This window comes from Clostridium sp. AF32-7AC (assembly GCF_003477925.1).
GTDB lineage: Bacteria > Bacillota > Clostridia > Lachnospirales > Lachnospiraceae > Otoolea > Otoolea fessa.
Genome location: NZ_QUEG01000001.1, coordinates 720,262 through 835,604 on the forward strand (window position 1 = coordinate 720,262; position 115,343 = coordinate 835,604).

Annotated in this window: 94 protein-coding genes (2 of these 94 only partly in view); 89 read left to right on the forward strand and 5 right to left on the reverse strand. The window is 50.2% G+C overall.

What is annotated here, in order from left to right; all coding sequences use genetic code 11:
* Nucleotides 1–404, reverse strand: partial view of a uridine kinase gene (gene udk / locus DWZ45_RS03295; protein WP_338126561.1) — the 5' portion only. Its footprint begins 49 nt before the window's first position; the window shows 404 of its 453 coding nt (coding positions 1–404); it begins with the start codon at nucleotides 402–404; its stop codon lies beyond the left edge, outside the window.
* 218 nt (nucleotides 405–622) lie between these two features.
* Nucleotides 623–2,041, reverse strand: coding sequence for a nucleotidyltransferase family protein (locus DWZ45_RS03300; RefSeq protein WP_118467588.1), 1,419 nt, complete (start codon nucleotides 2,039–2,041; stop codon nucleotides 623–625).
* Between the two features lie 298 nt (nucleotides 2,042–2,339).
* On the opposite strand from DWZ45_RS03300, the gene pta reads away from it, so the two are divergent.
* The 17 genes from pta (at nucleotide 2,340) to DWZ45_RS03385 (ending at nucleotide 23,277) form a co-directional block, all read left to right on the forward strand.
* The gene (gene pta, locus DWZ45_RS03305) at nucleotides 2,340–3,335 is read left to right on the forward strand and encodes a phosphate acetyltransferase (RefSeq protein ID WP_117795259.1); all 996 of its coding nucleotides are present in this window, start codon (nucleotides 2,340–2,342) and stop codon (nucleotides 3,333–3,335) included.
* A gap of 231 nt (nucleotides 3,336–3,566) precedes the next feature.
* Complete coding sequence (locus tag DWZ45_RS03310) at nucleotides 3,567–4,757, forward strand: acetate kinase (RefSeq protein ID WP_022360442.1); 1,191 nt, start codon at nucleotides 3,567–3,569, stop codon at nucleotides 4,755–4,757.
* Nucleotides 4,758–4,855: 98 nt separating this feature from the next.
* The gene (locus DWZ45_RS03315) at nucleotides 4,856–5,374 is read left to right on the forward strand and encodes a DUF177 domain-containing protein (protein WP_022360443.1); all 519 of its coding nucleotides are present in this window, start codon (nucleotides 4,856–4,858) and stop codon (nucleotides 5,372–5,374) included.
* 2 nt (nucleotides 5,375–5,376) lie between these two features.
* Nucleotides 5,377–5,559, forward strand: a complete 183-nt coding sequence (rpmF, locus tag DWZ45_RS03320; RefSeq protein ID WP_003499726.1) for a 50S ribosomal protein L32 — start codon at nucleotides 5,377–5,379, stop codon at nucleotides 5,557–5,559.
* Nucleotides 5,560–5,842: 283 nt separating this feature from the next.
* Nucleotides 5,843–7,261, forward strand: a complete 1,419-nt coding sequence (locus DWZ45_RS03325; RefSeq protein WP_182426621.1) for a Na+/H+ antiporter NhaC family protein — start codon at nucleotides 5,843–5,845, stop codon at nucleotides 7,259–7,261.
* Nucleotides 7,262–7,429: 168 nt separating this feature from the next.
* The gene (locus DWZ45_RS03330; protein WP_182426622.1) at nucleotides 7,430–8,770 is read left to right on the forward strand and encodes a lanthionine synthetase LanC family protein; all 1,341 of its coding nucleotides are present in this window, start codon (nucleotides 7,430–7,432) and stop codon (nucleotides 8,768–8,770) included.
* A gap of 233 nt (nucleotides 8,771–9,003) precedes the next feature.
* Nucleotides 9,004–10,005, forward strand: coding sequence for a hypothetical protein (locus tag DWZ45_RS03335; RefSeq protein ID WP_118467594.1), 1,002 nt, complete (start codon nucleotides 9,004–9,006; stop codon nucleotides 10,003–10,005).
* A gap of 409 nt (nucleotides 10,006–10,414) precedes the next feature.
* On the forward strand, nucleotides 10,415–11,767 hold the full coding sequence (locus DWZ45_RS03340) for an SLC13 family permease (RefSeq protein WP_118467596.1): 1,353 nt from the start codon (nucleotides 10,415–10,417) through the stop codon (nucleotides 11,765–11,767).
* Between the two features lie 12 nt (nucleotides 11,768–11,779).
* Complete coding sequence (locus DWZ45_RS03345) at nucleotides 11,780–12,394, forward strand: cytidylate kinase-like family protein (RefSeq protein WP_118293659.1); 615 nt, start codon at nucleotides 11,780–11,782, stop codon at nucleotides 12,392–12,394.
* Nucleotides 12,395–12,714: 320 nt separating this feature from the next.
* Nucleotides 12,715–13,581, forward strand: a complete 867-nt coding sequence (locus DWZ45_RS03350) for a patatin family protein (protein ID WP_118467598.1) — start codon at nucleotides 12,715–12,717, stop codon at nucleotides 13,579–13,581.
* Between the two features lie 175 nt (nucleotides 13,582–13,756).
* Nucleotides 13,757–14,746 (forward strand): phosphate acyltransferase PlsX, encoded by a 990-nt coding sequence (plsX, locus tag DWZ45_RS03355; RefSeq protein ID WP_106999768.1) that lies wholly within the window; start codon nucleotides 13,757–13,759, stop codon nucleotides 14,744–14,746.
* Nucleotides 14,747–14,847: 101 nt separating this feature from the next.
* Nucleotides 14,848–15,078, forward strand: a complete 231-nt coding sequence (gene acpP, locus DWZ45_RS03360; RefSeq protein WP_106999769.1) for an acyl carrier protein — start codon at nucleotides 14,848–14,850, stop codon at nucleotides 15,076–15,078.
* Nucleotides 15,079–15,263: 185 nt separating this feature from the next.
* Complete coding sequence (rnc, locus tag DWZ45_RS03365; protein WP_107000387.1) at nucleotides 15,264–15,956, forward strand: ribonuclease III; 693 nt, start codon at nucleotides 15,264–15,266, stop codon at nucleotides 15,954–15,956.
* Nucleotides 15,957–15,958: 2 nt separating this feature from the next.
* Complete coding sequence (gene smc, locus DWZ45_RS03370; protein ID WP_118467600.1) at nucleotides 15,959–19,540, forward strand: chromosome segregation protein SMC; 3,582 nt, start codon at nucleotides 15,959–15,961, stop codon at nucleotides 19,538–19,540.
* Between the two features lie 40 nt (nucleotides 19,541–19,580).
* Nucleotides 19,581–20,531 (forward strand): signal recognition particle-docking protein FtsY, encoded by a 951-nt coding sequence (gene ftsY, locus DWZ45_RS03375; RefSeq protein ID WP_118293661.1) that lies wholly within the window; start codon nucleotides 19,581–19,583, stop codon nucleotides 20,529–20,531.
* Between the two features lie 166 nt (nucleotides 20,532–20,697).
* Nucleotides 20,698–21,975, forward strand: a complete 1,278-nt coding sequence (ilvA, locus tag DWZ45_RS03380) for a threonine ammonia-lyase (protein WP_118467602.1) — start codon at nucleotides 20,698–20,700, stop codon at nucleotides 21,973–21,975.
* 48 nt (nucleotides 21,976–22,023) lie between these two features.
* On the forward strand, nucleotides 22,024–23,277 hold the full coding sequence (locus DWZ45_RS03385) for a chloride channel protein (RefSeq protein ID WP_118467603.1): 1,254 nt from the start codon (nucleotides 22,024–22,026) through the stop codon (nucleotides 23,275–23,277).
* 128 nt (nucleotides 23,278–23,405) lie between these two features.
* On the opposite strand, the gene DWZ45_RS03390 is transcribed toward DWZ45_RS03385, so the two are convergent.
* On the reverse strand, nucleotides 23,406–23,699 hold the full coding sequence (locus DWZ45_RS03390) for a helix-turn-helix transcriptional regulator (RefSeq protein ID WP_022360458.1): 294 nt from the start codon (nucleotides 23,697–23,699) through the stop codon (nucleotides 23,406–23,408).
* A gap of 527 nt (nucleotides 23,700–24,226) precedes the next feature.
* Here DWZ45_RS03390 and pyrH point away from each other — a divergent pair.
* The 13 genes from pyrH (at nucleotide 24,227) to DWZ45_RS03455 (ending at nucleotide 43,963) form a co-directional block, all read left to right on the forward strand.
* On the forward strand, nucleotides 24,227–24,928 hold the full coding sequence (gene pyrH, locus DWZ45_RS03395; protein ID WP_106999774.1) for a UMP kinase: 702 nt from the start codon (nucleotides 24,227–24,229) through the stop codon (nucleotides 24,926–24,928).
* Between the two features lie 13 nt (nucleotides 24,929–24,941).
* A complete protein-coding gene (frr, locus tag DWZ45_RS03400) occupies nucleotides 24,942–25,496 on the forward strand; it encodes a ribosome recycling factor (protein WP_022360460.1) in 555 nt (184 codons plus the stop codon).
* 125 nt (nucleotides 25,497–25,621) lie between these two features.
* Complete coding sequence (locus tag DWZ45_RS03405; protein WP_117795278.1) at nucleotides 25,622–26,347, forward strand: isoprenyl transferase; 726 nt, start codon at nucleotides 25,622–25,624, stop codon at nucleotides 26,345–26,347.
* Nucleotides 26,348–26,359: 12 nt separating this feature from the next.
* Nucleotides 26,360–27,160 (forward strand): phosphatidate cytidylyltransferase, encoded by an 801-nt coding sequence (locus tag DWZ45_RS03410; RefSeq protein WP_118467605.1) that lies wholly within the window; start codon nucleotides 26,360–26,362, stop codon nucleotides 27,158–27,160.
* A gap of 42 nt (nucleotides 27,161–27,202) precedes the next feature.
* The gene (locus DWZ45_RS03415) at nucleotides 27,203–28,345 is read left to right on the forward strand and encodes a 1-deoxy-D-xylulose-5-phosphate reductoisomerase (RefSeq protein ID WP_118467607.1); all 1,143 of its coding nucleotides are present in this window, start codon (nucleotides 27,203–27,205) and stop codon (nucleotides 28,343–28,345) included.
* 1 nt (nucleotide 28,346) lies between these two features.
* Nucleotides 28,347–29,474 carry an RIP metalloprotease RseP gene (gene rseP, locus DWZ45_RS03420; protein WP_118467609.1) on the forward strand — a complete coding sequence of 376 codons (1,128 nt, stop codon included), beginning with the start codon at nucleotides 28,347–28,349 and terminating at the stop codon, nucleotides 29,472–29,474.
* A 228-nt stretch (nucleotides 29,475–29,702) separates the two neighbouring features.
* Entirely contained in the window at nucleotides 29,703–30,779 is a 1,077-nt protein-coding gene (gene ispG / locus DWZ45_RS03425; protein WP_117795284.1) for a flavodoxin-dependent (E)-4-hydroxy-3-methylbut-2-enyl-diphosphate synthase, read from the forward strand.
* 4 nt (nucleotides 30,780–30,783) lie between these two features.
* A complete protein-coding gene (locus DWZ45_RS03430; protein ID WP_118467611.1) occupies nucleotides 30,784–35,292 on the forward strand; it encodes a PolC-type DNA polymerase III in 4,509 nt (1,502 codons plus the stop codon).
* Between the two features lie 72 nt (nucleotides 35,293–35,364).
* Nucleotides 35,365–36,639 carry an aminotransferase class I/II-fold pyridoxal phosphate-dependent enzyme gene (locus tag DWZ45_RS03435; protein WP_118467613.1) on the forward strand — a complete coding sequence of 425 codons (1,275 nt, stop codon included), beginning with the start codon at nucleotides 35,365–35,367 and terminating at the stop codon, nucleotides 36,637–36,639.
* Between the two features lie 241 nt (nucleotides 36,640–36,880).
* On the forward strand, nucleotides 36,881–38,443 hold the full coding sequence (cls, locus tag DWZ45_RS03440; RefSeq protein WP_118467615.1) for a cardiolipin synthase: 1,563 nt from the start codon (nucleotides 36,881–36,883) through the stop codon (nucleotides 38,441–38,443).
* A 106-nt stretch (nucleotides 38,444–38,549) separates the two neighbouring features.
* On the forward strand, nucleotides 38,550–39,110 hold the full coding sequence (locus tag DWZ45_RS03445) for a DNA-3-methyladenine glycosylase I (RefSeq protein WP_118467617.1): 561 nt from the start codon (nucleotides 38,550–38,552) through the stop codon (nucleotides 39,108–39,110).
* A 188-nt stretch (nucleotides 39,111–39,298) separates the two neighbouring features.
* The gene (locus DWZ45_RS03450) at nucleotides 39,299–42,478 is read left to right on the forward strand and encodes an ATP-binding protein (protein WP_243023444.1); all 3,180 of its coding nucleotides are present in this window, start codon (nucleotides 39,299–39,301) and stop codon (nucleotides 42,476–42,478) included.
* 33 nt (nucleotides 42,479–42,511) lie between these two features.
* Nucleotides 42,512–43,963, forward strand: coding sequence for an AAA family ATPase (locus tag DWZ45_RS03455; RefSeq protein ID WP_118467620.1), 1,452 nt, complete (start codon nucleotides 42,512–42,514; stop codon nucleotides 43,961–43,963).
* 135 nt (nucleotides 43,964–44,098) lie between these two features.
* Here the strand turns inward: DWZ45_RS03455 and rpmB are convergent, their stop codons facing one another.
* Nucleotides 44,099–44,284: a 50S ribosomal protein L28 gene (gene rpmB, locus DWZ45_RS03460; protein ID WP_003504147.1), complete on the reverse strand. Its 186-nt coding sequence runs from the start codon at nucleotides 44,282–44,284 to the stop codon at nucleotides 44,099–44,101.
* A 619-nt stretch (nucleotides 44,285–44,903) separates the two neighbouring features.
* Between rpmB and DWZ45_RS03465 the strand changes: the two genes are divergently transcribed.
* The 3 genes from DWZ45_RS03465 to recG all read left to right on the forward strand — a co-directional run bounded on the left by DWZ45_RS03465 (nucleotide 44,904) and on the right by recG (nucleotide 49,306).
* Nucleotides 44,904–45,260 carry an Asp23/Gls24 family envelope stress response protein gene (locus DWZ45_RS03465; protein WP_106999821.1) on the forward strand — a complete coding sequence of 119 codons (357 nt, stop codon included), beginning with the start codon at nucleotides 44,904–44,906 and terminating at the stop codon, nucleotides 45,258–45,260.
* 15 nt (nucleotides 45,261–45,275) lie between these two features.
* Nucleotides 45,276–46,970, forward strand: coding sequence for a DAK2 domain-containing protein (locus DWZ45_RS03470; protein ID WP_118467622.1), 1,695 nt, complete (start codon nucleotides 45,276–45,278; stop codon nucleotides 46,968–46,970).
* 278 nt (nucleotides 46,971–47,248) lie between these two features.
* Nucleotides 47,249–49,306: an ATP-dependent DNA helicase RecG gene (recG, locus tag DWZ45_RS03475; RefSeq protein ID WP_118467624.1), complete on the forward strand. Its 2,058-nt coding sequence runs from the start codon at nucleotides 47,249–47,251 to the stop codon at nucleotides 49,304–49,306.
* Nucleotides 49,307–49,442: 136 nt separating this feature from the next.
* On the opposite strand, the gene DWZ45_RS03480 is transcribed toward recG, so the two are convergent.
* Complete coding sequence (locus tag DWZ45_RS03480; protein WP_022359714.1) at nucleotides 49,443–50,630, reverse strand: ribose-phosphate pyrophosphokinase; 1,188 nt, start codon at nucleotides 50,628–50,630, stop codon at nucleotides 49,443–49,445.
* Nucleotides 50,631–50,909: 279 nt separating this feature from the next.
* Between DWZ45_RS03480 and DWZ45_RS03485 the strand changes: the two genes are divergently transcribed.
* The 56 genes from DWZ45_RS03485 to DWZ45_RS03760 all read left to right on the forward strand — a co-directional run.
* Nucleotides 50,910–52,364, forward strand: coding sequence for a DUF512 domain-containing protein (locus DWZ45_RS03485; protein ID WP_118467626.1), 1,455 nt, complete (start codon nucleotides 50,910–50,912; stop codon nucleotides 52,362–52,364).
* A gap of 231 nt (nucleotides 52,365–52,595) precedes the next feature.
* The gene (gene der / locus DWZ45_RS03490; protein WP_118467628.1) at nucleotides 52,596–53,927 is read left to right on the forward strand and encodes a ribosome biogenesis GTPase Der; all 1,332 of its coding nucleotides are present in this window, start codon (nucleotides 52,596–52,598) and stop codon (nucleotides 53,925–53,927) included.
* Complete coding sequence (gene plsY / locus DWZ45_RS03495) at nucleotides 53,927–54,559, forward strand: glycerol-3-phosphate 1-O-acyltransferase PlsY (RefSeq protein WP_022359710.1); 633 nt, start codon at nucleotides 53,927–53,929, stop codon at nucleotides 54,557–54,559. Before der ends, plsY begins: the two co-directional genes overlap by 1 nt.
* Before the next feature lie 37 nt (nucleotides 54,560–54,596).
* Nucleotides 54,597–55,607: an NAD(P)H-dependent glycerol-3-phosphate dehydrogenase gene (locus DWZ45_RS03500; RefSeq protein WP_118467629.1), complete on the forward strand. Its 1,011-nt coding sequence runs from the start codon at nucleotides 54,597–54,599 to the stop codon at nucleotides 55,605–55,607.
* Nucleotides 55,608–55,929: 322 nt separating this feature from the next.
* Nucleotides 55,930–57,123 (forward strand): ABC transporter substrate-binding protein, encoded by a 1,194-nt coding sequence (locus DWZ45_RS03505; protein WP_118467631.1) that lies wholly within the window; start codon nucleotides 55,930–55,932, stop codon nucleotides 57,121–57,123.
* A 290-nt stretch (nucleotides 57,124–57,413) separates the two neighbouring features.
* Nucleotides 57,414–58,295 (forward strand): branched-chain amino acid ABC transporter permease, encoded by an 882-nt coding sequence (locus DWZ45_RS03510; protein ID WP_117795313.1) that lies wholly within the window; start codon nucleotides 57,414–57,416, stop codon nucleotides 58,293–58,295.
* Between the two features lie 112 nt (nucleotides 58,296–58,407).
* Nucleotides 58,408–59,472 carry a branched-chain amino acid ABC transporter permease gene (locus tag DWZ45_RS03515; protein WP_118467633.1) on the forward strand — a complete coding sequence of 355 codons (1,065 nt, stop codon included), beginning with the start codon at nucleotides 58,408–58,410 and terminating at the stop codon, nucleotides 59,470–59,472.
* 3 nt (nucleotides 59,473–59,475) lie between these two features.
* Nucleotides 59,476–60,234, forward strand: coding sequence for an ABC transporter ATP-binding protein (locus DWZ45_RS03520; RefSeq protein WP_022359705.1), 759 nt, complete (start codon nucleotides 59,476–59,478; stop codon nucleotides 60,232–60,234).
* A gap of 13 nt (nucleotides 60,235–60,247) precedes the next feature.
* Complete coding sequence (locus tag DWZ45_RS03525; protein ID WP_022359704.1) at nucleotides 60,248–60,958, forward strand: ABC transporter ATP-binding protein; 711 nt, start codon at nucleotides 60,248–60,250, stop codon at nucleotides 60,956–60,958.
* A 94-nt stretch (nucleotides 60,959–61,052) separates the two neighbouring features.
* Nucleotides 61,053–62,528: a stage IV sporulation protein A gene (spoIVA, locus tag DWZ45_RS03530; RefSeq protein ID WP_106999830.1), complete on the forward strand. Its 1,476-nt coding sequence runs from the start codon at nucleotides 61,053–61,055 to the stop codon at nucleotides 62,526–62,528.
* A gap of 207 nt (nucleotides 62,529–62,735) precedes the next feature.
* On the forward strand, nucleotides 62,736–64,343 hold the full coding sequence (locus DWZ45_RS03535; RefSeq protein ID WP_117795317.1) for an MBL fold metallo-hydrolase: 1,608 nt from the start codon (nucleotides 62,736–62,738) through the stop codon (nucleotides 64,341–64,343).
* Between the two features lie 33 nt (nucleotides 64,344–64,376).
* Entirely contained in the window at nucleotides 64,377–64,850 is a 474-nt protein-coding gene (rnhA, locus tag DWZ45_RS03540) for a ribonuclease HI (RefSeq protein WP_022359619.1), read from the forward strand.
* A gap of 252 nt (nucleotides 64,851–65,102) precedes the next feature.
* The gene (locus tag DWZ45_RS03545; protein ID WP_118523336.1) at nucleotides 65,103–65,945 is read left to right on the forward strand and encodes a lysozyme inhibitor LprI family protein; all 843 of its coding nucleotides are present in this window, start codon (nucleotides 65,103–65,105) and stop codon (nucleotides 65,943–65,945) included.
* A gap of 203 nt (nucleotides 65,946–66,148) precedes the next feature.
* Nucleotides 66,149–68,758 (forward strand): alanine--tRNA ligase, encoded by a 2,610-nt coding sequence (gene alaS / locus DWZ45_RS03550; RefSeq protein WP_227589512.1) that lies wholly within the window; start codon nucleotides 66,149–66,151, stop codon nucleotides 68,756–68,758.
* A 137-nt stretch (nucleotides 68,759–68,895) separates the two neighbouring features.
* Nucleotides 68,896–69,072, forward strand: coding sequence for a 30S ribosomal protein S21 (gene rpsU, locus DWZ45_RS03555; protein WP_003504099.1), 177 nt, complete (start codon nucleotides 68,896–68,898; stop codon nucleotides 69,070–69,072).
* A gap of 97 nt (nucleotides 69,073–69,169) precedes the next feature.
* Nucleotides 69,170–71,044 (forward strand): DUF6020 family protein, encoded by a 1,875-nt coding sequence (locus DWZ45_RS03560; protein ID WP_118467637.1) that lies wholly within the window; start codon nucleotides 69,170–69,172, stop codon nucleotides 71,042–71,044.
* A 65-nt stretch (nucleotides 71,045–71,109) separates the two neighbouring features.
* Entirely contained in the window at nucleotides 71,110–71,382 is a 273-nt protein-coding gene (locus tag DWZ45_RS03565) for a YabP/YqfC family sporulation protein (RefSeq protein ID WP_106999834.1), read from the forward strand.
* Nucleotides 71,383–71,391: 9 nt separating this feature from the next.
* Nucleotides 71,392–72,681: a sporulation protein YqfD gene (locus DWZ45_RS03570; protein WP_182426623.1), complete on the forward strand. Its 1,290-nt coding sequence runs from the start codon at nucleotides 71,392–71,394 to the stop codon at nucleotides 72,679–72,681.
* Nucleotides 72,656–73,690 (forward strand): PhoH family protein, encoded by a 1,035-nt coding sequence (locus tag DWZ45_RS03575; protein WP_227589501.1) that lies wholly within the window; start codon nucleotides 72,656–72,658, stop codon nucleotides 73,688–73,690. Before DWZ45_RS03570 ends, DWZ45_RS03575 begins: the two co-directional genes overlap by 26 nt.
* Complete coding sequence (ybeY, locus tag DWZ45_RS03580) at nucleotides 73,687–74,184, forward strand: rRNA maturation RNase YbeY (protein WP_118467641.1); 498 nt, start codon at nucleotides 73,687–73,689, stop codon at nucleotides 74,182–74,184. Before DWZ45_RS03575 ends, ybeY begins: the two co-directional genes overlap by 4 nt.
* 82 nt (nucleotides 74,185–74,266) lie before the next feature.
* The gene (locus DWZ45_RS03585) at nucleotides 74,267–75,391 is read left to right on the forward strand and encodes a DUF3048 domain-containing protein (protein ID WP_118467643.1); all 1,125 of its coding nucleotides are present in this window, start codon (nucleotides 74,267–74,269) and stop codon (nucleotides 75,389–75,391) included.
* Nucleotides 75,372–77,183, forward strand: a complete 1,812-nt coding sequence (locus DWZ45_RS03590) for a polysaccharide biosynthesis protein (protein ID WP_227589503.1) — start codon at nucleotides 75,372–75,374, stop codon at nucleotides 77,181–77,183. The genes DWZ45_RS03585 and DWZ45_RS03590 overlap by 20 nt, the downstream gene beginning before the upstream one ends.
* A 75-nt stretch (nucleotides 77,184–77,258) precedes the next feature.
* Nucleotides 77,259–77,636, forward strand: coding sequence for a hypothetical protein (locus DWZ45_RS03595; protein ID WP_117795332.1), 378 nt, complete (start codon nucleotides 77,259–77,261; stop codon nucleotides 77,634–77,636).
* An 84-nt stretch (nucleotides 77,637–77,720) separates the two neighbouring features.
* Entirely contained in the window at nucleotides 77,721–78,965 is a 1,245-nt protein-coding gene (locus DWZ45_RS03600) for an NAD(P)/FAD-dependent oxidoreductase (RefSeq protein ID WP_118467645.1), read from the forward strand.
* Nucleotides 78,962–80,602 carry an FAD-dependent protein gene (locus DWZ45_RS03605; RefSeq protein ID WP_118467647.1) on the forward strand — a complete coding sequence of 547 codons (1,641 nt, stop codon included), beginning with the start codon at nucleotides 78,962–78,964 and terminating at the stop codon, nucleotides 80,600–80,602. The genes DWZ45_RS03600 and DWZ45_RS03605 overlap by 4 nt, the downstream gene beginning before the upstream one ends.
* Nucleotides 80,603–80,692: 90 nt before the next feature.
* Nucleotides 80,693–80,920 (forward strand): DUF896 domain-containing protein, encoded by a 228-nt coding sequence (locus DWZ45_RS03610; protein ID WP_022359502.1) that lies wholly within the window; start codon nucleotides 80,693–80,695, stop codon nucleotides 80,918–80,920.
* A 16-nt stretch (nucleotides 80,921–80,936) separates the two neighbouring features.
* Nucleotides 80,937–81,515, forward strand: coding sequence for a 5-formyltetrahydrofolate cyclo-ligase (locus DWZ45_RS03615; RefSeq protein WP_117795338.1), 579 nt, complete (start codon nucleotides 80,937–80,939; stop codon nucleotides 81,513–81,515).
* A 355-nt stretch (nucleotides 81,516–81,870) separates the two neighbouring features.
* Nucleotides 81,871–83,238: a tRNA (N6-isopentenyl adenosine(37)-C2)-methylthiotransferase MiaB gene (miaB, locus tag DWZ45_RS03620; RefSeq protein ID WP_333491416.1), complete on the forward strand. Its 1,368-nt coding sequence runs from the start codon at nucleotides 81,871–81,873 to the stop codon at nucleotides 83,236–83,238.
* Between the two features lie 13 nt (nucleotides 83,239–83,251).
* A complete protein-coding gene (locus DWZ45_RS03625; protein WP_118467651.1) occupies nucleotides 83,252–84,529 on the forward strand; it encodes a L,D-transpeptidase family protein in 1,278 nt (425 codons plus the stop codon).
* Nucleotides 84,530–84,631: 102 nt separating this feature from the next.
* A complete protein-coding gene (gene mutS, locus DWZ45_RS03630) occupies nucleotides 84,632–87,274 on the forward strand; it encodes a DNA mismatch repair protein MutS (RefSeq protein WP_106999844.1) in 2,643 nt (880 codons plus the stop codon).
* A gap of 32 nt (nucleotides 87,275–87,306) precedes the next feature.
* Entirely contained in the window at nucleotides 87,307–89,403 is a 2,097-nt protein-coding gene (gene mutL, locus DWZ45_RS03635) for a DNA mismatch repair endonuclease MutL (protein WP_118467653.1), read from the forward strand.
* 24 nt (nucleotides 89,404–89,427) lie between these two features.
* Nucleotides 89,428–90,411, forward strand: a complete 984-nt coding sequence (miaA, locus tag DWZ45_RS03640; RefSeq protein WP_118467655.1) for a tRNA (adenosine(37)-N6)-dimethylallyltransferase MiaA — start codon at nucleotides 89,428–89,430, stop codon at nucleotides 90,409–90,411.
* 241 nt (nucleotides 90,412–90,652) lie between these two features.
* On the forward strand, nucleotides 90,653–91,951 hold the full coding sequence (locus tag DWZ45_RS03645) for a methionine gamma-lyase family protein (protein WP_118467657.1): 1,299 nt from the start codon (nucleotides 90,653–90,655) through the stop codon (nucleotides 91,949–91,951).
* A 135-nt stretch (nucleotides 91,952–92,086) separates the two neighbouring features.
* Nucleotides 92,087–92,341 carry a DUF4321 domain-containing protein gene (locus tag DWZ45_RS03650; RefSeq protein WP_106999848.1) on the forward strand — a complete coding sequence of 85 codons (255 nt, stop codon included), beginning with the start codon at nucleotides 92,087–92,089 and terminating at the stop codon, nucleotides 92,339–92,341.
* Between the two features lie 67 nt (nucleotides 92,342–92,408).
* The gene (gene radC, locus DWZ45_RS03655; RefSeq protein ID WP_118467658.1) at nucleotides 92,409–93,155 is read left to right on the forward strand and encodes a DNA repair protein RadC; all 747 of its coding nucleotides are present in this window, start codon (nucleotides 92,409–92,411) and stop codon (nucleotides 93,153–93,155) included.
* The gene (gene mreC / locus DWZ45_RS03660) at nucleotides 93,152–94,006 is read left to right on the forward strand and encodes a rod shape-determining protein MreC (RefSeq protein ID WP_106999850.1); all 855 of its coding nucleotides are present in this window, start codon (nucleotides 93,152–93,154) and stop codon (nucleotides 94,004–94,006) included. Before radC ends, mreC begins: the two co-directional genes overlap by 4 nt.
* Nucleotides 93,987–94,505: a rod shape-determining protein MreD gene (gene mreD, locus DWZ45_RS03665; RefSeq protein WP_022359512.1), complete on the forward strand. Its 519-nt coding sequence runs from the start codon at nucleotides 93,987–93,989 to the stop codon at nucleotides 94,503–94,505. The genes mreC and mreD overlap by 20 nt, the downstream gene beginning before the upstream one ends.
* Complete coding sequence (locus DWZ45_RS03670; protein ID WP_118467660.1) at nucleotides 94,498–97,398, forward strand: penicillin-binding transpeptidase domain-containing protein; 2,901 nt, start codon at nucleotides 94,498–94,500, stop codon at nucleotides 97,396–97,398. The genes mreD and DWZ45_RS03670 overlap by 8 nt, the downstream gene beginning before the upstream one ends.
* 14 nt (nucleotides 97,399–97,412) lie before the next feature.
* Nucleotides 97,413–98,078 carry a septum site-determining protein MinC gene (locus DWZ45_RS03675; RefSeq protein ID WP_117795354.1) on the forward strand — a complete coding sequence of 222 codons (666 nt, stop codon included), beginning with the start codon at nucleotides 97,413–97,415 and terminating at the stop codon, nucleotides 98,076–98,078.
* A gap of 84 nt (nucleotides 98,079–98,162) precedes the next feature.
* Nucleotides 98,163–98,954, forward strand: a complete 792-nt coding sequence (gene minD / locus DWZ45_RS03680; protein ID WP_022359515.1) for a septum site-determining protein MinD — start codon at nucleotides 98,163–98,165, stop codon at nucleotides 98,952–98,954.
* A gap of 11 nt (nucleotides 98,955–98,965) precedes the next feature.
* Entirely contained in the window at nucleotides 98,966–99,265 is a 300-nt protein-coding gene (locus DWZ45_RS03685) for a cell division topological specificity factor MinE (protein WP_022359516.1), read from the forward strand.
* A gap of 28 nt (nucleotides 99,266–99,293) precedes the next feature.
* Nucleotides 99,294–100,370 carry an FtsW/RodA/SpoVE family cell cycle protein gene (locus tag DWZ45_RS03690; protein ID WP_338126552.1) on the forward strand — a complete coding sequence of 359 codons (1,077 nt, stop codon included), beginning with the start codon at nucleotides 99,294–99,296 and terminating at the stop codon, nucleotides 100,368–100,370.
* A gap of 82 nt (nucleotides 100,371–100,452) precedes the next feature.
* Entirely contained in the window at nucleotides 100,453–100,848 is a 396-nt protein-coding gene (locus tag DWZ45_RS03695) for a methylglyoxal synthase (RefSeq protein WP_022359519.1), read from the forward strand.
* Nucleotides 100,845–101,822, forward strand: a complete 978-nt coding sequence (locus tag DWZ45_RS03700; protein WP_182426624.1) for a serine hydrolase — start codon at nucleotides 100,845–100,847, stop codon at nucleotides 101,820–101,822. Before DWZ45_RS03695 ends, DWZ45_RS03700 begins: the two co-directional genes overlap by 4 nt.
* 87 nt (nucleotides 101,823–101,909) lie before the next feature.
* Nucleotides 101,910–102,329 carry a hypothetical protein gene (locus DWZ45_RS03705; protein ID WP_022359521.1) on the forward strand — a complete coding sequence of 140 codons (420 nt, stop codon included), beginning with the start codon at nucleotides 101,910–101,912 and terminating at the stop codon, nucleotides 102,327–102,329.
* A gap of 410 nt (nucleotides 102,330–102,739) precedes the next feature.
* Nucleotides 102,740–103,981: an aminopeptidase P N-terminal domain-containing protein gene (locus DWZ45_RS03710; RefSeq protein ID WP_118467662.1), complete on the forward strand. Its 1,242-nt coding sequence runs from the start codon at nucleotides 102,740–102,742 to the stop codon at nucleotides 103,979–103,981.
* Between the two features lie 2 nt (nucleotides 103,982–103,983).
* The gene (locus DWZ45_RS03715) at nucleotides 103,984–105,045 is read left to right on the forward strand and encodes a Xaa-Pro peptidase family protein (protein WP_118467664.1); all 1,062 of its coding nucleotides are present in this window, start codon (nucleotides 103,984–103,986) and stop codon (nucleotides 105,043–105,045) included.
* Between the two features lie 24 nt (nucleotides 105,046–105,069).
* Complete coding sequence (locus tag DWZ45_RS03720; RefSeq protein WP_118467666.1) at nucleotides 105,070–106,731, forward strand: peptide ABC transporter substrate-binding protein; 1,662 nt, start codon at nucleotides 105,070–105,072, stop codon at nucleotides 106,729–106,731.
* A gap of 185 nt (nucleotides 106,732–106,916) precedes the next feature.
* Nucleotides 106,917–107,837 carry an ABC transporter permease gene (locus DWZ45_RS03725; RefSeq protein WP_117795360.1) on the forward strand — a complete coding sequence of 307 codons (921 nt, stop codon included), beginning with the start codon at nucleotides 106,917–106,919 and terminating at the stop codon, nucleotides 107,835–107,837.
* 8 nt (nucleotides 107,838–107,845) lie between these two features.
* The gene (locus tag DWZ45_RS03730; RefSeq protein ID WP_227589504.1) at nucleotides 107,846–108,856 is read left to right on the forward strand and encodes an ABC transporter permease; all 1,011 of its coding nucleotides are present in this window, start codon (nucleotides 107,846–107,848) and stop codon (nucleotides 108,854–108,856) included.
* A gap of 13 nt (nucleotides 108,857–108,869) precedes the next feature.
* Entirely contained in the window at nucleotides 108,870–109,961 is a 1,092-nt protein-coding gene (locus DWZ45_RS03735; RefSeq protein WP_022358656.1) for an ABC transporter ATP-binding protein, read from the forward strand.
* Nucleotides 109,945–110,919: an oligopeptide/dipeptide ABC transporter ATP-binding protein gene (locus tag DWZ45_RS03740; RefSeq protein WP_106999857.1), complete on the forward strand. Its 975-nt coding sequence runs from the start codon at nucleotides 109,945–109,947 to the stop codon at nucleotides 110,917–110,919. The genes DWZ45_RS03735 and DWZ45_RS03740 overlap by 17 nt, the downstream gene beginning before the upstream one ends.
* Nucleotides 110,920–111,251: 332 nt before the next feature.
* The gene (locus DWZ45_RS03745; RefSeq protein WP_117795364.1) at nucleotides 111,252–112,433 is read left to right on the forward strand and encodes a MalY/PatB family protein; all 1,182 of its coding nucleotides are present in this window, start codon (nucleotides 111,252–111,254) and stop codon (nucleotides 112,431–112,433) included.
* Nucleotides 112,434–112,478: 45 nt separating this feature from the next.
* On the forward strand, nucleotides 112,479–113,042 hold the full coding sequence (locus tag DWZ45_RS03750; RefSeq protein ID WP_106999859.1) for a cupin domain-containing protein: 564 nt from the start codon (nucleotides 112,479–112,481) through the stop codon (nucleotides 113,040–113,042).
* A gap of 189 nt (nucleotides 113,043–113,231) precedes the next feature.
* Nucleotides 113,232–114,635, forward strand: a complete 1,404-nt coding sequence (locus DWZ45_RS03755) for an HlyD family efflux transporter periplasmic adaptor subunit (protein ID WP_106999860.1) — start codon at nucleotides 113,232–113,234, stop codon at nucleotides 114,633–114,635.
* A gap of 41 nt (nucleotides 114,636–114,676) precedes the next feature.
* Nucleotides 114,677–115,343, forward strand: the 5' portion of a protein-coding gene (locus tag DWZ45_RS03760; RefSeq protein WP_106999861.1) for a YggS family pyridoxal phosphate-dependent enzyme. The gene runs 32 nt beyond the window's last position; 667 of the gene's 699 nt are visible here — the first part of the coding sequence; the start codon lies at nucleotides 114,677–114,679; the stop codon falls past the right edge of the window.

The following is a 115,343-nucleotide window of genomic DNA, read 5'->3' on the forward strand; positions in this document are numbered from 1 at the left end:
GCGTCGGCATCGACGAAAATGCGGATGTCGAGCAGATTGCGGAGTGCTTCGTCATAGAGAACGAGAATGCCCTCCAACAGGATAACCGGGCGCGGCTCGATGTGAATGGTCGCTTCGGCGCGGTTGTGGTTGGCGTAGTTGTAGGTTGGACAGTCGATTGCCTCCCAGTTTTTCAGTTTGTTGAGATGCTCAAGAAGCAGCTCCGTCTCAAATGCATCCGGGTGGTCGTAGTTCAGCTTTTTGCGCTGTTCAAATGGCATATCGTCGTGGGCGCGGTAGTAGTTGTCGTGGTAAAGCACGGTCACCTGATTACCAAATGCGTCTTTCAGACGGTTTGTAAAAGTGGATTTTCCTGAACCAGTTCCTCCGGCAATTCCGATGATAATAGGTGATTTTCTATTCACTGTGGTTTCCTCCATTTGTAAGTTTTATCTCAGTCGAGAAGAGTCCCACCTCTTTAGGTGGCGAGTAATAGCAAATTTGTCTCAGTGGGAGGTGGGTCTCCGACTGAGATAAACGCTCCGCGGGGATGCGCAGTGATTCTGTATGGAATATGTCAGCTTCGCTGACCAGAATCACGCGCCAAGTCTCACGGACGTTCGACTTGAAAACTGGTTCATTTTTATACAAAAACCAGTCCTTCTGTATATTCATTTTGAAATACGCCGCTGCGCTTCATCCGCACCGTCTGGTATAAATGCGAGGCGTACACCTCTTGATCCAGCAGCGCGAGCGCCGACGGGGAGAGGTTCTGGGCGGCATCTGCCATTTTAGTGATGAGGGGGATGCTGCTTTTTTTATGCAGACAGGAGAGCAGAGGGCTGCTCTGCCTGCGAAAACCGAGAATCCGTGCATAGAGTGCATAGCCCTCTTCCTTCCACCGGGAAATATCTTCCTCGCGCATACCGAGTACCAGATGCAGAAGCGCCCGGCTGACACGCGTGTAGGTAAGCTGGCGCGTCTTTAATGCCTGAATCCGTTCTTCAAAAGAGAGAGGAAAGTAAGGTGGTTTTGCAAGGCGGGCGGCAAGCTCCGGGGAGAGATCTGCGATGCGGGATATAGCCTGCGTATTGGTATCAACAAACAAAGTGCTGGAAGGCATAACGGCGTTTGTGGCAGCAATAGAACCTTTCGCTGAAGATTTCTGCATCTGTAAAACAGCCATATTTAAAAGTTCTGAAAAGTCATCCGTAAAAACGGGAAGTGCACCTGCGTATGCGGGATGCGTCATGGCTGGCAGATGAGGTATTAAAATATTAAATAAAATCTCACTTTTTGAATCAGAACCCGGTTCCTGTTTTAGTGAAGCTGGACTATCTGCTGACAGATTTTCATAGCTCTTTCGAACTATCCCGCGAATTGCCGAAGCGGATGGAAACTTTGCTTCAGACAGTGCATCCTCATGATATCCGCTTCCCTCCCGCGAAATCGTATAAAATTCCATCGGGCTGTGCAGATCTTCCGCCGCCCGCAGATATTCAATCCCAAGGATATTATTAGGGGAGTTTAAAATGGAAGACCATATATGAGAGTTCGACACATCTGTATTTGCGTGAAAATCTTCCACATTTTCAACTCTTGTCCCGCCCGCCGGTGTTTCTCCCAGCGCCTTCGCCCGTGCCTGCGGATAAGTCAGTCCCGCCTTCAACCCTTTCCGCAGCCGTTCCTGAAATTCTGCCGATTCGTGGTTCAGCGCAGAAGCAGCCTGCTTAAGGATTTCAATCTGCCCGCATTCACTGCCGAACACAACGGCATCCACACCGATCGCCGACAGAAGCGCGACTCCATAGGCGGCAAATTCATGCGCCGAAGCGGTAGAAAAAGCGACCGGCATCTCAAGTACCAGGTCGGCACCGGCGAGAAGAGCGGCTTTTGTACGACGGTACTTATCAAAGATGGCGGGTTCGCCGCGCTGGACGAAGCTGCCGCTCATCAGGACGACGCAGTAGTCTGCGCCGGTCAGTTCCCTTGCCTGCTGCATATGATACAGATGTCCGGCATGGAACGGGTTATATTCGGTAATTAAACCAACGATTTTCATAAATTTCAATCCTGTTTTTTGCATTTTTGCGAGGAATTTTGTAGCAGCCTATTTATAATAGAAATAAAAATAAAAGACTGTTGCTGTTGCGGCAGAAAAATCTGTAAAAAATAGCAGCCATTTTCTGCTTCATTTACATTATATAGTGGAAGTGCGGGAGCGTAAAGGAAAAATTATAGTGCATCTTGTTAAAAATTTAATTAATCAAAAATTTGAAAATCGCTCTTGTATACAATAAACAACTGGTATATAATGTTAGCAGTAATAGACACACACTTATGAAAGGGGTTTTATAACCATGGCATTTATTGACAAGATTAAGGAAAGAGCAAAAGCAGACAAGAAAACCATCGTTCTTCCAGAGTCAATGGACAAGAGAACATACGAGGCAGCTGAGAAAATTCTGAAAGAGGGTATCGCAAATCTGATCATCATCGGTACTCCGGAAGAGATTGAGAAAAACGGCAAAGGCTTCGACATTTCCGGTGCCACCATCGTTGACCCGTACAATGATCCGAATAAGCAGAAATACATCGACAAGTTCGTTGAATTAAGAGGCAAAAAAGGTGTTACTCCGGAAGTTGCAAAAGAGCAGATGGAGAAAGACTATATGTACTATGCTTGCCTGATGTGCAAGTGCGGCGATGCTGACGGCGCTGTATCTGGTGCATGCCATTCTACCGGCAACACCATTCGTCCGGCTCTGCAGCTTCTGAAGACCAAACCGGGTATCAGCTCTGTATCTGGCTTCTTCCTGATGGAAGTTCCGGATTGCGAGTTCGGTGAGAACGGTCTGTTCGTATTCGCTGACTGTGCAGTAAACACTGACTTCGATTCCAACAAGCTGGCTGAGATCGCTGGTCTGTCCGCAGAGAGCTTCAAGATGCTGGTTGGCGCAGAGCCGAAGGTAGCTATGCTGTCCTATTCTTCTATGGGTTCCGCTAAACATGATGATGTTACCAAGGTAGCAGATGCAGTTAAGATTGCTCATGAGAAGTTCCCGGAACTGAAACTGGATGGCGAGCTTCAGCTTGATGCAGCACTGGTTCCGTCTGTAGGCGAGGCTAAGGCACCGGGCAGCACCGTAGCTGGACATGCTAACACCTTAGTATTCCCGTCCCTGGAAGCAGGCAACATTGGTTACAAACTGGTTCAGAGACTTGCAAAAGCTGGCGCTTATGGTCCGGTTCTTCAGGGTCTGTCCATGCCGGTAAACGATCTGTCCAGAGGATGCTTCGCAGACGATATCGTAGGCGTAGTAGCTATCACAGCTGTACAGGCTCAGCAGGCATAATTAATACCAATTGGAATCAAATGGATGGAGAACTGGCACCGCGTCAGAGAATCTTAAATCCGTTTAATTAAGAATTAAAAGTGATAATTACAGTTCAGCCCGGTATTCATACATAATCCTGCAGTTCACAACAGGGCAGTGCAGACGTTTTTGCAGATGCTTCCGTGTGAACCGCATATAGAGAATACCTGCGGCTGAATTGTGATGTTATAAAGAAAGGAATCTATTACCATGAATATTTTAGTTATTAACTGCGGAAGTTCTTCCTTAAAGTATCAGTTAATCAACTCTGAGACAGAGGGCGTTCTGGCTAAGGGTCTTTGCGAGAGAATCGGCATCGACGGTATGCTGACTTACCAGCCGGAGGGCGGCGAAAAAGAGAAATCTGAGATCGCTATGCCGACCCATACAGAGGCTATCAACGCAGTTCTGGCAGCCCTGACTAACGAGAAGAGCGGCGTTATCAAGAGCCTGTCTGAGGTAGGTGCAGTTGGACATCGTGTCGTACACGGCGGCGAGAAATTTACTTCTTCCTGCTTAATCAACGACGAGTCCATGAAAGCGATCGAAGAGTGCAACGATCTGGCACCGCTTCACAACCCGGCAAACCTGATCGGTATTCGTGCCTGCCAGGAACTTATGCCAGGCGTACCGATGGTAGCTGTATTTGATACCGCTTTTCATCAGACCATGCCAGATGTCGCTTACACCTACGGTATTCCGTATGAATACTATGAGAAATACAAAGTTAGACGTTACGGCTTCCATGGTACTTCCCACAGCTACGTATCTAAGAGAACCGCTGAGATCGTTGGAAAACCGTATGATCAGATGAAGATCATCGTTTGCCACCTGGGTAACGGCGCCAGCATCTCCGCTGTAAACTGCGGCAAATCTGTAGACACCAGCATGGGTCTGACTCCACTGGAAGGTCTGGTTATGGGTACACGTTCTGGTGACCTCGATCCGGCTATCATCGATTTCGTAGGTAAAAAAGAAGGTCTGTCCCTGGATGAGATGAACGAAGTCCTGAATAAGAAATCCGGTATGCTCGGTATCTCCGGCGTATCCAGCGATGGTCGTGATCTGGAAGCAGCAGCTGAGACTGGCAACAAGAGAGCACAGCTGGCTCTGGACGTATTCGACTACCGCGTAATCAAATATATCGGTGCATACGCAGCAGCTATGAACGGTGTAGATGCAATCGCATTTACCGCTGGTATCGGCGAGAACAACATCAAGATGAGAAAAGATGTTTGCAGCAGCCTGACCTACTTAGGCGTTAAACTGGATGAGGAGAAGAACAACGTAAGAGGTGAGGAGAGAATCATCTCTGCTGACGACTCCAAGGTTCAGGTTCTCCTGGTTCCGACCAACGAAGAGCTGGCTATCGCCCGCGAGACTCTTGCACTGGTAAAATAATTAAATATGAATTAAAATTTGCAAAAATATGTAAAATTAATCATTGACAAACGCGCTCGACCTTTGTATAATATCAAAGTGCGTATTAGGAGATTAGTATGCTGATTCATTTATCGGAACTTTTTAACTGTGAAGGTAGAAAGAAAGTCTATACAGTCGAGACTGCGCTGGACTCTGTTGATTTTGACGGAGAGACGTTTCAGATTGAGAAGGCTGAGCCTTTTGAACTGGAACTGACGGCTAAGACACGGCATAAGTATACGATGAGTGGTCATGCGACGCTGACGGTGGGAGGTCACTGTGCGCGTTGTCTGGAGCCAGTATCTTTCGACTGCGAACTGGATTTTGGACGAGAGTTTGAGGTGCAGGACGGTCAGGAGGAGAGTTTAGATGATGAACCCTTTATGAAGGGGTACAATCTGGATGTAGACCAGTTGGTTTGCAACGAACTGCTACTGAGCTTGCCTATGAAAGTCCTGTGCAGAGAAGACTGCAAGGGGATTTGCAATAGATGTGGTACAAATCTTAATCTTCGGACTTGTACCTGTGACACTAGGTCGCTCGATCCAAGGATGTCGGTTATCCAGGAGATATTCAATGAATTTAAGGAGGTGTAACCATGTCTATCTGTCCTAAGAACAAATCTTCCAAAGCAAGAAGAGACAGCCGCAGAGCTAACTGGAAAATGAGTGCTCCGAACTTAGTAAAGTGCAGCAAGTGCGGTGCTCTGATGATGCCTCACAGAGTGTGCAAAGCTTGCGGAAGCTACAACAAGAAAGAAATCGTTAAAGTAGAAGACTAATTCAATACTTTAATATCAGGGGTTAGGTCGTAAAGACCTAACCCTTATGTACAAGTCGATATCCTACTTACATAATATGTATTAGGGATAAGGGCGCAAGAGCACTTTGATTGCTTTTGTAGTTGTAAAATATCTTTCATTTTCTTATTTAAATGAGTTGCAAGTTGTTTTTAGCGGAATGGTTTTATTTTTTTTATCATACAAACCTACTAAAACAGTCGGAAAGATGGATTTAACACATTACTCCCACAAAGAAAATGAAATGAAAACAGACGGAGGAGTTATGACAAACGAAACGAAGAAGTATGCGGAAACGTATGGAGGAATGGCAGGAGCAGTTCTCCCGCTGATTATCATGATGGGAACGATGATCTTCATGGTTGCCTTTGGAATGCGTTCTACCAAAAATTTTTGGTCGGCTGGTTATTTTGCTGTTTTGGCTGGATTTCTTGTATATAAGGATAAGAAAGCATTTCAGAAAGCGCTGATCGACGGCGTGCGCGACAATATTTTTGCATTTATGATCGCCTGTTTCTTATTTGCGGGCGTGATGTCGAAGATTCTGACAGCGTCGCATCTGATCGAAGCGCTTTTATATGTAATGACAAAGATCAACATGTCACCGGCACTGATGCCGATCATCTGTTTCTTTATCTGTGTGGTGCTTTCCAGTGCAACCGGCAGTGCGGCGGGTGCGTTAAATACAGCCGGACCTCTTCTGATTCCGCTTTCCGTCGGAATGGGCTGTAATGTCAACCTGATCTGCGGTGCGATTCTGGCAGGCAGCTGTTTCGGTGATAACCTCGCACCGATCTCGGACACGACGATTGCATCCTCTCTGTCCCAGGAAGTCGATGTCATGAAGGTTGTCCGTTCCCGTTTTAAATATGCACTGATCGCAGGTGCCATTTCTGTGGTTGGCTATCTGGTATTTGGCTTTATGGATGCTGGAAATGGTGTTTCTGCTGAGATGGCGGCGGTTGACGCAACCTACGCTTCCAGCATTGTATTCCTGATTATCCCGGTTCTGGTGGTTGTGCTGATGCTGCGTGGCAGCGGACTCTTTACCTCTCTGTTAGTCAGTGAGATGGCTGGTTTTGTTTTACTCTTCACATTTGGTTATCTGACACCGTCAGAGCTGGTTGCGAAAGATGGTCTGATTGCGAATGCGTTTGACGGTATGTTAAGTTCCATCATTTTTATCCTGTTTATCTTCGTTATGGTCAGCCTGATCAGCGAGGCAGGTGTGCTGGATGCGATTCTTGTACGGATGCGTAAATATGCGAAATCTGAGAAGTCGGCAGAAATTGCAGCCGGTGCGATGGTCAGCGTCATGGGTATCGTCATCAGCAGCGGTACTTCCGCCATTTCTTTCTGTGGCCCGATCATCCGCAAGCTGCTCCGCCCATTCAAGATTGACCGTGCCCGTGCGGCTAACTTCCTGGATGGTCTTGGATGTGGCGTCGGCTATCTGGTTCCGACAAACCCGGGGTGCCTGAACCTGGCGGCAATCGCGGTTGCCAGCGGCGTTGTGTCCGAGGGCTATAACGCGGTATCTTTTGTCGGCTACAACTTCCACAGCATGGCGCTGACGCTGGTTTTCTGGTTTGCAATTCTCTCTGGATGGGGAATGAAGCATGAGTCAGACGAAGAGCTGGCGGCAGATGGAATCGTGATTGAAGACGGCAATTCTGGGAAATAAAAAAGAATAGATTTTTGGCGTACATACATGACAGACGATAAAAAAGAATTTATAATAGAGTCTGTGTGAGAAAAAGAACAACTGTGCTATATCACCTGCATTGAAGCCGATTGTATATGGGAAAATCAGGTATATAGCATGCTTGCTATAGAAGAGAGGTTCAAATACGTGGGAACAGCAGAAAAATATTTAGATGCTGCGAAGGCAGCCATGAATTTTATCAACACAAGAAAGAGAACGGATGAGGAAGGCATCTACTGGACGCTTGCAGATGCGGCGGCGGGAAAACCGAGCTATTATGACGAAATATGCGTGTACGCAGGTGCTTCGGGCATTATCTGTTTTCTTCTGTCTCTGTATGAAGATACGCAGGATGCGGCATATCTGGATGAGGCGAGAGAAGCGGGCTGTTATCTGGAATACCGTTGGAGAAAGAGACGCGAACTGAAACGCAATTTCTCCCCGTATGCATTTTCAACCGGATGGGGCGGCGCCTCGTTTGCCTTGCTTCAGATGTATCTTGTAACGAAGGATGAACATTACCGCGCGCTGGTAGAGGAGATTCTCGACCAGGCGGTTCGGGATGCAATCCCGGTCAAAAAAGGCGAGGGCTATTACTGGTCCACATATCCGGGCATCGTCGGAACCGCGGGAACCATTCTCGTTATCTTAAATGCGGCTGAGAAATTGGGACGCGAGGACTGGAAGGAGTTTGCAGTCAAAGCAGGACGCTATTTTCTGACAAGAGGACGCGATATGGGAAATGGAATGATCTGCTACACGGGCGTCGATCCGACCTACTTTGGCGCTGGAAAAGATTATATCGACCCGAATTTCCCGATGGGAACCGGCGGAATCGGATTCCTGATGCTGAAGCTTTACGAAGTCAGCGGAAAGAAGGAATTTCTGGATGCGGTCAAGGGCGTGCCGGAGTATATGGACACGGTGGCAGTCAAGATGCGCGCTGGAAAATTGCTTCCGCATGCGCTCCCGGATCGTCCGGATCTCTTTTATCTGGGCTACTGCCACGGACCGGCAGGAACCAACCGTTTCTACTATGAGCTGTACAAATTCAGCGGCGATGTGAAATACCGCCATGAGATCGAGGAGCTTGTCAAAGGACTTGAGGCGACCGGTGCACCGGAGAAACGTTCGGCTGGATACTGGAATACGGAAAATATCTGCTGCGGAACCGCAGGTCTCTTAAATATGTACCTGGGGCTCTGGGCGGCATTTGGCGAAGAGCATGATCTGGAGTATGCGAGACGCTGTGCAAAGGTGCTGATGGATACGGCGGTCTTCGAAGATGGTGCGGACGGCGGACAGGCAAGCTGGAAATTTGCGCTTGATCGCGTAGCACCGGAACGCCTGAGCACGCCGATTGGTTTCCTCGACGGTGCGGCAGGTATCGGTTCGGTTCTCCTTCAGATGGCGCGGGCAGAGCGCGGCGATTTCCATACGGTAAGAGCGGTGGATGATCCGTTCCCGGAGAGAAAGTTAGAGAAGTAAAATGGCTGTTCAGGCAGAGGTGCTGTTTGTGGGCGGTATATTTGAATGTGTTTGAAATAAAAAGTGCTGTAAGATAGTTGCTGTTCACGTATGCGTGTATAGTAACTGAGATACTATGTAGATGGCGGTGTTGTATGCAAAAAGGTGTACAATACCGCTATTTTTTGTTAATATAGAGAAGAAGAAAAAAGAGGGATAATATTTTATAAATATCACGTTAGGAGGTTTTACATATGAAAAGGGGAAAATATTTACTTTTGACCGTCACAGCTGCCGCGCTTCTGGCGGCGATCCCATTTCAGGCATTTGCGTCGAAGGATACGGAGGACCGCAGCCCGGTTGGCTCGATCGGCTTAAATGTTTCGTCCTCGATCCATGTCGGTGATGAGAGTTCAGATGTGGATGTTTCGCTCGATTTCGGTGATTGCGATATTTCCAATGTTGATGTGATCAACGAGCCGTCCGGTAAATGGGTGGACAAGGATAAGCCAAAGCTGGAGGTTACTCTGGAGGCGGACGATGATTATTATTTTAAATCCGGTTATGCGAAAAAGAATGTAACTCTGAGCGGTGACAGTGCGACGGTTACCTCCATCAAGCGCAAGGGCGATGAGGAACTCCGGGTCGTGATCACCCTGAAAGCTTTAAAAGGAACCTCCAGTGATTACAGACTGGATGTAGATGAGGCAGAGTGGGATCAGATGGATGGCGTTGCAGAGTGGAACGGCAGTGAGGATGCGAAATACTATGAGCTGCGCGTTTACCGGGATGAGAAATTTTTAAGTACGGTAAAACCGGGAAAAGAAACGAAATACAATCTTGGACGTTATCTTACGCAGGCGGGAACCTACACGTTTGATGTGCGCGCGGTTTACAGCGATTCACGGCACGGCGAATGGCAGACATCGGATTCCTTCACAATCACGGCGGAGCAGGCGCAGGAAATTCAGAAGACGCTTGTCTTCAAAGAAGCAGGCAGCGGTCCGGCAGCCGGTGCGTGGGAACAGGATACGCTTGGCTATAAGTACCGCAATTCCGATGGAAGCTATGTGACCAATAACTGGCAGCAGATCGGCGGTGTGTGGTATTTCTTCGATGAAAATGCATATTGCAAGACGAATACCTGGGTGTTCTGGAATGGAAAATGGTATTATCTGGATGTAAACGGCGCGATGTTAGTTAATACGACGACGCCGGACGGCAAGCAGGTCGGGGAAGATGGGGCGCTTCTGTAAAATTTTTAAGAAACAATTTTGATGAAAATCCGTCAGGGAAGATGGAGACAGAATTGTAAAATAGATGTGAGAAGAGGCAGATTGCACGGAATATGCGGTCTGTCTCTTTTACATTTAAAAACAGAGAAAAATAAAGAGAATATTTGCAAACAGAACGATGGGTAGAATGAAAACACATACATGAAAAGAGTGCTGAAGAACAAGCTGACAGTTATTTCTGATGAAATAAAAAAAATAACAAAAAGTATACTTGCATATTGTGAAATAAGTAGTAAGATAGAGGTGGTATCTCATGACTGCCTATTTTTTAACAATCTAGGGGAAGGGGCGGTCTGAGAAGAGACTGCAAGGGGTTCTAAGCCAGTATGGAGGATGGCAGAAAAAGGACTGACAAAGGAGGGGCACAAAGATGGCAGCACAAATTTTGGCTGTGATTATTTTTATTGTAATGTTTGGACTTATCATCTGGGATCACATTGAGAGGCATATCGTATCGCTCGGATGCGGGCTTCTGACGCTGGTGCTGGTGTTTGGCGTCTGTATGCACAGTGAGGCGGCAGCGGCGGAGACGCTGAGCCTGCACAGCTTCATGGTTCCGAACTTCTGGTTTCAGACCGAGGCGGCGGCAGAGTCCTCGAGCGGCATCAACTGGGCGACGATTCTTTTTATTGCCGGTATGATGCTGATGGTGGAGGGCATGGAGCGCGCGGGATTTTTCCGGTGGCTGTGCCTGACAATCGCCAAGGCGGTACATTATAAGACGATCCCGATTTTTATTTCATTTATGCTGATGTCGGCGTTTCTGGCGATGTTTATCGACAGTATTACCGTTATTCTTTTTTTGGCAGCGGTCACGGTAGAGCTGGCGCATCTTCTGCATTTTGATCCGATTCCGATGATTATTTCAGAGATCTTCTGTTCGAATCTGGGCGGCTCTGCGACGATGTGCGGCGATCCGCCGAATATCATCATCGGAACCTCGCTCGGATATTCATTTAAAGATTTTTTCTTAAATACAGGTATGATGGCGGGTGTTTCGCTGATTTTTATCGTGCTGTTTTTCTATTTTTCCTTTAGGAAAGAATTAAAGGCGAGTGAAAAGCATGACGAAGCGGTTACATATCCATCCCCACAGGAGGCGATCGCGGATCGGAAACGGTTTGCGGTCAGCGTGGTGATCTTTGCGGCGGCGATCGTGATGCTGGTGACGCATGCACAGACGGGACTGACAGTTGCGACGATCGGCGTATTTATCGGTGCTTTTTCGCTGCTGGCATCCGGCGGTGAGGCGCTCAGCATGATTAAGAAGCTTGACTATAAGACGCTGCTATTCTTCATTGGTCTTTTTGTCGTGGTCGGCGGCATGGAGCAGACGGGCGTCCTAAATTCTTTAGCAGGGATCATTGACGCAGTCAGTGGAAATAATGTAAAATGGGTAGTAGCGATTGTGCTGTGGCTGTCGGCGCTTGCGAGTGCATTTGTGGACAATATCCCATTTGCGGCGACGATGATCCCGGTTATCCGGAGTCTGGCGCAGGCAGGCGGCATGGATCTCTCGGTTCTGGCGTGGGCGCTTTCGATGGGTACGGATATTGGCGGCTGCGGAACTCCGATCGGAGCCTCGGCAAACGTAGTTGGTATCTCAGTGGCAGCGAAAAACGGACATTTTATCGGCTGGGGGAAATATTGCCGGTATGCAGCTCCGGCGACGGTGCTGGTAATCCTGATTTCCATGGTTTGTATATATGTGAGATACTTTTAAGGGGGCTTTTATATGGAGGAGAGGAAAAATAGAGTGATCATCTCGGTCAGCAGACAGTTTGGCAGCGGCGGACACAAGATAGCGGAAGCACTGGCAGAGCATTTTGAACTTCCGATTTATGATCATAGGATGCTGGACAGTATTGCCAAGGAAAAGGGTGTGGATCCGCGTGTGCTGGAAAAATACGACGAGAAGCCGCTAAACCGTTTTCTGGCGCGCAATGTCAGCGGATTTTCAAGCTCTCTGGAGAACAATCTGGCGCAGATGCAGTTCAGTTACCTGAAAGACAAGGCCGATTCGGGGGAATCATTTGTGGTAGTTGGACGGTGTGCGGAGACGGTTTTAAAGGAATATGACGGACTGATCACGATCTTTGTGCTGGGCGATGAGGAAACACGGGTGAAGAGAATTGAGCAGCTGCACGGACTTTCAGAGGACGAGGCGAAACGTCTGGTAAAGACGAAGGACTGGCGGCGGAAATCCTACCACAACTGTTACAGCCGCGGACGCTGGGGAGATTCCAGAAATTATGACCTTTCGATCAACAGCAGCCGGCTGGGAATTGAGGGAACGACGAAGATGCTGGAGGAGTATGTGCAGGCGCGGATGGACGCGATGCAGAAATAAAATAATAGAGATATCGAAGGAAAAGAGAAAGGGGAACGTGTGCATAGGCGGCGCACGTCCCCCTTTTCCTGCCGAGGTGTTATACTGTTACTGTTCCCGGGTAGGTACTTTTGGAAGCGAAAGTGCCGTAAGAAAACGTGGTGGCAGCAGGAATTGACCGTATTTAAATGCGAAGCCACGGCAAATTCCGTTACTGGGCACGTATGTGTGAACAGTAACGTTATACTAAAAAATATGGAATTAGATAGAAAAATCGTATTTGCTATCTGTTCGATCTTGTTTTATAGTATATAAGATATTTAATAGGAGTTTGATGATATATGACAGAGTTAAAAAAAGAAAAAAAGACCGGTCTCGTTCTGGAGGGCGGCGGGATGCGCGGTATTTACACAGCGGGCGTCCTGGATGTGTTTTTGGATCATGATATTTCATTTGACGGCGTGATCGGCGTCTCGGCGGGGGCAGTGCATGGGGCTTCGTTTGTGTCGGGGCAGAAGGATCGGAGCATCCGCTATTATAAAAAATACTGCAATGACAAGCGTTTTATGAGCTTTAAAAACTGGCTGCGGACGGGAAATCTGGTGGACGAGCAGTTCTGCTTCCATGATATACCGGAACGGCTGGATCCGTATGATTACGAGGCATTTGACCGGGGAAATACACGGTTTTATGTGGCATGCAGCAATGTGGAGACAGGGAAAGCAGAGTATCTGGAGATCAAAGATATGTTCAAAGATGTCGAATATTTCCGTGCGACGGCATCCCTTCCGTATGTGTCCCATATGGTCGAGGTTGGTGGAATGAAGCTTCTGGACGGCGGCTGCACGGACAGCATTCCGTTGCGTGCCTTCGCTAAGATGGGGTATAAAAAATGCGTCGTTGTGCTGACCCGTCCGGCGGGCTACCGTAAGAAACCAGGCAATTTCTGGCTGCCGGAGGCGGCATATCACAAATATCCGGCGTTCGTGAGGGCGCTTCGCAGCCGCTATTATTTCTATAATAAGACAGTGGAATGGATCGATCGCCTCGAACAAGAGGGAAAAATTTTTGTTATCCGTCCGAGCGTGGCGCTTCCAATCGGCAGGACCGAACATAGTGTTGAAAAATTGCAGGAGACGTATGATATCGGCAGGAAGGATGCTGCCAATCAGATGCATGCAATGGAAAATTGGTTCAAATCTTATTGATTTATAGATTGATCTCTAGTATAGTAAAGATTGATGTAATGTGGCTGTGGACAATAAAAAGCGGGACAGCTGCAGCGTGACGATGAAAGAGCGATTCGTTCGGACCACATATGCCGCAGTGGCGGAAGACAGGTTTGGTATGTGTATCGCTATAAATATAGAAGGAGAAGAGGCAATGGTTAAGATAGCAGTAGATGCCATGGGGGGCGACAACGCACCGGGTGAGATCGTGGCAGGTGCCGTGATGGCAGCCCAGTCGAGGGAAGATATTCAGATTTTCCTGATCGGCAAGGAAGAAGTCGTATCAGAAGAATTAAAAAAGCATACATATAAGAAAGAACAGATCGAGGTTGTCAATGCGACTGAGGTCATCGAGACGGAGGAACCGCCGGTCAATGCGATCCGCACGAAGAAAGATTCGTCCATCGTGGTCGGCATGAATATGGTCCGCAGGGGTGAGGCGGATGCATTCTGTTCCGCGGGCAGCTCCGGCGCGATTCTGGTCGGCGGACAGGTGATCGTCGGCAGAATCAAGGGCGTTGAACGTCCGCCACTGGCTCCATTGATTCCGACAGAAAAGGGCGTGTCCCTGCTGATCGACTGCGGCGCCAATGTCGATGCAAGACCGTCCCATCTGGTACAGTTTGCAAAGATGGGATCCATCTACATGGAACACGTGGTTGGAATCAAGAATCCGCGTGTGGCGATCGTCAACATCGGTGCGGAGGAAGAGAAGGGCAATGCTCTGGTGAAAGAGACATTCCCGCTCTTAAAAGAATGTAAGGACATCAATTTCATCGGCAGCATCGAGGCACGCGAGATTCCGCACGGCGGCGCGGATGTCATCGTTTCCGAGGCATTTGTCGGAAATGTCATCCTGAAACTCTATGAGGGTGTCGGTGCAACCCTGATTTCCATGGTAAAACAGGGCATGATGACGAGCCTGCGCTCAAAGATCGGCGCATTGCTTGTAAAACCGGCGTTGAAGACGACGCTCAAAGCATTCGATGCGAGCCAGTACGGCGGCGCACCGCTTCTGGGATTGAAGGGGCTGGTTGTCAAGACGCACGGAAATTCCAAGCGCATCGAGGTGTGCAATTCGATTCTTCAGTGTGTGACCTTTAAAGAGCAGGCGATTAATGAAAAGATCAAGGAAAGTCTGTGAAACTTTCGTGAAATTATAAAATGTAGCGAAAAAACGATATGTTTTTAATCAATCTAGAATTCTAAATATTTTAAAATAAGTTCATAGAAAGGAAGAAAATTATGGAATTTGAAAAATTACAGAACATTATCGCGGAGGTACTGAATGTTGAAGCAGATGAAATTACGTTAAATACGACGTTTGTGGATGATCTGGGCGCAGATTCGCTGGATATTTTTCAGATTATCATGGGAATCGAGGAGGCGTTTGATATCGAAATTCCGACTGAGGAGGCAGAAAAGATTGTATCTGTGGGCGACGCAGTAGAGCAGATCAAGAACGCACTGAACTAATTCAATGTTTGTTAAAAAGTTATAGAGAAGTCTGTCAGGCAAAGGGGCTGGGCGGGCTGCCGAAGGGCAGGATCGCGACAGCTCCTTTCCAAAAAGAACGGATGTTTGACTCTGGCTCACAGACACAAATAGCAATGATTGCCGGAATCAGTCAGCAGCAGGACAGGCTGGAAAGAGAGAAATATATGGAGTATACATTAAATAAATTGGAAAAACGGATTGGCTATTCGTTTCAGGACAAGAAGCTTCTGGAACATGCGATGATACACAGTTCGTATGCCAATGAGCACCATCTTGGAAAACTGGGATGCAACGAGCGTCTTGAATTTTTAGGCGACGCGGTGCTGGAAGTGGTATCGAGTGATTTCCTGTTCCGCACGTTTCCGGAGATGCCGGAGGGCGATATGACAAAGACACGTGCGAGTCTGGTCTGCGAGCCGACGCTTGCATTCTGCGCACAGGAGATCGATCTGGGTGGATTTTTGCTGCTTGGAAAAGGCGAGGATGCGACCGGCGGACGGGGGCGCGATTCGGTGGTGTCGGATGCGATGGAGGCACTGATCGGTGCGATTTATCTGGACGGTGGTTTTGCTAATGCAAAAGAGTTTATTCATCGATTTATTCTGAACGATATGGAACACAAAAAGCTCTTTTATGATAGCAAGACTATCTTGCAGGAGATTGTGCAGGGACATACGGACGAGACACTTACATACGTTCTTCTGAAAGAAGAAGGACCGGATCACAACAAGAGCTTCGAAGTGTCCGCGATGCTGGACGGTCAGGAGATCGGCCGCGGCATCGGACGGACGAAAAAATCAGCGGAACAGCGTGCGGCGTACCGTGGGATCCTCACTATCAGAAAACCGCAGGAGTAGGTATGTATTTAAAGAGTATTGAAATACAGGGTTTTAAGTCATTTGCCAATAAAATTCTGTTTGAGTTCCACAACGGAATCACGGGCATCGTCGGGCCAAACGGCAGCGGCAAGAGCAATGTCGCCGATGCAGTGCGCTGGGTGCTCGGTGAGCAGAGAAGCAGGCAGCTGCGCGGCGGCACGATGCAGGACGTTATTTTTGCTGGTACGGAGCTTCGAAAACCGCAGGGATTTGCCTACGTGGCGATCACACTGGATAATGCCGATCACAAACTTCCGATTGAGTACGACGAAGTTACGGTTTCAAGACGTCTCTACCGTTCTGGTGAGAGTGAATATAAGATTAATGGAACGAGCTGCCGTCTAAAAGATATCAACGAGCTCTTTTACGATACGGGTATCGGTAAAGAGGGATATTCCATCATCGGACAGGGACAGATCGATCAGATTTTAAGCGGGCGGCCGGAGGAACGGCGCGAGCTGTTTGACGAGGCGGCTGGAATCGTGAAATTCAAGCGGCGCAAGGCGATCGCACAGAAGAAGCTGGAAGATGAAAAACAGAACCTGATCCGCGTGACGGATATTTTGTCCGAGCTGGAAAAACAGGTAGGACCGCTGGAACGGCAGTCGGAGGAGGCGAAGGAGTATCTGCGTCTGCGGGAAGAGCTGCGCTGCCTGGATGCTAACCTGTTTTTGGCAGAATCTGAGGAATTGAAGCGCCAGATCCGGGAAGTGGAGCAGAAAGAGACGATTCTGACTGGCGATCAGGAGAGTGTGCGGGCGGAATCAGAGACACTGAAATCGGAGTATGAATCGCTCGGAACCGAGCTGGATGCGCTGGATGCGGCGATTGCCGCGGATCGTGAGGCGTGCAGCCGGGAAGACCTGGAACGCCAGGAGAAGACCGGACGAATCGGGGTTCTCAGAGAGCAGATCCGGACGGAGCAGATGAACGAAGAACATATCCGCAGCCGGATGGCGTCGATCGACGGCGAAATGCATCAGAAAGAGGAAGAACAGGCGGAATATGAGTCTGAAAAACAGGCACTAAATGCATCGGTGCAGATGCTCGAGGCAAAACAGCAGGAAGCGGAGGCAGCAGTCCGTTCGATAGACGAGGCGGTCAGCCGGACGGAAAACTTGATCGAGACGGCAAAAGCCGAGATCATGGACACCCTGAACCAGAAAGCGGAACTTGCCGCCTGCCGTCAGCGCTATGAGACGATGCTGGAGCAGGCGGATGTGCGCCGGGCGGAAGTGACGCAGAAGCTTTTGAAATTTAAGAGCGATGAATCAGTTCAGGAAGAACAGAAAAAAGAAGAAGAAGCCAAATTAGGGAAGGTGCGGGAACGTCTGGAAGCGTTTTCGGCGCAGGAAAAAGAGCTGCAGGAGCAGACGCGCACAGAGGAAGAACGGGAACGCTGCCTGAACCAGAAACTTTCGAGTCTTCAGCAGGATTACCACACAAGTCGGACAAAGCTGGAATCAATGCGGAATCTGGCGGAGCGCTACGAGGGCTACGGCGGCAGTATCCGTCGCGTGATGGAAGTCAGGAACCGCGTTCCGGGCATTCACGGCGTTGTGGCGGATCTGATCAGCACAACGAAGAAATATGAGACGGCGATCGAGACGGCACTTGGCGGCAGCATCCAGAACATTGTGACGGATTCCGAGGAGACGGCGAAACGCCTGATTGAACATCTGAAAAAGAACCGGTATGGCCGTGCAACGTTTCTGCCACTGACCAGCATGGAACGCCGCCAGAGTTTTGGACAGCCGGGGGCGCTGAAAGAAATGGGTGTTCTTGGACTGGCAAGCGAACTGGTCTCTGCGGATGAGAAATACAGCGGGCTGGTGTCCTATCTGCTGGGACGCGTGGTCGTGGTGGATCAGATCGATCATGCGATTGCGCTGGCAAAGAAATACCGGTATTCTCTCCGGATCGTGACGCTGGACGGCGAGCTTTTAAGCCCTGGCGGTTCGATGACCGGTGGTGCATTCAAGAACAGCAGCAATCTGCTGGGACGACGCCGTGAGATCGAAGAACTGGAAGCTGCCTGCAAAAAGGCATTGGAACAGGTGGAAGCGGTACAGAAGGAGCTGGCGGAGACAGGGCGCAGGCTGACGGAAGCGAAGAGAACACTGGCATCCGTCCAGGAGAGGCGCCAGCAGATGCAGATCCAGCAGAATACGTTGGAACTGACGATCTGCCAGTTAGAGGCGAGACGGCAGGAGATTGCAGATTCCTCGCAGGATCTGTCTTCAGAAAATCAGGAACTCGAGCTGCAGGTAGGCGATCTGCGCGGGGCGCTGCGGGAGCTGCAGACCGAAGAGACGAAGCTTGAAACGCTAAGCAATGAGAAGAACCAGTACGTGGAAGAGCAGCAGACAGGTCTTGAGACGGCGAAAAAGCAGCGTGGGGAAGCGGCGGCAGCCCTTTCGGAGATACAGCTTGGGCATTCCCAGGCGGAGCAGAAGGGCGCGTTTATCGAGGAAAATCTGCGCCGTGTATTGCAGGAGCAGGAACGTCTCCGGGCAGAGAAAGAGAAACTTTCCGGCGGTCACGCGGACAGCAGCGAGACGATCGCTGCCAGAGAGCGAGAGATTGCAGCGCTGGAAGCCGAGATACAGGCGTCCGGGGACAAGCGGACGCAGATGGAACTGGTAATCCAGAACAAGCAGCGTGAGAAGGAAGAAAAGGCGGGGCGGCAGAAAACTTTCTTTGATAAAAAGGAAGAGCTGAACGAACGTCTCCAGCTTTTAGACCGCGAGAACTTCCGTCTCCAGAATCAGAGAGAACGCCTGAATGAGCGCCTGGAGTCGCAGGTCGATTATATGTGGAGTGAGTATGAGCTTACGTATTCGCGCGCGGAAGAGCTGCGGAAGGAAGAGTTGACCTCGATTCCAGAAATGAAGCGGTCGATCAATGGGAAAAAGATGGAGATCCGCGCCCTTGGAAATGTCAATGTCAACGCGATCGAGGACTACAAGGAGATATCCGGCCGCTACGAATTTATGAAAAACCAGCATGAAGATCTGGTAGCGGCACAGGCGGCGCTGGAAAAAATTATCGAGGAGCTCGATGAAGGAATGCGGCGTCAGTTCAGGGAAAAATTTGGTGAGATCCGCCGCGAGTTTGATAAAGTATTTAAGGAATTATTCGGAGGCGGAACGGGTACGCTGGAGCTGTCGCAGGAAGAAGATATTCTGGAGGCAGGCATCCAGATTATTTCACAGCCGCCGGGCAAAAAACTGCAGAATATGATGCAGCTCTCCGGTGGGGAGAAAGCATTGACGGCGATCGCGCTGCTTTTTGCAATTCAGAACTTAAAACCGTCGCCATTCTGCCTGCTTGATGAGATTGAGGCGGCACTCGACGATTCCAACGTAGACCGGTTTGCCGGGTACCTGCATAAGCTGACGCGCTACACGCAGTTTATTGTCATCACCCACCGAAGAGGCACGATGGTGTCGGCAGACCGCCTGTACGGTATCACGATGCAGGAAAAAGGTGTGTCCACGCTGGTATCGGTCAGTCTGATCGAGGCGCAGATGGAGCGGGAAGAGGAAAAAGCAGAATTATAATTGCAAAAAAGAGCTCAGAAATAGAAAAGGAGGCGCAGCCATGGGAGAGAAGAAAAAGGGCTTTTTCAGCCGTCTGGTAGAAGGGCTGACGAAAACGAGAGATTCCATTGTAAGCGGAATTGATTCCGTATTCAGCGGTTTTTCCGCGATCGATGATGATTTCTATGAGGAGATCGAAGAGACGCTTATCATGGGCGATCTAGGTATCCAGACGACGATGGCGATCGTCGAGGATCTCCGGAAAAAGGTAAAAGAAAACCACATCAAGGATCCGGCAGAGTGCAAGGATCTTCTGATTGCCAGCATCAAAGAGCAGATGGATCTGGGCGAAAATGCCTACGAATTTGAGAACCGCAAGTCGGTTGTGCTGGTGATCGGCGTCAACGGTGTCGGGAAGACGACCTCGGTCGGCAAGCTGGCAGGTCAGTTAAAGGATCAGGGCAAGAAGGTCATTCTGGCGGCGGCGGATACATTCCGTGCGGCAGCGATTGAGCAGCTGACGGAGTGGGCAGGACGCGCGGGCGTTGATCTGATCGCCCAGCAGGAAGGTTCTGATCCGGCAGCTGTTATCTACGATGCGATCGCGGCGGCAAAATCAAGAAATGCCGATGTGCTGATCTGCGACACGGCAGGTCGTCTGCATAACAAGAAAAACCTGATGGAAGAGCTAAAGAAGATCAACCGGATCATCGACAAAGAATATCCGGACGCCTACCGTGAGACATTGGTTGTCCTTGACGGAACGACCGGTCAGAACGCGCTTGCACAGGCAAAACAGTTTATGGAGGTGGCGGATATCACCGGCATCATCCTGACGAAGCTGGATGGCACGGCAAAGGGCGGTATCGCGGTTGCGATCCAGTCCGAGCTTGGTATTCCGGTTAAATACGTCGGAATCGGCGAGAAGATTGACGATTTACAGAAATTCGATGCGAATGATTTCGTCAATGCACTGTTTAAGAGAAATGAAGCATTGACAGAGAATGAATAAAGCTAAAAATAGCTGAACATGCCGCGGCTGAAACTGGTTTGGCGGAGAACAAATCTGCTTAAGCCGCAGATTCAGATAGACAGGACGCACCCGGCAGACTGTCAGGTCAGAGAATCGGCAAAAGCAGGGGGCATTCTGAGAGATACAGATAAATGGAGGAAAGACAATGAGTGAGACAATAAAGGAAGAGACAGCAGAGGCAGTACAGGATGAGCCGCAGGGATTGACGCTGGAGAAATTCGAAGAAGCAACTGAGGTTGTCAGCAAGGTTATTTCCGAGACAAAACTGGTTTACAGTGAATATTTTTCGAATTTGACCGGCAATAAAGTATATTTAAAACCGGAAAATATGCAGTATACAGGTGCTTACAAGGTAAGAGGTGCATTTTATAAGATCAGCACCCTGAGTGATGAGGAGAAACAGCGCGGTCTGATCACCGCATCGGCTGGAAACCATGCACAGGGCGTTGCATACGCGGCAAAACTGGCTGGCTGCAAGGCAACGGTTGTTATGCCGACGACCACGCCGCTTATGAAGGTAAACCGTACCAGAAGCTATGGCGCAGAGGTGGTTCTTCACGGCGATGTATTCGATGAGGCGCTGGCATATGCAAATGAGCTGGCAGCGGAGCACGGATATACCTTTATCCATCCGTTCAACGATCTGGACGTAGCCACCGGTCAGGGAACCATCGCGATGGAGATCATCAAAGAGCTTCCGACCGTTGATTATATTCTGGTTCCGATTGGCGGCGGCGGACTCTGTACCGGTGTTGCAACGCTGGCAAAACTGCTGAATCCGAAGATCAAAGTGATCGGTGTAGAACCGGCAGGCGCAAATTGTATGCAGGAATCCCTGAAAGAAGGAAAGGTAGTGACTCTCCCAAGCGTCAACACAATCGCGGATGGTACTGCCGTTAAACGCCCGGGCGATCTGCTGTTCCCGTACATCCAGATCAATGTGGATGATATCATCACCATCGAGGATTCCGAGCTGATCGTGGCATTCCTTGATATGGTAGAAAACCACAAGATGATCGTTGAGAACTCCGGTCTTCTGACTGTGGCTGCTTTGAAACACCTGAATGTGAAGAAGAAAAAAGTCGTATCCATCCTGAGCGGCGGCAACATGGACGTGATCACAATGGCATCCATCGTACAGCATGGTCTGATCCAGAGAGACCGCGTATTTACCGTATCGGTACTGCTGCCGGATAAGCCAGGAGAGCTTGCAAAGGTTGCAAATCTGATGGCAGCGGAGCAGGGCAATGTCATCAAACTGGAGCACAACCAGTTTGTCAGCATCAACCGCAACGCAGCAGTGGAGCTGCGGATCACCGTTGAGGCGTTTGGTACGGATCACAAGAATAAGATAGTGGAAGCACTCAAGGAAGCAGGCTACCGTCCGAAGCTGGTAAAATCCAAAAATATCTATGATGTCTAAGATGGAAATGAAAAGCAGTGTGGATAGAGCAGACAGGGGAGAGTTGAAATGAAGCGGGAGAAATATGAGCCGGTGTTAAAAAATATTTCCTATTTTATAAAATGGGTGGAAGGCGCGATTGTGATTGGAATTGTGAGCGGCTGCATCGGCACGGCATTTGGAAAATGTGTCCTATGGGTGTCGGCATTCTTTCAAAGCCACCCGTGGATGGTCTTTCTGCTGCCGCTTACCGGTCTTCTGGTTCTGGGTGTTTACCATGTGCTGGGAGAGAGTAATAACCGGGGCACAAATATGGTGATCGAATCGATCTATTCGAACACAGAGATCAGTTTTGCGACTGCCCCGGCAGTCTTTGCAGGAACACTTCTGACGCACCTGGGCGGTGGTTCTGCCGGACGGGAGGGCGCGGCGCTGCAGATGGGAGGAAGCATCGGAACCCAGATCGGAAAATGGCTGAAATTTGATGAGAAAGATAAGAAAATTGCGGTCATGTGCGGCATGAGCGGTGTGTTTGCCGCCTTGTTTGGCACACCGATGGCGGCGGCGATCTTTTCGATGGAGGTTATCAGCATCGGCGTTATGTACTATGCAGCGCTGGTTCCATGTGTCTTTTCTGCCTTTACGGCGGCGGCGCTGGCGAGGTTCTGGGGACTGATGCCGGAGCAGTTTGCGATTGGTGCGGTTCCTGCGTGGAGTATTGAAACAGCGATCGTGGCTGTCGGTCTGGCGGCTGGCTGCGCGCTGGTGTCGGAGCTTTTCTGCATCACGCTTCACACAACGGAACATCTCTACAAAAAATATCTTCCATCGCCGGTCTGGCGGATTCTATCCGGCGCGGCGATTGTGATTGTTTTGACGCTTCTGACCGGTTCGACCCGCTATAACGGAAGCGGTGTCTCCCTGATTGAAAAATGTTTCGAGGGCGAGGGGCTTCCATGGGATTTCCTGATGAAAATTCTCTTTACGACGGTTACGCTGGAGGCAGGCTTCAAGGGAGGCGAGATCGTGCCGACCCTGACGATCGGAGCGGCGTTTGGCAGTTTCTTTGCGTTCCTCTTTGGACAGCCGGTCGGTCTTATGACCGCCTGCGGTATGCTGGGACTCTTTGTGGGAGTCACAAACTGCCCGATCTCAACGCTTCTGCTGGGCTTTGAGCTTTTTGGCTATGAGGCGATGCCGTTTTTCGTGCTGGTGATTGCAGTCAGCTTTAGTTTCTCTGGTTATTACAGCCTGTATGCGAGTCAGAAATTTATCTACTCGAAGACGAGGACGGAGTTTATTAACCGGAAGACGAATAAATAGGTGGAAAATGCTCACCATAATTTTGATTTTTTACTTTTGAATACCACAAAAAGGGTTCCAATTTATCTTTGGAACCCTAAAATGTCATGCTTTAAAGAAATTCATGAATCTACGTGCTCTATCATGATTTATTCATGAAAATCCTGCGGTTTCTCATCACGGAAATCGAGCAGGGCGCGCGGTGCAACCTGCAGAACACCTGCAATATCAAAGAGACTCTCTAAGGAAAGACTCGTTTTCATGTTCGGTGCCTCGATGTTAGATATATGAGTCCGGCTTAAATCGGTCGCCTCTGCTAAAGCCATCTGGCTCATGCCGCGGAGTTTGCGGTAATAAGCGATGTTGAGACCTATCTGACGGTAATATTTTTCATAACGGTTTGTCTGCTGCTTGTTAATTTGTTTTTGATCGATTGCTGTCATATTTTTCAAGTGCCTCCCCGATCCGAAAGAATCATGCGTTATTGTTATTTCAGAGATAATAAATAATTACAACTGATATAACTATTGTAGCTGGAAATTGATTTTTATCAAACAATATAATGATTCAAATTTGCAATGTTATAAAATGCATATCCAATAAAATAATGCACATACATGGATTGCACCTAGGAAGGCTGTTAAATAATGCACAGAAAAAGATTGCAGAGGATAAGTGCAGATAAATAATGAGAAACTGGGGGCAGAGTGAGAGCGGCGGGAAAAGGTGAAATAGAAAAAAAGTAAAACGGGCGCTAAAATTTGAGAAAAAATGAAAAACAGGGCGAAGAATCCGTATACAGAAAGGCGTTTGGGGAAAATGATGAAAGGATGCACAGGATTTACGAAAATTCTATCGCACATTCGGATTTTTTGTGGTAGAATATCTTTGATAAGGTGACGCAGCTTTTTACGGTCATCACAGATAAAATGTACATCAGAACGTACATATAGACAGGGAGAACCGAATTATGGAATTAAAGCGGGTATTACTGAAGCTGAGCGGAGAAGCGCTGGCAGGCGACAAGAAAACCGGGTTTGATGAAGCAACGGTCAAGGAAGTAGCCAGACAGGTTAAGACGGCGGTCGATGACGGAATCGAAGTAGGTATCGTGATCGGCGGCGGAAACTTCTGGAGGGGCCGCCAGAGCAATGCAATCGATCGGACCAAGGCGGATCAGATCGGAATGCTGGCAACGGTCATGAACTGTATTTACGTGTCGGAGATCTTCCGGAGCGAGGGTATGATGACACAGATTCTGACACCATTTGAGTGCGGTTCCATGACGAAGCTGTTTTCAAAGGACAGAGCCAATAAATATTTCTCAAAGGGTATGGTCGTATTTTTTGCAGGTGGTACAGGCCATCCGTATTTCTCAACTGATACCGGCGTAGCGCTGCGTGCGATTGAGATGGATGCAGACTGCATTCTTCTGGCCAAGGCGATCGACGGCGTCTATGACAGCGATCCGAAGATCAACCCGGATGCAAAGAAGTATGATACGATCACGATTCAGGAGGTGATCGATAAGCAGCTGGCGGTCGTAGACCTCACAGCTTCCATCATGTGTATGGAAAATCACGTTCCGATGGCAGTATTCAGCCTGAATGAAAAAGACGGAATTGTAAATGCAATGCGCGGAAAAATTAACGGTACAGTGGTTACCGCATAACTAGGAGGATTTTATGCAGGAGAGATTAAAAGTTTACGAAGAGAAGATGAATAAGTCCTATGACGCACTGCTGAATGAGTATACATCCATTCGTGCTGGACGTGCGAACCCGCATGTACTGGACAAAATTAAAGTAGATTACTACGGCGCACCGACCCCGTTACAGCAGGTGGCAAATATCTCTGTACCGGAGCCGCGTATGATTCTGATCCAGCCGTGGGAGAAGAAGCTCATTAAGGACATCGAGAAAGCGATCCTGACTTCCGATCTGGGTATCAACCCGAACAACGATGGAAGTGCAGTACGCCTGATTTTCCCGGAGCTTACTGAGGAACGCCGTAAAGATCTGGCAAAGGATGTTAAGAAAAAGGGCGAGGGCGCGAAGGTTGCAGTCCGCAATATCCGCCGTGATGCAAACGACCTGTTAAAGAAGCTGGAAAAAGGCGGCGAGATCACCGAGGACGAGCTGGCAGATGGCGAGGATCAGATCCAGAAGCTGACTGACAAGATGATCGCAAAGGTTGATAAAGCAGTAGAAGAAAAAACAGCTGAGATCATGACTGTATAAAAATACAATAGAGTTTAAATGTAAAAATCAGGCTGCCTCAAGCAGGGCTGGCCGGCATTGCAGATGCGGATGGCCGGCTGGTCCTGTTTTCTGGCTATTAAGGGAATATTATGGAGGAAAACTGGATGGAAAGGGACATCGAAAACCTGGTAATTCCGCAGCATGTCGCTCTCATTCTGGACGGCAACGGCAGATGGGCGAAGAAGAGAGGTCTTCCGAGAACCGTAGGTCATAAACAGGGGTGTGTGACGGTTGAACAGACGGTTGAGGATGCAGCGAGACTGGGAATCCGTTATCTGACGGTATATGGTTTTTCAACGGAAAACTGGAAGCGTTCTGCTGAAGAAGTAGGGGCGCTGATGCAGCTCTTCCGTTTTTATCTGAAACGGCTTTTAAAGATTGCCAAAAAAAATAATGTAAGAGTCAAAATGATCGGCGACCGCACGCGCTTTGACAGCGATATCATCGAGGGCATCAACCGCCTGGAAGACGAGACGGCGGCAAACACGGGCATGACCTTTGTGATCGCAGTCAACTACGGCGGCAGAGATGAGATCACGCGCGCGGTGCGCCATATGATGATGGACTGTCAGGACGGAAAGCTGGTGCCAGAGAACGTGACAGAGCAGACCGTTGCGTCTTATTTAGATACGGCGGGCATCCCGGATCCGGATCTTCTGATCCGCACCAGCGGCGAGATCCGCCTGTCCAATTATCTGCTGTGGCAGCTTGCCTACAGTGAGATTTATATCACGGACTGCCTGTGGCCGGATTTCAACCGCGACGAGCTTATAAAGGCAATTGAGCAGTTCAATCAAAGAGACAGACGCTTTGGCGGAGTCAAGGCATAAGGAGGAGTTGCCATGTTCAGAACGAGGCTGATAAGCGGGATTGTGCTTGTAGCACTCGCGATTTTACTGGTTACAAAGGGCGGTGTCCTTCTGTACTGTGTGACCGCCGCGATCTCCCTGATCGGTATGTTTGAGCTTTACCGGGTTATGGGGATTGAGAAAAAAGCGCCGGGCATCGCCGGGTATCTGGCGTGTCTGGGATATTATGGGCTGGTGTGGTTTGAAGGGCAGCATTATGTGACGCTGCTTGCGATTGCAGCCCTGATGGTGCTGATGAGCATTTACGTGTTCACGTTTCCGAAATATGGGACCGAGCAGATTACAGTGGCATTTTTCGGCATTTTTTATCTGGGAATTATGCTTTCCTACCTGTATCAGGTGCGGGCAATGGTGGACGGAAAATACCTTGTCTGGCTGATCTTTTTAAGCTCCTGGGGCTGTGACACCTGCGCATACTGCGCGGGAATGCTCCTTGGAAAACACCGTCTGGCACCGGTTTTAAGCCCGAAAAAATCGATCGAGGGCGCCGTCGGCGGTGTGGTCGGATCGGCTCTGTTAGGCTGCATTTATGCATATTTCTTCGGTGCGAAGATGGACGAGGTCAGCAATCCGATGGTGGCATGCGCGGTGGCGTGTGCGATTGCGGCGGTCATTTCCCAGATCGGGGATCTGGCGGCGTCGGCGATCAAGCGGAACCACAATGTCAAGGATTACGGAAACCTGATTCCGGGACACGGCGGCGTGCTGGATCGGTTCGACAGCATGATTTTTACGGCACCGGCGATTTATTTTGCACTGACGTTTTTACGATAAAACGGAAGCATGTATGAAAATACAGAAACAGGAGAATAAGAAATGAAAAAAATTGCGATACTTGGATCAACCGGATCGATCGGAACACAGACATTGGAAGTGGTCCGGGCGAATAAAGATATAGAAGTAACGGCTTTGGCGGCTGGAAGCAATATTGATCTTCTGGAGAAACAGATCCGGGAGTTCTCTCCGAAGATCGCGGCGGTCTGGAACGAGGAAAAAGCAAAAGAACTGAAAGACCGTGTGCGCGATCTGGATATCCGTGTCGAGAGCGGCATGGATGGACTTCTCGCAGTGGCAACGGAGCTGGGTGCGGAGATTGTGGTGACAGCGGTAGTCGGAATGATCGGTATCCGCCCGACGATCGCAGCGATGAATGCTGGAAAAGATATTGCACTTGCAAACAAAGAGACCCTGGTAACGGCCGGGCATATCATTATGTCGCTGGCAAAGGAGAAGCATGTCCGCATTCTGCCGGTGGACAGCGAACACAGCGCGATTTTCCAGAGTTTAAACGGTGAGACGGGAAATAAGATCCACAAGATTCTCCTGACAGCGTCCGGCGGACCGTTCCGCGGATGGACGAGAGAGCAGATGAAGAGTGTGCAGGTCGAAGATGCGCTGAAACATCCGAACTGGACGATGGGGCGCAAGATCACGATCGACAGTTCCACGATGGTAAACAAAGGTCTGGAAGTTATGGAGGCGAGATGGCTCTTTGGCGTGGAGATGGATCAGGTGCAGGTGGTTGTGCAGCCGCAGAGTGTGATTCATTCAATGGTAGAGTACGAGGACGGCGCGGTGATAGCGCAGCTCGGCACGCCGGATATGAAGCTTCCGATCCAGTATGCGCTGTATTATCCGGAACGCCGCTTCCTGGCGGGCGACCGGCTGGATTTTGCAAAGCTGGCACAGATTACCTTTGAAGCGCCGGATTTTGAGAATTTCCACGGACTTTCCCTGGCATACAAAGCCGGACGGCGCGGCGGCACGCTTCCGACCGTGTTCAACGCGGCAAATGAGCGGGCAGTCCAGAAATTCCTCGATCGCGAGATCGGATATCTGACCATCACTGATATGATTGAGGCGGCGATGGAACACCACACCGTGAAAGAGAATCCGACGGTCGAAGAGATTCTGGCAGCAGAACAGGAAACCTATGATTTTATAGAGAGCAGGTGGTAGATTGGTAAGTTTGCTGGCGGCGCTGATTGTATTCAGCCTGATCGTGCTGTTTCACGAATTTGGACATTTTTTATTGGCAAAACGGAGCGGAATCTGCGTCGTTGAGTTTTCGCTCGGCATGGGTCCTAGACTTTTCAGTTTTGTGAAAGGCGGGACGCGGTACTCGCTGAAGCTGCTTCCGTTTGGCGGTTCTTGTATGATGCTGGGGGAAGATGAAGGGTATGATGCGCCGGATGAGACGGAAAAAGGGAGTTCCTGCGATCAGAACCAGAGTCTGACAGATGGAAAAACGGATCGGCTCCTGCTGCCTCCGGGCGCAACGGGGACTTATTTTAATGCGGTTTCTGCCTGGACACGTTTTAAAGTCGTGGTGGCAGGGCCCGTATTCAACTTCATTCTGGCGTGGTTTTGCGCCTTTTTCGTAATCAGCTGTGTGGGCTTTGACCCGGCATCGGTTGTCAGTGTTGAGGACGGCTATCCGGCACAGGAGGCGGGGCTGCAGGCGGGCGATACGATCGAGCGCTTAAATGGTACGCGCACCTATCTGTACCGCGATGTGCAGACGTATCTGCAGTTTCATCCGGGAAAGAGTGTCACGGTGGAGTATGTGCGGGATGGGAAATCCTACACGACGCAGATGGTTCCGCACTATTCTGAGGAAGCGGGACGCTATCTTATTGGAATCAGCGGTGGTGTTTACCAGAAACCGGCGTCCGTGATTCAGACGGCGCAGTATAGCTTTTATGAAGTGCGCTATTGGATCCGTGTGACGTTCAGCAGCCTTGGCATGATTCTGAAGCGGCAGGTCAGCTCGAACGATATCGCGGGTCCGGTGAGGATTGTGTCGATGATCGGCACGACGGTCAAGGAGAGCCAGAGCTACGGACTTATGATTGTGCTTGTCAATCTGGCCAATATGTGTATTCTGCTCAGCGCCAATCTGGGTGTCATGAACCTGCTTCCGGTTCCGGCGCTGGACGGCGGACGGCTTGTATTTATCATTCTGGAAATGCTGCGCGGCAAGCCGGTTGATCCGGAAAAAGAGGGCATGGTCCATATGGCGGGCATGGCGGCGTTGATGACGCTGATGTTATTTGTATTGTTTAATGATATTAGAAATTTATTGTAATAATTCATGTAACTGTTCAGTAGGTCTGCGCATTTACTGCGCTGACCGTACGAAAACATGGACCAGCAGGCAAAAATCCCATTGCCGTAGGCAATTTTTGATGGATTTTTGCGCGTGACTGTGAAGGTACTGAACAGTTACTAATTCATTTGATTCAAAGGCATGAAAGATTCGCTCGAAAAAGGCCGGAAATTTTGTGTCGGAGAAGAATGGTTTGGGAGGAACGATATGGGATACCGGGACGAGACGAAAGTGGTGCAGATTGGAAAACGACAGATCGGCGGCGGCAATCCGATTCTGATCCAGTCGATGTGTAATACGAAAACAGAGGATGTGAAGGCGACCGTCGAGCAGATTCTGGCGCTGGAGCACGCGGGCTGCGATATTATTCGTGTGGCAGTGCCGACAATGGAGGCGGCTGCTGCCCTGACGGAGATTAAACGCCAGATACATATTCCATTGGTGGCGGATATTCATTTTGACTATCGTCTCGCGATCGCGGCGATCGAGTGCGGCGCGGACAAAATCCGTATCAATCCGGGAAATATCGGTTCCAGAGAGCGGATCCAGGCGGTGGTTGACAAGGCAAAAGAGTATGGCGTGCCGATTCGTGTCGGCGTCAACAGCGGTTCTTTGGAAAAGCCATTGGTAGAGAAATATGGCGGCGTGACAGCGGAAGGACTCGTTGAGAGTGCACTGGATAAGGTTGCCCTGATTGAGCAGATGGGTTATGACAATCTGGTTATCAGCATCAAATCTTCGGATGTTATGATGTGTGTAAAAGCACATGAACTAATTGCAAAAAAGACTCATTATCCGCTGCATGTCGGTATCACAGAGGCGGGAACTGTGATTGCGGGCAATATCAAGTCAGCGGTCGGTCTGGGACTGATTTTGAGTCAGGGAATCGGTGATACGATCCGCGTGTCCCTGACAGGCAGCCCGCTGGAGGAGATCAAGTCGGCAAAGCTGATTTTGAAGACGCTGGGCCTTCGCCGGGGAGGCGTGGAAGTTGTTTCATGTCCGACCTGCGGACGCACGCAGATCGACCTCATCGGTCTGGCAAACCAGGTGGAGACGCTGGTACAGGGATATCCGCTGGATATCAAGGTTGCCGTCATGGGCTGCGTGGTCAACGGACCGGGCGAGGCGAAGGAAGCCGATCTCGGTGTAGCCGGCGGTATCGGCGAAGGACTTCTGATCCGCAAGGGCGAGATTGTGAAAAAACTGCCGGAGAGTGAACTTTTACCGGCGCTCAAAGCGGAGCTTGACCGGATGGTGGAAGAGAAAAAAGCAAAGGAATGATAGAATGAAAACATTTCTGGAGGTATTTCCAGATTTACATATTGCGGAAAATGTGCGGGGACTGCTTGAAATGGTCGGGATCGAGAAGATCTCGACGAACCGTGACCGGAGCGTGATCCGCGTCTACATCGACAGCCCGCGCCTGATGCACAAGCAGAGTATCTGCGATCTGGAAAAAGGCATCAAGGATCAGTTATTTCCAGGCAAGCGGGTGACGATCAAGATTTTGGAGAAATACCATCTGTCCAGCCAGTATACGCCGGAAAAACTCATGAATGTGTACCGGGACAGTATTTTGATGGAGCTGAAAAATTACAGTATCCTTCTTTATAATATGTTCCGTAAGGCGGAGATGGATTTTGAAGAAGAAGGATACCTGAAGCTGTCGCTGGAGGACACGATGATCGTGCGCGATAAGGCACCGGAGCTGGTGCGGATTCTGGAGAAAATCTTCACCGAGCGCTGCAATGTGCCAATGGTTGTGAAGACTTCCTACCGTCCGGTTGAGAGGAAGAATACTGAGCCGGAGATCATCTACATGAAGCCGCAGGCGGCAGGCGGAAGCGGCGCGGCTGCCGGAGCAGCAGGTGCCAATGAGGCGTATATGGAACCGTCGGGGGCAGAACCTGCCTCTGGCGGTGTCGATCTGCCATTTGACGAGGGAAAGACTGTTTTAAAACCGGTTGGTAAGCTGAAAGCCGGGGGGAATCCGGCAGGAGGCAGAAACCAGGCAGGCAGCGCAAATGCTGGATCTGGCAAGGGCGGCGAGTACCGCCGTTCGGGCTATATGAAGAAATCCGACAATCCGGATGTGCTGTTTGGGCGCGATTTCGATGAGGAGGCGAGCCCGATCGAGGAGCTGGAAGGCGAGGTTGGGCAGGTTGTCATCCGCGGAAAGATCCTGACCTGCGAGCTAAGGGAGCTCCGCAGCGGCAACACACTGTTTATGTTTTCGGTAACGGATTTTACAGATACAATCGGCGTCAAGATCTTTGCACGGGAAGATACGCTGGATGATTTGAAGACGGCGACCAAGGCGGGACAGTTTGTCCGCATCAAGGGTGTTGCCAACATTGATAAATTTGACGGCGAGCTGACGATCGGTTCGGTTTCCGGCATCAAGAAATGCGAAGATTTCACCAGCAAGCGGATGGACAACAGTCCGGTCAAGCGAGTGGAGCTTCACTGTCACACAAAGATGAGCGATATGGACGGTGTTTCCGAGGTCAAGGATATCATCAAACGTGCCAAACAGTGGGGCATGGACGCGATCGCTGTTACCGACCACGGCTGTGTGCAGGCGTTTCCGGATGCGAACCATGCGGTCGATAAGGGCGAAAACTTCAAGATCCTCTATGGTGTTGAGGGCTATCTCGTCGATGATATGAAGGAACTGGCGGAGAATGAGAAAGGACAGACGTTAGATCACACCTGCGTTGTATTCGATATCGAGACGACCGGCTTCAGCCCGATCAAGAACCGCATCATCGAGATCGGCGCGGTGCGTGTGACGGATGGAAAGATTGTGGACAAATTCAGCACATTTGTCAACCCGGAAGTGCCAATCCCCTATGACATTGAACAGCTGACAAGCATCAACGACGGCATGGTAATCAGCGCGCCGACGATCGAAGAGGTTCTGCCGGAGTTTCTGGCATTCTGCGAGGGTGCGGTCATGGTCGCGCACAACGCGTCGTTTGATATCAGTTTCATCAAAGAAAATGCGAGACGGCAGGGAATCACATTCCAGCCGACCGTTCTCGATACGGTTTCGCTGGCGCGTGTCCTGCTGCCGAACCTGAACCGCTTCAAGCTCGACACAGTAGCGAAAGAGCTTAAAATTTCCCTCGAAAACCATCACCGGGCGGTCGATGATGCGGGGGCGACGGCAGAGATTTTTGTCAAGTTTATCGAGATGTTAAAGGCTCGTGATATCGAAAATCTGACGCAGCTCAACGAACTCAGCAAAATGACGCCGGAAATGATCCGGAAGATGCCGACCTACCATATTATTATTTTGGCGAAGAATGATGTCGGGCGAATCAACCTGTACCGGCTGATTTCCCAGTCAAACCTGACGTATTTTGCAAAACGTCCGCGGATTCCAAAGAGTCTGCTGGCGAGCCACCGCGAGGGGCTGATTCTTGGGTCGGCGTGCGAGGCGGGCGAGCTGTTTCAGGCGATCCTGCGCGGGGTTCCGGAGGAGGAACTGGGAAAAATAGCGAATTTCTACGATTATCTGGAAGTGCAGCCGCTTGGAAACAACGCATTTATGCTGCGGGATGAGAAAAGTTCGGTCAACACCTGGGAGGATCTGCAGGATCTGAACCGCAAAGTGATTGAACTTGGCGAACAGTGGAACAAGCTGGTCTGCGCGACCTGCGACGTACATTTTCTCGATCCGGAGGATGAGGTCTACCGCCGTATCATCATGGCGAGCAAGGGCTTTAAGGATGCAGACGATCAGGCACCACTGTATCTGCGGACCACCGAGGAAATGCTGGGGGAATTTGAATATTTAGGCAGCGATAAGGCGGAGGAGATCGTTATCACAAACACGCGCAAGATCGCGGCGATGTGCGAGCGTATTTCCCCGGTACGCCCGGACAAGTGTCCGCCGGTTATTCCGAATTCGGATGATACGCTGCGTACCATCTGCTACAACCGTGCACATGATATGTACGGCGATAAGCTGCCGAAGATGGTAGTCGATCGGTTGGAGCGGGAACTTCACTCGATCATTTCCAATGGATTTGCCGTTATGTATATCATCGCGCAGAAACTGGTTTGGAAGTCGAATGAGGATGGATATCTGGTTGGTTCGCGAGGATCCGTTGGTTCCTCACTGGCGGCGACGATGTCTGGTATCACGGAGGTAAATCCGCTGAGTCCGCACTACTATTGTCCGAGTTGCCATTATTACGATTTTGATTCAGAAGATGTAAAAAAGTTTTCGGGTATGGCGGGCTGTGATATGCCGGATAAGATATGTCCAAAGTGCGGCAAACCGCTGAAAAAAGACGGGTTCGACATCCCGTTTGAGACGTTCCTGGGATTCAAGGGCGATAAGGAGCCGGATATCGACTTAAACTTTTCCGGTGAATATCAGAGCCGGGCGCACAGCTACACGGAGGTCATCTTTGGAAAAGGACAAACCTTCCGTGCGGGGACGATCGGTACGCTGGCAGATAAGACAGCGTATGGTTTTGTGGCGCATTATTATGAGGATAAAGGAATCCGTAAGCGCCGGTGCGAGATTGAGCGCATCGTGTCCGGCTGCGTCGGTGTGCGGCGTACCACCGGACAGCATCCGGGCGGTATCATCGTACTGCCCCTCGGAGAGGAGATTGACACGTTTACACCGGTGCAGCACCCGGCGGACGATATGACGACACGTACCGTCACGACGCATTTCGATTACCACTCCATCGACCACAACTTGTTGAAACTCGATATTCTCGGACACGATGATCCGACCATGATTCGTATGCTGCAGGATTTGACGGGACTCGACCCGGTTAAGGATATTCCACTGGATTCGAAGGAGGTCATGAGTCTCTTCCAGAACACGGAGGCGCTCGGTGTCACGCCGGAGGATCTCGGCGGCTGTAAGCTCGGGGCGCTTGGCATTCCGGAGTTTGGTACAGACTTCGCGATGCAGATGTTGATCGATGCCAAACCGAAATATTTTTCGGATTTGGTGCGGATTTCCGGTCTGTCCCACGGTACGGATGTATGGTTAGGAAACGCGAAAGACCTTATCCTGAGCGGACAGGCGACGATTCAGACGGCGATCTGTTGTCGAGACGATATTATGATTTATCTGATTCAGAAAGGACTCGAAGAGGGACTGTCCTTTACCATCATGGAGTCTGTCCGAAAAGGAAAAGGACTGAAACCGGAGTGGATCGAGGAGATGAAAGCTCATGATGTGCCGCAGTGGTATATCGATTCCTGCCTGAAAATCAAGTATATGTTCCCGAAGGCGCACGCGGCGGCTTACGTTATGATGGCGTGGCGTGTGGCGTACTGTAAGGTATTTTACCCGCTGGCGTACTATGCGGCATATTTCAGCATCCGTGCGAGTGGATTTACCTACAAGCTGATGTGCCAGGGGCGCGATAAGCTGGAGTACCATCTGGCGGAATACAAGAGCCGGTCGGATTCTCTTTCCAAGAAAGAGCAGGACACGCTGCGCGATATGCGTATCGTACAGGAAATGTACGCGCGCGGATTTGAGTTCATGCCGATCGATATTTACCGGGCAAAAGCCCGCAATTTCCAGATCATAGACGGAAAGCTGATGCCGTCGTTAAGCAGTATCGACGGACTCGGCGAGAAAGCGGCAGACGCGATTGTTTTTGCGGCGGAGGACGGAAAGTTCTTGTCAAAGGAGGACTTTATCAACCGCACCAAGGTTACGAAGACGGTGTGCGATCTGATGGCAGAGCTGGGAATTCTGACGGGGCTGCCGGAGAGCAATCAGCTTTCGCTGTTTGATATGGTAATGTAAAAGAGCCGTACTAAAAAATGCGCTCAATTACTATAAAATTATTTTAAAACAAACATATGAAGGAGAAGAAAAATGAAACGTTCAATGGAAACAACGTGCATTCAGGGCGGATGGCAGCCGAAAAATGGAGAGCCGAGAATTCTGCCGATCTATCAAAGTACAACCTTTAAATATTCAACCAGTGAGCAGATGGGAAGACTCTTCGATCTGGAGGAAAACGGATATTTTTATACCCGTCTGGCAAATCCGACCAACGATGCAGTCGCAGATAAGATCCGTGAGCTGGAGGGCGGCGCGGCAGCAATGCTGACATCCTCCGGACAGGCGGCAAACTTTTATGCGGTATTTAATATCTGTGGCGCGGGCGATCATCTGGTCTGCTCGGCAACCGTATACGGCGGCACATCGAACCTGTTTGTCGTTACGATGAAAAAAATGGGCGTTGATGTTACGTTAGTTGACCCGGATGCGCCGGAAGAGGAGATCGAGAAGGCGATCCGCCCGAACACAAAGTGTATCTTCGGTGAGTCGATCGCAAACCCGGCTCTGGTAGTGCTGGATCTGGAAAAATTTGCCCGGATTGCACACAGAAATGGTATTCCATTTATTGTAGATAATACGTTTGCAACTCCGATCAACTGCCGTCCGTTCGAGTGGGGCGCAGATATTGTAACGCATTCTACTACAAAATATATGGATGGACATGCGATGACCGTCGGTGGCTGTATCGTGGACAGTGGCAACTTCGACTGGGAGGCACATGCAGACAAATTCCCGGGTCTGACAACGCCGGATGAGTCCTACCACGGCATTATTTACACGAAGAAATTCGGTAAGGCGGCTTATATCACCAAGGCAACCGCACAGGTAATGCGTGATCTCGGTTCCATCCCGTCCCCGCAGAATTCCTTCTTATTGAATATCGGTCTGGAGACGCTGCATCTGCGTATGCCGCGCCATTGTGAGAATGCACAGAAGGTAGCAGAGTATTTACAGAGCCGTGAAGATGTGGCTTGGATCAATTATCCGGGACTTGAAAATGATAAATACCATGCACTGGCGCAGAAATATATGCCGAACGGTACATGCGGCGTTATTTCTTTCGGCTTAAAGGGCGGTCGTCAGGCAGCTGGCGAGTTCATGGATAAGCTGAAACTGGCAGCCATCGTAACCCATGTTGCCGATGCGAGAACCTGCGTGCTGCATCCGGCAAGCCATACTCACCGTCAGCTCTCCGACGAGCAGCTCAAGGAGGCGGGCGTTGATCCGAGTCTGATCCGCCTGAGTGTCGGAATTGAGAATGTGGATGATATCATCGAGGATATCCGTCAGGCGCTGGAGGACTAAAATGCCAAGAATGGCGATATAACAGCTTTATGCCGGGTATCCGTGAGATGTTTCAATGCGGTTGTTAAAATGAGCGCTTACAACGACAGGTCAGTCGGGATGACACATAAATCTGTGTCAGTCTCCGGCTGACCTCTTGTTTTATTTGCAAAAATCTGTCATACTATGAGAGATGGCACTGTAGTTTTAAATGATATGGCAGATGCCTGATGAACGAGATAGAGAAATGGACTGGTAGAAAATGGAGAAAATACTTAAAAAATTGAAAAAACTGCTGCGTCTGATCTTCGGGCGTACCACGCTGGGAACGCTGTTTCTGCTGATACAGATTCTTGTGCTCTTTGCCGGGTTTAACTGGTTTAGAGAGTACCTGATCTATATGTATGGCGGATCTGCGATACTCAGTGCCCTGATATTGATCTATATTATCAGCGATGAAGGAAACAGCACGATCAAGCTGTCCTGGGTTGTGCCGATCCTGGTATTTCCGGTGTTTGGAACACTGTTTTATCTGTTTTTGACGCTGCAGCCTGGCACGCACCGTATTAATCGGCGGATCGAGGAGGTTGGGACAAAACTGCGTCCATATCTTTTACAGGATCCGGAGGTGCTGGCACACTATGAGAGCATCAGCGCCAGTGGCGGCAATCTCGTCCGCTATATGAACCAGTACGGACGTTTCCCGGCGTATGAAAATACGGGGGCACGCTATTTCCCGCTGGGAGATGATATGTTTCCAGTATTATTGGAAGAACTCAAAAAAGCGGAACATTTTATATTTATGGAATATTTTATCGTAGAACACGGCGTGATGTGGGATGCGATTTTACAGATACTGGAGACGAAGGTCGCCGAGGGCGTGGAAGTCCGTTTCATGTACGATGGCATGGGAAATCTCTTTACGCTGCCGCACGGCTATGAGAAGGCGATGCAGGAGAAGGGCATCCAGTGTAAGATTTTTGCGCCGGTGCGTCCGGCTCTCTCGAGTTACCAGAACAACCGCGATCACCGGAAGATCTGCGTGATTGACGGTCATACTGCGTTTACTGGAGGTGTGAACCTGGCGGATGAGTATATCAACCAGCGGGTGCGCTTCGGGCACTGGAAGGACACGGCAGTCATGATCAAAGGAAAAGCCGTGGATAGTTTTACGATGATGTTTCTGCAGCTCTGGGATGTGACGGAGCGGGATGGAGAGGAGTACCGCCGATTTTTATGTCCGCCGGAATTTCATATGCCGGAGGGGCTGGACTACGGTGGCTTTGTGATGCCATATGCGGACAGTCCGCTCGACGGGGAAAATGTCGGCGAGTCGGTGTACCTCGATATTTTAGGGCGTTCACGCCGGTATGTGCACATCACGACCCCGTATCTGATTCTCGATGATACGACGCTGGCGGCGCTCAAGTTTGCGGCAAAGCGCGGCGTGGAGGTCATTATTATCATGCCGCATATACCGGATAAGTTATATGCGTACCTGCTGGCTCGCAGCTATTACGCGGAGCTTCTGCGGGCTGGTGTCCAGATCTATGAATACACGCCGGGCTTTATCCATGCGAAGATGTTTACGAGCGACGATGAGAAGGCGGTGGTCGGAACGATCAACCTTGATTTCAGAAGCCTGTATCTGCATTTTGAGTGCGCGTCCTATTTCTTCCGCAATGCGGTTGTGATGGATGTGGAAGAAGATTTCCAGAAAACACTTGCAAAGAGCGAGCGGATTACTCTGGAAAACTGCCGGAAGTATCCGTTTATCCGGCGGTTTGCGGGGAAGGCGCTGCGGATTCTGGCGCCGCTTATGTAGAACTTCAAAACGAGAAATATGGCATATTTATGTTTTCTTGAATGAAAAACAAGGATAAATAAGCAAAAAATGTGAGAGCAAATGACGAACAGGGAGAGATAAACGTATGGAATGGCACAATGGAAGACACCGCTGCTGCTGGGCGAATCCAAAGAATGAATTGTATATCCGTTATCACGACGAGGAGTGGGGAAAGCTGGTTCGGGATGATGCGAAGCTCTTTGAGATGCTGATCCTTGAATGCTTTCAGGCAGGGCTTTCGTGGGAGTGCATCCTCAATAAGCGGGAGGCGTTCCGCGCCGCGTTCGATGAATTTGACCTGGACAAGGTGTGCGGTTACGACGAGGCGAAGGAGGAAGCACTCCGGACCGCCCCGGGAATTGTACATAACCGGCTGAAAATTCATGCCGCTGTCACGAATGCACGGATATTCCGGGAAATTCAGAATGAATATGGGAGTTTTGACGCGTATCTGACTCACTGGACGGGAGAAGCGGTGATTCATGAGACAGGCAAGGTCAGCTCGCCGCTCTCAGATGCAGTGTCGGCAGATCTCAAAAAGCGTGGGATGAAGTTTGCCGGGACGGTGATTATTTATTCGTATCTGCAGGCGGTCGGGCGGATTGAGTCGCATGAGGATGGATGCTTTCTGGGATATAAGATGTAAAATAACAAGATGGCAGGTGCAGGGAAACGGGCGTGCCAGGTTTTTTGCTTCATAGGAAATTACGTCCTATGAAACAAAAAACGCTCCGCGAGGATGCGCACTCGCGCGAAGCAGAAACATGTCGCAAGCGACCGCGCTTGGCGCGAGAATGTGCCAAGGCACATTCTTTTTTACGGGAGGACGGAGCGGTGGATTCCGAGAATGCGAATAAGAGTAAGAAGAAAAAGACTTCAAACATAATACAGATCTGCATCGGCGTGCTGGCGGTTGTGCTGGCGGCACTGATTATCGTGATGATGGGAATTGTCTCCAGTATTCAGGGAACGGCGCGTGTGGTCAATTATGCGGGACTGGTGCGCGGAAAGACACAGCGTATCATTAAATTGGAAATTTCCGGTCAGCCGGAGGATGGTATGATTCAGGATATTGAGGCCTTCGTCGACGGTCTGCGAAATGGCAATGGCGAACTGGGGCTGGTGCGCCTTGATGACGGGGCGTTTCAGAGTAAGATGCAGGAGTTGGAGGAGTACTTTGCCGCGCTTCACTATGAAATCCTGCGTGTCCGAGAAGTCGGCTATGAGAATACAGAGATCATTGATAAGAGCGAGCGGTTCTTTGAAATCTGTGATGAGGCGACGGGACTGGCGGAGGCGTATTCCCAGAGAAAGGCATCCTCGCTGACGGTAATTGAAAAATATATCACGATTGATATTATTGTTCTGATGCTTCTGATTGGATATGAATTTATCAAGGCGGTGCGCTTTGCGGCGATGAACCGTGCGCTGCAGAAAAAGGTGTATTTGGACAAGGCGACCGGACTTCCCAATAAGAATAAATGCGAAGAATTGCTGGATGATCCGGAACCGGCGGCAGAGAATGTGGGAGTATGCAGTTTTGACCTGAATAATCTCCGCCGAATCAACAACAGCATGGGGCATGAGGCGGGGGATGCCTACATCAGGCGGTTCGCCGTCTGCCTGCGCGCGTCCATGCCTGCGGAACAGTTCGTAGGGCGGGACGGCGGCGATGAATTTATTGCCGTTACGCATGGTCTGGATGAGGAGGCCATGCGGGAATGCCTCACCCATGTGCGGGAGGCGATGACAGAGGAGTCAAAGGGATATCCGGATATGCCGCTCAGCTATGCGGTCGGGTATGCACTTGCCGGTGATTTTCCGGGCAGCACGATGCGGGAGCTTTTCAGTTTTGCCGATAAAAATATGTATATCAACAAAAACCATGTAAAGCGCGAGGAAGCGGCAGCGGAAAAACGGCTGGATTTCCACCTGCTCAAGCTTTTAAACCGGTACGGGAGAAACTTTTCGGATTGTCTCTACTGCGACGCGCACATGGATACCTACCGGGCACTCCGTGCCAGTGCTGATTTCTTTCTGGCGTCAGACGGAAGCTATTCCGGTGCGGCGGAGCAGATAGCAGCGGAACGGGTGGCTCGTGCTGACCGCGCCAACATCCGCCAGAGTCTGCAGGTTTCAGAGCTTTCCGGGAAGCTGCAGGCGGAGGGAGATCTACTCGAATTGCAGTATGACACCAACGGTCAGGGACTCTACAGCCGCCTGACGCTGATCCCGGTAGATTGGGATGAGGAAGGAAAGCTGCATCATTTCCTGCTGGCATTTGAGACGATCCGGAAAAGTTCAGAAGGGCGGGCAGATGCGAAGGAACAGCTGACGCTTTATTATGAACAGCTCAAACAGTCGATTCTGGAAAATGACAGCTATGTGGATGCACTCCTGGATCTGTCGGATATGATATATACAGTTAATTTGACAAAGGATATTCTGGAGAAGAGTGTTGTCTTGAATGGAAAAGACGAGGAATGCCGGGAGTTATTTATGGACTATCCGCTGCCGTGTTCTTACCGTGATTATTGCAGTGAATATATGAAGATGGTCACCCAGGAGACCTTGGGAAGCTATCGTCTGGCAGATGATCCGGCTAAGCTGTTGAAGCGGTTTGAGGCAGGGGAGAAACATATTTCCGTGGAATACTGTATCCAGGAGGAAGATGGCACGATCTGCTGGGTACAGAAAACAGTTCTGATGACGCAGACGATCGTGTTTGATACGGAGCTTTCTTGTGAGATGCCGGTGGTTCATGCGATCATTCTTCTGCAGGATACGTCGCAGATGCACGCGCGGGATGAACAGGAGCACGCGTGCCTGCAGGCGGCATTTGATGAAATGCGGACGGCAAACCGGGCTAAAACAGATTTCTTAAGCCGCATGAGTCACGATATCCGGACACCGCTCAATGGCATTATCGGGCTTTTGAAAATCGATGAGGCACATTTTGATGATAAGGAGATGCTGATGGAAAATCACCGGAAAATGCAGGTGGCGGCGGGGCATCTGCTGTCCCTCATCAATGATGTGCTGCAGATGAGCAAGCTGGAAGAAGGAAAGATCATTCTGGCACATGATTATATTTCATTGGCAGAGATGACGCACGATATCGTGAGCATCATCATCGAGCGCGCGGTAGATGCGGGCATTCAATGGGAGTATGATAAAAGAAAAGCGGAGATTCCGTATCCGTATATTTATGGCAGCCAGCTCCATCTGCGCCAGATTTTCCTGAATATTTATGGAAACTGCATCAAATACAATCGTCCGGGCGGAAAAATCAGTACCAGGGTGGAGGCGCAGGATGTACGGGACGGCTGGTGCGTCTATAGGTGGACGATCTCGGACACGGGAGTTGGCATGAGCCAGGAATTTCTGGACCACATCTTTGATCCGTTTGTACAGGAGAAAAATGATGCGCGCAGTGTTTATCAGGGAACTGGGCTTGGCATGACGATCGTCAAAGGGCTGATTGAACAGATGCACGGAACCATCGAAGTGACGAGTGAGGTCGGCATTGGAACGACGTTTGTGGTGGAAATTCCATTTGAGATTGCACCGCCGCCGGAGGAGCTTCCGGTTAAGGAAGCAGCGCCGTCAGGAGATATTCACGGTTTGAAGCTGCTTTTGGCGGAGGACAATGAGTTGAATGCAGACATCGCGGAGACACTTCTGACCGATGCGGGTGCCCATGTCACGATTGTGGAGAACGGGAAGAAGGCATTAGACTGCTTTGAGGCGGCACGTCCGGGGACGTTCGATGCGATTCTCATGGATGTGATGATGCCGGTGATGGATGGTCTGGCTGCGACACGCGCGATCCGGGCGATTCCGCGGGCGGATGCAAGGCAGATTCCGATTCTTGCCATGACGGCAAATGCCTTTGAAGAGGATGCCAGGCAGTGCCTGGCGGCTGGGATGAATGTGCATCTGGCAAAACCACTGCAGATGGATAAGGTGGTAGCGGCGCTCATGGAGTGCTGCGGCAAAAAGAGGGGTCTATAAAGTTTGGAAAGGGCGAAAAGGAACGCAGGTGGTATGAAAGCAATCTCTATTTACACGATTACCCGAAATCAGAATACGGAATACCTTCAAAAGCTGGAACGACAGCTTTCGGGGCGGGATGTGTTTCTGAAAATACGGGAATGGGAGCTGGACAGCATGAAAGCGCTGGTTTCGGAGTTGGAGAGACATATACAGGCGGTGTACGCACTGCGTTTTTTCTATTCCTTTCAGATTCCGAGACTGGGAAAAGAGTTTGATCTGCTTCAGATCAAGGAAGAACAGATTTTAAACCTTGAATTAAAGAGTGGACAGGTGTCGGATGAGGCGATCCGCAAGCAGCTCATACAAAACCGGTATTATCTGGCGGCGCTGGGAAAGCCGATTCGTTCGTACACTTATATTAGCAGCCAAAACCGCCTGGTGCGTCTGACGAATCATGACCGCATTGTGGAGGCGGACTGGGAACAGCTCTGCCGGGATTTGCAACAGGAGAGTGCTGATTATCCAGGCGATATCGAAGACTTGTTTCAGGCGGAGCTGTACCTGATTTCGCCGCTCACAGAGCCGGGACGGTTCTTAAAGAAAGAATATTTCCTGACATACCAGCAGAGGGATATTGAACGCCAGATTTTAAAGAAAATCCGGGCAGACCGGACGGGATATTTCTGGTTTACCGGGCTTCCGGGGACGGGAAAAACGCTGCTTTTATATGATATTGCGATGAAACTCTCCGGGCGGCAGCGGGTGTGCATGATCCACTGCGGTGAAGCGGGAAAAGAGTGGAAGGTGCTGCATGAGCGGCTGCGGCGGGTGGAGTACCTGGCGGAGGATAGTGTTCAAACGGGAGCGGAAATCAGGTTTGAAGCATACAGCGCGATCTTAGTAGATGAGGCACACCTTCTGTCGCCCAATACATTGGAAATTTTGCTGGAGATCGGCAAAACGCGTCCGGTTATTTTTTCCAGTAACTGTGAGGATATGATTTCGCCGGAAGAATTGGAGCTGGGTGCAATAAAGCTCTTGGGGGAGCAGCCGGGAATCCAGACATTCCACCTGACGAATCGGATCCGTGCGAATGCAGAACTTTCCTATTTTATACAAAATATGATGCACCTGCCGCACGGACGCGGAATGCGGCGCTATCCCCATGTCGCGGTGGTTTATGCCAATGATGAGTCAGAAGCAGCTAATTTGCTGAATGATTACATCCGTCAGGGATATGAGTGCCAGGAATCCGATTGGCAGGAAAAACCGGAAAAGCAATCCGATTCTGCCGTAGAAATACAATCTCGCCATACGCGAGAAGTCGATCGCATGGTGCATCGGCTGGATGAGCGCTATTATTATGATGAAATGGGATATCTGCGCTCGACGGAGCGCGATGTGAGGCATCTTTTTTATCAGCTCAGCGAGGCAAAAGAAGAGCTGGCGCTGGTGGTGATGGGAAATGAGAAGCTGTATGGAGCGCTGTTGAACTTGTTTTAAGGTGTTTTGAAGGAAAGGTTTTATATAAAATGTTGGAATGTGCTCAAAAAGCATATTTCCAACATTTTTGTCGTTCTTTATGCTAAGGACAAGAAAAAAGCCTCAGGCAGACACCTGAGGCCAGTTAAACTCGATTTAGGCTCTTTCAACTAAACCGGATCTTAAGCAAGAAGTACATACATACATCTTCTGAGCTCCGCCATTAGTTTTAACCTTAACAGACTTAACGTTAGCTTTCCACATTTTGTTAGATCTTCTATGTGAATGACTCACTGCATTACCAAAATGAGCAGCTTTCTCGCAGATTGCACACTTAGCCATCGTAGCACCTCCTTAACCGATCATTGGACTTCCTATTAAAATCCATAACAAAGGTATAATAGCAGAAAATAGGAAAATATGCAAGTGAAAAACCAAAAAAAATAAAAAAAGTTTTCGACAGATGTCTATTTTCTATTTCCTTTTTAACGTGGGTGGTGTATAATATACGCGTAAGCCATGAGTCATGCGGATAAAAAAGGCTGAAAAACGGTGTTGTGCTTGCACATAAGCCGTATTTCAGACATTTTTATCCATAGGGCGAAGCCCGTGAGCGAGATGGAGCGAAGCGGAATCGAGCTGCATGACGGGGTAGAGAGACGCATATATTTCATCCCACGCGCCGACACAGGAGCCGTCTCGGCTCCGCATGTCCAGCCCGTGAAGTACTCATCCCACGCGTCGACACAGGAGCCGTCCCGGCTCCGCATGTCCAGCCCGTGAAGTACTCATCCCACGCGTCGACACAGGAGCCGCCCCGGCTCCGCATGTCCAGCCCGTGAAGTATCCATCCCACGCGCCGACACAGGAGCCGCCCCGGCTCCGCATGTCCAGCCCGTAAAAAATCATGGCATAAAATTCGAATCAAACAAAAACAAGTAAAGAAACGGAGGCTGTCAATATGAAAGGACGCATCGACAATAAAATGGGTTCGATCCAGATCGATCCGGAAGTAATTGCAATGTACGCCGGAACGACAGCAGTAGAATGCTTCGGTATCGTTGGCATGGCGGCTGTCAGTATGAAAGATGGTCTGGTAAGACTGCTTAAAAAAGAAAGCCTGACACACGGCATCAACGTAGCCATCAAGGACAATGCACTCAGCATCGATTTCCACGTAATCGTGGCATACGGGGTCAGCATCTCTACCGTTGCGGACAACCTGATCGAGAGTGTAAAATATAAAGTAGAAGAGTTTACTGGCATGAAGGTTGAGAAAATCAGCATTTATGTTGAAGGCGTAAGAGTGATAGATTAAGGAGGAACAAACCCTGTGGGCATGAATTATATAGATGCCGGGATGTTAAAGAATGCATTTCTGGCTGGAGCAAAGGGCCTGGAGGCCAACAAGGAATGGATCAATGAGCTGAACGTATTTCCTGTTCCAGATGGAGATACCGGTACGAACATGACGATGACGATTCTGTCAGCCGCCAGAGAAGTGGCAGCCGTTGAAAATCCGACGATGGAGGCGCTGGCGAGGGCGATTTCCTCCGGTTCCCTGCGTGGCGCACGAGGCAATTCCGGCGTTATCCTTTCACAGCTCTTCCGCGGATTTACGAAAGAGATTAAGACGGTAGATGTCATTACGACGAGTGTTCTCTCAGACGCATTTAACCGTGCGACGGAGACAGCTTATAAGGCAGTTATGAAGCCGAAGGAAGGTACGATTCTGACTGTTGCCAAGGGAATGGCGGATAAAGCGGCAGAACTGGCACCGCAGACCGAGGACGTACTTGAATTTTCAGAGAAAGTATTGGAGTACGGCGAATATGTTTTAAGCCAGACACCGGAGATGCTTCCGGTTCTGAAAGAGGCAGGTGTAGTGGATTCTGGCGGACAGGGTCTGATTCAGGTTATCAAGGGCTGTATTGAGGGCTTAAAAGGAAAAGTCGTGGATATCGACGCGGCAGTTACTCCGTCTGTATCGGGAAATGGAGCGGCAAAAACAGCAACAGGCGCCGGAAGCACGCAGGCAGCGGATATCCGTTTTGGTTATTGTACGGAATTTATTATCAATGCAGAAAAACCGGCGGATGAGACGACAGAGCAGGAGCTGAAAGATTATCTGAGTACGATCGGCGACTCCCTGGTAGTTGTGGCAGATGATGATATTGTCAAGATTCACGTTCATACAAACGATCCAGGTCTGGCGATTCAGAAAGCGTTGACCTACGGTTCTCTGTCCCGCATCAAGATTGACAATATGCGCGAGGAGCATCAGGAGAAACTGATCAAAGATTCCGAACGTCTGGCGGCACAGCAGAAGGCAGAAGAAGAAGCCAAAGAGAAGAAGGAAGAACCACGCAAGAAATATGGATTTATCGCCGTATCGGTCGGAGAAGGTCTTTTTGAGATTTTCAAGGGCATCGGCGCTGACTATATCATCGAGGGCGGACAAACGATGAATCCGAGTACGGAGGATATGCTGGAAGCAATCGAAAAAGTCCATGCCGAGACAGTTTACATTCTGCCGAACAATAAAAATATTATTCTGGCGGCAGAGCAGGCAAAGAGCCTGTCAGAAGATACCAAGGTATATGTAGTTCCGTCCAAGACGGTTCCGCAGGGTATCACGGCGCTGATTAATTTTGCTCCGGATCTGACGGCGGAAGAAAATATGGAACAGATGACCGAGGAGATGAGCCACGTTAAGACCGGTCAGATTACCTACGCAGTCCGCAATACATCGATCGATGGTATGGAGATCGCAGAGGGCGATATCATGGGGATCGGCGACAGCGGCATGCTGGCAGTTGGCAAGAATATCGAGGAGACCGCGATGGAGTCACTTCGTAAGATGGTAGATGATGAGTCTGAGCTTGTGACGATCTATTATGGTGAGGATGTCACGGAAGAGGACGCAGAGGCATTCTGTGAGAAAGCCCGCAAAGAATTTACATCCTGCGAATTTGAATGCCAGAATGGCGGGCAGCCGATTTACTATTATATGATTTCGGTAGAGTAGATTTAGGTCGTTTAAAGTGATTGAAATGCGTTAAATGAATCTGCACGATTGGCTGAGAAAATGCAGATAACGAGAAAATGAATTTTCTATGTGATGGCGCAGATAAAACATTTGACGTATAAAACAAAATAATTCATAAGTATGAAATGAGGCAGGTCAGGGGAGAGATCCCTGCGTCCTGCCTCTCTTTCATTCCAATGTATTCCCGGATTTTTTGTCCGGTAACTGTCCGCGTGGCTGATTTTCCGGAGAATATTCTGAAAAGCAGGAGGAGATAAATGGAACAGCAGAATATAACCGCTGTCAAGGGCATCGGTGAAAAGACGGCAAAGTTATTTCAAAAAATAGGCGTGGAAACGGTGGAAGAACTGCTCCATTATTATCCGCGTGCTTATGATGAGTTTAAGGAACCTCAGCCGATCTCGGAACTGAAGGAGGATACGATCGCGGCAGTCGGCGGAATCCTGGCAAAAACGGCGGATGTGGTGCGGTATGGAACGCGCCTGCAGGTTACGACGGCTGGATTGCGGGACAGCGGAGGCACACTGGCGCTGGCATGGTACAATATGCCCTATCTGCGCGGGACGCTCAAGGCGGGGGAACGCTTTATTTTCCGTGGCCGTGTGGTAAAAAAACGGGGAAGACTTACGATGGAGCAGCCAGAGATCTACCGCCCGGAACAGTATGCGAAAGTCGTGTCGTCTATGCAGCCGGTTTACGGACAGACGAAGGGACTTGGCAATAAGACGATCGCAAAGGCAGTCACGGAAGCCCTCACGATGCGCCAGATGGAACGGGAATATCTGCCGGCTGGTCTGCGGGAAAAGTACGGATTGGCGGAAATCAACTATGCGCTGGAGCACATCCATTTTCCGGCAAACCGGGAAGAACTGATGTTTTCCCGGAAACGTCTTGTGTTTGATGAATTTTTCATGTTCCTAATGTCAGTGCGCCTGCTCAAAGACAAAAAAGAAGATAAAAAGAGCGCATATCCATTTACGTTTTCTGGGGAAATGGCGTCGGTGGAAGAGTGCCTCCCATATGCTCTGACCGGGGCACAGAAAAAGGTAATCCGGGAGGTGTACGCCGATTTGTCCGGCGGGCATATCATGACCCGATTGATTCAGGGCGACGTTGGTTCGGGTAAGACGATTGTGGCGATTCTGGCGTTGCTGCAGGCGGCGGCAAATGGATATCAGGGGGCGCTGATGGTGCCGACGGAGGTACTGGCGCGCCAGCATTACGAGTCGATGACCGAATTGTTTGCGTCGCTGGGAATCACATATCGTCCGGTGCTTCTGACCGGTTCGATGACAGCAAAGGAAAAACGGCTTGCCAGAGAGTCGATTGAAAATCATGAGGCAGATATCGTGATTGGAACCCACGCGCTGATTCAGGAAAAAGTGGTGTACGACAATCTGGCATTGGTAATCACGGATGAACAGCACCGTTTTGGAGTGGCGCAGCGGGAAATGCTGAGCAAAAAAGGCGGCGAGCCGCATGTGCTTGTCATGAGTGCGACGCCGATCCCGCGGACGCTGGCGATTATTTTATATGGGGATCTTGATATTTCCATCATCGATGAACTTCCGGCAAACCGGCAGCCGATCAAGAACTGTGTCGTGAACCGTGAATTTCGCCCGAATGCCTACCGTTTCATCGAAAATGAAGTCCGCGCCGGCCGTCAGGCATACGTCATCTGCCCGATGGTCGAGCCGAGCGAGATGCTGGAGGCAGAGAACGTCATCGATTATACCGAAGAGCTGCGCCGCGCCCTGTCCCCGTCGATCCGGGTGGAATATCTGCACGGAAAGATGAAGGGAAAAGAAAAAAATGCGATCATGGAAGCATTTGCGGCAAATGAGATTCATGTGCTGGTATCCACCACGGTCATCGAGGTCGGAATCAATGTCCCGAATGCTACCGTTATGATGATCGAAAATGCCGAGCGTTTCGGTCTGGCGCAGCTCCATCAGCTCCGCGGCCGTGTCGGTCGAGGAAAAGATCAGTCCTACTGCATCATGGTCAACGCCTCCGGCGAGGAAGACGCCGGAAAGCGGCTGGATATTCTCAATAAGTCAAATGACGGCTTCTACATCGCCTCCGAAGACTTAAAACTGCGCGGTCCCGGCGACCTATTTGGCGTCCGCCAGAGCGGTGATCTCGAATTCCATTTAGCAGATATATTTGCAGATGCAGATATATTGAAGGCAGTTTCGGATGAAGTGAAGAGATTAATGGATAAAGATCCGCTGTTGGAGGCGGAGGAGAATCAGGAGCTGAAACGGAAGATGAATGGGTATTTAGAGAGAGGATGGGAGAAGGTGAATTTGTGATGGGGATGGATTGAATTGCAAATCGCGGTTTGAGTAGATTAATTAGAAAAAGCTCCTGCATACACAGAATGAACATTCATCTGTGTATGCAGGAGTTTTTTGAAATTTCCAGCCGTTTATCAGCCGTCAATTCTCATTACATCTGTCCCTCGTTATACCGCTTAATCAGCTTCTGGATCTTCGCCGTCGGTGTCAGTGCGTTCTCCAGAGATACGTTATGGTTCAGGGAGTTGATGATTGCAGCGATAAACTTGCTCATATCAGCTTCTACATACCAGTCACGTTTAAGAAGTTCCGGCGTGTGGTAGTTTAAGTTGGTGGTTACGACGCAGTCGAGGTAACCTTTTGCGAAAAATTCGTCGAATTTCTCAAGTCCGTTGGTGAACAGACCGAAGGTAGCGCATACAACGACGCGTTTTGCCTTGCGCTCTTTGAGGGCGCGGCAGGTGTCCAGCATGCTCTCGCCGGAGGAGATCATGTCATCGATGATGAGAACGGTCTTTCCTTCAACGGAAGAACCTAAGAACTCATGGGCAACGATCGGGTTACGTCCATTGACAACACGGGAGTAATCGCGGCGTTTGTAGAACATACCCATGTCAACACCCAGGTTGTTTGCCAGATATACGGCGCGGGACATAGCGCCCTCGTCCGGGCTGATAACCATTAGGTTGTCCTTGTCGATCTTTAAGGTTTTGTCATGGTTCAGTAATGCCTTGATAAACTGGTAGGTCGGCATGAAATTATCAAAACCGCTTAACGGAATGGAGTTCTGTACACGCGGGTCATGTGCATCGAAGGTAATGATGTTGCTTACGCCCATCTGAATCAGTTCTTCGAGCATCATCGCGCAGTCAAGGGATTCACGACCGCTGCGCTTGTGCTGGCGTCCTTCATATAAGAACGGCATGATAACATTGACACGATGTGCGGTAGCAATGGATGCGCCGATGATACGTTTTAAATCCTGATAATGGTCGTCCGGGGACATATGATTGGTAAATCCGCTCATTTTGTAGGTCAGGCTGTAGTTGGTTACATCGACCATGGCGTAAATATCGGTACCACGGACAGACTCATTGACGATGCCTTTTGCTTCACCGCTTCCGAAACGCGGGCACGCGCAGTCAAGCATGTAGGAATCAGCATCATAGCCGCGGTACTGTAAATTTTCCTGACGTTTTTTCAGGACTTCAATATCGTTGCGGCGGAAATTGATAATGTGGGAGTTGACTTTCTCAGCCAGATCCCGGCAGCTCTCCAGTGCGGCAATTTTAAGCGGCGCAACCGGAAGCGTGTCATTAAACACGTAGTCATTCGACATGATTATACCTCCAAACAGTGTAGGTCCTTCGATGCATGCGGGCAGAGCGTACAAGTTTGTCTGCCATTTGCAGGACATAATACAACTACTTTATACCATTTTATGATAAGAAACGTCAATAGCAAATGAGAAAATTACAAAAAAAATCAAATATTTGGCGTGCTTCCCCAAAAATCCACATCTGCGAATCGGAAGCACAACTTTACAAAAAAGCTGATTACTGTTAATATAATACTGGATTCTTAGGGTTTAAAAATATTTGAAATGAGGATTTTATAAATGAAAAAAGGTCATCTGATAAAATCGGTCGATCCGGGCTCGATTGCGGAGGAAATGGAGCTGGAGCCGGGGGACGTCCTTTTGACGATCGATGGAGATGAGATAGAGGATATTTTTGATTATGAATATAAGATAAACAGCGAGGAGATCACGCTGCTGGTCCGCAAGAAGAACGGCGAGGAGTGGGAACTGGATATCGTAAATGAGTATCAGGATCTGGGGATTACCTTTGAAAATGGTCTGATGAGCGATTATCGTTCCTGCAGGAATAAGTGCATCTTCTGTTTCATCGACCAGATGCCGCCAGGCATGCGTGAGACACTGTATTTTAAGGACGATGATTCCAGACTTTCGTTCCTGCAGGGCAACTATATCACGCTGACGAATATGAAGGATAAGGATATTGAGCGGATTATCCGGTTTAAGCTGGCGCCGATCAATATTTCAGTGCAGACGACAAATCCGGAGCTGCGCTGCAAGATGCTTCATAACCGTTTTGCCGGTGAGGCACTCCAGAAAATCGACCGCCTGTATGAGGCGGATATCCCGATGAATGGTCAGATCGTTTTATGCCGGGGCGTCAATGACGGGGCGGAGTTAGACCGTTCGATCCGTGATCTGACGAAATACATTCCGGCGATGCAGAGTGTTTCGGTCGTGCCGGTCGGTCTCTCGAAGTACCGCGATGGTCTGTATCCGCTTGAGCCGTTTACACCGGAGCAGTTGGGCGATACCATTGATTTGATAGAGAAATGGCAGAAGAAGATCTATGCGGAACACGGTATTCACTTCATTCACGCCAGCGATGAGTTTTACATGGGCGCCGGGCGCCCGCTTCCGGAAGCGGATCGCTATGATGGCTATATCCAGCTGGAAAATGGGGTCGGCATGATTCGCCTGATGGAGGAGGAGATAGCCGAGGCTCTGGAGCAGCTGCATCCGGGCGAGGCTGGCGAGGTGTGTCCGGAGGAGATTTCGATTGCAACGGGACGGCTGGCTGCCCCGTATATTGAGCAGTATGTAGAGCGCGTGTGCCGCCAGTTCCCGGGGAAAAAGGTACATGTATATGCGATCCGCAATGACTTCTTTGGTGAGCGGATCACGGTGGCGGGGCTGATCACGGCAAAGGATCTGATTGCACAGTTAAAGGAACAGCCGCTTGGCAGCCGCCTGCTGCTTCCAAGCGCCATGTTCCGAAGTGGCGAGGAGACATTTCTGGATGATCTGACCCGCACGGATGTACAAAATGCTTTACAAGTTCCGGTGGATATTGTAAAATCAAGCGGACGTGATTTTGTGGAAGCAATTCTGGCTCCTGTGAAGGAGGAAAGCTCCAGGCATGGCGAGTATGAGCCGGATCCGGAGGAATTTGCCGCTCAGATGGATGATAACTGGCAGGAAGAAGATCTGGATGGCGTACAGGTGTACGCATATGAGCCGGAAGACCTGGATTAGGATGCCCCGGACGAAGTCGTTTGTTTTGAAGAGGAAGACTTAGATCTGGAGGATGAGAAAGAAACGTGATGGCTGGAAATACAGTGGAAAACGTGCTTTCGGACACACAGAAAGAAAGCGTCTGGATGTGAAATGCATCACAATGAATGAAACAAGTAACTGGACAATAAAAATAGCAGTTGTGGATTTACAAACCAGTTGCGGAGCATGAAAATAAATGGAGGCATAAATATGAAAAAGAAACCGGTGGTGGCGGTCGTTGGACGTCCAAACGTGGGAAAATCCACCCTTTTCAACGTCCTTGCGGGCGATATGATTTCGATTGTAAAAGATACTCCAGGTGTAACGCGTGACCGTATTTACGCGGACTGTACCTGGTTAGACCATTCTTTTACTCTGATCGATACTGGCGGTATCGAGCCGGATACGAAGGATATTATCCTGTCCCAGATGCGTGAGCAGGCGGAGATCGCGATCGCGACGGCGGATGTGATCCTGTTTATCGTAGATGTGCGTCAGGGCATGACCGATTCGGATTCCAAGGTGGCGGATATGCTGCGTAAATCGAGAAAACCGGTTGTTCTGGCGGTCAATAAAGTAGACAATCCGGCGAAATTTGGCAATGACGTCTATGAGTTCTACAACCTCGGTATCGGTGATCCGGTAGCGATCTCGGCAGCCTCTCGTCTGGGATTGGGCGATCTGCTGGATGCAGTCGTGGCACATTTCCCGGAGGGAAGCGGCGACGAGGAAGAGGATGACCGTCCGAGAGTGGCGATTGTCGGAAAACCAAACGTAGGTAAATCTTCTATTATAAATAAGCTTCTGGGCGAGAACCGCGTCATCGTATCGGATATCGCCGGTACGACCCGCGATGCAGTCGATACAGAGATTGTCCGCAACGGTGCCGAGTATGTCTTTATCGATACGGCAGGTCTGCGCCGCAAGAGCAAGATCAAGGAGGAGCTGGAGCGCTACAGCATCATCCGTACCGTAACGGCGGTTGAGAGAGCGGATGTGGTTCTGATGGTCATCGACGCGAAAGAGGGAGTAACCGAGCAGGATGCAAAGATTGCCGGTATCGCCCATGAGCGTGGAAAAGGTATTATCATCGTGGTAAATAAATGGGATGCGATCGATAAGACCGATAAGACTATTTATGAGTACACCAATAAGATTAAGACCGTTCTGTCCTTTATTCCGTATGCGGAGTTCGTGTTCGTATCCGCACTGACCGGACAGCGTATGAATAAGCTGTTTGAGATGATCGACATGGTGCGCGAAAATCAGACACTGCGTATTGCAACCGGCGTTCTCAATGAGATCCTGGCAGAGGCAGTGGCACTGCAGCAGCCGCCGTCTGACAAGGGCAAGCGTTTAAAGCTCTACTATATGACACAGGTAGCGGTCAAACCGCCGACATTCGTTGTGTTTGTCAATGATAAGGAACTGATGCATTTCTCATATACACGGTATCTCGAGAACAAGATCCGTGACGCATTCGGATTCAAGGGAACTTCCTTAAAATTCCTGATCCGCGAGAGAAAGGGGAAGGATCAATAATGGAACGTCTCATCTGTATTGTGATTGGCTATATCTTTGGTCTGATCCAGTCCGGCTATCTGTATGGAAAGGCGAATCATATGGATATCCGCCAGTACGGCAGCGGAAATGCCGGTTCTACGAACGTCCTGCGTGTGATGGGAAAGAAAGCGGGCGCGATCGTATTTTTAGGGGACTTTTTCAAGGCGGTGTTTGCAATGGCAGTCTGCCGTCTGCTGTTTAAGGGAAATGCGGACGTGGATCTTCTTGCGTTGTATGCGGGTCTGGGAGTCACACTCGGTCACAATTTCCCGTTTTACCTGAAATTCAAGGGCGGCAAGGGAATTGCCTGCATGGCGGGCATCATGACAGCGATGGATCTGCGGATTACGCTGACCTGTTTCGTGATTTTCTCCGTGACGGTGTTCCTGACCCGCTATGTATCGCTTGGTTCGATTCTTGTGTCGATCACCTTTTTTGCAGAGCTTGTGATCTTTGAGAGCATGGGTTCCTACCGGGTAAGCACGCCGAACCGCATCCAGTTCTATGCACTGGGCGCGATTCTGATGTGCATGGCGATCTGGCGCCATCGGAGCAATATTGGGCGTCTGTTGTCCGGCACAGAAAATAAACTGGGCGCGAAGAAATCATGAGAGAAGAAGAGAGAAAAGCAGGTCGGGAGGTATCAGGATGGCAGCAGTAGGAATTATCGGAGCCGGAACCTGGGGCACAGCCCTGGCGGTGCTTCTGAACAATAATGGACACGATGTGACAATCTGGTCCGCATTTGATACAGAGATCCAGGAAATGAGCCGCACCAGACGGCACAAAAATCTGCCGGAGGTTGTACTTCCGGATCAGATCCAGATGACAGCGGATCTGCGCACCGCGATGGCGGAGAAGGATATGCTGATTATGGCGGTTCCGTCCGTCTATGTCCGCAGTACGGCGGCGAAGATGAAGGAATACCTGCGTTACGGTCAGATTGTTGTGGATGTAGCGAAAGGAATCGAGGAGCAGAGTCTTATGACGATGTCACAGGTCATCGAGGAGGAACTTCCGCTGGCGGAGGTAGCCGTCCTTTCCGGACCGAGCCATGCCGAGGAGGTGAGCCGGGGATTGCCGACCACCTGTGTGGCAGCGGCGCACCGCAAAAAGACTGCCGAGTTCATGCAGAGTGTGTTTATGAGCCCGGTGTTCCGTGTTTACACCAGCCCGGATATGCTGGGCGTGGAAATTGGCGCGGCTCTTAAAAATGTCATTGCGCTGGCAGCCGGTACCGCGGATGGGTTGGGATGCGGCGATAACACAAAGGCGGCGCTGATCACCCGCGGAATTGCGGAGATTGCCCGTCTGGGTATTGCAATGGGCGGAAAACAGCAGACCTTCTACGGATTATCCGGCATCGGTGATTTGATCGTAACCTGTGCGAGCATGCACAGCCGCAACCGCCGGGCGGGGATCCTGATTGGAAAGGGATATACGATGGATGAGGCGATGAAGGAAGTGCAGATGGTTGTCGAGGGCGTTTATTCTGCGAAAGCCGGTCTTCTGCTGGCGCAGAAATACGGCTGCGATATGCCGATCGTTTCCCAGGTCAATCAGGTGCTGTTTGACGGAAAATCTCCGAAAGAGGCGCTGGCGGATCTGATGATGCGCGATCCGCGGATCGAATCGAGCGATCTTCCGTGGGAAGGATAATTCAGGCGGTAGCCGTTTTTCTGAATTTGAGTGATTAAATTCGGGAAAATAGCAATGAGATCTACTATGTTTTTCTGGAAAATGCAGGTGTCCACGTCAGGTGGACAAAAGCTTATAAAAGTGTTTGCTATAACCTGTAAGAATACTTAATATAACTACGAGATCTGGAAAAGAGAGAATTTAGCGAAAAAAAACGAAAATCCGCTAAATTCCCTCTTTTTTAAGTGGTTTTTGTATTGACAATTAGAGGGGTAAAATTTATAATTGCCTCATTCAAATAGTTGTTGTATTCCATTGCAGCATAGAATTGGAGGAGAATATTATGAAAAAAAGAGTAGTTAGTCTTGGACTTGCAGCCATGATGGCGATGTCTATGACCGCTTGCGGTGGCTCTGGAAATGCGAGCACTTCTGAATCAGCAGCAGAAGACGCACAGGGCGCAGAGGGAGCTGACGGCGAAGTATTTAAAATCGGCGGCATCGGACCGATCACCGGTGCGGCTGGCGCTTACGGCGAGGCTGTAAAGAATGGTACTGAGCTGGCAATCAATGAGATCAACGAGGCTGGCGGTATCAATGGTTACCAGGTAGCGTTCAACTTCCAGGATGATGAGAATGATCCGGAGAAGGCGATCAACGCATATAATACCTTAAAAGACTGGAACATGCAGATGCTTCTTGGCACCGTTACTTCCAAGCCGTGTATCGCAGTTGTAGCAGAGACAACAGCAGATAACCTGTTCCAGCTGACTCCGTCCGGATCTGCTGTTGAGAGTATTTCCGGCGACAACGCATTCCGCGTATGCTATTCTGACCCGGATCAGGGACGTGCATCCGCTCAGTACATCGGCGAGCACAAACTGGCAACTAAGATCGCTATCATCTACGACAGCTCCAGCGAATACTCCGATGGTATCCGCGAGTCCTTCGTAGCAGAGGCTCCGAATCAGGGTCTGGAGGTAGTAGCCAGTGAGGCATTTACATCTGATAACAATACCGATTTCTCCGTACAGCTTGATAAAGCAAAAGAGTCCGGCGCTGATCTGGTATTCCTGCCGATCTACTATCAGGAGGCATCTGTTATCCTGAAACAGGCAAACGATAAAGATTTCCACCCGCAGTTCTTCGGCTGTGATGGTATGGACGGTATCCTGAGCGTTGATGGCTTTGATAAGTCCTTAGCAGAAGGTCTGATGCTTCTGACTCCGTTCTCCGTAGACGAGGAGTCCAGCCAGGACTTCGTAACTGCTTATCGTGATGCTTACGGCATCGACCCGCTTCAGTTCGCAGCAGATGCTTACGACGGCGTATATGCAATTAAGGCAGCTGCAGAGAAGGCAGAGATCACACCGGATATGAGCACTTCCGATATCTGCGATGCACTGAAAACAGCTATGACTGAGATCCAGATCGATGGTCTGACCGGTACAGAGATGCACTGGACGGCAGAAGGCGAGCCGCAGAAAGCGCCGAAAGCTGTAGAGATCAAAGACGGCAAATATGAGATGATGCAGTAATTAAAAATTTAAAAACTTCAGAACCGTTGCGGCTATATGTATGTAGCTCTGATGGGACTGTTACTGGATGTCCGGCGGCACAGATGGCTGCCGGGCATTTAGTAACAGCTTTCTTTTTAAAACGGTTCACTGCACATGCTTGCCTGCGACGACGACTGGGTGTTTGCTTTCTGCGGACTGCGAGACGGTCATGTTTGTTCTGCTAAATTCGGTCACAGGTAAACATGTGCAGCGAAATGCGTGTACAGGGAAATGCGAAAACGTAGAAACAAAGAGGTAGGTGTATACATATGAGTTTTCTTTCTTATTTAATCAATGGCATCAGTCTGGGAAGTGTCTATGCGATCATTGCACTGGGCTACACCATGGTTTATGGCATCGCGCGTATGCTGAACTTCGCACACGGCGATATCATCATGGTAGGCGGTTTCACAGTGTTTACGATTGTCACAACGATGGGCGGTTCTCCGGTTGTGGGTATTCTGGCTTCGGTGGTTGTGTGTACAGTGCTGGGCGTTACCATCGAGCGAGTTGCATACAGACCGTTGCGTGACGCGTCCCCGCTGGCAGTTCTGATCACCGCGATCGGTGTCAGTTATCTGCTCCAGAACGTGGCGCTTCTGATTTTTGGTTCCAATGCGAGACAGTTTACATCAGTTATTACTGTACCGGCATTAAAGCTGGCTGGCGGCAAGCTTTCGATCTCCAGTGTCACGATCGTGACGATTTTAAGCTGTATCGTGATTATGGCTGCCCTGATGGCATTTATCAATAAGACGAAAATGGGACAGGCGATGCTGGCGGTTTCTGAGGATCGCGGTGCGGCAACCTTGATGGGTATCAATGTAAACCGCACGATCTCCGTAACCTTTGCGATTGGTTCCGCTCTGGCGGCAGTAGCAGGCGTGCTGCTCTGCTCGGCGTACCCGTCCCTGTCTCCGTACACCGGTTCCATGCCGGGTATCAAGGCATTCGTGGCAGCGGTATTTGGCGGTATCGGTTCGATCCCGGGCGCATTTATCGGCGGTATCCTGCTTGGTATCATTGAAAACCTTGCCAAGGCGTATATTTCCTCCCAGCTTTCTGACGCGATCGTATTCTCTGTCCTGATTATCGTGCTTCTGGTCCGCCCGACCGGTATTCTCGGCAAGAAGATGACGGAGAAAGTATAATAGAGAAAATTATACGATGGTTCATGCCGGGGACTTTTGAAACGGAAAGTGCCGTGTGAAAACAAGATGGTGCATGAACTGCAATAAGCAAGAGAAAGTGCAGGTGTTTAAAATGAATGCATATAAAAATAAAATTCGGATTCAGAATGCGATCACATATGCGATTGTAATCGGCTGTTACATTCTGATTCAGATTATGATGGCAGGCGGCCATGTAAACAGTCTTTTAAGGGGTATTCTGGTTCCACTTTGTACCTATACGATTTTGGCGGTTTCCTTAAACCTCACGGTTGGTATCCTCGGTGAGCTGAGCCTGGGTCATGCCGGATTCATGTGTGCGGGTGCGTTTTCAGGTGCATTTTTTAATCATGCCATGAAAAATCTGATCGCAAGCAACCAGGTACGCTTCATTCTGGCGCTCTTTGTCGGTGCGGCGGTAGCAGCGGTATTTGGTATCCTCATCGGTATTCCGGTTCTGCGTCTGAAAGGAGACTATCTGGCGATTGTAACGCTGGCATTCGGTGAGATCGTTAAAAATATTATCAATGTTCTGTACGTCGGCATCGACGGAAACGGAATCCACGTTTCCATGAAAGATGTAGCTTCCTTAAAGCTGGCAGCGGACGGTCAGGTGATCATCAAGGGTGCACAGGGTATCACAGGTACACCGAAGACGGCGACCTTTACGATCGGCATTATCCTGGTACTCCTGACCCTGTTTATTGTATTGAATATCATCAATTCCCGGACAGGCCGTGCGATCATGGCGATCCGCGACAACCGTATTGCGGCAGAGTCTGTGGGTATCAATATCACGAAATACAAACTGATGGCATTTACCATCTCTGCTTCCTTAGCCGGTGTGGCAGGCGTTCTGTACGCACACAACCTGGCGACGCTGGCAGCGACCCCGAAAAGCTTCGGTTATAATATGTCCATTATGATCCTTGTATTTGTGGTTCTGGGCGGCATCGGAAATATCCGTGGTTCCATGATCGCGGCGGTTATCTTAACCCTGCTTCCGGAGATGCTTCGAAGCCTCAATAATTACCGTATGCTGATTTACGCGGTCGTCCTGATTGCAATGATGCTTTTGACCTCCAGCCCGAAGGCGATCGAGGTCCGCGAGCGCATCTTTTCATCATTCCGGAAAAAGAAGACAGAAGGGGAGGCGTAAATCATGGCAATGCTGGATGTAAAAAATTTAAGTATTTCTTTTGGCGGTCTGAAAGCGGTCGATGATTTCAGCATCACGATAGAAAAAGGACAGCTCTACGGTCTGATCGGACCGAACGGCGCTGGTAAAACGACTATTTTCAACCTTTTGACGGGCGTGTACAAGCCGGATGGCGGACGGATTCTGCTGGATGGAAAGGACATTACCGGTCACAAGGCAATCCAGATCAATCAGGCAGGCATCGCGAGAACCTTCCAGAATATCCGTCTGTTCAAGGAGCTGAGCGTGCTTGACAATGTAAAGGTTGGTCTTCACAACCATCATAAATATTCTACGCTGAGCGGCATTCTGCGTCTTCCGTCCTATTACAAGGTTGAGAAAGAGATGGATGAGCGCGCAATGGAGCTTTTGAAGGTGTTTGACCTCGACAAAGAGTTTGATTATAAGGCATCGAACCTCCCATACGGCAAGCAGAGAAAGCTGGAGATCGCCAGAGCGCTGGCGACCGAGCCGAAGCTTCTGCTTCTTGACGAGCCGGCAGCCGGCATGAACCCGAATGAGACGGCAGAGCTGATGAAGACGATCCGTTTCGTGCGCGATCATTTTGATATGACCGTACTTCTCATTGAGCATGATATGAAGCTGGTCTCCGGTATCTGCGAGCGCCTGACGGTCTTAAACTTCGGTCATATGCTGGCAGAGGGACCGACCAGCGAAGTACTCAGCAATCCAGAAGTTATCAAAGCATATCTGGGAGAATAGGGGGAAGTTTCGTATGTCAATGCTGGAAGTAAAAGATTTACAGGTATATTATGGTGTGATACAGGCACTCAAGGGAATTTCCTTTGAGGTAGAACAGGGCGATGTGGTAGCGCTGATCGGTGCCAACGGAGCCGGAAAGACGACGACGCTTCACACGATCACGGGTCTGCTGCCGTCCAAGGCAGGCAATATCACATTTGAGGGAACGGATATTACCCATGTACCGGGCTATAAGCTGGTATCAATGGGAATCGCCCACGTGCCGGAGGGGCGCCGTGTGTTCGCTTCCCTGACGGTTCTTCAGAACCTGAAAATGGGTGCGTATACGAGAAATGACAAGAAGGAAATTGAAGATACGATCGAAATGATTTACAAGCGTTTCCCGCGTCTGAAAGAGCGCAAGAACCAGCTTGCCGGAACTTTGTCCGGCGGCGAGCAGCAGATGCTTGCGATGGGACGCGCCCTCATGAGCCACCCGCGCCTGATCGTTCTCGACGAGCCGTCGATGGGTCTGTCCCCACTCTATGTTAATGAGATTTTCGATATTATCCAGGAAATCAACAAGGACGGAGTGACCGTTCTTCTGGTCGAGCAGAATGCGAAAAAAGCGCTCTCCATTTCCAACAAAGCATATGTGCTTGAGACGGGCAATATCGTTCTGAGCGGTGATGCGAAAGAACTGATGAATAATGAGAGAGTGAAGAAGGCTTATCTGAGCGAATAAAAATGTTCTGTGAGCCGGAGCTTTCCAAATGGGAATATTCATAACCCCCTTATGGTCTGAATACATTGTATCAGCAGACCAAGGGGGTATTTTTATGGATCATTTTAATGTATACAGCGATATCCAGGCGCGAACCGGCGGCGAGATCTATATTGGGGTGGTTGGTCCGGTTCGGACAGGGAAATCGACCTTTATTAAGCGCTTTATGGAACTTCTCGTCCTTCCGGGGCTGGAAGATGTCCATGCCCGCGAGCGCGCCCGGGATGAACTTCCCCAGTCTTCGGCGGGGAAAACGATCATGACAACGGAACCGAAATTTATCCCTAAAGAGGCGGCAAAGCTCTCGCTTGGGGACGGTGTGGAGGTGCGGGTCCGCCTGATCGACTGCGTCGGTTTCATGGTGGAGGGCGCTGCCGGTCATATTGAAAACGAGAAAGAACGCATGGTGCGGACGCCGTGGTATGAGGAGGAGATCCCATTTACAGCGGCAGCCGAGCTGGGAACGCGCAAGGTCATCACGGATCATTCGACGATCGGGCTTGTGGTTACGGCGGACGGCAGTTTCGGGGAGTTGAAACGGGAGAATTATGTTCCGGCGGAAGAGAAGACCGTGCAGGAACTGAAAAAACTGGGAAAGCCGTTTCTGGTGCTTTTAAACTCGCAGAAACCATATTCGGAGGAGACGCGGGCGCTGGCAGCCCGGATGACCGAAAAATATGAGGTGCAGGTGCTCCCAGTCAACTGTGAGCAGCTGCGCGCCGAGGATATCCGGGAGATTCTGGGGCAGGTGCTTCTGGAATTCCCGGTCACGGAGATCGATTTTTCGATTCCGAAATGGCTGGAGATTCTGCCAAACAGCCATTGGCTTAAATCGGAGGTCATACAGGCAGTTCGGGGGATGATGGATCGGACGGTACATATGCGCGATGTGGCGTTGGCGCTGCCGGAGGAAACCGGGGAAGCGATCCGCCGGATCCGGATTGTATCAATGAAAATGGATGATGGCAGCGTTCAGGCGGTGGTCGAGCTGGACGACGGACATTATTATCAGATCCTCAGCGAGTATGTGGGAATGCCGATCGAGGGCGAGTACCAGCTGATGCAGACCTTGAAGCGGTTGGCGTCGATGCAGAGCGAGTATGAAAAGGCATCCGTGGCGCTCACGCAGGCACGCAAGAAGGGCTATGGGGTTGTCACGCCGGAACGCGGGGAGATCGTTCTCGATGAGCCGCAGGTGGTGCGCCACGGCAATAAATATGGAGTCAAAATGAAAGCGCAGGCGCCGTCCATCAATCTCATCAAGGCGCAGATTGAGACTGAGATCGCGCCGATTGTGGGAAATGAACAGCAGGCAGAGGATTTGATCCGATACATCCGGGAGAATGCTGGAAAAGGTGAGGAAGGCATCTGGGAAACCAATATTTTTGGAAAATCAATCGCCCAGATCGTCGATGATGGGATTCAGGCGAAGATCTCCCAGCTCACTGAGGACTGCCAGGTGAAGCTGCAGGATACGCTGCAGAAAATCATCAATGACAGCAATGGGGGGATGATCTGTATTATTATATAATAGAATGGGTCTGCTCTTGTTGGGAAAATGGTGCGTTGTCTGGAATGGGAATGTGGGACAGATAAGGTGATTTTATGAAAATTTTATCGAAACTTTATCGGGGAAATTGCAAAATTGTCAGAAATCAGTTATAATGAAGCTAATAGCAAAAACACTTTCCGCAAGGGGTATGCGGAAACATAAACGACAGAACAGGGGGCTGATTTTATGAGGCTTACATTTATCGGTGCGGATCATGAGGTTACAGGCAGCTGTCATTTTCTGGAGGCATGCGGGCTGAATATTCTGATTGACTGCGGTATGGAACAGGGGATCAACAAGTATGAAAATGCAGAACTTCCGATTCCGTATTCGGATGTGGACTATGTGTTGGTGACGCACGCCCATATCGATCATGTGGGATTGCTTCCACTTATCTATGCGAGGGGATTCCGCGGACAGATTATGGCGACGCGCGCGACCTGCGATCTGTGTGATATCATGCTGAAAGATTGCGCCCATATCCAGGAGTCAGAAGCGGAGTGGAAAAACCGGAAAGCCATGCGTGCCGGAAAACCGGAGGTGACACCGATTTACACGATGAACGATGCAGAAGGGGTACTGCATCACTTTGTCCCCTGCAATTACAATGAGATTATCCGTCTGAATGACAATCTGGAGATTCGGTTTGTCGATGTGGGACATCTGCTTGGTTCGGCTTCGATCGAGATCTGGATGAAGGAAGACGATTGTTCCAAGAAGATTGTATTTTCAGGTGATATCGGTAACAAAAACAAGCCGCTCATCCGCAGCCCGCAGTACATCCGTCAGGCGGATTATGTTGTCATGGAGAGTACTTACGGCGGTCGGTTCCACAAGAATACAGGCGATCACGTGGAAGAATTTGCCCGCGTGATTCAGGAGACGCTGGATAAGGGCGGCAATGTCGTGATCCCGGCATTTGCGGTCGGCAGAACGCAGGAAGTGTTGAATTACATCCGTATTATCAAGGAGAAGAACCTTGTAACCGGGCACGGCGTATTTCCGGTTTACTTAGACAGCCCGATGGCGGTGGAAGCGACCGGCGTGTTCAAGGACAATATGATGGATTGCTACAATGAAGAGACGAAGGAGCTGGTAAAAAAGGGCATCAATCCGATTTCTTTCCCGGGTCTGCATCTCTCGATCACCAGCAGCGATTCCGTTGCAATCAACTTCAACGAGGAACCGAAGGTTATCATCTCGGCAGCCGGCATGTGTGATGCGGGCCGTATCCGCCATCATCTGAAACACAACCTCTGGAGACCGGAGTGTACGATTTTGTTTGCTGGCTATCAGGCAGTCGGCACACTGGGACGCAGCATTATTGAGGGACGCGAGGAAGTGAAGCTGTTCGGTGAGTCGATCGAGGTCAAAGCACGGATCGAGAAGATCGAGGGCATCAGCGGCCATGCGGACGAGACCGGGCTTTTGGAGTGGGTTGGCAGTTTTATGGAAAAACCGTCCCAGGTCTTCGTGGTACACGGCGATGACACAGTGTGCGATGCATTTGCAGAGACGGTCAAGGAAACTTACGGCATCAATGCGATGGCTCCGTTCTCCGGCAGTTCCTACGACCTGAAAGAGGGATGCTTCGTGACTGTTACGAAGGGTATTCCGATTCAGAAACCGGCAGTGAACGAAGCAACGAAGAAAGCGGCTGGTGTATTTGCCCGCCTGCTGGCAGCCTGCGACCGCCTGCGCCGTGTTGTTATGCATAACGAGGGCGGGGCGAACAAAGATTTAGCACGTTTTGCCGACCAGATCAACTCGCTCTGCGATAAGTGGGACCGCTAAGCTTCAATAATAGACATAAAGGAGATTTCTGACTTGAAAGTAACTATATACACAGACGGCGCCGCCCGCGGCAATCCAGATGGTCCGGGCGGATTTGGAACCGTCATTCACTATGTAGATCCGGCAGGAAAACTGCACACGAAAGAGATTTCCGGCGGCTACAAACGAACTACGAACAACCGTATGGAGCTGATGGCAGCCATCGCCGGTCTCGAGGCGCTCAACCGCCCCTGCGAGATCGAACTCTATTCAGATTCCCAGTATCTCGTCAACGCTTTTAACCAGCACTGGATCGAGGGTTGGATCAAAAAGGGCTGGAAACGCGGCAAAAATGAGGAGGTTAAGAATGTAGATCTATGGAAGCGCCTGCTCGCTGCCAAGGAACCCCATCAGATTTCGTTTTTCTGGGTGAAGGGGCATAATGGGCATCCGGAGAATGAGAGATGTGACTTTTTGGCTACTTCGGCGGCGGATGGGGACGAGCTGATGGTGGATCCGGGGGTATAGCTCGTTACAGCTCACACATGTGTGCCCAGTAACAGGATTTTGCCGATGCTTCGCATTCTAAATCGGCAAAATCTGCATTCGGAACTGTATTGTACGGAATTTTCAGTTCAGAAAATTCCTACCTGTGAGCAGTTACTATAACAACCCTTACGATATGTTTACATCTTTCGATCATCTATTTTCAAACCGTCTTAAATGTGCTATTTTAAAATTATCAAGTGAACAGGAATAGCAGAGGCGGTTGAGAGTAATTTGAAAAATAAAGGAATGATCGCTGCCCTCGGTCTGATTCTGGTGCTGGGGATTGTGACGACGGCGGCAACGCGGCGTTATATCCGGGAGCAGGCGGGAAGTGAGAGAAGCCTGACGGTCGGACCGGAGGCGATGTATGAGGCGGAACCATTTGCGGCGGAAGCAGCGGAAAATGGTCTGGCGGAGGATGCGCCGGAGCCATCTTCTAAAAAAATGACGCATGCGGAAAGCGTGGGGACAGAAGATAGAGCCTGTATGCAGGCGGAAGGAGATGTTTCTGTCCAGTCTTTAGGTGAACAAAAGGAAAAACGTGCAGATAATCGGGCGGTTGCTAAGGCGGCAGAGAAGCAGAGCGCGGGCGATGAGTCGGATTATTCTGTGAATACAGGGGCGGTTGTGTCCCCGGTTGAAAATGGAATTGTATCTCCTGCGCGAGGCGCGTCCTCCGGGACAGGTGCAGGCTCGGACCGGACAGCGGAAGATTACCGGAACCGGCTGGGCGAGATCGAGAATACGATTCAAAACCTGGAAAATTCGGGAAGTGCGAATACAACCGACGCGATGCGGGAGGCGGTCGCGTATGAGTACCGGCTCTGGGATGCCGAATTAAATCAGATTTATCAGGCAATCATGGCGGTGCTTCCAGACGAGGAGACAGACACGCTGCGTGGTCGGGAACGCAGATGGATTCGGGAACGTGATACGGCGGCGAAACAGGCGGCGGAGCGCTACAAGGGCGGCACGATGGAAAATGTCGAGTACACGGCGTCGCTGGCAAATTCGACGCGGGATCGGGCGTATGAGCTTTTGGATTTGTATGAATCGTATCTTCCGGCAGAGTAGTGAAAAAATTAGAAAAAGGGACTTTTGCGGCATATAGAATTGCGGTAAGGGTCCCATTTTTGCACACTTTTTGTACCGATAAACCTCTTGCGAAATGTAAATTCCTATGATAGGATATAAAGAATGAGGAAAATTTTACTTAAATAGAAGTAACTATAGGAGGAAGCAACGTGAAAAAATACGGTGTGAACGAACTTAGAAAGATGTTCTTAGACTTTTTTGAGAGCAAGGGACATCTGGCAATGAAGAGTTTCTCTCTGGTTCCGCATAATGATAACAGCCTTCTGCTTATCAACTCTGGTATGGCTCCGTTAAAGCCATATTTTACGGGTCAGGAGATTCCGCCGAGAACAAGAGTATGTACCTGTCAGAAATGTATTCGTACCGGCGATATCGAGAATATCGGTAAGACTGCCCGTCATGGTACCTTTTTTGAGATGCTTGGCAACTTCTCCTTCGGTGATTATTTCAAAGAGGAAGCGATTCACTGGTCCTGGGAATTTTTAACCGAGGTTGTCGGACTTGATCCGGATCGCCTCTATCCGTCTGTGTTCGAGAGCGATGACGAGGCATTTGATATCTGGAACAAAGAGATGGGTATTCCGGCAGAGCGTATTTTCCGCTTTGGCAGAGAGGATAACTTCTGGGAGCATGGCGCTGGTCCGTGCGGTCCGTGTTCTGAGATCTACTATGACCGCGGTGAGAAATACGGCTGCGGCAAACCGGGATGTACGGTAGGCTGCGAGTGTGACCGTTACATGGAGGTATGGAACAATGTATTCTCCCAGTTTAACAACGACGGTCACGGCAACTACACCGAGCTGGAGCACAAGAACATTGATACCGGAATGGGTCTAGAGCGTCTGGCAGTGATCGTACAGGATGTAGATTCCCTGTTTACGGTTGATACCAACAAAGCTCTGTTAGACCGTGTCTGCGAGCTGGCACATACCGAATATCAGAAAGATCATGAGACCGATATTTCTCTGCGTATTGTAGCGGATCATATCAAGTCCTGCACCTTCATGATTTCCGATGGCATTATGCCATCCAACGAGGGACGCGGATATGTTCTGCGCCGCCTTCTGCGCCGTGCAGCACGCCATGGCAAAAAACTTGGCATCGAGGGTGAGTTCTTAGCAGCTCTGTCCCGCACCGTTATCGACCTTTCCAAGGATGGTTATCCGGAACTGGAAGAGAAGAGCGCGATGATTTTCAAGGTTCTTTCTGAGGAAGAGGATAAGTTCAACAGGACCATTGATCAGGGTCTTGCGATCCTTGCTGATATGGAAGAGGATATGAACAAGAAGGGCGAAAAAGTGCTGTCCGGCGACAACGCATTCAAGCTCTACGATACGTATGGATTCCCGATCGATTTAACCCGTGAGATTCTCGAGGAGAAGAGTCTCGGTATCGATGAGGACGGCTTCAACGCAGCGATGAAACGCCAGAAAGAACAGGCGAGAGCGGCGAGAAAGACGACTAACTATATGGGCGCGGATGTTACGGTATATCAGTCCATCGATCCGGCTATTACAACTGAGTTTATCGGCTATGATCGTCTGACAGCGGAATCCGAGATTTCCGTTCTGACGACCGAGGATGAGATTGTAGAGGCACTGACTGACGGTCAGACTGGTACAATTATCACCAAGGAAACCCCGTTCTACGGAACCATGGGTGGTCAGGAGGGTGACTTCGGTCAGATTACCGCTCCGGACGGCTCTGTGTTTGAAGTAAAAGATACCATTCATTTACAGGGTGGCAAGATCGGTCATGTCGGTGTTGTAGTAAAGGGTATGTTCGAGGTGGGAGAAAAAGTAACCATGTCGGTTGACAAGGAAAACCGTGAACTGACTTCCCGCAACCATTCCGCAACCCATCTGCTTCATAAAGCGCTGCGTACCGTACTTGGTAGCCATGTAGAGCAGGCTGGTTCCCTGGTAACCCGTGACCGTCTGCGTTTCGACTTTACTCATTTCTCTGCGATGACTCCAGAGGAGATAGAGAAGGTTGAAAAGATTGTAAATGATGAGATTGCAGCATCCCTGCCGGTTGTAACCGATGTTATGTCCTTGGATGAGGCAAAGAAGACGGGCGCGATGGCACTGTTTGGCGAGAAGTACGGCGAGAAAGTCCGTGTTGTCAAGATGGGGGATTTCTCCACCGAGCTTTGCGGCGGTACACACGTATCCAACACAGGCACAATTGCATCCTTCAAGATTCTCTCTGAGGCTGGTATTGCAGCAGGCGTCCGCCGTATCGAGGCGCTGACCTCCACCGGTTTGATGAACCACTACAAAGAGGTAGAGAATGAGCTGCATGAGGCGGCGAAACTGGCAAAGACCACTCCGGCGGCACTGAGCAGCAAGATTGAGTCCATGTTAGAGGAGATCAAGACTCTGCACGCAGAGAACGAGAAGTTAAAAAGTAAGCTGGCGAACGACTCTCTGGGCGATGTTATGAACCAGGTACAGGATGTAAACGGCGTGAAGCTGCTGGCAGTTGAGGTTAAGGATGTAGACATGAACGGTCTGCGTAATCTGGGCGATCAGCTGAAAGAGAAGCTGGGCGACGGCGTTGTCCTGATTGCATCTACTCTGGATGGCAAGGTAAGCCTGATGGCTTCTGTAACTGACGGTGCGATGAAGAAGGGTGCACATGCTGGAAACTTAATCAAAGCAATCGCAGGTCTTGTCGGCGGCGGCGGCGGTGGCCGTCCGAACATGGCACAGGCTGGCGGAAAGAATCCGTCTGGTATTGCAGCAGCCCTTGAAAAAGCGGCAGAAGTAGTAGCAGAGCAAGTAAAATAAAAAAATCATAAAAAAATGTAAAATGTTGTTGACGTATCATTTTTTTATGATATAATCTTTTTAGTGCTAAAAAAATACCCATACAGTTGTATTAATATGCACTTATTACACAACTGGAGGGAGGTTAGGTGTGAGCTATGTCAAATGTAATCGTTAAAGATAACGAGAGTCTGGACAGCGCTTTACGCAGATTCAAAAGAAACTGTGCTAAGGCTGGTATCCAGCAGGAGATTCGGAAAAGAGAGCATTACGAGAAACCGAGCGTTCGTCGTAAAAAGAAATCCGAAGCTGCTAGAAAACGCAAATACAATTAAGTAACGCAAAAGTCCTGGTTTTCATATGAACCAGGACTTTTTTGTGCAATAGGAGAAAGAGAAGAAATGCGATGTGGCGGATGATGGAGTGAGGGGCATGAGAGAGAAGCAGGAAAATGAGAGACGGGGAAAGGGATTGAAACAATATATTGCGGATCGGCGCCTGGCAGCAGTCAGCCTTGTGCTGGGTATTTTGATGGGGCTAATGATTCTTCTGGGAATCCGTTACAGCCGCAATGAGCTGATTTACCGGACGGCGGGTCAGTTTTTGGGACAGTTGGCGGGCTGGGTGGTGTGTATGACGGTGATGGTCTGGGCGATTTGTGTGGGACTGGATGCTTTGGGGCGTGGCTGGCCTGAGATACGGGATTTTCAGTTCGGAAAATTCCTGCCTGTGAACAGTTACCAGAAACGGACGCAAGCACGGAGGGAGAAAGACTGCGAAGACCAGGGAAGCAGCCGCGATGTGGAAAGCCAGGGACGGGAATCGAAACAGCGCGCAGCGAAAAATTTGGATTTGGGGACATGGCTGAAATGGATGTTTCTCTCCTGGTGCGTCTATCTTCCGGTTTTTCTGGCGGTTTATCCGGGCATTTATTCTTACGATGCGTCCGCGCAGCTCCTTCAGTTTTATGGAAAACTGCCGCTGACAACCCACCATCCATTAATTCACACGCTATATCTGGGACTCTGCATGAAGATTGCGGGGCGTCTGTTCCATACCTATCAGGCAGGGATGGCGCTGTATGCGCTGTCGCAGTCGTTTTTTATGAGTGCGGTCTTTTCCCTGTGTCTGTGCCGGATGAAAGCGCGGCGGGCACCGCGATGGCTCTGCGTTGCTTCGTGGATGTTCTGGATTCTGAATCCGTATCTGACGGTCTTTTCCTTTGTCACGACGAAAGATGTGCTCTTTGGCGCATTTTTCTTGCTGTCATTTGATACAGCGTGTTGTCTAGTTGAGGATCCGGAGCATTTTTGGCGGGGAATGTGCCAGAAGAAAGAAGATTTGGATAAAGAAAGAGAGCTGGATAAAGAGAAAAATCTGAACGAAACAGGTTCTCAGAAAAAAGTGGGAAAGACGGGGGATTGGCTACTCTTTTTTGTGAGTGTGCTTTTTATGTGCCTGTTCCGGAATCAGGGAATCTATGTCTTCCTGTTTTTTGTCTTGGCAGCCTGCCTGTTTCTACGAAAAAAAGTGTATTGCAAAAACAGGTTTATTATGGCATCTCTGCTGGTGGCAGCTTTATGGTATGTTTTATCCGGCCCGATTCCAACGGCGTTCGGCGTGGGAAAGGGCGATGCGAGGGAGATGCTGTGCGTGCCGATGCAGCAGCTGGCGCGCATGTATCATGAAGTTCCGGAGAAATTGACGCCGGAGGAAAAGGAATATATCGAGACGCTGATTGACCCGCAGGCGCTCAGTGAGTATGTCCGTGTCAATGCGGATCCAGTGAAAAATGGATTCCATACAGAAGTGATGCAGGCAGATATAGGACGCTTCGTTCGTACCTGGGCGGAAATCGGGAAGCGCCATCCGGGTATTTATCTGGATTCATTTCTGATGGGGAACTGGGGGTACTGGTATATGGGAGACAGCCAGTACTGGATCAGCTATATTTTATACGATGGGGCATACCTGGAAGGTAATTTAAATATCCTGCATATCACGCGTAACAGCCATTTTCAGGCGCTTTCGGACTGGTTGAGGGAGGCGACACTGACACCCGCATTCCAGTCGGTTCCGGTGCTGTCGGTGCTTCTCAATCAGGCATTTCCGTTCTGGCTGATGCTGTTTGCGGCAGGATTTGCAGTCTGGAAGCACCGGGCGTATGAGATCATTCCGCTGATGCTTCTGCTCGGCTGCTGGGGAACACTTCTGCTGGGACCGGTGGTTTCCCTGCGGTATGCATTGCCGTTGATTTACTGTGTGCCGCGGATGCTGGAAATGATAGTGGGGTTGACGGGAAAATAGTAAACGGCATAGTTTCTGCTTTCCTACATATATTAGATAATAACAATGAAATAGGCGGTAGGCGCTTGTTTGGCAGACAGAAAAAAGCGATCGTTTCGGCACTTCATCTGCCGGAGGACGTCGTTCTCGGAGAGATGCTTCTGTATTTTACCGGCAGTCGGGCGGCTGTGGTAGAAAATTACAGGAGCATTCTCTTTTTTTCCGACGAAATGCTGCGGCTGACGGGAAAGAACATCCGGCTTACTATCAAGGGGAAAGGGCTTTCGATTGAGTATTATGACCGCGACAATCTGCGGGTCACGGGGCAGATTGTGTCTGTCGAATTTGGGGTGCTGTGAGGAATGAGTATGGCGAAGGTAAGGCACCTTCTACATGGGATAGTGCGGCTTAACATGCGCGGCACCTCCCCGGAGAGATTCCTGAATCTTTGTACACTGGCAGGTTTAAATGTCTGGCAGGTAAAAAAAGAGCAGGAAAATCTGCTGTTTTATATGGAAATCCGCGATTTTAAGCGGTGTGCGCCACTGGCAAGAAAAGCGGGAGTCCGTCTGCATATCGTTGAAAAGCGTGGACTGCCGGTGTTTCTCTGGCGGAACCGGAAACGGAAAGGGTGGGCGGTCAGCTTCGTCCTTTTTTTTCTGTTATTATTGTTTCTGGCACAATTTGTCTGGGAGATCGACTGGAGTGGAAACCGGCGTTATACCGAAAGTGAGCTGAATCATTACCTCCAGACGCTGCAGATTGAAGAGGGAATTCCCAAGAAGCGGATTTCCTGTGCGAGGCTGGAGGAAGAACTGCGGGAGTCATTTGAAGATATCACCTGGGTGTCGGTGCGCCTGCATGGGACGCGCCTTTTCATCCGCCTGCGGGAGAGCGAGGTTCCGGTCCGTCAGAAAGTGGAGTCCGGCGAGGCGTGCGATCTGGCGGCGGCATCAGACGCGCGGATCACGTCGGTAGTCGTCCGGAGCGGAATCCCGCTTGTGCAGGCGGGAGATACGGTGGAAAAGGGGCAGCTTCTGGTGTCGGGAACGGTGCCGATCACAGATGATGGAGGCGAAGAAATTTCCTCTTACCGGGTGCGGGCGGATGCGGATATATATGGGATCCGGGAGCGGGTCGGGAGAAAGGAGCTTCCGCTCTGGAGGGAAATGCGGACGGAAACGGGAAAGAAACGATACGGAATTGCTTTGGAAGCAGGAACACACACATTTTACTGGAAAATTCCAGAATTTTATGATATGATAGAACATACATTCGATATAGCGGAGCGGTGGGGATTTTTCAGACGAAGCAGGCGGATGAAACCTGCCTGGACGATCCGGACGGAGTACCGGAAATTGCGGCTCCCGCTTGATTTTTATCTGCCGCTTTCTGTCGGGTGGAGTGAGTACCGGGAGACGTCTGTCTGCGAAAAAAGGTATACAGAACCAGAGCTTGCGGCGCTGTCAGCGGCATTTCAAAAGGAGACGGAAGAAAAATTGATCGAAAAAGGTGTACATATTATGGCAAGTGATGGTAGAATACTAATAAATGGCGGAGTCTGCCATTTTGAGGTACGGCTTCAGACGGAGGAGCCGATTCAAGTTGTGACACAAGGAGAACAGCAAAGGAATGAGCATAATAGAGACAATGATTGATATTCCGATGGAACATGAGCGGAATGTATGCGGACAGTTTGACGCGTATCTGAAAAAGATTGAGCGGACGCTGCACGTGACGATGATCACACGCGACGGCGCGCTGAAAATCATCGGTCCGGAGCAGACGATCCGGCAGGCGAAGAGTGTGTTCAACAATCTGTTAGAGCTTTCCAGGCGCGGCAATACCGTTACCGAGCAGAATGTTGATTACGCCCTGTCGCTGTCCTTCACGGAGAAGGACGATCAGATTCTCGAGATCGATAAGGATATCATCTGCCGGACGATCACGGGCAAGCCGGTCAAACCGAAGACGATGGGACAGAAACAGTACGTGGACCTGATCCGCAAGAAGATGATTGTATTTGGCATCGGTCCGGCGGGTACCGGAAAAACGTATCTGGCGATGTCGATGGCGATACAGGCATTTAAGAGTGGCGAGGTAAGCCGGATCATCCTGACGCGTCCGGCGATCGAGGCGGGGGAAAAACTGGGTTTTCTGCCGGGCGATCTGCAGAGCAAGATCGATCCGTACCTGCGTCCGCTTTACGATGCGCTGTATCAGATTATGGGGGCAGAAAGTTACCTGCATAATTCTGAGAAGGGCTTGATTGAGGTGGCGCCGCTTGCGTACATGCGTGGTCGCACCTTGGACAATGCGTTCATCATTCTCGATGAGGCGCAGAATACGACCCCGGCACAGATGAAGATGTTCCTGACACGTATCGGTTTTGGTTCCAAGGTGATCGTGACGGGCGACCAGTCGCAAAAGGATCTGCCTGCCGGAGCTACGTCCGGACTGGATACGGCGATTCATGTACTCAAGAAAATTGACGATATCGGTTTCTGCTATCTGACCAGTGGCGACGTAGTCCGCCATCCGCTGGTACAGAAGATCGTAGAGGCATACGATGCGTATGAGAAAAAAGATGCGGATGCGTCCCGCGGTTTCCGGAGAAATAGTTCCGGGACGCGTGACCGGAAAGATGGAGGAAGAAAGAACAGATGACAATCCAGATCGAATATGAAGCAGAGCGGGAGTGGAAGGTAGATTACCGTCCGATCATCGAGGAGATCGTGGTTGCGGCGCTCGATTATGAAAAATGCCCGTATGAGGCGGAGGTCAATGTAGTCCTGACAAATGATGAGGAGATTCATCGTATTAATAAGGAATTCCGAGGAATCGACCGGGCAACCGACGTCCTCTCTTTTCCGATGGGGGATTACGATGTGCCGTCCGATTTTGAACGGTTGGAAGAGCAGTCAGAGGACTATTTTAACCCGGAGACGGGCGAACTTCTTCTGGGCGATATCGTGATCTCGATCGACAAGGTTGACGAGCAGGCGGAGAAATACGGTCATTCTAAGGAGCGCGAGCTGGCGTTCCTGGTGGCACACAGTATGCTGCACCTGTGCGGTTACGATCATATGGAAGATGACGAACGCCTTGTGATGGAGAAAAAACAGGAGGAAATCCTGGCTGGCAAGGGGTATACGCGCTAAAAGCAGGAAAAAGAACCGGAGGGGAAGGGGAGTCCCCATTTGGGAAATGAGGCACATGGGGATGTGATGGGGGAAGTACGGAATGAAAAAAAGCAGTTGGAAAATAAGGGCACTGGCACTGACTCTGACGGCAGTCTGCTGGCTGTCAGGCTGTTCGGCTCACAAAGAAATATCGGTAACGGCAGCAGAGACACAGGAGGAGACGCGCGAGCTGTCCTTAAATACAGAGACGGAGGCCGAAACGCAGCCAGAAGCAGAGCCGGAGGGACGTTGCGAAAAAGACGGGAAGATACAGAGTTATCTGACCGGGGAATGGACGGATGTCGCAAAGGCGAACCGCCGTCCGCTTGCAATCATGATGAGCAATGACAAGGCGGCGCTTCCGCAGTATGGCATCAACCATGCCGGAGTGGTCTATGAGGCACCGGTGGAAGGCAGCATGAACCGCTATATGGCACTGATAGAGGACTATGACGATCTGGACCGGATCGGTTCCGTCCGGAGCTGCCGCCCATACTATACTTTTTTTGCAAGGGAATTTGAGGCGGTCTATGCACATTATGGGCAGAATACGTTTGCACTTCCGTATCTGGAGCAGATGGAACATTTAGATGGAATCAAAGGCAATGGGGCATCTGCGTATTTCCGGACCAAGGATCGGAAGACCCCGCACAATGCCTATGCATCGGGACCAAAGCTGCGCCAGGCGATCGAGGCGAGCGGTTATGCGGATGCGTACCCGGAGAGCTATGAGGGGCATTATACTTTTGCGCCGGAGAGTGCGCCGGTGTGCTTTGAGGATGGTATCGCAGCGGCCAAAGTAGTGCCAGGTTATCAGTTAAGCAATCCCTGGTTTGAGTATCACCCGGAGGACGGGCTGTACTACCGGTATCAGTATGGCGGTCCGCATATGGGAGATGCCGGACAGATAGCGGTTAAAAATATTATTTTCCAATACTGTTTGTGGAAATATTATAAACCGACGGAATATCTGAATATTGATGTCTATACACCGGCGATGGGGTATTATTTTACAAATGGACACGGCATTCTGATTCGTTGGGAAAAAGACGGCGCTTACGGCGTCACAAAGTATTACGATATGGACGGTCAGGAAATCAAGCTGAATCCGGGCAAGACCTGGGTCTGCATCCTTCCGAATGACCGTATGGATAAGGCGGAATTCTATGGAGAACAGACGGAGTAGAAGAAAACCCGGAATGCGGGAAGAGACAGAAAGAGAGATAATCAGCCGGCAGCGCACGGCAGGACGTAGAGAAGAAGCAGCTGGAGGCAGCCGGGAAAGTGCGGGCAGAAGCCGTAACCGGTCAGGAAGCAGCCGGAAGCCGGAAGCGGTTCCGGTGAGGAAAGAAAATTTTGTCATTCAGGGTACGATCCTGGCAGTTGCCGGTATCATTGTGCGTCTGATCGGTATTCTGTACCGCGTCCCGATGACGAATATCATCGGCGATGAGGGCATGGGATATTATTCGACGGCATTCAACGTATATAATATCATGCTGATCCTTTCATCGTACAGTCTGCCTCTGGCGGTGTCGAAGATGGTAGCGGCCCGCCTTGCGAAAGGGCAGTACCGCAATATGAACCGTGTTCTGCGGGCGGCGCTTGTCTATGCGACGGTCGTAGGTGGTCTGGCATGCTTTATTACCTGGAATTTTGCAGGCTTTTTTGCGACGACCTTGTTTAACACGCCGTTCTGCGTGTATGCACTCCGCACACTTGCGCCAACAATCTGGATCATGGCGTATCTGGGCGTCTTGCGCGGTTATTTCCAGGGACATGGAACGATGATTCCGACGGCGATCTCCCAGATCCTGGAGCAGGTGGTCAACGCGATTATCAGTGTGGTGGCAGCCAGCGTCCTTTTCAAGGTGGGACTGGATACGGCGAAAGTATATGGGAAAGATGGATATGCACAGGCATTTGGTGCGGCTGGCGGTACGATCGGTACAGGAAGCGGTGCGTTTGCAGCCCTGTTATTTGTGCTGGTATTGTTTTTACTCTACCGTCCGACGGCAAAACGGCGGATTGCCAAGGATCGGAGCGGTAGTGTGGATTCCTACCGTCAGATTTCGAGAATCTTCTTCTTTACCGTTATTCCGGTTATCGTAAGCTCGGGTGTTTACAATATTAACTCGGTTATTGACAACGGTATCATGGCGCACGGCATGGAGTCGCTGGGACGCGGCAAAGAGTTTTTAGCCCTCTGGGGTATCTACAACAACAAATATATGCTGCTGGTACACGTCCCGCTTGCGATGGCGAACTCACTGTCCTCGTCGCTGATTCCTTCGCTGTCCGGTGCAATAGCGCGTAAGGATCGAAAGGCGGCGATTGAGAAGACAGCCCTTGCGATCCGGTTTGCTATGCTGATTGCGATTCCGTCGGCGGTGGGGCTGACGGTACTTTCAGCACCGGTCAATAACCTGTTATTCCGGGGCGGAAACAATGCGGAAGCGATCCGTATGATGATGATTGGCGCTTCAGCCGTTATCTTCCTGTCGCTTTCAACGGTTACCAATGCAATCTTACAGGGACTTAACCGGATGAATGTTCCGGTGCGGAACGCCCTGATTTCGTTGGCATTACACGTGATTGCGCTGTATATTATGCTGATGATCTTCAATATGGGTATCTACAGTATGGTATTTGCAAGTATTTTATTTGCGCTCTTTATGTGCATTTTAAATGCGATCGCGATCCGCAATACACTCGGTTACCGCCAGGAGATGGTCAAGACCTTCCTGCTGCCGGCGATCAGCGCAGCATTTATGGGCGCGGCGGCATATGGCGTGTACCGTGGGGTTACGCTGGTGATCCACAGCAATGTGCTGGGAACGCTGCTGGCGGTGCTTGTGGCGGTCGCGGTATATGGCGTGCTTCTTATCAAGCTGCACTGTATCGAGGAAGATGAGATGTATTCGATGCCGATGGGACGGAAACTCACACGCATCTGCCGGAAGCTGCATCTGATGTAGGGTTAGAAATTTAGTTATGATTAAAATTTAGAAAAAAGTGAATAATAAGGATACACAACAGGAGGTATCCTTATTATGAGAAAATATCAGGGAATACTGTTTGCGGCGCTTTTTTGTTTTGCAATGCTTCTGCTTCTGGCGGCAGGGCTCTGGTGGTATCGTCCAAGGCGGGCGGAACCGGTACCGGGGCGCGTGTATGAGTCAGAGCGGATGCCGGAGAATAATGCGGTTCTGAACCCGGAACCGGAAGTGGCGGAGAAACAATCCGGCTATTGTCTGACGGCGGAGGATGGGATGCTGCTTATCTTTGACGGAGCAAGCGGCGAAGTCTGTTTCCAGACCCATATGCCGCTCTCAGAATTTTCCGTGGAAGAACAGGAAAAACTGCTGGAAGGAGTCTGGTTCGACACAATGACGGATGTGTTTCACTATCTGGAGTCTTTCAGCAGTTAGATGTGATTATAATACAGTCAAAAAACAAAGAATAAAGTCCGCGTATGAACGGTACGAAGCAAACGGTCAGGAAGGGAAATAGGGATGAGTCAGAATAAAGTAATCATAGTGGGAGCAGGAGCAGCCGGAATGACGGCTGCCATTTTTGCTGCCAGGGAGGGCGCACAGGTGGTTCTGCTGGAACATAAAGACCGGGTCGGCAAGAAGATCCTGTCTACCGGCAATGGACGCTGTAACCTTTCAAACCGTTTGCAGGAGCCGTTCTGCTACCGCAGTGGTCAGCCGGATTTTCCATGGAAGGCGCTTGGGGCGTTTACGCTTCCGATGACACTGGAATATTTTGAGGATCTCGGCGTTTTGACGCGGGAACGGGACGGATATCTGTATCCATATTCCGGGCAGGCAAGCGCTGTTTTAGATGCACTCCGTCTGGGACTTGCGTGGGAGTCGGTTCAGGTGGTGACGGAATGTGAAGTTTTCTCGATCACGCCGCGCGAAGATGCGAAACACCGGTTTGAAGTGAAGACGTCCCAGGGGAGCTTTTCGGGCGAGACGCTGATTCTGGCGTGCGGCAGCAAGGCGGCACCGGGTACAGGTTCGGATGGAAGCGGATATAAGCTGGCGAAACGGCTGGGACACCATATCATCAAGCCGCTTCCGGCATTGGTTCAGCTTCGTTGCCCGGAAAAGTTCTTTAAACAGCTCGCCGGAGTACGCGCGGATGCCTCTGTGATACTCTACAGCGATGGCAGAAAGCTGGCGGAGGACAAGGGCGAGGTGCAGCTTACGGATTATGGTATTTCGGGGATTCCGGTTTTCCAGGTCAGCCGCTTTGCGGCGCGCGCGCTCGATGAGGGACAGGATGTACGGGCGGTACTCAATTTTTATCCGGAATGCCCGGAAACGGAGACACGCCGGATATTAAAAGAGCGGAGTGAGCGCCTGAAAGAACGGCAGGTGGAGGACTTTTTTTCCGGCTGGATACATAAAAAACTGGCAGCTCTGTTTTTAAAACAGGCAGGAATCCGGCCAGATCGGACGGTTGGCAGCCTGACAGAGGCACAGATTCAGACGCTGGGGGATCTGCTCTGCCGGTTTGAGGTCAGCGTGAACGGTACAAATTCCTTTGAACAGGCACAGATCTGCTGCGGCGGCGTCGATGTGCGGGAGGTTGACGCACAGACGATGGAATCGAAGAAGGTAAAAGGATTATATTTTGCCGGGGAGATTCTGGATGTCGATGGCATCTGCGGCGGTTATAATCTCCAGTGGGCGTGGAGCAGCGGTGCAGCAGCTGGAAAATGTGCTGGAAGGGAGTCAGATAAATGATACGAGTAAATCAGGTAAAACTGCCGGTCAGCCACAGTGAGGCAGATCTTCGCAAGAAAACTGCCAAAATGATGGGAGTATCGGCAGATCAGATACAGTCGGTGGAGCTGGTGCGCCAGTCTCTGGATGCGCGCAAAAAGCCAGATCTGTACTATTTATATGCATTAGATGTTGCAGTGGCAGGGAAAGAGGCGGCGATTGTCAAACGTGCGCGCAGTGTAAATGTGCAGATCCGAAAGGAAGAGGCGTACCGCCTGCCCGATCCGGGAATAGAGCCGCTTCGGGAACGACCGGTAATCGTGGGCTTTGGTCCGGCAGGTATGTTTTGTGGTCTGATGTTGGCGCGTGCCGGATATCGCCCTCTTATTCTGGAACGGGGGCTGGATGCGGACAGCCGTGCAAAGGCGGTTGCACGCTATTGGACAGATGGAACGCTGGATCCGGAGTGCAATGTGCAGTTCGGCGAGGGCGGTGCCGGTACGTTTTCAGATGGAAAGCTGAATACGCTGGTCAAGGATCCATCTGGGCGGAATAAGGAAGTGCTGAAAATCTTGGCGCAGGCGGGCGCGGATCCGACGATTACCTATGTGAACAAGCCGCACGTTGGAACGGATGTTCTGCGGACGGTGGTAAAGAATATTCGAAGTGAGATAGAGAGTCTGGGCGGTGAGGTACGGTTTGGCTGCCGTCTGGAGGACTTTGAGACACAGAATGGTCATTTGTGTTCCATCCGCGTCAGTGCCCGTAAAGGCACGTCGGAGGCAGGACGGACGGTGGAGGAGATTCCGGCATCGGCACTGGTGCTGGCGATCGGGCATAGCGCCCGCGATACCTTTGCGATGCTGGCAGAGAAACCGCTCGACATGCAGGCAAAGGCATTTGCGGTGGGACTGCGGATCCAGCACCCACAGACGCAGATCAACTTAAGCCAGTACGGACGGGAAGAAGCCGGGAATCTGGGGGCTGCCAGCTATAAGCTGACGGCACAGACCTCCGGAGGCAGGGGCGTGTATTCGTTCTGTATGTGTCCGGGCGGCTTTGTTGTGGATGCATCCTCAGAGCCGGGACGGCTGGCAATCAACGGCATGAGCAACCACGATCGTGCCGGTGCAAACGCAAACAGCGCCCTGATTGTGACCGTTACACCGGAGGATTTTCCACAGCCGGGCACACTTGGCGGCGTAACGTTCCAGCGTCAGCTGGAGGAAGCGGCATACCGCTGCGGCGGCGGAAAAATCCCGGTACAGCTTTATGGAGATTTCCGGGAAAACCGGAGTTCAACGGGATTTGGAGCAGTGACACCACAGTTTGAAGGACAGTTTGCATTTGGAAATCTGCGGGAGGTGCTGCCGGAAGCGCTTTCGGCAGCGATGTTAGAGGGAATGGAACATTTTGGACATGTGATTCATGGCTTTGACCGCGAGGATGCGGTTTTTGCCGGAGTAGAGAGCCGGACCTCCTCGCCGCTGCGGATTCCGCGTGACCACGCGACGATGGAGAGCAGCACGATCGCGGGCATCTACCCATGCGGCGAAGGCGCTGGATATGCGGGTGGCATTACCTCGGCGGCGATGGATGGGATGAAGACGGCAGAGGCAATTATCGCGAAGTATGCTATCCCCAAAATTAAATTGTGAGAGAGAATGGTTCAGCGGCTTTAGGCTTTATAGTAAGGATGTCTGCCTGTAGCTGCGAAGAAACAAGCATTATAAGAGGAGAAATGATAGATGAAACAGGAAAGAATTGACCGTATTAATACGTTATATCATAAGAGCCAGGCAGTTGGATTGACCGAAGAAGAGAAAAAAGAGCAGGCAGCGCTTCGGAAGGAGTACATTGAGTCAATCCGTGGAAATATGCGAGGACAGTTAAATTCGATACTGATTAAAGAGAAAGACGGTTCTATTACGGATCTGGGTAAGAAATACGGCGGCGTTACGGATACGAAGAATTAATTGAAGGGTAGAAGAGATGGTTATTCATTCATCTGGATCGCAGATATCAAAACAGGAGATTCGCGCGTATGTCCTTCAAAAACGCCGGACTTTGCTGCCAGAAGAAAAACAACGATGGGATGAGGCGTTGTTAGAACGTCTCCACCCCCTCTTTCCATCAGCCGGGACGGCAGTGTATGCCTATACGAGTGTGCGCGGTGAGGCAAGTACGGAATATTTGATTGACGAGCTGTTAAAGCGCGGCTGCCGGGTAGCGCTGCCGCGGGTGTTTGGGCGTGAGATGCGTTTTTTCTATGTCACAGATCGGAGCCAGCTTGTGGCGGGGGCATATGGCATCCCGGAACCGGCGGACGGATGTCAGGAGGCAGATGCGCCGAAAGCGCTGGTGATCACGCCTGGCGTGGGGTTTTCCAAGGACGGAAACCGCATCGGTTATGGGGCGGGGTATTATGACCGCTTTTTTGCGGCAGAACCGGACCATATGGCGGTGGGACTCTGCTATGGATTCCAGTTGTTTCCGGCATTTGAAACCGAAAAGCACGATAAAAAAATGGCATATATTGTGACACCGGAGCAGACAATTAAAGTTTTGTAATGTCTGGCGCACTCGCGTGAAGCAGAAACATATCAAAGGCATACAGGAACAGAGCAGCCGTGTGGTAAACTCTGTTTTTGCTTCCAGATACATGAACCGGAATATTTTGTAAGAAACTGGAAAGGATTCTGGCAGGAATGGGACTTGCGAAAATGAGCGCCATATAGTAATATTATCTAATGTATGAAATATTAGGATTATTAGGATAATGAAAGAATAGTAAGGAGCAATACAATTTATGGATTTACATACAAACGATTCGTCCGAATCCGCAGCAGGCGTGTTTGTGTCTGACAAATGTCAGATTCCGGTGGGCGGTATACCGCAGCAGGAACCGGATCGCCAGCAGTATTATATGGCACTCTGCCGCCAGAAGGTACAGGAGATTTCGGACAAACTGGGGCGTCCGCTGACCTGCTTTATCTCGACGTTCGGGTGTCAGATGAATGCACACGATTCAGAAAAGCTTCTCGGTATTCTGCTGGAAGCAGGATTTGTGGAAGGAACCAGTGAGGAATCGGATTTCGTCCTCTACAATACATGTACAGTCCGTGAAAATGCGAACCTGCGCGTGTATGGACGTTTAGGGTATCTTCACAGCCTCAAGAAAAAGAATCCGCACATGATGATCGCACTTTGCGGCTGCATGATGCAGGAGCCGGAGGTTGTAGAGAAATTAAAGAAGAGCTACCGCTTTGTAGACTTGATTTTCGGTACGCACAATGTATATAAACTGGCAGAGCTGCTGGAACAGCGCTTTGAGACGGGGAAGATGGTCATCGATATCTGGAAAGGAACTGATAAGATCGTTGAGGATCTGCCGTCGGAGCGCAAATATACATTTAAGTCTGGCGTTAATATCATGTTTGGCTGCAACAATTTCTGCAGCTATTGCATCGTCCCGTATGTGCGCGGACGCGAGCGCAGCCGTGCGCCGGAGGACATCATCCGTGAGATTGAAGAGCTGGTTAAGAACGGCGTCGTGGAGATCATGCTGTTAGGGCAGAATGTCAATTCCTACGGAAAGAACCTGGAATCTCCAATTACCTTTGCAGAACTTCTGCGCCGGGTAGAGCGGATTGAGGGGCTTAAACGGATCCGTTTCATGACCTCCCATCCTAAGGATCTGTCGGATGAGCTGATCGAAGTGATGGCATCTTCCAAGAAGATCTGCCGCCATCTGCATCTGCCGCTTCAGTCGGGCAGCAGCGAGATCCTAAAGAAGATGAACCGCCATTACACGAAGGAGCAGTATCTGGAACTGGCAGAGCGCATCCGCAAGGCGGTACCGGATATTTCCCTGACGACGGATATCATCGTTGGATTTCCGGGAGAGACGGAGGAAGATTTCAAGGAGACACTGGAGGTTGTGCGGAAAGTCCGCTACGACAGCGCATTTACCTTTATTTATTCGAAGCGCACCGGAACTCCGGCGGCAGCGATGGAAAATCAGGTTCCAGAAGAAGTTGTCAAAGAACGTTTCGACCGTCTGCTTGCAGAGGTACAGGCGATCTCCGCACAGGTCTGTGGAAGAGATGTCCATACAGTGCAGGAGGTTCTGGTGGAGGAACCGGACAGCCATGTAGAGGGACTGGTAACCGGACGTATGTCCAATAACACAATCGTTCATTTCCCAGGTGGAAAAGAGCTGATCGGTAAAATTGTTAAAGTATATCTGGAGGAATCCAAGGGCTTTTACTATATGGGATCCCTGGTAGATTAAGGAGGATGAATTCATGAAAAAGCATTATAAAGGATTGACGGTTCTGCTGTCAGCCTGTATGCTGGCAGGAAGTGCTTCTGTCGCATACGCAGGACCGGCAGATGACATTGCAAACGGTACAGTCGGTATGCCAAACACCGGTTCGTCAACATCGGCAGAGCAGTTCAACCAGGGAACCGGGCAGCAGGATGAGGACACGGCACTTCATGTCGGCGTCAATTATCTGTATAATGCGGAAGGCGATATTTCTGCATTTGCGATGGATTTGAAAAACTTTGAGGGGATCGGCGGCGTATCCTACCGTGCATATACCAACACAGGCGGTTATCTGTGGTGGTATCATGACGGCATCCAGACCGGCTTGGTTGGCTCCGGAAGCTGGGTAGAGGCGATCCAGATTCAGCTTTCCGGTCAGGCTGAGAAGATGTACGATGTTTACTATAGCGTTACATCCAGTGGTCAGGGCAAGATGGGATATGCGAAGAACGGCGAAGTGGCTGGTACCGTGGATATCGGCGAGAAGATCCTTTCGATTGAAGTCGTATTAGTTCCGAAGGGAAGCGCAGGTCCGCAGAGTGCAGCACCGCGCTACAAATCAGCTGCTTCCAGCAGACTGAGCGTAGCAGAAAATGCAACGGTTATGTTCAATGAGGACGGAAGCGTATATAACGGCTGGCTTTCCGATGACTTTGTACGTTATTATTTTGAAAATGGCTACGCAAAGACCGGCTGGCAGTATATCGATGGTTACAAGTTCTACTTTGACTCCTGCGGTCGTCTGGTTCAGGATGTAGACAGCCTGATTGGCAAGCAGTCCGATTATCTCCTGAAGGTAAATAAGACACTGAACTGCCTGACGGTTTATGCAAAAGACGGCAATAACGGATATATTATTCCGGTGAAAGCGATGCTGACCTCCGTCGGTGATGATACGCCGATTGGAACTTTCAAGACACCGGAGAAATATCGCTGGAGACTGATGGTAAATGATACTTACACCCAGTATGCAACCCGTATCACACAGGGATTCCTGTTCCATTCGATTACATACGCAACCCCGAATGAGAATAACCTTCTGACCGTCGGCTATAATGGTCTGGGTGTTTCCCGTTCTTTAGGCTGTGTACGCCTGAACTGTAGAAACTCCAAGTGGGTATATGATAACTGCCATCTGGGAACGACTGTACAGGTATACGAGGATGCCAATGTAGCATCTCCATTTGATAAGCCGGAGCTGGTACCGATCTCCGATCAGCAGACCTGGGATCCGACGGATCCGAAATTCAACTAAAATAAAACGACAGCGGTCTGTCCGGTCTGGCATTCAGATGAGTGAAGTGCCGGAAAACGGGCGGATCGCGATGAAGAGAGGTAAATTGTGGCACTTTCACCAATGATGACTCATTATCTGGAGACGAAAAAACAGTATCCGGACTGTATTCTGTTTTATCGTCTTGGCGATTTCTATGAGATGTTTTTTGAGGATGCCCAGACTGTTTCGAAAGAACTGGAACTTACCCTGACTGGAAAAGACTGCGGACTGGAGGAACGCGCGCCTATGTGCGGCGTTCCTTATCATGCCGTAGAGGGTTATTTGAGCCGTCTCGTCCAGAAGGGCTATAAGGTCGCCATCGCAGAGCAGATGGAGGATCCGAAACAGGCAAAGGGACTTGTGAAGCGGGAGGTAATCCGGGTGGTGACGCCGGGAACCCTGACAAATTCACAGGTTCTGGAGGAATCAAAAAACAATTACCTGATGGGAATTGTATACATAGACGGTGTATTCGGCGTTTCGACGGTTGATGTCAGCACGGGCGACTATCTTGTGACGGAGGTTCGCAACGAGCGCAGTCTGTTAGATGAAATTTATAAATTTTCGCCGTCGGAGCTTATCTGCAACGAGGCTTTTTACATGTCAGGAATCGATTTAGAGGACTTGAAAGTACGGTTAAATGCCGTGATCTCAGCACTTGAAAATCGGTTCTTTTCTGATGATTCCTGCCGGAGAATCCTGCGGGAACATTTTCATGTAGAGCACCTGGAAGCGTTGGGACTGGCGGACTATGAGACGGGCGCGATTGCGGCGGGCGCTGTCCTGCAGTATCTGTATGAGACGCAGAAAAATACACTGGAACACCTGACGCGCCTGACTGTCTATACGACCGGACAGTTTATGATGCTGGATACGTCCACGCGCCGGAACCTGGAGCTTACTGAGACGCTCCGGGAAAAGCAGAAGCGGGGCACACTTCTCTGGGTGCTTGATAAGACGAAAACGGCGATGGGCGCCCGTATGCTGCGGACACTTGTGGAGCAGCCGCTCATCAGCCGGGAGGAGATCCTGCGCCGCCAGAATGCGATCGAAGAGCTGAACATGAACTATATCAGCCGCGAGGAGCTGTGCGAATATCTGAATCCGATCTACGATCTCGAACGTCTGATCGGACGCATCAGTTACCGGACGGCAAATCCGCGCGATCTCATCGCGTTTGGTAATTCACTGGCGATGCTTCCGTATATCAAACAGATTTTGAAGGAGTTTTCAGGCGAGCTGCTTAAAAACCTGGAAGCCGCTCTGGATCCGCTGGCAGATTTGAAGGAACTGATTGACAAGGCGATCGTGGAAGAGCCGCCGATCACGGTGCGCGAGGGCGGCATCATCAAGGAAGGCTACCATGAGGAAGCAGACCGTCTGCGTCATGCAAAGACAGAAGGAAAAGACTGGCTGGCACAGTTAGAGCAGAGCGAGCGCGAAAAGACAGGCATCAAAAACCTGAAAGTCAAGTTCAATAAGGTATTTGGCTACTATTTTGAGGTGACTAATTCCTTTAAGGATCTGGTGCCGGATTATTTCATCCGTAAACAGACCCTGACAAACGCAGAGCGCTATACGACCGACCGGCTGAAAGAGCTGGAAGATATCATTCTCGGCGCCGAGGACAAGCTGGTTTCTCTAGAATATGATCTGTTCTGCCAGGTGCGCGACCAGATCGCGGGCGAGGTAAACCGGATTCAGAGTACCGCCCGTGCGATCGCGATGACGGATGTGCTGGCGTCTCTGTCGGTGGTGGCGACGCGTTACAATTACGTGAAACCTCATATCAACGAAAAGGGCATCATCCGCATCAAAAACGGACGTCATCCGGTCGTAGAGCGCATGATGGGCGGCGAGATGTTTGTCGCCAATGACACATATTTAGACAACGGAAAGAACCGGATTTCGATCATTACCGGTCCGAACATGGCTGGTAAGTCAACTTATATGCGTCAGACGGCGCTGATCACGCTGATGGCGCAGATCGGAAGCTTCGTCCCGGCGGATGAGGCGGATATCGGTCTCTGCGACCGTATTTTTACCCGTGTGGGCGCTTCGGATGATCTGGCATCCGGTCAGAGTACCTTCATGGTGGAGATGACCGAGGTTGCGAATATCCTGCGGAATGCGACGAAAAACAGCCTTCTGATTCTCGATGAGATCGGGCGCGGTACGAGTACTTTCGACGGCCTTTCGATCGCCTGGGCGGTTGTGGAGTATATTAGTAATACGAAGATTCTGGGTGCTAAGACGCTGTTTGCGACACATTACCATGAACTGACAGAGCTGGAAGGAACCTTAAGCGGTGTCAACAACTACTGTATTGCGGTCAAGGAACAGGGCGACGATATCGTCTTCCTGCGTAAAATCGTGAAGGGTGGCGCCGATAAGAGCTACGGCATCCAGGTGGCGAAGCTTGCAGGCGTTCCGGCTCCGGTCATCGATCGGGCAAAAGAACTGGTGGAAGAGTTGAGCGATGCCGACATTACAGCGCGTGCGAAGGAGATTGCAGAAAATGGTCCGGGAACCCAGACGCGCAAAAAGGTGGCAAAACCGGACGAGGTAGATCTGCAGCAGATGTCGATCTTTGACACGGTCAATGAGGACGATATCATCAAGGAGATCATGGAACTGGAAGTAAACCGGATGTCTCCGCTGGATGCGCTCAATACATTAGATAAGCTGCAGGCGAAGCTGAAAAACCGGTGGATGCACCAGTAAAAAAGAGTTTAGGAAGGATGTGGAGGAGATAGATGGCTGCGATTCAGGTCTTGGATTCCAATACAATCAATCAGATTGCAGCCGGCGAGGTCATTGAACGGCCGGCGTCGGTTGTCAAGGAGCTTTTGGAGAATGCGATCGATTCGAAGGCGACGGCGATCACGGTGGAGATTCAGGGCGGCGGTCTGCAGACGATCCGGGTGACGGATAACGGAAGCGGCATTGTGCGCGAGGAGATCCCACTGGCATTTAAGCGCCATGCGACCAGCAAGATCCGGACGGCGTCGGATTTGTTTCAGGTGGCATCGTTAGGGTTCCGCGGCGAGGCGCTGGCGTCGATCGCGTCGGTGGCGAAGGTGGAACTGATCACGAAAACAAACGATTCGATCAGCGGTTCCCGTTACCGCATCGAGGGCGGCGAGGAACTGGGACTGGAGGAGGTCGGTGCGCCGGAAGGTACGACCTTTATCGCCAGAGATCTGTTCTACAATACACCGGTACGCCGGAAGTTTTTAAAGACGCCGGCGACAGAAGGGTCCCATGTGGCAGATTTAGTCGAAAAGATTGCCCTGTCGCATCCGGAAATCTCCATCCGTTTCATCAATAACAACCAGAGCCGTCTCCATACCTCTGGAAATCATAACTTAAAAGATATAATTTATGCGGTCTTTGGACGCGAGATCACGGCAAACCTGATTGAAGTGGATGCCGGAGCTGATCCGATCCGGGTAGGCGGCTTCATCGGTAAGCCGCTGATCGCGCGCGGCAACCGCACGTATGAAAATTATTTCATCAACGGACGCTATATCAAGAGCAGTATCATCGGAAAGGCGATTGAGGACGCATATAAACCGTTCATGATGCAGCACAAGTATCCATTTACGATGCTGCAATTTACGATCGATCCGTCGTATATTGACGTCAACGTCCATCCGGCGAAGATGGAGATCCGTTTCAGGGACGGCGAACAGATCTACCGGACGGTCTACCATACGATCGCGATGGCACTCGCTAACCGGGAACTGATTCCGGCGGTTTCGCTGGAGAATGAGAAGAATGCAGAGAAAGAGCAGAAGATTCCGGGGCTGGAAAAGGGAGTGCTGCCGGAGCTTCCAACCAGAAAGATGGAAAGCAGCCAGGGCAGCCGTCCGTCCTTAAAACCAGTCCGTATCCGTGAGGAACATCCGGAACCGTTTGAGACGAAACGTCTGGGGGCGTCGCAGGCAGAAAGGATGTCGGTCTCGGAAGATGTGCCGGGATATGGGGCTGAAACCGGCAGCGGATCAAATGTGGCTGTGTCAGGAACGGGGCGGTTCGATAAAGTGTTTGGAAGAACCGACACAACCGGCAGAGTTGAAAATGTTTCAATCAATACAGAGTCAGATCTGCCAGAGCCGGCCACGTCAGCGCCTTCCAGCGAATCCATCTCAGCTTCAGCGGGGCAAACTGCATCTCCTGCATCTGTTTCAACGGGATCGACCCAGTCCGCCCCATCTGAAAAGCCCCGTCAGATGGATCTGTTTGAAGATAAACTCCTGACCAAACCGGCGCGTGCGAACCACCGCCTGATTGGACAGCTGTTTGACACATACTGGCTGGTGGAGTATCATGATAATCTGTACATCATTGATCAGCATGCGGCGCATGAGAAAATCCTCTATGAGAGGACGATGGCATCCCTTCAAAAGAGGGAGTACACCTCCCAGATGATCGATCCGCCGATCATTTTGAGTCTCAACAGCAGTGAGCAGCTCAAATTAGAGCAGTATATGGAACATTTTACCTCGATCGGATTTGAGATTGAGCCGTTTGGCGGCAAGGAGTACGCGGTGCGTGCCGTTCCGGCGAACCTCTTTTCCGTCGCAAAACGCGAGCTTCTGATGGAGATGATCGACGATCTGGCGGAGGGCAATGGAAGCGGAACCCCGGATCTCATCAATGAGCGTGTGGCGACGATGTCGTGTAAGGCGGCGGTCAAGGGCAATCACACATTATCATTTGCCGAAGCGGACAAGCTGATCGATGAGCTTCTGGAACTCAAAAATCCGTATGCGTGCCCACATGGACGCCCAACGATCATATCGATGAGCAAATATGAGTTGGAGAAGAAATTCAAACGGATTGTATAACCCATTAAAAGGAGAGAAAGTCTTATGGGAAATCTGGAACAAGCGGCTGAAAAAAAGCCCCTGATTGTCCTGACCGGACCGACAGCAGTCGGAAAAACGGCGCTGTCCATTCAGCTTGCCAGGCGGATCGGCGGCGAGATCATCAGCGCGGATTCGATGCAGGTGTACCGCCACATGGATATCGGTACGGCAAAGATACGCCTGGAGGAGATGGACGGTGTGCCGCACCATCTGATCGATATTTTAGAGCCGACTGAGGATTTCAATGTCGTGCGGTTTCAGGCGCTTGCCCGCGCGGCGGCGGAAGATATTTACAGCCGCGGAAAAATTCCGATCGTGGCAGGTGGAACCGGCTTTTATATTCAGGCACTGCTCAATGATATTGATTTCACCCAGATCGACGAAAATATGCAGTTTCGGGAGGAGATGGAACGCCTGGCAGCCGAACAGGGGGCGGAAGTTCTGCATGAGCGCCTGCGGGCGGTCGATCCAGAATCGGCGGAGGCGATCCACGCAAACAATGTAAAACGTGTGATCCGCGCGCTGGAATATTATGAGCAGACGGGCGAGAAGATTTCTGCCCACAATGAGGCGGAGCGGGCAAAGATTTCACCGTACCATTTCTTCTATTATGTATTAAATACCGATCGGACGGTTCTCTATGAGCGGATCGAGAAGCGGATCGATGAGATGATGGAAGAGGGACTGGTCGAGGAAGTGAGGCAGCTTCAGGCGATGGGCTGCAGGCGTGATTCAGTGGCGATGCAGGGACTTGGATATAAAGAAATTCTGGCATATTTAAATGGCGAAATGTCGTTGGAGACAGCGGTCAATATCCTGAAACGCGATACGCGCCATTTTGCGAAACGTCAGCTTACCTGGTTCCGGCGGGAACGCGACGTGCGTTTCTTATATTTGCCGGAATTTGATAATGACCGGGAACGCGTGCTGGAACATATTCTGCAGGAATTAGCGGCGGAAGCGGGTATTATGGAGAGTGATTCATAAGATGGATGGAACACTCTAAATTATAAGTTGTAAAAATCAAGAAAAGTTAAAGAAACAAAAAAAGAATTATAGAATAACCGTAACTGTTCAGTAGGTCTGCGCATTTACTACGCTGACCGTACGAAAACATGGGTCAGAAGGCAAAAATCCCATTGCCGTAGGCAATTTTTAATGGATTTTTGCGCGTGACTGTGAAGGTACTGAACAGTTACGAATAACCGACAACAGGAAAGGAACCACCATGGAGTTAGAGAAAATGTATGGCGACCTCGGCATTTCGAAAGAAGTGCTTGAATATGGAGCCAGAATCGAAGCGGCTCTGGAAGACCGTTTCACAGAGATCGATGGCAATGCAGAGTACAATCAGTTAAAGGTAATCGCTGCGATGCAGAAAAACCGCGTCAGCGATATTCATTTTTCCGGTACAACCGGATATGGTTACAACGACCTTGGACGTGAGACGCTGGAACAGGTATATGCGGATGTATTCCACACTGAGGACGCGCTGGTGCGCCCGCAGATCGTGTGCGGAACGCACGCGCTCTACACGGCATTAGCCGGAAACCTGCGCCCGGGCGACGAACTGCTTTCGCCGGTGGGAAAACCGTATGATACTCTGGAGGAAGTGATCGGCATCCGCGAGTCCAACGGTTCCCTGCGGGAGTACGGCATTTCATACCGTCAGGTTGACCTGCTGCCGGACGGAACCTTCGATTACGACGGCATCCGCGCGGCGATCAACGAGAAAACAAAACTGGTAACCATCCAGCGTTCCAAGGGATACGCATCCCGTCCAACCCTCTCGGCAGAGCAGATCGGTGAACTGATTGCATTTGTTAAATCCATCAAACCGGAAGTGATCTGTATGGTAGACAACTGCTATGGCGAATTCGTTGAGCGGATCGAACCGAGCGATCTCGGTGCGGACATGGTAGTCGGTTCCCTGATCAAAAACCCGGGCGGCGGACTGGCGCCGATCGGCGGCTATATCGCCGGAACCAGACAGTGCATCGAAAATGCAGCGTACCGCCTTGGTTCTCCGGGACTCGGACGGGAGGTCGGCGCGAGTCTTGGCGTCAACCAGTCCTTCTTCCAGGGACTTTTCCTGGCACCGACCGTTGTATCCGGCGCATTAAAGGGAGCTATCTTTGCGGCAAATGTCTATGAGAGCCTGGGCTTTGATGTGGTTCCGAACAGCACGGAGCCGCGCTATGATATCATTCAGGCGATCACGTTTGGAAAACCGGAGGGTGTTATTGCGTTCTGCCAGGGCATTCAGGCGGCGGCGCCGGTTGACAGCTATGTATCGCCGGAACCGTGGGATATGCCGGGGTATGATTCCCAGGTTATTATGGCAGCAGGTGCCTTTATCCAGGGTTCCTCGATAGAACTTTCCGCGGATGGTCCGATCAAACCGCCGTACAGCGTCTTCTTCCAGGGCGGACTGACCTGGTACCATGCGAAGTTAGGCATTTTAATGTCCCTGCAGAAGCTTCTGGATGCAGGCATAGTAAAACCTGAGCAGCTCAAAATCGACTAGAAATGACGTTTTTTGAATGATTTTGTAATTAATTTTAAGAAAACTTTAAAAAAAAATCTGCCGGACTGTCTATACACATTCCGGCAGTTTGTGCTAAGATAATAAAGATTATAGAAAGGGACGGTATTCGGTATCATGAATCGAGCAAAAAATTTCTGGATTCTTCTGCTGCTCCTGATGACAGGGATTGTGTTAGGTGGATTTATCGGAAATATGGCATCCGGCGTCAGGGGACTGTCGTGGCTGAATTACGGACAATCCTTCGGTCTGATGGACCCGGTTGTTCTTGATTTAGGAATCCTGGTTATCACGTTTGGTCTGTCAATCCGGGTGACGATGGCGAGCATCATCGGCGTTGTCATTGCACTGATCGCATATCGTCTGATTTAATCAAAGAATCCCTCCAGGCGGGAATGGCTTTCTGTATGCAGAGGAGAGGCACGCAGGAGGACAATCAATGAAAAAAGAAACAGAGAAACCAGTAAAAAGTTCTGAACCGATCGGTGGATGGCGTCTTACCATGAAAGATATCCCTGAAAAAGACCGCCCCTACGAAAAATGTGAGCGGGAGGGAGTTGGGGCACTGACAGACGCCGAGCTTTTAGCGATCCTTATCCGGACCGGAAACCGGCAGGAGTCGGCACTTTCCCTGGCAACCCGGATTCTGGCGCAGGCGCAGCCGCCGGGAATTTTAGGACTTTTGCATCTGACTCTTCCAGAACTGATGGAGCAGAAAGGAATCGGCAGGGTCAAGGGAATCGAACTTTTGTGTGTGGGAGAGCTGTCACAGCGGATCTGGCGCACTCTGACGCTTTCGGAAGCGCCTGCGTTTACGGCGCCGGAGGCGATCGCTGCTTTCTATATGGAAGAAATGCGTCACAAAGAGCAGGAAGAAATGCACCTGATGATCCTCAATACGAAGCAGAGGCTGATTCGGGATATCCTGTTGTTTCGGGGAACCTTCAATCACTCTCCGGCGTCTCCGAGGGAGATATTTATCGAGGCGCTGCGCTATCATGCAGCCAGCATCGTTTTAGTACATAATCATCCGAGCGGGGATCCTACCCCCAGTGCGGAGGATCGGCGGACGACCGTCCGGATTCAGGAGGCGGGCGCTATGCTGGGAATCCGGCTTTTGGATCATGTGATTATCGGCGAACAAGCCTATTTTAGTTTCAAAGAACGGGGAATACTATCATTATGAAAAACAGCAAGTATATTCTGGCAGGTATGTCAGCCTTCTGTCTTGTGCTGATTACAGCAACGTCTATCAAATCAAGCTTTCTGATGCCGCTTCGGACGGGTGTCGGTTTTGTTCTGGTACCGCTGCAGTCAGGCGTCAACGCGATCGGCACAGGTCTCTACAATGCGCTTGAAAATTTTTCCTCCCTGCGGGAGGCGCAGGAGGAGAACAAAAATCTCCAGATGCGTCTGGATCAGATGGTGGAAGAGAACAACCGCTTGCAGTCGGAGCTTTACGAGTTAGACCGTCTCAGAGAGCTGTATCAGCTTGATCAGGAATATATGCAGTATAAAAAAATAGCCGCCCGTGTCATTGCAAAGGACTCTGGAAACTGGTTTCAGGTATTCCGGATCGACAAGGGAGCGGACGATGGCATCCAGGAAGATATGAACGTCATGGCAGGCGGCGGACTGGTCGGTATTGTAACCGATGTCGGGGCAAACTATGCAACTGTCCGCGCGATCATCGATGATGACAGCAACGTCAGCGGCATGTCCTTGCGGACCGGCGATACCTGTAATGTATCCGGCAACCTGACGCTTTACCAGGATGGACGGCTGGGACTTGACCATATCAAGAAAGAGGCAGATATCCAGGAGGGCGACAAGATCGTGACCTCCAATATCAGTGATATTTTCCTGCCGGGCATTCTCATCGGTTATGCCTCCGGGCTGACGACCGATGCCAACAACGTAACCAAATCCGGTACAATCATTCCGGTTGCAGATTTTGATAACCTGCAGGAGGTACTGGTAATCACCCAGCTGAAAAATGGGGATGGAGGCGACAATAATGCGGAAGCTGCTGATTAACCTTGTCATGCTGATTCTGGCATTCACGATCCAGATCTGCGTGTTCCCACAGATCGCCTTCTTATCTTCGGCTCCGAACCTGCTGCTGATTGTGGTGTTTGTGTGCAGCTTCATTGAGGGGCGCGAGCGGGGGATGTTCTACGGGCTGGTGGCAGGTCTTTTTATGGATCTGTTTTACAGTGGACCATTTGGCTTTTATACACTGTTTTTCATCAATCTGGGGTATGTCAGTGGAATCTGCAACAAGTATTATTATGAAGACTACATCACGCTGCCGCTGCTTTTGAGCCTGGCAAGTGATTTAATCTATAACCTGTACATCTATGTATTCCGGTTCCTGATACGGAATCGTCTGAATTTTGGGCATTATCTGGTCTCCATCATTATCCCGGAGATCATATTTACCACGGTTACGACGCTTGTCGTATACCGGTTTTTCCTTTTTATCAACCGGAAACTGAAAGAATGGGAACAAAGGAGAGATTCGAACATTGTTTGATGACCTGAAAGAATATCTGCGAGAATGGTTCAAAAAAGTGATTACCTCCCGGCTTTTTGTCCTGGCGGTTGTGTTCTGCCTGATGTCGTCCGCATTGGTGATGCGGTTGTTCAACCTGCAGATCATCAAGGGCGAAGAGTATCAGGATGCATATACAGCGATGACGGAAAAAGTCATAAAGACTGCCAGCACGCGGGGTAATATCTACGATCGGAACGGCAATGTGCTGGCGTACAACGAACTGGCATACGACGTTACCATACAGGATACCGGTGCGTACAAGACGGATGCACAGTGGAACACGATGCTCTACGATCTGGTATCGATCTTGAATAAACACGGTGAGAGCGCACAGACCAGTTTAGAGCTTACGCTCGATCACGATGGAAATGTCGTGTATACCTCCGAGACACAGTCCGGACGCAAGCGATTCCTGCGTGATTATTATGGTCTTAAAAATGTGGATGAGATGGACGATTCAGATGGAAAATACCCGTCCGACATTTCAGCGCCAGATCTGCTGGAGCGGATGAAAAAGGAGTACCACCTGACACTCGGTGACGATAAGAACCGGGACGGGCGCCCGCTTGACAAAGACGGCAATCCGATCGATGTTTCGGATGAGGTGGCGCTGCAGATCGTCGGCATCCGCTACACGATGCGTTTTACCGCGTTCCAGAAGTACGAATCGACAACGATCGCGACGGATATCAGCGATGAGACCGTTGCAGACATTTTAGAGCACGCAGCCGATCTGGTGGGCGTCAATATACAGGAATCGACGATCCGTGTGTACAATGAAAGCCTCTACTTTGCGCCGATCATTGGATATACGGGAAAAGTAACGAGCGAACGTCTGGAGGAGTTAAAGGCGGTCAACGATGACTATGAGTTAAATGATGTAGTAGGCCGTACCGGCATCGAATCCTCGATGGAACTGGAATTAAAGGGTAAGAAAGGTTCCCAGACGGCATATGTAGATAACGTCGGAAGAATCCTAAGCGTGACCGGGGAAGTCGCACCAGTGGCAGGCAACGATATCTGGCTGACCCTCGATCTGAACCTTCAGAAGGGTATTTACCACATTCTGGAGAAGCAGCTGGCGGGCGTCTTGTTAAAGACGATTGTCAACCAGGATGAGAAAGATATCGCTTATATCGATTCTTCCAGTATTAAGATACCGATCAAGAAGGCATACTTCCAGCTGATCAACAACAACGTCCTCTCGATTGACAATTTTGCTTCCGAAGAGGCATCCGATGTGGAACAGCAGATTTATCAGAAGTACGAGAGCTCACGCGTGCGGATTGAACAGGAACTGCGGGGCGAACTGCAGTCTGAAAATGCAACGCCGATGAACGCGCTGTCAGAGGAAATGCAGGCATATATGCAGTATATCTATTCGTATCTTTCTTCCAGCAACAAGGCGATTGTCCAGCGTGATGCGATTGATACGTCCAGTGACATGTATCAGGCGTGGAAGAACGGTACGATCAGTCTGCGGGAATACTTATATTATGGAATTGCCAACAACTGGATCGATACGACGAAGCTGGACATCCAGAGCCGGTATTCGAATGCGGACGATGTCTTCACGGCACTGCTGGACGACTGTTTCCGCGATCTGGAACAGGATCCGGCATTCGAGAAACTGATTTATCAGTATTTAATCAATAACAATGTTGTGACTGGGCGCGAGCTCTGTATGGCGCTCTATTCCCAGAATGTGCTTGCATACGATGAGAATGAGGTCAACCTGCTGCGTGTCAGCGGGGAAGAATATGCGTACCAGTTCCTGATGAATAAGATCCGCAATATTGAGATCACACCGGCGCAGCTGGCACTTGACCCGTGTACGGCGAGCTGTGTCGTGACGAGCGCGAAGACTGGCGAGGTGCTGGCACTGGTATCTTATCCAAGCTATGACAACAACCGGATTTCGGACAGCACCTATTTTGCCCAGCTAAATGCCGATCAGTCGCTGCCGCTGCGAAACAATGCGACGCAGACGCTGAAAGCACCAGGCTCCACCTTTAAGCCGATCACGGCGATTGCAGGTCTGGAAGAGGGGGCAATCACGCTTTCTGATATGATTAACTGTACCGGTATTTATGAGGAAGTCAGCAATCCGATCCGATGCTGGAAATATCCAGGCTTCCACGGACCGTTAAACGTCGTGGGAGGTATCGAAAATTCCTGTAACTATTTCTTCTCGGAGGTGGCGCACCGCCTGTCCACAGAGACAGATGGAAGCTACAAACCGGAGAAAGGTCTGGAGACGCTGAAAAAATATGCGACCATGTTCGGTTTGGACCGGACTTCGGGCATTGAAATCTCGGAGGCGACGCCGTCTATCAGTGATACCGATCCGGAGCGTTCCAGTATGGGACAGGGTACGCACCAGTTTGCGAGCGTGCAGCTTGCCCGCTATGTGACGGCGCTTGCCAACCGCGGCACGGTCTATGATCTGAGCTTGATTGATAAGGAGACGGATTCCCAGGGTAATCTGGTCAAGGATTATTCGCCGGCTGTGGCGTCAACCCTTGATTTCCAGACAAGCACCTGGGATGCAGTCCAACAAGGTATGCGCCAGGTAGTTACCAACAGTTCGACCAAGCGCGTGTTTGATGGTCTGGACGTACACGTGGCCGGTAAGACCGGTACGGCGCAGGAGTCCCAGAAACGGGGCAACCACGCGTTCTTTATTTCGTTTGCACCGTATGAGAATCCGGAAATTTCGGTGACGGTCAGTATCCCGAATGGATATTCTTCTTCGAATGCGGCGATGGTGGCAAAACACGTATATCGTTACTTCTATGGCTATGCGAGTCTGGATGATATCCTGAATTCAGGAGCATTGGATGCGTCCAATGAACGAATCAATGGAGATTAAGAGGTGATGGAACTATGAAAAGTTCCGTAGTAATAAAGGGATGTAAGTCCGGTATGACGGTAATTCTGAATCCGGACACCCCCTTTGAACAGTTACTGGAGGATGTAGGGAAAAAGTTTAAAGAAAGTGAAAAATTCTGGGGATCCGCCCAGATGACGCTGACCCTGGAGGGGAGAGAACTGACCCCAATCGAGGAACTGCAGGTGACGGATGCGATTACCGCCAATTCCCAGATAGAGATTCTCTGTCTGCTGGATACTGACGCTAACCGCATCGCCCGCTGTGAAAAGGCGCTGACCGAGCGGCTGATGGAGCTGACTGCCCGGACGGGACAATTCTATAAGGGTAATTTATCCCGGGGCGATCTGCTGGAATCCGATGCGAGCATCGTGATCATCGGGGATGTGGAGCGCGGCGCGCGTGTCAGCGCACGGGGCAATATCGTCGTCCTCGGCACGCTGGCGGGTTCCGCCCATGCTGGGGCGGCGGGAAGTGAGGACGCGGTGATCACCGCGCTGGAGATGTCGCCGATGCACCTTCGGATTGCTGATCTGACAGCCAAAACGCGCAGCCAGGGTAAAAAGATGGGGCGCGGACCGATGATTGCATCGGTATCCGGTGGAAACATTGACGTAGAATCGGTCAAAAAAAGTTTTTTAGATTATTTTCATTTTATTTAGCGTATTTAATGGATTTAAGACTGGAATTATTCTACTTTTTAGAGTAGAATAAAATGGTAAAACAGAATACAGGAGGATGTTCCTATGAGCGAAGTTATCGTTATTACTTCCGGAAAAGGAGGCGTCGGCAAAACGACAACCTCAGCGAACGTCGGCACCGGGCTTGCCATGCTTGGCAAACGGGTGGTTCTCATCGACACCGATATCGGTCTGAGAAACCTGGATGTCGTCATGGGACTGGAAAACCGGATTATCTACAATCTGGTCGATGTGATCGAGGGAAACTGCCGGATGAAGCAGGCGCTGATTCGAGACAAAAGATATCCTGACCTGTTCTTATTACCTTCCGCCCAGACGCGGGACAAGTCGTCCGTGAGTCCGGGGCAGATGATAAAATTAGTAGAAGACTTAAGAGAAGAGTTTGATTACATACTGCTTGACTGTCCCGCCGGGATTGAGCAGGGCTTTCGCAATGCGATCGCCGGGGCGGACCGGGCGCTGATTGTCACGACACCGGAGGTATCCGCGATAAGGGATGCTGACCGGATCATCGGACTTTTAGAAGCATCCGGGGTCGGGCGTATGGACCTGATCATCAACCGGATCCGGAGCGATATGGTGCGCCGGGGCGATATGATGTCGGTGGATGATGTGATGGATATTCTGTCTGTCCCTGTGATTGGCACAGTCCCGGACGATGAGGATATCGTTATATCCACGAATCAGGGCGAACCGCTGGTCGGCATGAATGGATATGCCGGGCAGGCATATTTAAACATATGCAAACGAATACTTGGAGAATCGGTACCATTTATACAGCTTGATGCGTCTCCGGGCTTCTGGTCCCGGATATCCGGCTTCCTCAAACGTGCATAGGAGGGGACGCTATGATTCTGATTGCAGAACTGTTTACGAAAAAGAATTCCGGCGAGATAGCCAGAAAGCGTTTAAAACACCTTCTGACTGCCGATCGGGCGGGTTGTTCGCCGGAACTTCTGGATCTGATTCGCGCAGATTTCCTGAGGAGCGTGTCACGTTATCTGGAGATTGATCCGGGGGATGTGACACTCCGGATTCTGAGGACATCCTCAGAACAGCCGGCGGAGGTATTCCCGGCGGTCTGTGCGTCGGTACCGGTTCTTACTTTAAGGAGCCATTTACAGCATGATATTCGATTACCAATTTAGAAATTACAACTTTCGAGCCCTCATTTATATGATTCTGCTGAGTGTTCTCGGCATTTTGGTTGTCGGGAGCGCCAGCAATCAGGACCGTTCCTCTGTGATAAAACAGATTATCGGAGTGGTTGTATCCCTGATTATCTGTCTGGTTCTGTCTTTGATTGATTACCATCAGTATTTCCGATTTACCACGCTTATCTATGTGGTCTGTGCCGGAATGCTGGCGGCAGTTCTTTTGTTTGGACGTACCACCAAGGGCGCGACCCGCTGGCTGCGGATCGGCGGGATTCAGATCCAGCCGTCCGAGTTTGTAAAGATCGGTCTGATCCTCATCCTGGCGAATTTTCTTTCCAGAAACCGGGAGAAAATCAATGAGCCAAAGACATTGGGGATGACGGCGCTTATCTGTGCCCTTCCGGTCGGCATGGTATATTTACAGCCGAACCTTTCCACCACCATCGTCATCTGCTTCATGATTCTGTGCATGATTTATGTAGCCGGTATCAGTTACAAATGGATTGCCGGTGCGGTGGCGGTCGGGGTACCTGGATTTGCGGCGCTTATCTATCTGTCGCTGCAGGGATTTATCCCGTTTCTCCAGAAATACCAGGCACAGCGTATCATGGGAAAGATTTTCCACAGCAGCAGTGAATTTACGGATCTGAACCGTCAGCAGGATAACTCCATGATGGCGATCGGCTCCGGGCAGCTGCGCGGCAAGGGGCTTTTTAACAATACATTAAGCTCCGTCAAGAATGGAAATTTCCTCTCGGAGGAACAGACGGACTTTATCTTCGCTGTTATCGGAGAGGAGCTTGGGTTTGTCGGCGGCGTGGCGGTCATTGCCCTCTATGCGCTGCTGGTGTATGAGTGCCTCTGGATTGCGGCGCGCGCGAAGGACACAGCTGGACGTCTGATTGCATCGGGCATGGCGGCGCTTCTGGCGTTCCAGAGTTTTGCCAACATTGCGGTAGCCACGGGAATCTTCCCGAACACGGGTCTTCCGCTTCCTTTCATAAGCTCCGGACTTAGTTCGCTGCTCAGTATGTTTATCGGAATGGGAGTTGTTCTCAATGTTGGATTGCAACGAAATAACGTAACCGTTCAGTAAGTACATGCATGGACGGTGAAGCTGCATGGAAATTGAATTTTATGGTTATGAAAAATAGGAATCATTAAGGAGGCAGGTATAGATGTATATCGGGTTAATCGCACATGATGCGAAGAAAAAACTGATGCAGAACTTCTGTATCGCATATCGCGGCATCCTGAGCAAGCATGAACTCTATGCGACAGGAACGACAGGCCGCCTGATTGAGGAGGTTACAAATCTGACCCTCCATAAATATCTGCCGGGTCATCTGGGAGGTTCCCAGCAGCTCGGCGCACAGATCGAACACAATCAGATCGATCTGCTGATTTTCCTGCGCGATCCGTTGGCGCCGAAGCCGCATGAGCCAGATGTTAATGATGTTGTCCGCCTCTGTGATATTCACAATATCCCGATGGCGACAAACCTGGCGACGGCAGAGCTTCTCGTTAAGGCGCTTGACCGCGGCGATATGGAATGGCGGGAGATGTACAAATGAGAAAACAGACAATCGGACTTGCGGGCGCACTGATGCTTTGCGGTATCAGCATGCTGATCGGCTGTGGTGCCCGCGGTCTGGAACAGGCATATTCATTTCAAGAACGGGAAGCGCAGATGACGCCAGCGGCAGGTGCCGGGCTGGCGCCCTTTTTTGCCTCTTCTCTCTGCGTACCGGAATCTGCAGACGGCGATATTGCTCCAGATGATGCGGTGACGGCGCAGGCGGGCGCATTGTTTGATGTGACCGACTCCAGCGTTATATATGGTAAGAACATCTATGACCAGATGTACCCGGCGAGCATCACGAAGGTAATGACGGCGATCATCGCGATCGAGGAAGGCAATCTTTCCGATGCGGTGACGGCAAATGATGACGTCGTGATCCGCGAGGCAGGCGCTTCGATGGCAGGCATCAAGCCGGGCGATACCTTTACGCTGGAGCAGCTCTTATACGGACTGATGATTCCGTCCGGCAACGATGCAGCCAATGCGATTGCGGATCATATCGCCGGAAGCACGGATGCGTTTGTGGAGAAGATGAATGCGAAAGCGAAGGAACTCGGTGCGACCCACACGCATTTTGTCAATGCAAATGGTCTGCACAGCACCGACCACTATACAACGGCATATGATCTCTACCTGATTTTCAACGAGGCGCTTAAACTGCCGCTGTTTTGTGAGATCATCAACGCGCAGTCTTATACAGCTGATTATACCGATGCAAATGGAGCCGCAAAACAGCAGGTCTGGAAGGTTGGCAACTGGTATCTGAAGGGAGACCGCGAGGCACCGAAGGGAGTGACTGTCTTAGGCGGCAAAACCGGCACTACACAGGCGGCTGGCTACTGCCTGATCATGGCGAGCGATGGGGACGATGGCAAGGAATATATATCGATTGTGCTAAAATCTGCAAATCGTCCGTCACTTTATGACAATATGACGGAAATTTTGACTAAAATTTCAAATAAGTGATTGCAATATTTATAAATTTATACTATAATTATTTATACAATAAAAGATTTTACATACAACTTAAATAAACTCAAGGAGGAGATTGTTATGGTTCAGATCATCGCAGGAGCAAAGGGAAAAGGAAAAACTAAATATTTACTCGATATGGCGAACACGGCTGTCAAAGAAGCCAAGGGATCCGTTGTCTATCTGGATAAGAGTTCCAAACATATGTATGAGTTGAATAACCAGATTCGCCTTATCAATGTACAGGAATATCCGATTGATACCAGCGATGGATTTATCGGATTTATTTGTGGTATTATCTGCCAGGATCACGATCTGGAGCAGATGTATCTTGACAGCTTCCTGAAACTTGCCTGCCTCGAGGGAGCGGATATTGAAGAGACCTACAAGACGCTGGAGACCATCAGTGAGAAATATCATGTAAAATTCGTTTTAAGCATATCCATGAATGCAGCCGATCTTCCAGAGTGCGCGAAAGAAAGTGTTGTAGTATCTTTATAAGAGATTCAAAATGAACGAAACCGCAGCTGTCAGCGCAGGGCGGAGACAGGAGACTGTCCGATTCATCTGAAAAAGGAGAATTGGATGGTCTCTTTTTTTTCCTAATTTTCTAGTTTGGGCTCAAAACCATCTTTCCACATTTTCATTGAAATGCTTCTTTTGCAGGTACCACCTTTGGAAAAAATAGATATGCTTTTACATTCTTTTCAAAATTGAAAGGATTTCCTATCATATATATGAAATTTTGCATTAAATGAAAAAATTACAAAATATACTGAAAAATAATTGTAAAATTTTGATTTATACGGTATAATGACACGTGTCGGGAGACAAAAGATTACGATACATCTATTTGTGAGATAGATACAAAAGTATACGGAAATCATTTAAAAGACAGGAAGGAAAATACTATGAATGCAGAATTTTACCAAGGGAACCGACAGCGGCTGTATGACAGCCTTCCGGATCACACCCTGCTTCTCCTGTTTTCCGGTTCTTCCATCCGAAAGACAGCCGATGAAAATTATCCGTTTTATGCCGATCGGAGTTTTCTCTATCTGACCGGCATTGGGCAGGAACACACAGTCCTGATGGCAGAGAAAGACGGAGAAGAGGTACAGGAAACACTTTACATACTTCCGCCGGATATGCTGGCCGAGCGGTGGACCGGGAAACGGTTCACACCGGAGGAGGCCAGGGCGCGATCCGGGGCCGCGCAGATCGCATCAAGCGGCGAGTGGGAAAACCGTCTGAAACTTCTGATGCGGAGCGGACGGTTTGAGCGGATTGCGATGGATCTGTATCGGCACGATCCGGAGGATGCAGATACCGAGAGTATCCGGATGGCACGGAAACTTAGAAAGTGGTACCCGGCAGCCACACTCACGGATATTTCCCGTCAGATACGCCGCCAGCGCACCATCAAGCAGCCGTGTGAGATCGAGGCGATGCGGGAGGCAGTCAAGATTACAAGGGACGGCATTCTGGCGATGATGAAGGCATCAAAGCCGGGAATGTACGAATACCAGTATAAAGCCGAATTCGACTACGCACTGGCGCAGCACGGATGCCTTGCACCGGCATTTCCGAGTATCATTTCCGCGGGAGCCAATAATTTCTGTATTCACTATTATGAGTACACAGGGCAGGCGAAGGACGGCGATATGATTCTCAACGACGTAGGCGCCCAGTACGACCACCTCTTCAATGATGTATCGCGCGGCTGGCCGTGCAACGGAAAGTTTTCCGAACGGCAGCGACTTCTTTACACATGTGCATACCGGACTTCGCAGCATATGTTCTCCATCATTCGGCCGGGGATGAAGATGGCAGACGTGGACCGGCTGGCGAGGGAATACAATTTCGAACAGCTCAAAGCCATCGGCTTATGTGACCGGTATGAGGACGTCGGCAGATATATCTGGCACGGCGGCGCCCACCATGTTGGCTGGGACACACACGATCTGGTTGATGTGGATATTGTAGAGCCGGGTATGGTTTTCTGCGTGGATATCGGCATCTACTGCGAGGAATGGGGCATCGGCTTCCGCCTCGAGGATAACTGCCTGGTAACGGAGGATAGCTGTGAGAATCTGACAGCATCCATCCCCAGAACGATAGAGGAAATAGAATCAGTGATGGGAGGAGAGTAAGAATGGAACAGTTACTTGCGTATATGCAGAAAGAGCACCTGGATGGCATGTTCATCAGCCGTCCGGTCAATGTAAAGTATGTCAGCCATTATACCGGCGAAGATTCCTGGCTTTTTATCACGGAGCAGGAAAAATTCTTTCTGACAGATCCGCGCTACACCGAGCAGGTTTCCTATGAGTGCCCGGATTACACGATTTTGAACTGGAGAGACACCTACGGTTCCATCGGAAAGGCACTTGCCTACGCGGCGGAAAAGGTTGGGGCAAAGACGATCGGCTTTGAAGCAGCCCACCTGACCGTTGAACAGTACCAGAACCTCCAGTCGGAGGTAAAAGCAGAGCTGGTACCGGCGGACGGCATCATCGAGGAGTTTCGCTCCATCAAGAAGCCGGAAGAGATTGAGTGCCTGCGTATCTCCTGTGACATTGCTTCAAGGGCATATGAGAAGATTCAGAAGGATATCCGGGTCGGCATTACCGAGAAAGAGCTGGCGGCGCGTTTAAGCCTTTATATGGTTCTGGAGGGCGCGGATACACAGCCATACGGCAATATCCTCATCTCCGGTGCGAGAACATCCCTGCTTCATGGAATTCCGTCCCAGAAGGCGATTGAATACGGCGATCTGGTCCTGATGGATTATGGATGCCAGTATCATGGTTATTTATCTGATATGACGCGTACCCTGGTAGTCGGACGCGCAACGCCGAAGCAGAAGGAAGTATACAAGATTGAGCAGCAGATGGTCGCTGCGGTGGAAGGATTCTTAAAAGATGGGGTTTCGGCATCGGATGCATATTATGAATCCACGAAGATCATCGAGGGGACCGAGTATTTTCCGTATCACTACACAGGAATCGGACACGGCGTCGGCATGTTTGTCCATGAGATTCCATTTATGAGCCCTGTTTCTAAAAATATCGTGCATGCCAATAACGTCATGACCGTGGAACCGGGTATCTACATTCCGGGATGGGGCGGCATCCGCATCGAGGATCAGCTTCTCATCACGGAGACAGGCAATGAAAACCTGATCAGCGCCACCAAGGAGCTGATTGAGCTTTAATAAAAGAGGACAAGGAGGAATATTATGAGAAAAAACAAACTACTTGCACTGGGATTAGCTGCACTGATGGCAGCGAGTGTAGCGGGCTGTTCCACTCCGAGCGCTTCGGTGGATGACACGAAGGCAGCCGAATCGGGAAGTGACAGCTCCCAGAGCGCAGCAGCGGGCGAAAAGATTTTCCGTTATTCCAACACGGCGGATATCGCGACGATTGACCCTGATAAGACAAACTCCGTAGCAGATGCGACCGTCTCCTATCATATCTATGATGGTCTGTACCGTAACGTACAGGGCGAGCTTCAGCCGGCAACCGCTGAGAGCTATGAAGTCAGCGATGATGGTCTCGTATATACTTTCAAACTCCGTCAAGATACAAAGTGGAGTGATGGACAGACTGTTACGGCTAAGGATTATGAGTACGGTATGAAGCGTCTCTGCGATCCGGCAGCAGCCTGCCCTGCCAGCTATCTGGGTGCTGTTTTAAAGAACGGCGCCAAGGTCAGTGGTGGTGAACTCTCAGTCGATGAGCTGGGCGTTAAGGCACTGGATGACTTCACACTGGAGATAACCCTTGAGAATCCGGCTGATTATTTCGTCAGCATGACGAGTATGAGTGCATTCATGCCGGTGCGTGAAGATCTGGTTGAGAAATATGGCAACGAGTTCGGCGGAAGCGCAGACAAACAGGTTTACAATGGACCGTTCGTTGTAACGGAGTATGCGAACGGCAAAGTAGAATTGGCAAAGAACCCGGATTATTATGACAATGAAAAGATCAGCCTGGACGGCGTTGAGATTCTGACCGTAGCCGATCAGACTACCGCTGTTTCGATGTTCGATGCAGGCGAGCTGGATCTGGCAGAGGTTCCGACCGAGCTGGCAGCGCAGTATGAAGGCAAGACACAGTCCTACTACAGTGGTGCAGATGATTATGCGGCACTGAACCACCGGAATAAATATCTGGCAAACAAGAACCTGCGTCTGGCGATGAACTATGCAGTCAACCGTGAAGAATACATTCTTCTGACCCACAATGGTTTATATCAGGCTAACCAGAGATACGTGCTTCCGCAGGTTCGCGGTGTGGACGGCGAGTACGGCACCGAGTATCCGTTAGAGGCATTCCCGCTTCAGGGTGATCTGGATAAGGCAAAAGAGTATCTGGATACGGCATTATCTGAATTAGGTCTTTCCAGTGCTTCTGATATTTCCCTGAAACTGGTTGTATCCGATTCTGACACAGCGAAGAAAGAGGCAGAGGTTGTTGCAAACCAGTGGAAGAACAACCTGGGTATCAATGTAGATATCAACATGGTTCCGTACGCAACGAGAAACGCACTTCTGGTTCCGGACAGTGATGAGTACGATATCATCATGAGTGGCTGGGCACCGGATTACTCTGACCCGTACAGCTACCTGGAGCTCTGGTACAGCACCTCCGGCTACAACTACTTAAATTACCATAGTGATGAATACGATAAGTACATCGACGCTTCCAAGACAACTTCCGGTAAAGAGCGTATGGATAACCTGTTCAATGCAGAGAAGACACTCCTGGAAGACGGCGCACTGGTACCGCTTCAGTTAAGAGAAGTTCCGTATATGGTATCTGACCGTGTACAGAATCTGGGCGCATACTTTGTTGGACTGAACTATGACTATATATATGTGGACATCACAAACTAATCCATCCAAAACGTATTGAAAAACGTTAGAAGATGATTGAAGTACCTGCGCTTCAGAATCCGGCGGAAACCGGATTTCTGAAGCGCAGTACATATCCGGTGGCTGCTTGGCGGATGAATGAGCCGTAACCGGCGGCCGGAACAACCGGATTTGGGATGTTCCCGTAGTTAAAGGAGCGTGAACCTATGAAAAAATATATACTGAAGCGGGTGGGAATATCCATTGTGACTGTGTTTGTTCTCGTATCCGTTGTATTTTTCCTGGCAAGGCTGATGCCGGGCGGACCGTTCAATGATCCGAAAATGTCAGCAACCGCAAAGGCCAATTTAAGTGCCTACTACGGATTCGATAAACCTTTACTCCAGCAGTATCTGACATATCTGAATAATCTGATTCATGGAAATTTCGGTTTTTCTACCAAATATCCGAGCCGTACCGTCAATGACCTGTTAGCAGGCGCATTTCCGTATTCGGCAGACCTTGGTATCCGCGCATTATGTTTTGCGATTTCCTTTGGTCTTGTATTTGGTATTATTTCTGCATTAAACCGTGGCAATAAAATTGATTTAATCTTTGTGATTGTAGCTGTATTTGGTACAAGTGTCCCGGACTTTATCATGGGCGCGCTGCTGCAGCATTTCTTTGCAGTCAAATGGGGGCTGTTCCCGATCGCGCAGTACAAGGGCTTCGCCTACACGATCCTGCCGTCGATCGGACTGGGATTCTACACGATGGCATCCGTCTCGCGTATCATGCGTGCGAGTATGCTGGAGGTAGTCCAGCAGGATTACATCAAGACGGCGCGCTCGAAGGGCATTTCCAAGTTCCGTGTGACCTGGAAGCATCAGATCCGGAACGCGATCATGCCGGTTGTTACGATCCTCGGTCCGACGGTAGCAGCCGTTCTGACCGGTACATTTGTTATCGAGTCCCTGTTTGCTATCCCCGGCATGGGTAAATATTATGTTGAGAGTGTGCAGAACAACGATTACTCCCTGATCCTTGGCATGACGGCGTTTTACGGCACATTTCTGGTATTCTGCAACATGGTAGTTGATATTCTGTATGGCGTGATCGATCCGAGAGTGCGGATCGGCGGAAAGTAGGTGGCAGTATGGGTGAGATGAAAATGAAAGATGGAAATGTGCTGCCTTCTGAGAATTCCGGCGCAGCAGCAGGCACATCCGAAAACCTGACAGATGGACGCACGATTACCCGCGACAAGTTTGAGATGGTAGGTAAAAATATTGAAAAAATGGAATCGATCTCCCGACCAAGCCTGACCTTCTGGCAGGAGGCGTGGAGACGAATCCGGACAAATAAGGCGGCATATTTCAGTCTGATTCTGTTGATTGCATATGGACTGTTAGCGATCTTTGCACCGATGTTCAGCCACTACGGATTTGACCAGCAGGATGCCTACTCGATGAGCAAGGGGATTTCAGCAGCTCATTGGCTGGGAACCGACTCTCTGGGGCGTGACCTCTGGGTACGTGTTTGGATGGGCGCGCGTGTTTCTTTGACGATCGGTCTTCTGGCAGCCCTTTTAAATACTGTAATTGGTACAGTGCTGGGCGGTTTCTGCGGCTATTATGGCGGCAAGTTTGATATGATCGTCATGCGTATTATCGATGTTATTTATGGTATTCCATCTCTGATCGTCTGTATTTTGGTTATGGTAGTATTAGGTTCCGGCGTTAAAAGCTTAATCATTGCAATGGTTATTGTTGGATGGACGGGAACCTGCCGTTTTACCAGAGGCGAAGTATACCGCTTGAAAGAGCAGGATTTTGTACTGGCAGCCCGCGTCATGGGCGAGTCGGCGTTCACAATCATCGTGCGTGAGATCATCCCGAATATCATGGGTCTTCTGATCACAAACCTGACAATGGCAATCCCGAGCGCCATCTTCCAGGAGGCGTTCTTGAGTTATATCGGTCTCGGCATTTCCCCGCCGCAGGCAAGCTGGGGCGTTCTGGCAAAAGAGGGAACCCGTATGATGACGGCAGCGCCGCATATGCTGTACGTGCCGGCATTCTTTATCTGTACAACTGTACTGGCGCTCAACCAGCTTGGAAACGGTCTGCGGGATGCATTTGATCCGAGACTGAGAGGAACGGAATAGGAGGTAGGAGACAATGGCTAAAAATATATTGGAAATCAAGAATCTGACCTTCTCGTTCCATACATACGGCGGCGTGGTAAAATCCGTCCGGGATGTTAGTTTTAATGTACGCGAAGGCGAGATTCTTGGAATTGTAGGCGAGAGCGGATGCGGCAAGAGCGTTACCTCCCAGTGCATTTTAAAGCTCAACCCGGAGCCGCCGGGATTTTTTGAGGGCGGTTCGATCAAGTATAAAGGCGAGGAGATCATCACCAAGACAGACCGAGAGATGCGGAAAATCCGCGGTGTGGAGATTGGATTTATCTTTCAGGATCCGATGACCTCGTTAAACCCGACCATGACGGTTGGAAAACAGATCGAGGAGGTTTTTGTCGGACGGAAGGGGATGACCCGGGCAGAAGTCAGGGAACGGGCGCTGGAGATCCTGCGTCTGGTCGGCATTAATGAGCCGGAGCGTCGTTATAAACAGTATCCGCATGAGTTGTCCGGCGGTATGAAGCAGCGTGTCATGATCGCGATCGCGCTGGTCGGCAAGCCGAGCATCATCATCGCGGATGAGCCGACGACCTCGCTGGACGTAACGATCGAGGCACAGATCCTGGATCTTCTGAAGGAACTGCGCGATAAGATGAACACCTCGATTATCCTGATTACCCACGATCTCGGAGTTATCGCCAAGATGTGCGACCGCGTGCTTGTTATGTATGGCGGCAAGGTGGCTGAAAAAGGAACGGTTGATGAGATCTTCTATGAGACGGCACATCCGTACACGGCAGGTCTCATCAAATCAATCGCTACGCTGGATACCTCCAAGAATCAGAAGCTGGTGCCGATCGATGGAACTCCGCCGGATCTGTTTGCACCGCCGAAAGGATGCCCGTTTGCAGCGCGCTGTGAGTTTGCGATGAAGGTCTGTTATGAAGAACAGCCGGAATTTCACAGGCTTTCAGACGAACATACCTGTGCGTGCTGGCTGCAGCATGAATATGCGCCGAAGGTGGATATCATGAAAGGGCTGACTGAGGCGCAGAAACAGGAAGAAGAGGAAAATGTTGCGGCTCTGCCGGAAGAGAAACGGAGGGGACACCATGGCAAAACGAATTGATAGGAGCACACCCCTGTTCCAGGTCACGGATCTCTGCCAGTATTTCAACGTCGGCAGGGGAAAAGTGCTGAAAGCAGTTGATCACGTGCATTTTACGATTTATAAAGGGGAAACGTTGGGACTGGTAGGTGAGAGCGGATGTGGCAAGTCCACGACGGGACGGTGCCTGGTAAAGCTCTATGAGCCGGCAGCAGGCACGATCACCTATAAAGGAAAAGATATTTTTAAATACACCCGTGAAGAGGAAAAAGCATTCCGCAAGAATGTGCAGATGATCTTCCAGAATCCACATTCCTCCCTGAACCCGCGTATGACGGTCAAGGATATCATCGGTTCCGGCATGAAACTGCATGGACTGGCGACGGACAAGGATGTGGATCAGAAGGTAGAGGCGATCCTGAAGCGCGTCGGTCTGAACCGCGACCATATGTCCCGTTTCCCGCATGAGTTTTCCGGCGGTCAGAAGCAGAGAATTGGTATTGCCAGGGCATTAGCGGTCGAACCGGAGTTTGTGATCTGCGACGAGCCAATCTCCGCACTGGATGTTTCAATCCAGGCGCAGGTTTTAAATATGTTAAAGGAACTGCAGGAAGAAATGGGACTGACCTATCTCTTCATCGCACATGACTTGAGCGTCGTCAAATACATTTCCGACCGTGTTATCGTTATGTATCTGGGAACGATGGTTGAATTTGCCGATTCCGAAGAGCTGTATGCACATCCGCTGCATCCGTACACGCAGGTGCTTCTGTCCTCGATTCCGGTTGCGGATCCGAGGCTGGTGCGTGAGAAGAAGCGTATCATGGTTAAGGGCGAGATTCCAAGCCCGATCAACCCGAAGGACTGCTGCCGTTTTGCCGAGAGATGTCCGTATGCGACGGAGGAGTGCAGGGCGAAGCTGCCGGAACTCCGGGAAGTGATGCCGGGGCATTTTGTGGCTTGTCATATGGTAAAGTAAATTAAATAGATTCGTGAAGGCGTCGAAGCTGACGGGGACAGGACAGCCTGGCTTCTCAGACTTATCATTGTTCGCTTGCTTTCGCTACAGATGCTCGCCTGATGCGGACTTACATCTGCCTCATTCGGACATCTGTGCTCAAAATGCGTACAATTTGACAAGCTGAAAGCCAGACCGCCCTGTCCTCGTCAGCTTCTTAGTTTTTTGGCTAATTGAGGGAGTAATTGTAGACATTGATCGCCGACTGGTGTAAAATATTAGTTAGAATTTTTTTAAAATTATGGCTGAATTTGGAAAATTTTAACGATATATAACAGAAAGGTGGATTTTCTATGCAGTACGATTTTGATACACCGATCGATCGGACCCATACTTGGTCGATCAAGCATGATTTTAAGAAAGAAAATGGGAAAGCGGATGATATTCTGCCGCTCTGGGTGGCGGATATGGATTTTCGATCGCCGGACAGCGTGGTTGAAGCGCTGAAAAAGGCAGTAGATCACGGGATTTTCGGTTACAGCCGGGCAGATGAGTCGTACTTTGATGCGGTGGCAGCGTGGTATCAGAAACGCCATCATCTGACTCTGCAGCCGGAGTGGATGACCTGCACGCCAGGTATTGTGTTTGCACTCTCGATCGCAGTGCGGGCTTTTACCCAGGAGGGCGATGCGGTGTTGATCCAGCCGCCGGTCTACCATCCATTCAGCCGGGCGATCCTCCGCAATAAGCGGACGCTGGTGGAGAATCCGCTGGTTTTAAAAGATGGACATTATGAGATGGATCTGGAAGAGTTGGAGCAGAAGGTGCTGGATGAGCATGTCAAACTGATGATTTTATGCAATCCGCACAATCCGGTTGGCCGTGTCTGGACGAGGGAAGAGCTGACCGCACTGGCTGACATCTGCCTGCGCCACCATGTATACGTGATCAGCGACGAGATCCATGGCGATTTTGTATGGCAGGGGCATGAGCAGACTCCGTATGCGTCGATTTCAGAGGAAGCATGCCTTCATTCGATGATGTGTACAGCGCCGAGCAAGACCTTCAATCTGGCTGGCATGGCGACATCAAACCTCTTTATCCCGGATCCGGAGATGCGGCGTAAATTCCGGTCGGAGCTGCTGGATGTTGGTCAGGAAAATATGAACCGTCTGGGATTGTTCGCCTGCCGTGCAGCGTATGAAGGCGGCGGGGAATGGCTGGATCAGCTTATCGGCTATCTGGCTGGCAATCTGGCACTGGTGCGCGATTTCTGTAAAAACCGTGTGCCGCAGATTCAACTGGTAGAACCGGAGGGAACGTATCTGGCATGGCTGGATTGCCGTGAACTGGGGATGACGGATGATGAATTGATGGCATTCTTCTCGAATGAAGCGAAGGTATGGCTGGATCCGGGCACGCATTCGGGTGAACAGGGATCTGGATTTATGCGCTTTAATCTGGGCAGTTCGCGCAGTGTGATTGCACAGGCGCTCGATCAGATCGAGGCGGCATGGAAAAAACGGAACGCATAATGAATAATAGCAGAACCGTAAAAATAAAACGTTCGGAGGGATTGCATGGAATTTGAAGAAGTGGAGAATATTGGACAGCGGATCAAGGAGATTCGCAAGAGTAAATCTATCACGATCCAGAAGCTGTCCCAGTTTACCGATCTGTCAGTGGGATATCTGAGCAATCTAGAGCGGAACCAGGCAAGCCCGACGCTGAACAATTTGCAGCGCATCTGCGTGGCGCTTGGTATTTCGATCCGGGATCTGCTCAGTCCTTCCGGCGAGGAGAGAACCCTGATCCGCCAGGAGGAGCAGCAGTTATATGAATATGATGAGTACAAGCTTCAAATCCGCCGTCTGGATTTTGGAAAGAAACGCGGTATTTATGAGTTTTCAACCTATGATCCAGAGACAAAAGATACACCGCCGTCCTGGGGGCTGCATCCATACGCGGAGGTCGGAGTCGTTCTGGAAGGCAAGATGGAGGTCAATCTGGATGGAACGGTTTATCTCTTAGGACCGGGCGATTCGATCTATATCAAGCCGAATCTCTATCACACGATGCGGAATGCGGGCGATACTCCCTGCCGCTCCTTCTGGCATTTGCAGATTATGGATGATTCTGTATAATTGACGGGATGAATTGATCTTGAAATTTGGACAATTCACTCGTATAATAAAGGCTGTACGTTGGGCTATACAGAATATTGCAAAAGTCCATGGCCGTAGACAAATTTGCGTGGATTTTTGTCTGGTAACTGTGAAACTGCAGAAACAGCTGCCAGAGAAGTACATCGGGAAAAGGGAGGATAGAGCTGCATGGCCAAAAACAAGAAAATTGTACGCTACAGAAAGCCATTGAATATCAATGTAGGCATGATCATTTTTGCCATGATTTTCGTCTATCTTTCTTTCAGTGTCTATACATATCTCAGGCGGGATCACGTCCAGTTTTATGAGGTCGTCGAGGGAAGTATTGTAAATAATAAAGAATACAACGGAATCCTGTTTCGGGATGAGACAGTGGAAAATGCACCGCAGACCGGGTACGTCAACTATTATGTGCGCGAGGGAAAGCGGGCAGGCGCTGGGGCGCGCGTCTATTCGCTAGATGAGACCGGCGAGCTGGGGAAATTTTTGGAAGAAAATCAGTCCTCTGGGGTGTCCCTGTCAGCAGAAAATCTGGCTGATTTGAAGAAACAACTCAGTTCGTTCTGTTTATCCTACAACGATCAGCGCTTTGAAAGCGTCTACGACGCCAAATATTCTTTGCAGGCTTCGGTTGCAGAGTATATGAATTTCAATGCGCTGGGCGATATGGATGCACAGCTTCAGGCACAGGGTATCAATTACAAACAGATATCGGCGCCCCAGCCGGGTATTATTTCCTATGTGACCGATTCTTTTGAGGGGGTCGCGCCGGAGGAGGTGACGGCGGATTCGTTTGACCGGAGTCAATATACGCGGCAGGTGGGACGAGCTGGGGAACTGATCGAGGCGGGCACGCCGGTGTACAAGATCATCACATCGGAGAACTGGAGTATCGTGTTTCAGATGGATGACAAGGATAAAGAGCAGTTTGCCGATCAAGATACACTGACGATCGAGCCGTTGGGAAGTGATATGAAATTCCGGGGAAATTATTCGATGTTTACCGGTTCCGATGGCAATCTGTATGGACGCCTGGATCTGGACCGTTACATGATCCAGTTTGAATCCGAGCGTTTTATGAACTTCGAGATCTCCAGCGAGGAAACGCAGGGACTTAAAATTCCGGTATCATCGGTGATGGAGAAGGAATTTTATACCATTCCAGTTGATTATATGACAACGGGCGGTAACGCTACTGAAGATGAGGCTGGCTTCAATAAAGAAGTTTACGGCGAAGGCGGAAAGGCGTCGATTGAATTTGTCACGCCGGAGATTTACAGCTCGACAGATGAGTATTATTATGTCGAGAAGAGCGACGATGGGCTGTTAAAGAGCGGCGATTATCTGGTGAAGCCGGATTCAAACGAGCGCTTCCAGGTAGGACCGACGGCAAAGCTGACAGGTGCTTACAATATTAATAAGGGATACGCGGTGTTCAAGCAGGTGAAAGAACTTGCAAATAGCGGTGAATATTACATTGTAGAAAAAGGAACCAAATATGGATTATCGGTTTATGACCATATCGTGTTGGATGCCAGCACCGTATCGGATGGCCAGATCGTATATCAGTAATGATATTTCCAAAATATAGAGATAAGGAAGGTGTATCACATATGGTTCAGGAACAGTTAGAAGAAGTACGTCAGAATATACGGAACGCCTGCGAGCGGAGCGGACGGAAGGTGGAGGATGTCACGCTGATCGCGGTCAGTAAGACAAAGCCGGTGCCGATGCTTCAAGAGGCATATGATGCCGGCGCCAGAGATTTCGGCGAAAACAAGGTGCAGGAGATTCTGGAGAAGGAACCGCAGCTGCCGTCTGATATCCGTTGGCATATGATTGGACATTTACAGAAAAATAAAGTCCGTCAGGTAATTGACAAGGCAGTTCTGATTCACTCCGTCGATACGGTGGGACTGGCAGAGCAGATCGAAAAAGAAGCGGTCAAACGTGATCTGGACGTTTCTATTCTTCTGGAGGTCAATGTCGCCGGAGAAGAGTCCAAATTTGGTTTTGCCCCGGAAGAAGTCGAGGAAGCGGCACGCGAAATTGCAAAGTACCCGCATGTCCACATACAGGGACTTATGACGATTGCACCATTTGTAGAGAATTCGGAAGAAAATCGTGGTGTTTTTAAAAAATTATATGAATTATATGTTGACATGAAACGGAAAAACATTGATAATGTTACTATGAATGTCCTTTCGATGGGAATGACCGGAGACTATCAGACAGCGATTGAAGAAGGTGCAACTATGGTAAGAGTCGGTACGGGCATTT

What these genes read in the sequence shown, in the direction of transcription:
- DWZ45_RS03645 (WP_118467657.1), top strand. Translation starts at nt 90,653, where the DNA reads ATGGAGTTAGAGAAAATGTATGGCGACCTCGGCATTTCGAAAGAAGTG.
- der (WP_118467628.1), top strand. Translation starts at nt 52,596, where the DNA reads ATGAAAAAGAAACCGGTGGTGGCGGTCGTTGGACGTCCAAACGTGGGA.
- alaS (WP_227589512.1), top strand. Translation starts at nt 66,149, where the DNA reads ATGTTCTTAGACTTTTTTGAGAGCAAGGGACATCTGGCAATGAAGAGT.
- miaB (WP_333491416.1), top strand. Translation starts at nt 81,871, where the DNA reads ATGGCACTCTGCCGCCAGAAGGTACAGGAGATTTCGGACAAACTGGGG.
- DWZ45_RS03445 (WP_118467617.1), top strand. Translation starts at nt 38,550, where the DNA reads ATGGAATGGCACAATGGAAGACACCGCTGCTGCTGGGCGAATCCAAAG.
- DWZ45_RS03510 (WP_117795313.1), top strand. Translation starts at nt 57,414, where the DNA reads ATGAGTTTTCTTTCTTATTTAATCAATGGCATCAGTCTGGGAAGTGTC.
- DWZ45_RS03575 (WP_227589501.1), top strand. Translation starts at nt 72,656, where the DNA reads ATGAGCATAATAGAGACAATGATTGATATTCCGATGGAACATGAGCGG.
- DWZ45_RS03590 (WP_227589503.1), top strand. Translation starts at nt 75,372, where the DNA reads ATGGAGAACAGACGGAGTAGAAGAAAACCCGGAATGCGGGAAGAGACA.
- DWZ45_RS03585 (WP_118467643.1), top strand. Translation starts at nt 74,267, where the DNA reads ATGAAAAAAAGCAGTTGGAAAATAAGGGCACTGGCACTGACTCTGACG.
- DWZ45_RS03700 (WP_182426624.1), top strand. Translation starts at nt 100,845, where the DNA reads ATGAGAAAACAGACAATCGGACTTGCGGGCGCACTGATGCTTTGCGGT.
- DWZ45_RS03455 (WP_118467620.1), top strand. Translation starts at nt 42,512, where the DNA reads ATGAAAGCAATCTCTATTTACACGATTACCCGAAATCAGAATACGGAA.
- DWZ45_RS03605 (WP_118467647.1), top strand. Translation starts at nt 78,962, where the DNA reads ATGATACGAGTAAATCAGGTAAAACTGCCGGTCAGCCACAGTGAGGCA.
- ispG (WP_117795284.1), top strand. Translation starts at nt 29,703, where the DNA reads ATGGGATACCGGGACGAGACGAAAGTGGTGCAGATTGGAAAACGACAG.
- DWZ45_RS03730 (WP_227589504.1), top strand. Translation starts at nt 107,846, where the DNA reads ATGGGTGAGATGAAAATGAAAGATGGAAATGTGCTGCCTTCTGAGAAT.
- DWZ45_RS03755 (WP_106999860.1), top strand. Translation starts at nt 113,232, where the DNA reads ATGGCCAAAAACAAGAAAATTGTACGCTACAGAAAGCCATTGAATATC.
- miaA (WP_118467655.1), top strand. Translation starts at nt 89,428, where the DNA reads ATGGGAAATCTGGAACAAGCGGCTGAAAAAAAGCCCCTGATTGTCCTG.
- spoIVA (WP_106999830.1), top strand. Translation starts at nt 61,053, where the DNA reads ATGGATCATTTTAATGTATACAGCGATATCCAGGCGCGAACCGGCGGC.
- DWZ45_RS03675 (WP_117795354.1), top strand. Translation starts at nt 97,413, where the DNA reads ATGAAAAGTTCCGTAGTAATAAAGGGATGTAAGTCCGGTATGACGGTA.
- mreD (WP_022359512.1), top strand. Translation starts at nt 93,987, where the DNA reads ATGCGGAAGCTGCTGATTAACCTTGTCATGCTGATTCTGGCATTCACG.
- DWZ45_RS03610 (WP_022359502.1), top strand. Translation starts at nt 80,693, where the DNA reads ATGAAACAGGAAAGAATTGACCGTATTAATACGTTATATCATAAGAGC.
- DWZ45_RS03480 (WP_022359714.1), bottom strand. Translation starts at nt 50,630, where the DNA reads ATGTCGAATGACTACGTGTTTAATGACACGCTTCCGGTTGCGCCGCTT.
- DWZ45_RS03500 (WP_118467629.1), top strand. Translation starts at nt 54,597, where the DNA reads ATGGCAGCAGTAGGAATTATCGGAGCCGGAACCTGGGGCACAGCCCTG.
- DWZ45_RS03515 (WP_118467633.1), top strand. Translation starts at nt 58,408, where the DNA reads ATGAATGCATATAAAAATAAAATTCGGATTCAGAATGCGATCACATAT.
- DWZ45_RS03560 (WP_118467637.1), top strand. Translation starts at nt 69,170, where the DNA reads ATGAGAGAGAAGCAGGAAAATGAGAGACGGGGAAAGGGATTGAAACAA.
- DWZ45_RS03435 (WP_118467613.1), top strand. Translation starts at nt 35,365, where the DNA reads ATGAAACGTTCAATGGAAACAACGTGCATTCAGGGCGGATGGCAGCCG.
- DWZ45_RS03390 (WP_022360458.1), bottom strand. Translation starts at nt 23,699, where the DNA reads ATGACAGCAATCGATCAAAAACAAATTAACAAGCAGCAGACAAACCGT.
- pta (WP_117795259.1), top strand. Translation starts at nt 2,340, where the DNA reads ATGGCATTTATTGACAAGATTAAGGAAAGAGCAAAAGCAGACAAGAAA.
- cls (WP_118467615.1), top strand. Translation starts at nt 36,881, where the DNA reads ATGGAGAAAATACTTAAAAAATTGAAAAAACTGCTGCGTCTGATCTTC.
- DWZ45_RS03750 (WP_106999859.1), top strand. Translation starts at nt 112,479, where the DNA reads ATGGAATTTGAAGAAGTGGAGAATATTGGACAGCGGATCAAGGAGATT.
- mutS (WP_106999844.1), top strand. Translation starts at nt 84,632, where the DNA reads ATGATGACTCATTATCTGGAGACGAAAAAACAGTATCCGGACTGTATT.
- DWZ45_RS03485 (WP_118467626.1), top strand. Translation starts at nt 50,910, where the DNA reads ATGAAAAAAGGTCATCTGATAAAATCGGTCGATCCGGGCTCGATTGCG.
- DWZ45_RS03595 (WP_117795332.1), top strand. Translation starts at nt 77,259, where the DNA reads ATGAGAAAATATCAGGGAATACTGTTTGCGGCGCTTTTTTGTTTTGCA.
- ybeY (WP_118467641.1), top strand. Translation starts at nt 73,687, where the DNA reads ATGACAATCCAGATCGAATATGAAGCAGAGCGGGAGTGGAAGGTAGAT.
- ilvA (WP_118467602.1), top strand. Translation starts at nt 20,698, where the DNA reads ATGAGTGAGACAATAAAGGAAGAGACAGCAGAGGCAGTACAGGATGAG.
- DWZ45_RS03695 (WP_022359519.1), top strand. Translation starts at nt 100,453, where the DNA reads ATGTATATCGGGTTAATCGCACATGATGCGAAGAAAAAACTGATGCAG.
- DWZ45_RS03685 (WP_022359516.1), top strand. Translation starts at nt 98,966, where the DNA reads ATGATTCTGATTGCAGAACTGTTTACGAAAAAGAATTCCGGCGAGATA.
- radC (WP_118467658.1), top strand. Translation starts at nt 92,409, where the DNA reads ATGAAAAAAGAAACAGAGAAACCAGTAAAAAGTTCTGAACCGATCGGT.
- plsX (WP_106999768.1), top strand. Translation starts at nt 13,757, where the DNA reads ATGGTTAAGATAGCAGTAGATGCCATGGGGGGCGACAACGCACCGGGT.
- DWZ45_RS03385 (WP_118467603.1), top strand. Translation starts at nt 22,024, where the DNA reads ATGAAGCGGGAGAAATATGAGCCGGTGTTAAAAAATATTTCCTATTTT.
- DWZ45_RS03535 (WP_117795317.1), top strand. Translation starts at nt 62,736, where the DNA reads ATGAGGCTTACATTTATCGGTGCGGATCATGAGGTTACAGGCAGCTGT.
- DWZ45_RS03410 (WP_118467605.1), top strand. Translation starts at nt 26,360, where the DNA reads ATGTTCAGAACGAGGCTGATAAGCGGGATTGTGCTTGTAGCACTCGCG.
- DWZ45_RS03735 (WP_022358656.1), top strand. Translation starts at nt 108,870, where the DNA reads ATGGCTAAAAATATATTGGAAATCAAGAATCTGACCTTCTCGTTCCAT.
- DWZ45_RS03625 (WP_118467651.1), top strand. Translation starts at nt 83,252, where the DNA reads ATGAAAAAGCATTATAAAGGATTGACGGTTCTGCTGTCAGCCTGTATG.
- DWZ45_RS03615 (WP_117795338.1), top strand. Translation starts at nt 80,937, where the DNA reads ATGGTTATTCATTCATCTGGATCGCAGATATCAAAACAGGAGATTCGC.
- recG (WP_118467624.1), top strand. Translation starts at nt 47,249, where the DNA reads ATGGAACAGCAGAATATAACCGCTGTCAAGGGCATCGGTGAAAAGACG.
- rnc (WP_107000387.1), top strand. Translation starts at nt 15,264, where the DNA reads ATGGAGTATACATTAAATAAATTGGAAAAACGGATTGGCTATTCGTTT.
- DWZ45_RS03715 (WP_118467664.1), top strand. Translation starts at nt 103,984, where the DNA reads ATGGAACAGTTACTTGCGTATATGCAGAAAGAGCACCTGGATGGCATG.
- DWZ45_RS03300 (WP_118467588.1), bottom strand. Translation starts at nt 2,041, where the DNA reads ATGAAAATCGTTGGTTTAATTACCGAATATAACCCGTTCCATGCCGGA.
- DWZ45_RS03505 (WP_118467631.1), top strand. Translation starts at nt 55,930, where the DNA reads ATGAAAAAAAGAGTAGTTAGTCTTGGACTTGCAGCCATGATGGCGATG.
- DWZ45_RS03745 (WP_117795364.1), top strand. Translation starts at nt 111,252, where the DNA reads ATGCAGTACGATTTTGATACACCGATCGATCGGACCCATACTTGGTCG.
- DWZ45_RS03415 (WP_118467607.1), top strand. Translation starts at nt 27,203, where the DNA reads ATGAAAAAAATTGCGATACTTGGATCAACCGGATCGATCGGAACACAG.
- plsY (WP_022359710.1), top strand. Translation starts at nt 53,927, where the DNA reads ATGGAACGTCTCATCTGTATTGTGATTGGCTATATCTTTGGTCTGATC.
- DWZ45_RS03345 (WP_118293659.1), top strand. Translation starts at nt 11,780, where the DNA reads ATGGAGGAGAGGAAAAATAGAGTGATCATCTCGGTCAGCAGACAGTTT.
- minD (WP_022359515.1), top strand. Translation starts at nt 98,163, where the DNA reads ATGAGCGAAGTTATCGTTATTACTTCCGGAAAAGGAGGCGTCGGCAAA.
- DWZ45_RS03710 (WP_118467662.1), top strand. Translation starts at nt 102,740, where the DNA reads ATGAATGCAGAATTTTACCAAGGGAACCGACAGCGGCTGTATGACAGC.
- DWZ45_RS03525 (WP_022359704.1), top strand. Translation starts at nt 60,248, where the DNA reads ATGTCAATGCTGGAAGTAAAAGATTTACAGGTATATTATGGTGTGATA.
- smc (WP_118467600.1), top strand. Translation starts at nt 15,959, where the DNA reads ATGTATTTAAAGAGTATTGAAATACAGGGTTTTAAGTCATTTGCCAAT.
- ftsY (WP_118293661.1), top strand. Translation starts at nt 19,581, where the DNA reads ATGGGAGAGAAGAAAAAGGGCTTTTTCAGCCGTCTGGTAGAAGGGCTG.
- DWZ45_RS03430 (WP_118467611.1), top strand. Translation starts at nt 30,784, where the DNA reads ATGAAAACATTTCTGGAGGTATTTCCAGATTTACATATTGCGGAAAAT.
- DWZ45_RS03570 (WP_182426623.1), top strand. Translation starts at nt 71,392, where the DNA reads ATGGCGAAGGTAAGGCACCTTCTACATGGGATAGTGCGGCTTAACATG.
- rpsU (WP_003504099.1), top strand. Translation starts at nt 68,896, where the DNA reads ATGTCAAATGTAATCGTTAAAGATAACGAGAGTCTGGACAGCGCTTTA.
- DWZ45_RS03725 (WP_117795360.1), top strand. Translation starts at nt 106,917, where the DNA reads ATGAAAAAATATATACTGAAGCGGGTGGGAATATCCATTGTGACTGTG.
- mreC (WP_106999850.1), top strand. Translation starts at nt 93,152, where the DNA reads ATGAAAAACAGCAAGTATATTCTGGCAGGTATGTCAGCCTTCTGTCTT.
- DWZ45_RS03340 (WP_118467596.1), top strand. Translation starts at nt 10,415, where the DNA reads ATGGCAGCACAAATTTTGGCTGTGATTATTTTTATTGTAATGTTTGGA.
- DWZ45_RS03690 (WP_338126552.1), top strand. Translation starts at nt 99,294, where the DNA reads ATGATTCTGCTGAGTGTTCTCGGCATTTTGGTTGTCGGGAGCGCCAGC.
- DWZ45_RS03600 (WP_118467645.1), top strand. Translation starts at nt 77,721, where the DNA reads ATGAGTCAGAATAAAGTAATCATAGTGGGAGCAGGAGCAGCCGGAATG.
- DWZ45_RS03325 (WP_182426621.1), top strand. Translation starts at nt 5,843, where the DNA reads ATGACAAACGAAACGAAGAAGTATGCGGAAACGTATGGAGGAATGGCA.
- DWZ45_RS03315 (WP_022360443.1), top strand. Translation starts at nt 4,856, where the DNA reads ATGCTGATTCATTTATCGGAACTTTTTAACTGTGAAGGTAGAAAGAAA.
- DWZ45_RS03650 (WP_106999848.1), top strand. Translation starts at nt 92,087, where the DNA reads ATGAATCGAGCAAAAAATTTCTGGATTCTTCTGCTGCTCCTGATGACA.
- pyrH (WP_106999774.1), top strand. Translation starts at nt 24,227, where the DNA reads ATGGAATTAAAGCGGGTATTACTGAAGCTGAGCGGAGAAGCGCTGGCA.
- DWZ45_RS03405 (WP_117795278.1), top strand. Translation starts at nt 25,622, where the DNA reads ATGGAAAGGGACATCGAAAACCTGGTAATTCCGCAGCATGTCGCTCTC.
- DWZ45_RS03520 (WP_022359705.1), top strand. Translation starts at nt 59,476, where the DNA reads ATGGCAATGCTGGATGTAAAAAATTTAAGTATTTCTTTTGGCGGTCTG.
- DWZ45_RS03740 (WP_106999857.1), top strand. Translation starts at nt 109,945, where the DNA reads ATGGCAAAACGAATTGATAGGAGCACACCCCTGTTCCAGGTCACGGAT.
- mutL (WP_118467653.1), top strand. Translation starts at nt 87,307, where the DNA reads ATGGCTGCGATTCAGGTCTTGGATTCCAATACAATCAATCAGATTGCA.
- DWZ45_RS03310 (WP_022360442.1), top strand. Translation starts at nt 3,567, where the DNA reads ATGAATATTTTAGTTATTAACTGCGGAAGTTCTTCCTTAAAGTATCAG.
- acpP (WP_106999769.1), top strand. Translation starts at nt 14,848, where the DNA reads ATGGAATTTGAAAAATTACAGAACATTATCGCGGAGGTACTGAATGTT.
- DWZ45_RS03720 (WP_118467666.1), top strand. Translation starts at nt 105,070, where the DNA reads ATGAGAAAAAACAAACTACTTGCACTGGGATTAGCTGCACTGATGGCA.
- DWZ45_RS03350 (WP_118467598.1), top strand. Translation starts at nt 12,715, where the DNA reads ATGACAGAGTTAAAAAAAGAAAAAAAGACCGGTCTCGTTCTGGAGGGC.
- rpmB (WP_003504147.1), bottom strand. Translation starts at nt 44,284, where the DNA reads ATGGCTAAGTGTGCAATCTGCGAGAAAGCTGCTCATTTTGGTAATGCA.
- rpmF (WP_003499726.1), top strand. Translation starts at nt 5,377, where the DNA reads ATGTCTATCTGTCCTAAGAACAAATCTTCCAAAGCAAGAAGAGACAGC.
- DWZ45_RS03335 (WP_118467594.1), top strand. Translation starts at nt 9,004, where the DNA reads ATGAAAAGGGGAAAATATTTACTTTTGACCGTCACAGCTGCCGCGCTT.
- DWZ45_RS03705 (WP_022359521.1), top strand. Translation starts at nt 101,910, where the DNA reads ATGGTTCAGATCATCGCAGGAGCAAAGGGAAAAGGAAAAACTAAATAT.
- DWZ45_RS03465 (WP_106999821.1), top strand. Translation starts at nt 44,904, where the DNA reads ATGAAAGGACGCATCGACAATAAAATGGGTTCGATCCAGATCGATCCG.
- frr (WP_022360460.1), top strand. Translation starts at nt 24,942, where the DNA reads ATGCAGGAGAGATTAAAAGTTTACGAAGAGAAGATGAATAAGTCCTAT.